Genomic DNA, 113,179 nt, shown 5'->3' with positions numbered 1-113,179 from the left:
CAATACACCGCTCAGATTGTCAAAATTTCATATCCCTTATGGAAAAGGAGCCTGAAAGGGAAATTGATGTTTACTGGGATGAATCTGCAATGTCTGCCAATGCAACATATGAATTTAATTTTACAATAAAAGCTTCGGATAGAAACGGACTTCTTCTTGACATTATTCGAATTCTAAACGAATACAAAATGAACCTTTTAAATGTAAATACAAATACTTTTAAGGAAAATGGGAATAAAAGAATACTTATACATTTAAGAATAACAATAAGAAGCCGTGAAGATTTTGATAGATTGGCAAATAATTTGAAATCAATGTCAGAAGTGATAGATATAATCAAAAAATAGTAAGTGAAAGGATAAAAAGGGGGAGTTATAAATGGAATTAAAAATAATAATCGCAATAATTATACTAATATTTTTATTTAAAATTTTTATAAAAATTACTAAAAAAATATTATTTTTCTTTTTTGTAATTGTTATTTTTGCAGTTATTTTGAATTATTTGAAATAAATATTTAGAGCAAAATTATTTCTTGTTATACAGATAAAATAAAAACCCGTAGAAATTATTAAATCTACGGATTTTTTTGTTTTAAAATGCCCAATTTCCTTTTCTAAATACAGGAACTCTTGTCCCATCTTCCAAAATTCCATCAATATCCATTTCCGCATCACCAATCATAAAGTCAACGTGGGAAATAGACTGATTAATGTGAGCTTTTTCTAATTCTTCTTCAGTCATTTTTGTCCCATCTTTTAGAGTAGTTGGGTATGCTGCACCCAATGCCAGATGGTTTGAGGCGTTTTCATCAAATAATGTCTGATAATAAAGAAGCCCAGAGTTAGAAATAGGGGAGTCATTCGGCACAAGGGCAACTTCTCCAATTCTTCTCGAACCTTCATCAGTATCAAGCAGCTGCTTCAAAATCTCATATCCTTGCTCCGCTTCAAAATCCACAACTTTTCCATCTTTAAAAGTCAATTTAAAGTTATCAATGATATTCCCTTGATAAGAAAGTGGCTTTTTATTTGAAACATAACCATCTACACGGTCTCTATCTCCAGCTGTAAATACTTCTTCTGTCGGCATATTTGGCAAGAAATCCGCCCCTTTGGCATTTTTACTTCCAGCAGCTACCCAAATGTGATTTTTAGGAAGTCCTACTGTCAAGTCAGTACCTTTTGAAGTATAATGAAGTGCCACAAAGTTTTTATTATTTAAAAATTCAGCTTTTTCAGTCAAGTTTTGCCTATGTTCTTCCCAAGCCTTAACAGAATCAGCTTTATCAACTCTTACAGTCTTTAATATTGCGTCAAGCAGTTTTTCCTGTGCAATGTCAGTATTTTCTTCATCTGGGAATACAAGTTTTGCCCAATCTGCCGAAGGATAGCTAGCAATTGTCCATGAATTTACATCTGTCATAATGCAAGTTCTGTAATGTTTATAGGCTTCTCCTGAATTTTTTGTCAATGCTCCCAGTTTTTCAGCATCAATTCCAGCAAATAAATTTGGAGAACTGCTTAAAATGTGGATAAATACGACATTATTGTCAAGATAATCATTTCTTTCGTCAATTGCCCATTGTGGGATGTGTGAATAGACTTCTTTTGATTGATATTCAGCATGAAGTCTTGATAATTTATCATCTGTCAATTTTACGTGAACATCACTTGCTCCCGCTTGATAAGCTAATTCTGTAACCTTATAGACTAATGGCAAAGCATCAGTTGTACAGTTTACCCATACTTTCTGCCCTTTCTGTACATTTGCCCCAATTTTTACAATTACTTCTGCATATTTACTTAATTTTTCTTCAAAGTTGTTCATTTTTATTTTTCTCCTTTCAAACTATTTTTGTTTATTTGAATTTGGATTATATCCGAATTCTAGTGAAATTAAACCATCTGAAATTTTATCTCTATATTTTTTAGTAGGACTAGAGTAACTTCTTTTTAATCTAGGCGCTGTTACAGCACTTATTCCAACCGAAAATTTATCTTTTTGAACTCCAATACCAATACCTCCATACCCATTTATTGGGGCCGCCTTTATTTCTCCGTGACCACCATTTTTATCAGTCCATTTCACATTTCCGTTTGAAAATGCCAGACCGAATAAAACTTTAGTGTATATTCCATTATCTAGCCCAGTTCCTAATGTCATATAAAGTGGAACTGAAATTAAACTTCCTGAACTGCTTTTTATACCATTTCCTTTGACTTTTAAAGCATTGTATACTATCCCTGCTCCAATTCCTGCTCCGGAATCATCAATAAATGGCTGTCTTCTTTCAAATGAAATTTTAACTCCGCTCTTCCTATTACATTTTTTACTTCTTGATTAAAATCATTTTTTTTCTGCCCTCTATAACTCCCATAACTAGGACTTATAAAAATTTCTGCTCTTTCATCTGCTATTGTAAATGGCGTTAATAACATAAACATCAAAAATAATTTTTTCATTCTAAATTCTCCTTGTACAATATTTTTTATTTATTATTGTTATAAAACTGTAAATCATTATATTTTTTACTTTTAAAAATAGTTAACTTGAAATTAGAATTATTATTTTTTAATTTTTTAGCCCTTTATAAAAAATTAGTCTTCAAATCCATTTGGATTTTTTTTCTGCCAGTTCCAAAAATCTCTGCACATATCTTCGATAGTGTATTTTGCTTCCCAGTTTAATAATTTTTTAGCTTTTGAGGCATCGGCATAGGAAACGGCAATATCTCCTGCTCTACGGCCGTCAATTACATATGGAATAGTTTTTCCAACGGCTTTTTCAAAGTTTTTTAGAATTTCAAGGACGCTGTAACCTTTTTCACTTCCTAAATTTATTGCTTCAAATCCAATGTTTCCACTAAACAAATAATTTATAGCGGCTGAATGCCCTGCTGCTAAGTCATTTACGTGAATAAAGTCCCTTATACAAGTCCCATCAGGTGTATCGTAATCATTTCCGAAAACATGCAGTTTTTCTAATTTTCCTACTGCAACTTGAGTTATGTAAGGGGCAAGGTTGTTTGGAATACCGTTTGGATCTTCTCCGATTCTTCCGCTTTCATGAGCTCCTAATGGGTTAAAATATCTAAGGGCAATAATATTCCAAGAATCATCAGAAGTTGCTAAATCAACTAAAATATTTTCAATCATAAGTTTTGTTCGTCCATAAGGATTTGTTGCACCCATTGGATCACCTTCAACTAAAGGCATTTTTTCAGGAATACCGTAAACTGTAGCTGAAGAACTGAATACAATATTTTTTACATTAAATTCTTTCATCATTTCAAGTAAAGTAATCATACCAAATAAATTATTTTCATAGTACATAAGTGGTTTTTCCACAGATTCTCCAACTGCCTTAAACCCTGCAAAGTTAATTACAGCATCAATTTTATTTTCACTAAAGATTTTTCTCAATCCTTCTTTATTTTTTATATCCAGTTCATAAAAAGATATTTTTGTTCCAGCAAGTTCTTCTAAAATTGTAATAACTTTTTTGCTTGAATTGCTAAAATCATCTACTATTATTGGATTAAATCCTTTCTTTATTAAATCTAAAACTGTATGGGAACCAATATATCCAGCTCCTCCTGGCACTAAAATTGTTTTCATAAAAATATCTACCTTCTTTCTAAAAATTTTTAATTTTTTATATTATTTTAGTCAAATTTTAAAATTACCTAATTAATTATGTAAATTGATTTTTTCCATAATCTCATCAAAAGTTTGAAAACCATTTAAAGTTTCTACAATTTTCCCATCCTTAAATAAAATAAGCATAGGCAATCCTCTTATTTTAAATTTGGTTCCAAATTCAGGATAATCGTCAACATCAACTTTGACAATCTTGCACTCAGAATTGTCAGCTACTTCGCTAATAACCTTTTCAAGCATTTGACAAGGTCCGCACCAGATAGCATAAAAATCTATAAGTGTAAGTCCAGTTTGTAAAATTATTTCATTATCAAAGTCTTCGCCAGCATAATTAATGATTTTACTCATATTTTCACCTCATATTTTAATAAAATTATATTTTCAGTTATTATACCAATTTTAATTAATTTGTGCAATTTTATTTTTTGACTAATTTTACGTGCTTGCAATTATTTTTTAAATATGATATAATCAAAATGATAAAGATAAATTATTAAAAAACAAAAAATCAAAATAAATGGAGGAAAAATTAAAATGGCAAAAGCTAAATTCGAGAGAAGCAAACCACACGTAAACGTAGGAACAATAGGTCACGTTGACCACGGGAAAACAACAACAACAGCAGCAATTTCAAAAGTATTGGCTGAAAAAGGGCTAGCTGAAAAAGTTGATTTTGAAAACATTGACCAAGCGCCTGAAGAAAGAGAAAGAGGGATTACAATCAACACAGCTCACATTGAGTATGAAACAGAAAAAAGACACTATGCCCACGTTGACTGTCCAGGGCATGCGGACTACGTAAAAAACATGATTACAGGAGCAGCTCAAATGGATGGTGCTATCTTAGTAGTATCAGCAGCTGACGGTCCTATGCCTCAAACAAGAGAGCATATCCTACTTGCAAGACAGGTTGGAGTACCTTACATCGTAGTTTACTTGAACAAAGTTGACATGGTAGATGACGAAGAATTATTAGAACTAGTAGAAATGGAAGTAAGAGAATTACTTACAGAATACGGATTCCCTGGAGATGATGTACCAGTAATCAAAGGGTCTTCATTAGGAGCATTAAATGGAGAAGCTCAATGGGTAGACAGAATCATGGAATTAATGGATGCAGTTGATGACTACATTCCAACACCAGAAAGACCAGTAGACCAAGCATTCCTAATGCCGATTGAAGACGTGTTCACAATAACAGGAAGAGGAACAGTTGTAACAGGAAGAGTAGAAAGAGGAGTAATCAATGTTGGTGAAGAAGTAGAAATCGTAGGAATCAAGCCAACAACAAAAACTACTGTAACAGGAGTAGAAATGTTCAGAAAATTATTGGATTCAGGACAAGCTGGAGACAACATTGGAGCATTGTTAAGAGGAACTAAGAAAGAAGAAGTGGAAAGAGGACAAGTACTTGCAAAACCAGGAACAATCAATCCACATACAGGATTCAAGTCAGAAGTATACGTATTGACAAAAGATGAAGGAGGAAGACATACACCATTCTTCACAGGATACAAACCACAATTCTACTTCAGAACGACTGACATTACAGGAGAAGTAAACTTGCCAGAAGGTGTAGAAATGGTAATGCCTGGAGACAACATTGAAATGACAGTTGAACTAATTCACCCAATCGCAATGGAAGAAGGATTAAGATTTGCGATAAGAGAAGGTGGAAGAACAGTAGCTTCAGGAGTAGTAGCAACTATTACTAAATAGTTTTCTGTAAGGAACTTTCTTAAAGATAAAAATAAAAATAATTATTTAAAATTTTTGATAATTTATTTGAAAATTAAAATAGTTATAAGTAAAATATAATCAAATAGCACTTGGTAAATAAAAAGTTTTTTATAAATTTATCATAGTGCTATTGTTTTTTTTGAGATTATAGGGTATACTTAACATAGAATTAATTATATGATGAAATTTTGAAATTAATTATAAAATTTCATATTAATAACTTATATATCTTACATTCAAAAATTTTTTATTACAAAAGTATGACTTTAAATTTAAAAAGCATGATTATATCAATTTTTTTATTTACTAAAATTCAGGTTTTTATCTTTAGTTTTATTGTAAATAAATACAGTTTCATATTTTATTTTAAAGTGCTTTTTATAGTATATAAATAACTTTTTAAAAATTGATTTTAGTTTCTTTATTAAATATTGTTTTACTTTACAAATGCACTTTTTAAAAAAAAACTTTACAAATTCATATTATTATGCTAAAATTAACTGTGAATTGTTAAGATATATATTTGTTAAAATTATTTTTAGGAGGAAAAACAATGAAAAAAGTATTAGGAGTATTAGCATTAGTATTAAGCGTATCTAGTCTAGCTTTAGCTGATCAAGACCAAGATACAGTAAAAGAAATCCATTTCTCTACAGAATTGAGACAAGGGTATACAGACAAAAAAGAAAATACAGGAAATGGATTAGGAATCGCAGGATTCAAAGGAGCAAATAAAGATAGAACTAGATGGAGAAATATCTTTGGTGGAGATTTACATTTAGTAGATGAAGGAGACTTAGGATTAAAATTTGAATTCCAAAATGATCAAGATAGATACAAAAATGATTTTGATTATGAAACTAAAACAGGTACAAAAGGAACTTATGACAAATCTCAAACTTGGGAAAATAATATTGAATTATATAGAGATATTACATTAGGTTCTTGGACTAATAAATGGACTTTAGGATGGAAAAATAAAAATACAAGTGGTACTGGTAGATACTCAGGACATAGAGGAACATCAAATGAAATTTATGTAGGACCATCATTTGGAATTAACTTCTTCGGACATAACTTTGATGCAACAACTCAATTAGTTTACTTCGATCAATCAGGAAACAAAAGTGCAGATAACGCATGGAGCGGAAATGATTTCACAAAAGGAAAAGTATCTGGATGGGGAATCAACTTTGCTTTAGAAAATAACGGACAAATTTTTGATAATGGAATCGGAACTTTAAACTATAACGTTGGTTTAACTAATAAATTAAGAGATGCAAAAGGTAAATTATCTGAAACAGGAAAAGATGCAAAATCTACTGTTTATTTAGACTATGTTGCAGGGTTAACATATAAAACTCCTGATTTAGCAGGATTCTATGGATTAATCAATGCTGAAAATGAATGGGAAAGACAAACTGCTAGACATGGATTCCAAAACAACTTCTCAGTATGGACTGGATTAGGATACAAAAAAGGTATTGATTTGCCAGTAGGAACATTGACTGTAAACCCTGAAGTTAAATACAGAGTTGTTAACAAAGAAACTGTTAAAGGTGTTTATAACGATGGACGTTACTTCAACAACGATAAATATACAAGAGAATATAATGAATTAAGAGCTGGATTAAAAGTTGGTTTAGAAGTTAAATAATCACTAATAATTCATATAAAAATAACTTAAAAGGAGCTGGATGTAAATCCAGCTTTTTGAGTTTAATATAAATATGATGCTATACAAAATTCTATTTAAAAGTATAAATTAAACTTTATAGTATTTATCTAATTTTATAAAAAGCAGTTTTAATTGTTTTTTTTTATTTAAATAATGAATAATGTCATATATAATTTTCATTTTTAAAAGAGAGAGTAGTATAAATTGTGTAAAAGATAATTTAGATATACTCGAACCCATTTAAAATTGAACTGATAGAAATTATATAATTTAGGGTTTGAGTAGAATAGTCATAATTTTTGAGTTCTGTTTTAAACTAGTTTTACTATACTATTAAACAGATAGATAAAAGAAATAAATTAAGTATTATAGGATGTGCAAAGTAAAGTTTAAGTATAATTCTTTTTAACAAATCTAAAACTAAGGCATTACAATAAATATCATAAGGATTATAATGTATAATTATATCTGACCAATAGAAAAAGTGAAAACTTTTTTCTTCAAAACTCCTTTTTAAATATGCTATCACAAGGGTAGCATATTTTTTTATAGCTATTCTTCCTACTAAGCCAAATAATACGGTATTTTGAGATAATTTTTTTAAAATTGTTAAAATTGATATAATTTTACTATATCTTTTTAAAAGTTTGGGAAAATAACCATTTACCTTGTCAATTGGACTAGTGTTGGACTACAAAATTAAAGATTCAACGTTGGATATTTACTATGTTGTATATAATATTTATTAATGAAAAATCAGATGAAAAAATACTCATCTGACTCAACATATATTATTTTAAATTTATAAATTTTTTTGAAATATTTCGTTTGAATACATAGATATAATTCATTCAAACACGAAGGAGGAAATATTTGAATATAAAATTTTTCTGTTGTTCATTTATTTTCATTCTTATTATATATGTCATAACAATATCACTTATTTTTGGGTTACTCATAAAGATTATCAAAGTTTTTTGTAATCGTGAGTTTGATGTTTTTTCTAATATTTTACGTATTTAATTAAATCTCTAACGAAAATAATTTGTTCTTAACAGCTTATTCTCGTTATTTTTTTAATACCTAATTTTTTTAACAAAAAAAAATCGCACTTTAAGTACGATAAATTTATAGTAATATTAGATAAATATCACTAATTTATGATTAATCAGAAATTAGTTTAATATCAATGTCTTTATATAAAAATGGCGCACCTGACAGGAGTTGAACCCATAACCTTCTGATCCGTAGTCAGACGCTCTATCCAATTGAGCTACAGATGCATTATTAATAAATTTACTAAAAAAAAATGGCGGAGAAGGAGGGATTTGAACCCTCGATCCAAGTTTTAGCTCGGATACTCCCTTAGCAGGGGAGCGCATTCGGCCTCTCTGCCACTTCTCCAAAAGTATAAATTTTAAATGGCGGGTGAACTGGGATTCGAACCCAGACATCTTGCGATTTCGCCGGTTTTCAAGACCGGTCCCTTAGCCGTTCGGACATCCACCCATACGTTACTCAGTTAGTATATCATATATTTCAATAATTTGTCAACTACTTTTTTCGTATTTTCGCTTTTGTTGAAGTAAGGATTTTAGTGTGAAATTACAATATTTGATCTATTTGTATTTTATGATAATATTTCTTTAATGTTTTGTAAAAATTAAAGAGTAATAAAATTATTTATCAATATTTTTTCTAAATTCTTCTTTTTTATCAAGCAGTATAATATCTTCACCCATTTTTTGCCGTAATTTAATATTTTCTCGACCCCAGAAGCACATTGCATATAAAATATTTGAAAATGATTGTCCATATTCTGTGAGTGTGTATTCTACCTTTGGAGGCATCTCTTCATACACATATTTTTCTATAATTCCATCTTTTTCCAGCTCTTTCAATTTTTCAATAAGAACCTTTTGAGAAATACCAGGGATTAATCTTTGTAATTCGCCTGTCCTTTTTGTTCCAAAGGTAAGAATGTATGTAATCAATGCTTTCCATTTTCCACCAAATATTTCAAGTGTTGCTTCTATTCCTAAAATATATTGTTTCATAGTTAATCTCCTGTTGTAAATATTATTATGAATACATTATTGCATAAATTTTCAGTTAAGTCCAGTAGTTACGTTTAGGTAAGTATATGATTACGTTTTCGTGTGTATTTACAAATTTAAATTAGGATTATATAATATAATAAAATTAATGAAAGGAATGGTTTATAACTATGAAAACTTTAGTAATTTTAGCACATCCAGATATTAACGAATCAAGAGCAAATAAGAGATGGAAGGAAGAGCTGTTAAAATATCCGCAAGAAATAGAAGTTCATGAATTGTATAAAGAATATTCGGATTGGAATATAGATGTAAAAAGGGAACAGGAATTATTGGTTAAATATGAACATATTATTTTTCAATTCCCTCTGTATTGGTTTAACTGTCCGCCTTTGTTAAAAAAATGGCTGGATGAAGTATTTGAGTATAATTGGGCATATGGATTGAATGGGGACAAGCTGAAGAATAAAAAGATTGGGTTAGCTGTTACAACTGGAGGGAAGAGAGAATATTACAAGCATGGTGGAAAAAATAAATTTTCTCTTGATGAAATACTTATTCCATTTGAAGAAACTATAAATTATGCTCAAGGAATTTATTTACCGTATTTCAGTGTTTACGGAGTTTCTCCACACATAAACGAATTAAGTGATGATGAACTTGACAAAAACGCAAAGGAATATGTTGAATATATCCGTAAGACAAGAGAAGAGGGGGATAAATAATGTTTATTGCTAATTTAAAATATAAAAAATCAACAGAAGAAGTAAATAAGGTTTTAGAAGCTCATTTAGAATATCTTGACAAATATTTTGAAAAAGGGAAATTTATATGTACAGGGAAGAAAAGTTTTCCTGAATTAGGAGGAGTAATCTTGTTTGATTCTAACAATTTGGAAGAAGCAAAAAAAATATTGTATGAAGATCCATTTTATATTGAAGAAATAGCAGATTATGAAATAATCGAATTTCAACCAGTTAAGTTTAGTCAAAATTTTTCAATAGAAAATTTACTCAATTAAATAGTATAAAAAGAGCTGTTTCAAATTATATATGAGGACAGCTCTTTATAAAATCGAAAATATCTAATAAATTAATTTATTATTCTTTTTAGAAAAAAATTCAAACGAATTCTTTATTTATGATTTTAGTATTCTGATTTTTATCTGCTCTTGTCACATTTTCTTTGTATATACACATCAATAAAAACTATTTTTTATGTCAAGTTATACTTATTCCAATATTATAAATTATAAAAAATGTACTAAAAATCAATATCCATTAATTTTGTTTTATAAATTTCTTATAAAATACTTGTAATTCAAAAAAAATGTGGTACACTTATAATATAGGATTATTCACTTTTGTTAAAAATAATAAAGATATTGTAATCTTATAAAGTGAAAACTTAAAAATAAATTTTATCTAAAAGGAGGCTCAAGATGGTAGGAATTATCGTTGCAAGTCATGGTGAATTTGCAGCTGGTATAAAACAGTCAGCTTCAATGATTCTAGGTGAAGCAGAATTATTGGAATCAGTTGTGTTTATGCCCAGTGAAGGACCAGATGACTTATATAAAAAAATTCAAGATGCCATTACGAAATTAGGAACTGAAGAAGTTCTATTTTTAGTTGATTTATGGGGAGGAAGCCCATTCAACCAATCAAATCGTTTCTTTGAAGAAGCACCTGAAAAAAGAGCAATTGTAGCAGGGCTTAACTTGCCAATGCTATTAGCAGCTTTATCAGAAAGAGAAGATTTAGATACAGCTCATGAAGTAGCAAAGGCTATTGTTCCAGAAGGAAGAGATCAAGTCAAGGTTCGTCCTGAAGAATTACAGCCTAAAGAAACAGTAGCAAAAGCAGTAGCTCAAGATGACACGCCAAAAGGAGCAATTCCAGAAGGAACAGTTATCGGAGATGGGAAAATAAAATTTGTTCTGGCTCGTATTGATACACGTTTGTTACACGGACAAGTTGCAACAAGCTGGACAAAAGCAACAAATCCAAATAGAATAATCGTAGTTTCAGACACAGTTTCAAAAGATGAACTACGTAAAAAATTAATCGAACAGGCAGCGCCTCCAGGTGTACGTGCACATGTTATTCCACTTGATAAATTAGTAGAAGTTTCAAAAGATCCAAGATTTGGAAATACAAAAGCATTATTGTTATTTGAAAATCCTCAGGATGCACTTTATGTAATTGAAAAAGGTGTAGATATTAAAGAGTTAAATGTAGGATCAATGGCACATAGTGTTGGAAAAGTTATGGTAAATAATGTACTTTCAATGGATCAGAATGATGTTGACACTTATAAGAAACTTAGAGATTTAGGTGTTCAATTTGATGTAAGAAAAGTTGCTGCTGATAAGAGAGCAGACTTATTTAAACTAATTTCAGAAAAACAAAACGAAGGATTAAAACTTTAATTTTAGGAGGTTATTATGGATTTTAATATTTTATCAATTATTTTAATATTAATCGTCGCATTTCTAGCAGGAATGGAAGGAATCCTTGATCAGTTCCAATTCCATCAGCCAATTATTGCGTGTTCATTAGTTGGGGTTGCGACAGGACATATAAAGGAATGTGTTATGTTAGGTGGGGCTTTACAGTTGATGGCTTTAGGTTGGGCAAATGTAGGAGCGGCAGTTGCTCCAGACGCGGCTCTTGCTTCTGTAGCTTCGGCAATTATTTTTGTTAAAGCTGGAAAATTTGATGCTGCAGGTCAAACTGTAGCGATTGGTACAGCGATTGCACTTGCTACAGCTGGGTTAGTTTTAACTATGGTTGTTCGTACTTTATCAGTAGTTATTGTTCACCAGGCTGATAGAGAAGCAGAAAAAGGAAATTTCAAAGGCGTAGAATTATGGCATATGGTTGCGCTTGCATGTCAAGGTTTACGTATTGCTATTCCTGCCCTATTATTGTTATTTATACCTTCTCCTGTTATTCAACATGCTCTTAAATTATTGCCAGAATGGTTTACTGATGGAATGAAAATTGGTGGTGGATTCGTTGTAGCAGTAGGATATGCAATGGTTATTAACTTAATGGCAACTAAAGAAGTATGGCCGTTCTTCTTCCTAGGTTTTGCATTAGCACCATTAAATGAATTGACATTGATTGCAACTGGTATTATAGGTGTATGTGCAGCTATTATTTACTTAAATGTTACAAATAATAAAGGTAACGGTGGCGGAGATGGCGGAACATCTTCTTCTGGAGATCCGCTAGGTGACATTTTAAACGATTATTAATAAGGGAGGAACAAGAAATGGCAGAAAATAATAGAATAAAATTATCAAAATCAGATCGTCGTAGTGTAATGTTACGTTCTCAATTTCTTCAAGGTTCTTGGAACTACGAACGTATGCAAAATGGAGGTTGGGCTTATTCTTTAATCCCAGCATTGAAAAAATTATATCCAAATAAAGATGATGCTTCAGCAGCTTTAAAAAGACATATGGAATTCTTTAATACTCACCCATATATTGCTGCACCAATTTTAGGAGTAACTCTTGCTCTTGAAGAAGAAAGAGCAAATGGAGCAAAAATTGATGATGCAGCTATTCAAGGGGTAAAAGTTGGAATGATGGGACCACTTGCAGGAATCGGAGATCCAGTATTCTGGTTCACAGTACGTCCAATTTTAGGAGCAATTGCAGCTTCATTGGCAGCAGGTGGATCACTTATAGCACCTTTCTTCTTCTTTATTGTATGGAATGTAATACGTATAGGCTTTTTATGGTATACTCAAGAATTTGGTTACCAAAAAGGTGCTGAAATTACAAAAGATTTATCAGGTGGTTTATTACAAACAATTACTAAAGGAGCATCCATTTTAGGAATGTTCGTTATGGGAATACTAGTTCAACGTTGGACAACAATTAATTTCCCAATGGTTGTATCAAAAGTTCCTTTAGCAAAAGGGGCTTATGTAGAATTTCCAAAAGGACCTATAGACAGTACCCAGTTACAAAAAATTCTTGGAGATGTAGCAAAAGGACTATCGCTTTCTCCAGAAAAAGTAACGACTTTACAAGATAACTTAAATCAACTAGTACCGGGATTAGCGGCTTTATTATTAACATTCCTATGTATGTGGCTGTTAAAGAAAAAAATAAGTCCAATTCTAATTATCTTTGGATTATTCTTAGTTGGAATTTTAGGACATTTAGTTAAAATATTCTAAAAATAAAAAATGACTACTAAAAATTCAATTTTAAATAATTGGAAAATCTATTTAAAAGAGAGAAGTTGGAACTAAAAAGCCAACTTTTTTCTAATTTTATGTAATAAATTTGAATTAAAGAAATGAGGAATAAAAGTGGCTATTTCGATGAATACAAAAGTGTTATTTACAACAAAGGCAAATTCTCTATCGGGAATGTTTGGAAATAAAAATGGAAATATACTTGTAGGTGACAAAGCTTTCGAATTTTATAATAACCGTAATCCCGAAGACTATATTCAGATTCCTTGGGGAGAAATTGTGAGAGTGAGAGCACAAATCTTTTTTAAAGATAAGTATATTCGTGGTTTTTTCATAGATACTAAAAGTGATGGATCGTATAATTTTGTTGTAAAAAATGCGGGAAAAACACTAAAGACAATGCGTGATTTTCTTGGAAATGAAAAAATTGTAAGAAATAAACCTGTATTGTCGCTGAAAAAAGTGTTTGAATGGTTTAAGAAGAAATAAAAATACAGATTTGAAAATAAAAATGGACTAACTTTATATGATAGTCCAATTTTTTTATTTTATAAATATAGTAAAACTAGTTTAAAACAGAACTCAAAAATTATGACTATTTTACTCAAACCCTAAATTATATAATTTCTAGCAGTTTAATTTTAAATAGGTTCGAGTATATTATCAAATTTTGTTTCTGACTTTTTAAAAAGTATTAATATTCATATTTTTTATCATAACCTCTAGGTGTAACCATTTTTCCTTTTTTAACAAATGTATTTGAATTTCCGATTAATACAATTGTAAGCATATTTATTTCAGAATCAAGCATTTTTTCAAGTGTTGTGATTTCATGCTCTTCAGTTTCACGTCCTGCATTTCTTACGATTGCAACTGGCGTGTCTTTTGATTTGTGTTTTAGCATAATTTGCTGTGCTTCTACGATTTGAGTCGTTCTTCCTTTACTTTTTGGATTGTATAAGCTTACGATGAAATCACCTTGTGCAGCTAATTCTAGACGTTTTTTTATTAGTTCCCAGTCTGTTAGAAGGTTGCTTAGGCTGATTGTTACATAATCGTGCATAATTGGAGCTCCTACGATTGCGGCTGCAGCATTTGTTGCTGTAACTCCTGCAATTACTTCAATTTCCACATCATCATTTTCTCCAATTACTTCGTACATTATTCCAGCCATACCGTATACTCCAGCATCTCCACTACTAATCAAAGCAACATTTTTACCAGATTTTGCAAGCTCTAGAACTTCAATACATCTGTCAACTTCTTTCATCATACTTGAACTTTTTATTTCAGTATTTGGGAAGTATTCCTCAATTAAGTCAGTATAAGTTTTGTAACCTACAATAATATCACTTTTTTCCATTGCCTCATAAGCCTTGAAAGTCATGTCTGCCTTTTTTCCAGGCCCAATTCCTACTACATAAATTTTTCCTTTTTTGTTCATTTTTTCTCTCCTCCTAAATTTTATTATCTAATTAATTAAAAAATTAATTTACAATTTTATTATATATTTTCAATGCTTCAAGATTTTTTATTTTTCCCTAAAAAAATAAGTTCACAATTTAATCCACTACATCCAAATATCCAATCAAAAATCTTTTTCTCCTTATCTATTCTCGTTTCGATATAGTCAAATTTTTTTTAATTAACAATTTGTTTTATTTGTTCATCATATGAAAGTGATTCAAATTTTTTTCTTTTATCTTCTAAATGAATATCGCTTTTAATAGTTTCATCTTTTTCAGAATTTTCCATAATTCTTTTAAACATTTCAGTATCTTGAAGTTTTTTTGTCAATTTTTCAAGTTTTGTAATTTCTTTTTCTGACATTTCTCCAAAAAATCCTTTTAAAGCCATTGCCATCTGAATTGTCATAACAGTCATCATTTCCTTGTTTTTATTATATTCCGCCACTTCCTTAGAAATCTTTTTATTCGCAATTTTATTTATAAAATCATTGACCATTCCTTCTGTATCCCCTGCTATTACTTTTAAAGTACCACCAGCCAAAAAAAAGATCAATTGCTCAGAATATGCTTCTTCATCAGAAATTCTGTATTTTTCTCTCAAATCTTTATTATTGAGTATTTTATCAATTTCATCCATTTTTTGCGTTATTTCGTTTATTTTTGGCTTAACCATTTTCAAATTATTATCTTCATTTATATTTTTTGATTCTTTTGACAGATACTCAAAAAAATCTATTACTTTCAAATAATACTGATTATTGCTAATACTTTTAACTTTTTCAAAATATTTATTTTTTTTATTTTTTTCTTTTGAACTGATCCAAAAATTCTTTCCCAAAAAGAAATTTTTTCTATCTTCTGAAATATCTGTTTTCAAATATTCTGAAATATACTTCTCTTTTTTAGAATCATTTTCTGTTCTAGTCAAAAAATAGAATTCTATCAATCTTTCTAAAGCAACATAATTTCTTTTATCCTTCAAATAAATTTTTTCCCATTTGTCCCTATCTTCTGTTGATACTTCTCCATCTTCGTTTTTCGTTGTAAATCCCTCTCCAGTTTCTTTATCCAATTTCACAGTTTCATCTATAATTTCCTGCTTCACACCAACTTTTGACAAATCCTGCTGGATTTTTTCCTTCATTGTTAAGGCGACTAAATTTAGATTTATTAAAAAAAGGACTATGATTAGAGATATTTTTTTCATATTATTTTCCTTTCTTAAATTTTTTAATCTATTTTTATTTAAAATATTTTTGTGATTTTTTTATTTCCACAGATACTTATCAATTTTTTTACTAATTTTATGCAAAAATATCAAATTTAAAATCATCAGAAATCCAATTATTATAACACATAAAATAAAAATAACAAAATTAATTTCTTTATTTAAAATAACATTCCAGATCATTAAAATTCCTAAAGGGAAAATTATAAAAGATGTCCGACTTCCTGGGGAAAACTTTCTATATCTAAGCGCATCATATATATGAGGTACTAAATGTGCAATATATACAATAAATAATGACAGAACTATTTCATACATCCTAAACTTGCTTGCTATAAAAAGTAATGTTGATAAAATTATAAATTCTTCGGCAATTATTAATGAAGTTGTTTCTGTAGATGGATAACTTTCCTTTTTCTTCATAAATAATTCATTTTTCATATCTTTTACAACTTTATTTTTTTCTATAAATTTTTTTAAAAAAATTATTTCTTCAAATTCGTGTATCATAAATAGCACTATTGTTATAAATGACAATTTGTATATTTTCATTCTCACATTTGCTCCTCAAAAATTGAAATTGTAACTCCTTCTAACTTCACTTTTTTCACCAAAAAGCTTCCTTTTCTACTTGAAGCCAGATAGGCACAAGGCTCGGAAACACCGTATACTCCAATTTGATTTTTTACAAATTCTGAACGTTCTTCAACTAAATCTTCTACTTTTAATATTTCTTCCTTATCAAAAAATTTAATTGGAATTCCAAGTTCTTCCATTGCATCAATAAGCCCAATTTCATCAGATTTTACCCAGGCAGATGCTGCCATTTTTATAGCGGAAAGCTCTAAATTTTGTTTATCCATCACATATTTTAATTTTTCTATAATATGCTCCTTGCTAACTCCTCTCCTGCAACCAATTCCGATAAAAATATTTTGTGGTATAACCTTTGAAATTTCAATATTTTTTCTATTTGATACAATTATTGCTCCAGCACTGTTTTCATCGTGAGATACAATGTTTTTTGGTAAATGCAGGCTAACCTTCTCTCCATTCACAATTAGCGAAGTAACTCTTTTAGCTCCTTCCAAATCTTCTAATTTTGCTTTTATTTTTTGTGAAAATGTGTCTACAGCTATTTTTCCGCCTACGTCTGAAGCAGTTGTAATTACGGGGATAGCACCGATTCCTTGTGCGATTTTCTCACATTCTTCATTTGCTCCTCCTAGATGTCCTGAAAGGAGTGAAATAACAAAATTGGCATGGTCATCAACAGTAATTACCGCAGGATCGGTATCCTTACTTTTAAATTTTCCGTCAATTATTCTCACAACAGCTCCAGTTGCTGCAACAAATATATGTAAATCATATTTATTAAATGTTTTTTCAAGCAAAATCGGCACTCTTTCATTTATAATAAATAGATTTTCGATATTTTCATTTTCAAGATTTAATAAATTAGCAACTCTTCCTGAAACATAAATATGCAAATCCTTATACACATTCTCTTTTATTCTTAAACAAGTTTTATAACCAGTTTTACTTACACAGTAAATCGCTGTTCTCATTTTTTCTCCTTTTTTCTATTTTTTTATAAATTTAATTTCTATTTTATCTTCATCAATTACGCTGCCGTTCACAATATATTCCCCATTTTTGTCTTCCAGTTCTCTTGCTGATTTCCATTTAAGAGTTGCAAAATCTATATTTTCAATTTTTTTAGTCTTTACAAAATTAAATCCTGAAAAATAATCATAAAAAATTACGAACAAATTATTCTCATCTCGAACATATATAATTTTTTCCGTTATTGGCTCTTTCATAACTTGAAATTTTTCAGGTTTTACACCTTTTAATTCAAGACCAAACAAATAAACTTTATTTTTATCTTTTCCAAAATCATCTTTATTCTCTATATTTTCAAAATATAATACTTCAAATGATTTTACATCTACATTTTGAACTTCTTGTATATCCGCATATTCTTTACTAAAATAAACTTTTTTATCGTCTTTTGTATAATAACGATTTAGCACTTTAAAATTTTTAGGATTTAATCCTTTCAGTTCTTTTACCATTTCATCTTTTCCATCCATGAAATTTATGTAATATGCTTTATTTTTATCTTTTGCATACATAAAATAATCTTTTTCATAATCTTTTACTATTTGAAAACTTTTTCCATCCACATTTAAAACCGTTCCGTCATTAGAATAAAATTGATTTTTATCTCTTACCAAATGTTCATTAATTCTTTGAAAAGTATATGGATCGGAATTTTTTATTCTTTCATTAGAATCATACAAATAATTTTTATCCCTCGCAAATCCTGCATAAATATCAATTACTTCAAAAGTTTTTGCATCTGCACCTTCAATTTTTCATTTCCTAAGTAAACATTATTTTTATCTTTTGAAAAATTCAATTCCATTGTTTTAAAACTTTTAAAATCAGCATTTTCGAGTTTATCACCTTGAAAATAAATATTATTTTTATCAAAAAAATAACTGGAATCATTATCAAAAAATTTTAATGTCTGTAAATCTATTTCTTCTTTTTTTTCTCCATAAAGATAGACATTTTTTCCATCTGTAAAAATATAATCTTTTAAAACTTTAAAGTTTTGGGGAGCTACTCCATCTATTTTTTTACCAATATAATAAACACTATTTTTATCTTTTGAATACCCTCCACCAATTAGCTGAAAAGTTTGTTTGTCAACATTTTTTAAAATTTTTGGAGACATTATCACATTATCTAAATCGACAGGAAGTCCTCCATTATATGAAAATAAAATATACACTCCGTTTTTATCTTTTAAATAAATTGAAAATTCATCTGTCATTATTTCAAGAGTTTTTACATCTATATTATCTACCTTATTCTCCCAAAAATAAAGATTATTTTTATCTTTACCCAATCCGTAACTAATTTTTGTCAATAATTTAAAACTTTTAGGATCTGCTTCATTAAGAACATTTTCTTGATAATAAACATTATTCTTATCTTTTGCATACTCACCATCTTCAAAAACTTCAAAAGTCTTTACATCAGCTTCCTCAATTTTTCTATTTATATAATAAACTTTTCCATCTTCTATTCCAAAATTTTCATTTAACTTTTTATTTTCTGAAAAAATCAGATTACTAATTAAAAATATCAATAAAAATATTTTAATAAAATTCTTTTTCATATTTTTGCGCCCCTTCCTAAAATTTTCTAAACTTCCATCCTGAATACATTAATAACGGCAGTTTCATAAGGATGAGCCTCTTTTACCAGATAATATGCCAGTTCTTCAAAATCTCTTTTTACTCTAAATCTCATTATTTTTTCATTGGCTACACTTGATTTTCCAATTTCTCCATCAAAAGGACTCCCGCCTTCCAACGTTTTCCAATGCCCAACCGCATCAGCTGTAGAATATACATCTGCATAGAATCCTTCCGTCAAAAGTGAATATTTTTGCAAGTTTTCCACAATTTTTTCCACATAATTTTCTGGCACAAAAACTTCAAAACAACTATATTTTTCCTTAAATTCCAGCTTTGAACTAACAACATTATCATTTTCATAATTTAGAGTTAAATAAAAGAATGGGGAATTTTCAAACAATAATTTCAAAAATATTTTATCGCCTTCCCACAATTTCAAATCTAAAATTTCATCTTTTGGAATCCATTTCAAATCGCCTTCATTACACTCCTTTTCTATACCGGGAAAATTAGAGCTTGTGTAAACATACATAAACAAGGGGTCGTCTTCATTATAATTAAAAATTACAATTCCACGATATTCATAACTATTTAGCGTGTATCCTGTTTCTTCCCAGACTTCACGTATTAAGCATTGTTCAGGTGTTTCGCCCTTTTCTAGTTTTCCGCCAACGCCAATCCATTTTCCTTTATTTATATCAATTTCTTTTTTATTTCTGTATAACATCAAATATTTATTATCCTTTTCAAGATAACATAATGTCGCAATCATATTTTTCTCCTATTTTTATAATTTATTTTCCAAATACTTTTTCAAAATTGGAATATGACTAATTTCAGGAGTCTTGCTTGCAAAAAGCATTGTAACATTTTTTGAAAGCAGTTCAGATTTTATTATTTTTAAAAATTTATCAAAATCAGGATTTTTTTCTAATTCATTCAGATATCCTGCTGCAAATGTCTCAAAATTAATTCTTCCTTTATGATAATCTTCCCTAAGCTCTTTTGTAGGTGTAATTTCCTTTGCCCAGTAATCAATTTTAGCATCTTCCTTTTTCATTCCCCTTGCCCACAGCCTGTCTACAAACACTCTAAATCCATCAATTTCTTCTGCTTTTTCATAAATTCTTTTCCAGTTTAGTTTATTCATTTTTAATCTTTCCTTTTTCTGAATTTATATCTTTTAGAATTATATCACATTTTTATAAAAAATGCTTTTATTTTTGTAATGAATTCAAAATTATTTTTTAAGTATGCTGTATAACCAAATGTAATAAAAATAGAAAAAAGAACAGCTAACTGTAAGTTTTGCTGTCCTTAATTCTTTTTTTAGATTTTGACTGGAATATTTATCTAAAATTAAATATTTATGTGTCATACTGTTGATTCCTGTAAATACATCTTCACCAATTGTCTATTGTAATGAACCATTATAGTATAGTCTCTTTAAAAACATTATTTTAAAAATTATCCAACTTTCTTTTTTTATTTTAATTTCCATGTTGTTGGAGAAAATAATATTAACATTGGAAAAATTTCCAGTCTTCCTGCAAGCATTCCAAAACTAAGAATTACTTTTGAGAAATTGTTTAATTCAGCAAAACTGAATGCAGGACCTACTTTTCCTAATCCAGGACCGATATTATTAAATGTGGCGGCAACAGCACTAAAAGCAGTCATAAAGTCATCTGTTGAGTAGGAAATCATTAGAAGAATTCCTCCAAAAACTAGTGAATAGACTAAAAAATATACTGCAATACTTTTTTGCATAGCTGAATTTACTGGCTTATCATCATATTTTACTGTAACTACACGATTTGGACTTATCATTTGGACAATTTCAGCAAAATAGATTTTTACCATTAATACAACTCTTGATATTTTCAGTCCTCCAGCTGTAGAGCCTGCACATGCTCCAAAAAACATTAGGATAAGCAAGATAACTTGTGAAAATAACGGCCATTTTCCAAAATCAGCTGTAGAATATCCAGTTGTTGTTATGACTGAGGAAACTGAGAAAAATACATCTCTTATACAGTTCCATATGGAGCCGTATGTCTGATATATATTGAAAACTATTAGCGTAATTGCTCCAAAAACTATTAGTAAATAATATTTTAATTCTTCATTTTTAAAGATGTCTTTTATTTTTCCGATTAAAATAAAATAATAAATATTAAAGTTTACTCCAAATACTATCATTCCAATTCCAAGTATTATTTCGACATAAGGGTTATTGTATGGTAAAATGCTACCATTTCTTACTCCAAATCCTCCTGTTCCTGCGGTACCAAATGCAAGAAGAGTAGACTCAAATAGATTAAGTCCGCCAAACATTAATAAAATTATAAGAACGATTGTCATAACAATATAAATTTTATAAAGCATTCTGGCTGTTGTTGATAGTTTTGAAACTAATTTTCCAAATGTTGGACCAGGCACTTCAGCTTTCATTACATGAACTGATGTTGCAGAACTTGGAAAAATTGCAAGTGCTAGAACTAGAACTCCCATTCCACCAACAAAATGGGTAAAACTTCGCCAAAATAAATTAGAATGGCTAATTTTGCTAAGATCTGGTATTATGCTAGATCCAGTTGTTGTAAAACCGCTTACAATCTCAAAAAACGCATCTATAAAAGAAGGGATTTCCTTTGTAAATACAAATGGAAATGCACCAAAAATAGACATCAAAATCCAAGATAAAGAAACTATTATATAGCCTTCCCTACCTTGAATCCGTTCATCTTCAGGAAGCTTCATAGAGAGAAGAAAACCTATTGCTAGAAGAAGAAGTATTACAGAACCATAAGCAATTTTATATTTTGCATTTTCGTTGTATAAAAAACTTATAATTAAAGGTAATACCATTAATCCAGCTTCAAGTATAAGTATTTTTCCAGTTATAAAACCTATCATTCTTTTATTCATTTTTACTCCTTAAATTAATATAATCGATTTTTTTTATTTAAGTGAATTTGGACTTAAATTTTAGATGCGAATATATTTAAATTTTACAGTTTTATTCTAAAATATCGTCAAAATCTTCGATAGAAGATGCTATTGCTACAATCATTACGCTGTCATTGTTTTTGATAGCATCATTTCCTCCCGGAAAAATCATTTTATTATCCCGCAATATACTTACAATCAATATTCCTTTTTTTAATTTTAAATCTTTTAGCGGAACATTAACAGCGGCACTATTTTCATTGATTTCGAAAGTAATAAATTCCACCTGGTTTTCTAGCCTGTATAAAAAACTCATTGTGGATCCTCGCATATCTGTTTTTGATCTTACAACTCTTATTATCATGTCAGAAATAACTTTTTTGGGCACAACCGTCGATGTTCTAGTATTGTTTTCAAGTATAGGAAGTAGCAATGTTCTGTTCATTTTTGTAATTAACTTAGAATTTGTTATGGAGTTTACAAACATTGAAATAACAACATTTTCTTCATCACTATCTGTAAGAATTACAGTTGCATCATAGTTATTTATTCCTTCCTGTACTAAGAATTCCTGATCGGCTTCATCTCCTTTTATTACAATTGCTTTTGGATAAGCTTCACTCAGTTTTTCTGCACGTGTTCTATCATTTTCTATGACTTTTACCTTGTTTTTGTTTTCAATAAGTTTTCCAATTAAATAATGAGAAATTGTTCCTCCACCTATAAGCAGTGTAGATCCGATTTTTAAGTTGCTTTGTTCAATTCTGTCATAAAATTTATGAACTGCTTCTATAGAACCTGCAACATAGACAACATCTCCTTCCAGGATAGTAAAATCTCCAGTTGGAATAAAGACATTTTCATCTCTTCTGACAGCGCAGATAATAACTTTGTCTTTTGTGCTAAATTCAAGGTTTTTTAACTGTGTCCCATTCAGAAAACTATTTTTTTCAACTTTTATTGAAATAAAGCTGGCTTTTTGTCCAAAAAAGTTTTCTACACTTAAGGCAACTGGGAACATTAGTTTATTTGCAATGCTTTTGGCAGTTTCCATTTCGGGATTTATCATAAGGGAAATTCCAAGTCCTTCCCTTACAAATTGCATATTTGAACTGTATTCAGGATTTCTTACTCTTGCTATAGTAAATTTTGAACCAATTTTTTTTGCTATTATTGAAGAGATTATGTTTAGCTCATCTGATTCTGTTGCAGCAATAAAAATATCGGCACTGTCTGCACCAGCTTCAAGTAAAGTCTCATAAGACTCTCCATTTCCTACAAGCCCAGTTATATCGTAAGTTTCTACAAGCTTATTTAATACTTTTTCTTCTTTCTCAATTAAAATGACATCGTTACCTTCAGCTGAAAGTTCGCTACAAAGCGATTCACCAACGACACCAGCTCCTGCTATAACTATTTTCATATTTTTTCTCTTTCTTGTTTTTTTATTTATTTTCTAAATATTTTGAAATTTCTTTTGCATAATAAGTAATGATAGCGTTTGCTCCAGCTCTTTTCATCGCGTACATCTGTTCCATGACAATTTTCATTTCATCAATCCATCCATTTTCAGCTGCAGCTTTTACCATTGAATATTCTCCAGAGACGCTGTAAGCTACGATTGGGATTTCAAATTTATCACTTACCTTTTTTATAACATCAAGATATGCCATTGCAGGCTTCACAATTATAATATCTGCTCCTTGACGTAAATCTTCAGCAACTTCGTCTATCGCATCTTTTGAATATTGAAAATTCATCTGGTAAGACTTTCTATCTCCAAATTGAGGAGCTGAATCTGCTGCATCTCTAAAAGGTCCATAAAATGCTGATGAATATTTTACTGAATAAGCCATTACCGGAATATTTTCAAAATTATTTTGAGCTAAAACATTGGAAATTTTTTCCACACGTCCATCCATCATGTCTGAAGGTGCTACAATATCTGCTCCAGCCTTTGCGTAGGAGAGTGCTGTTTTTCCAAGAACTTCTAAAGTTTCATCATTTTTTACATAACCATTTTCATCAAGAATACCACAATGACCATGACTTGTATATTCACAGCAGCAAATATCACAGATTACAAGAAAATTGTCATATTTTTCTTTTATAAATCGAACTGCATTCTGAATAATACCGTTTTCATTGTAGGCTTCTGTTGCACAGGCATCCTTTTTTTTAGGAATTCCAAAAAGCAAAATCGAATTTATTCCCAATTTTACCAGTTCATCCAGTTCTTCAGAAAGCCTGTCAATAGAGTATCTAAAAATTCCTGGCATTGAAGGGATTTCGTTCTTGATATTTTCTCCCTCTTCAATAAAAATTGGATAAATCAAATCTTCCTTTGAGACATAAACATCTTTTACAAGATTTCTTATCACTTCATTTTTTCGTAATTTTCTATGTCTTTTAAACATTTTTGTTCACCTTTTTTCATTTTGTTATTTTAAAGTTTAAACATTTATTTTTCTATTTTGTCAAGAACTTTTTGAATTTCACTTTTCATAGCACGTGAACGTTTGCAGTTTTTACCGCTCGTAGAAATTGCAATTTGAAATTCGCTGTTTTTTACAATTCCTCCAAACATTGCGTTCATTTTAGTTTTTGAAGATGCGTTGTTAATTAGTATCTCTTTAGAATCACAAACTTGTGCTATATTTTCATTCAGCTGTTCATCATCTGTAGCTGAAATAACTAGAAAGAAATCTTTTACAAGTTTTTCAATTTCATCTTTATTGTTTTCGATTTTCTTGTTATCTTCTATTTTTAAATTTTTTAGTTCTAATATACTTTGCTCTTTAATGTTATCAGTAACAACAGTAACATCAGCTCCGTACTCTAAAACTTTTTTGATTTTTTTTAGTGCAACTTTTCCACCTCCAATAACAAGAACTTTTTTATTTTCCAAGTTTATAAATAATGGAAACCACATATTTTAATGCTCCTTTCACTTTTTTCTGATGACAATAGGATAACATATTATAAGTAGAAAAACAAGCGATTTATAACATAATATTTTTTTCACTAAAAATATAGAAATAACGTGATTTTTTTTTACAAAAATGATAAAATATAGAAAAATTTCTAAAAATAAAATACGGGGAGCTTTATTATGAAATACATAAAAAATTTTTTTGAACAATTCATTATCTTAATCCAATTTATGACACGTATTCCAATACCAATAAAAGTAGAGTATAGTGAGAAAAAATTAGGAAAGTCAATTAAATTTTTTCCATTGGTTGGCTTAATCATTGGCTTAATTTTATATTTTTCAAATTTTTTAATTACAGTCTATCTAAAAATATTTTTTATAATAAAGTGATAATTGCTGTACTTATTATAATTATAGAAATTTTAGCTGTTGGAATAATCCACATTGATGGACTTGCTGATACTTTTGATGGGCTTTTTAGCTATGCTAAGAAAGAAAAAATGCTGGAAATTATGAAAGATTCAAGAATTGGTACAAATGGAACAGTTGTATTAATTTTATATTTCATTACAAAAATTACTATAATTTCTGAAATTATCACAATAAACCCGAAATATCTAATAATTTTTCCAATCATTGCAAGACTTTCAACATCAGTAAATGCTGGTCTTTCTGACTATGCTAGAAAATCTGGAATGAGTAATGCCATAATTTCTGAAAATGGTATTTTTGAAGTGATTTTTTCACTTATTTTGACAAATGCTCTAGTATTTCTTATAATTGGAACAAAAGGTGGCATTGCTTTATTTATCGCACTTCTGTTTATAATTCTGTTTATGCTTAATGTACGAAAAAAGATTGGCGGGATAACTGGCGATACAATGGGAGCTTCTCTTGAATTAACATCAATATTAGTACTATTTTTAGGGATTGTTTTACGATAACTAAATAAAATACAGTAAAAATAAAGATAACCAAAGAGGAGAATAAAATGACAGAAATATTATTTATAAGACACGGTGAAACTGACTATAATAAGAAACATTTGTATTACGGACATCTAAATCCAAGCTTGAATACAACAGGAATAAATCAGTTAAAAAATACGAAAAAAAAACTTAAAGAACTGAGTGAAAAAATAGATATAATATTTTCAAGTGACTTAAATCGATGTAGAGAAAGTTTAGAACTTTTGGAAATTGACAAAAATATAAAAAAGAATTTTTCTGAAAATTTGAGAGAACTGAATTTTGGGATACTTGAAGGGAAAACTTACAAAGAGATAGAAAAAGAGTTCCCACATTATATCAATGAAATGAAAAATAACTGGAGAAATTTTAAGGCAGAAGGTGGAGAAAGCCTTTCTGATTTGCAAAAACGAATTGTGAAAAAAATTGAGAAAATAAAGAAAGATTATCAAAACAAAAGAATACTTATTATAGCTCATGCGGGAGTTATCCAATCCTTAATTAGCTATTATCTATTCTGCAATTTGGATGGATACTGGAAATTTAAGATAGATAACGGAAGTATTACAAAAATGACTGTTATGGATGACGGATTTATTTATTTTAATTATATTAATAAATAAAATATCAATTTTTTATAGTTTTATTTTTAATATTTATCTGAATAATTTTAATCAACTAAAATTTATGTTATAATATATTAACTCCGAATGTTAGGAGATGAATAAAGATGAGAGTAAAAGAAACTATCAAAATTCTTTTACTAATTTTACTGGAACTATTGAGATACTTAATTGAAAAATTCCTGTAAAAGAAAAAGAGAGTGGTGCAACACTCTCTTTTTTTATCTCCAAATGTTAGTTAGTTTTACGAAATAATTATATCACATAAGTTGTTTTAAATCAACTAAATTATTTTTAAAATTTTATAAATCTGTAAATTTAATTAAATGTAACAAAAAGTAAAAATAATATAAAAATAAACTCTTCAAATTTTATTAAATTTGTTATATAATATTCAAGTAAATATTTTTTAATAAAAGGATTATGCGTTATCCTAAAATTAACGTAAATCTATGAAAGGAAGGGAAAAAAGTTTTTAAGATAATGGAATTGTTGACAATAAAGTTAAAAAAATTATTTTCAGAAAATATAAATAATATTTTTGGTGCTGATTATACAGAAAAAGTCGATATTCAAAATTCCACAAAAAGAGAATTTGGAGATTTTCAGACAAATTTTGCGATGGTTAGTTCAAAATTAATTGGTAAAAATCCACGAGAGATTGCAAGTACACTTGTAGATAATTTTAAAGAAAATGATATTATTGAAAAGTTGGAAATTGCAGGGCCAGGATTTATTAATATTTATTTGAAAAATAACTTTTTGAATGAAGAATTAAAAAAAGTGGAAAATGAAAAATATGATTTTTCTTTTTTAAATACAGATAAAACTATAATAATTGATTATTCTTCACCTAATATTGCTAAGAGAATGCACATTGGACATTTGAGAAGTACAATTATTGGGGATTCCATCAAGAGAACTTTACAATTTTTAGGTTTTCATACACTTGCTGACAATCATATTGGTGATTGGGGAACACAATTTGGAAAACTCATTGTAGCTTATAAGAATTGGCTGAATAAGAAGTCCTATGAAGAAGATCCGATTGGTGAACTGGAAAGAATTTATGTGCAGTTTTCTGATGAAGCTAAAAAAAATCCTGCTTTGGAGGATGAGGCTCGTGAAGAACTGAAAAAATTACAGCTTGGAGATGAAGAAAATCAAAAATTGTGGAAGGAATTTATAGATATTTCACTAAAAGAATACAATAAAATTTATGATAGGCTTGGTGTGAACTTCGACTATTATTATGGTGAATCGTTTTACAATGATATGATGCCAGCTGTACTGGAAGAATTGAAGGAAAAAGGTATTGCACGTGAAGATCAGGGAGCGTTGGTTGTGTTTTTTGAAAATGACAAGCTGCCACCTGCAATTGTGCAGAAAAAAGACGGAAGTTTCTTATATACAACTTCTGACCTGGCTACAATGAAATTTAGAAAAGATGAATTAAATGTAGACGAAGCTGTTTACCTAACTGACGATAGGCAGCAAAATCATTTTAAGCAGGTTTTTGAAATTGGAGAAATGCTTGGAGAACCTTATAATTACAAAAAGACTCATGTTGTATTTGGAATTATGAGATTTGGTGATGGAATGATTTTTTCTTCTAGAAGTGGAAATATAATAAGACTTGTTGATTTGCTGGATGAGGCAAAAACTCAAGTTAAAAAGGTAATTGATGAAAAAAATCCGAATATTCCAGAAGAAGAAAAAGAAAAAATTGCTGAAATTGTGGGAAGTGGAGCTATAAAATACTTTGATTTGAGCCAGAATAGGACTTCTGATATAACATTTACTTGGGACAAGGTACTTAGTTTTGAAGGTAATACAGGACCTTATTTACAATATACTTATGTACGGATTATGTCTATTTTCAGAAAATTGAAGGAAGAAAATATCAATGTTGAAAATAAAGATATTATTTTGGAAAATATGAATTGTGTTGAGCGTGAATTAGTAGTTGAGCTTCTAAGATTTCCACAAACAGTTGTAAAATCTTATGAAAGTCATCGTCCAAACATAATAGCGGATTATTTATTTGACATAGCAAAATTATTTAATAATTTCTATAATTCAAATTCTATTCTAAAGGAAGAAAATAAAAAAGTTATGGATGCACGAATTTTGCTGGCTGAAAAAACCGCATTTATTTTAAAGGAAGGACTCGGTCTTCTTGGAATAAATACAGTAGATAGAATGTAAAACCTATTGATATAATTCTTATAAAAATTAATAATAAAGTTATATTTACTAAAAAAGAGAAACAAATTAATCAAAAAACAATTTTGATTTAATGGTGGTTTAATGATTATGGTGTATACTATACTCAGATTGATTAAAAGATCTGAAACCTCAATTAACCCCCCCTTTTATGAGACCTCTTTTTTAAGAGGTCTTTTTTACTATTATACAATTAATTTTAATATTTAGTTTAAAAATATTAAAATAATAGTTTTTAAAAATAAAAAATAAAAAAATTAATAAACAAAAAATAGAAAAGAGGAGAAAAAATGGCAAAACAACAACAATTTCTTTATGATTATAGAGATGATCATGATGGTAAGAATAATGGAAAATTAACAACAACAGCAATTGTTCTACTTGTTATTTCAATACTGTTAGTTGCATTTTCACATTTTGTGTTAATCAAACAAAAAGAGAAATTTAAAAAGGAAATTCCATTATTAAAGGAGAATAAACAAAAATTGGAAAAAGAAGTAGAAGCTCTTGATGGTAATATAAAACATAATGATGAGGTTGAAAAGGAAATTGAAGAATTAAGCGAATTAGCACAAATAAGAAATGAGAGGGATACAAACATGAAAAAAACATTTTCGTTTATTGGAATATTAGTAGCTATTGCTGGATTTTTATATGCAGGAGTACATATTTTTGGAACAACTTCAAAATATATGGAATATCATAGTTTAAAATCAAATGTAAAAAAATTATCGGAAGAAAAGGATAAAAAAAATGCTGAATTAGCTGCAGTCACTAAAAAAAGTGCAGATGTGAAAGCGCAATATGAAAAACTGAAAGCTGACAAAAAAATAAAAACAGTTTATTTAACATTTGACGATGGACCTTCAGGACATACAGATCAAATACTTGAGATTTTGAAGAAAAATAACATAAAAGCAACATTCTTTGTAATTGGAATTGGGAAAAATTATAATGACTATAAAAAAATAATTGATCAAGGGCATGTACTTGGATTACATACTTATTCACACGAATATAAAGAAGTTTACGCAAATGAAGAAAGTTTCTTTAAAGATCTTTATAAAATAAGAGATGCTGTAAAATCAACAACAGGTTTAGATGTTAAAATAACAAGATTTCCAGGTGGATCAAGTAATGCAAAAGCTTCAAAAGCTTTAAAGACAGCTATAATTAATAGAATGACAAAAGAAGGGTATGTATACTTTGACTGGAACTGTGATTCAACAGATGCTTCTGGAAATAATGTTCCTGTAGAAAAACTTGTTAAGTATGGTATATGTACAACACATCCTGATATTAATGTTTTAATGCATGATACAAATGCTAAAAAAACAACAGTTCAGGCTCTGCAAAGAATAATAGATGGATATAGAAAAGCTGGTTATACATTTGAAACATTAAATGTAAATAGTCCTAAAATTCAACACGTTAAACAACCTGAAATGAAATAACTAAGTAAAAAAAAAGTAATTAAACATTAAAAATATGATATAATGTAGAAGTTGTTTAAACTTTAAAATTAATCCTTTTAAATGTTAAACACTATAACAACTTGATGTTATAAAAATTTTATTTAAGGAGAAAATTAATGAAAAAAATAGTTACTTTGTTTGCAGGTTTAGTAGTATCACTATCAATAATCGCAGAAACAAATACTAATAACAATATAATTTACATAAAGAACGAAATGATAAGAACTGTAGATAATGGTACTGACTTGTACGCTGCAAAATCAAACACTTCTACAAAAGAAAAAGCTTCAAATTCTGGAAGTTCTAAAAATTCACAAAGTGGAGTAGCTTCATATTATGGTAAAGGATTGCATGGAAGCAGAACAGCAAATGGAGAAAGACATAATAGAAATGAAATGGTAGCAGCACATAAATCTCTTCCATTTGGTACAAAGGTAAAAGTTACAAACTTGAGCAACGGAAAAGAAGTTGTGGTAAGAATAAACGATAGAGGACCTTTTATTAAGGGACGTGTAATTGATTTAAGTTATGGAGCTTTTTCAAAAATAGAAAATCCTGGAAAAGGAATTACAAAAGTAAAACTTGAAATTTTAAAATAATTACTTACTATTTAAAAATTTTTATATAATTCTAAATTAAAAGAAAATGAGGAAAGGTGGAAAATACATTGTTAAGCGGTAAAATTGCATTAATTACAGGTGGTTCAAGAGGAATTGGTAAGGAAATCGCACTAAAATTTGCAGAAAATGGAGCGACAGTAATTTCTGGAGATTTAATAGATCCTGATTACAGCCATGAAAATGTTTCACACGTTAAATTAAATGTTACTGATAGAGAAAATATAAAAGAGATTGCAAATGAAATCAAAGAAAAATATGGAAGATTGGATATTCTTGTAAATAATGCAGGAATTACAAGAGATTCATTACTTCAAAGAATGAAGGAAGCAGACTGGGATTTAGTAATTGATATTAACTTAAAAGGTGTCTACAATGTGATGCAAGGTTTTGTTTCTTTATTATTAAAGAGTAAAGCCTCAAGTGTAATAAATATGGCTTCTGTTGTAGGAGTTGATGGAAATGCCGGACAAACTAACTACGCAGCTACAAAAGGTGGAGTAATCGCTATGGCAAAAACTTGGGCAAAAGAATTCGGTAGAAAAAATCTTAGATCAAATGCAATTGCACCAGGATTTATCGAAACAAATATGACTCACGTATTACCTGAAAAAGTTGTAGAAACTGTACTTGCAAATACTCCGCTTAGAAAAATGGGAGATGCTGAAGATGTTGCAAATGCTGCATTGTATTTAGCAAGTGACATGTCTAAATTTGTTACAGGGCAAGTTTTAAGAGTTGATGGAGGATTAAATTTATAATTCAAATAAATTTATTAAAAAATGTCAAAAAATAAAAAATTCTATGCTTATTTCATTATAGATACAAATGAAAATGGAATACTTGAAAACTGGGCAGATTGTCAAAAAAAAGTAAGCGGTAAAAAAGTTCGTTATAAATCATTTAAAAATTTTTCTGAAGCACAAGAATGGCTAAATTCCGGAGCAAATTATGAAAAAAAAGAGAAAAGTGATTTGACGAAACTGTATTCTGAGCTAGAGCGTGAGGCAATTTATTTTGATGCAGGAACAGGACGTGGAAACGGTGTGGAAGTCAGATTGACTGATTTTGACGGTAATTCACTACTTTACAAAATTATGAACGAAAAAAATATCAATGAATTTGGAAATTATTATGTCGCTGACACCAGAACAAATAACTTTGGTGAATTAGTCGGTATTTACACAGCTTTTGTTTATGCCAAAAAATATGATACAAAGATAATTTGTGGAGATAGTTCTCTCGTTATTGAATATTGGTCAAAAGGGCGATATAATAATTCCAGTTTGGAAAATGATACAATTGAACTCATAAAAAAAGTTGCTTTAATGAGAAATGAATTTGAAAAAAAAGGTGGAATCGTAAAAAAAATCTCAGGAGATGTTAATCCCGCTGATTTAGGATTCCACAAATAATACTAAATAAAGGAGGCTTTTCATGAAAAAAATATTATTAATGGTAATGATGTTAACAATATCTGTAATTGGAACAGCAGCAAAGAAACCTATAAGTAAAACTTTTGAAGGTCAATATACAAAATCAACAAATACATTTACCTATGTAAAAGATAATTTGGTATTTCCAAATAAAGTAATTACTTACACAGTAAAAGATGATTCTGGGCTATTAGACCAAATTTATAACTTTATTAGTGAAAAATATGGAGTTACAGATACAGATATTATTGTTCTTAATGTTAATGGAACTATTTCTAATAAAACTGGGTTAGTAACTATAAAAAAGATAAATAATTATCAAGTTCCTGAAGATAGATTACATGCATCAGAATATGAAACACCAGCATCAACAAATTCTAGTAATAATGAGAATACTTCAAATGATGATGCTCCAAATTTAAACAATACAGGTAATCAAGAAACTGGAAATTAGTAATAAAAATAATAGAAACTTTTTTCAGAAGTAAAAATGAATTAAGTTTCTTTTTTTGTAATGAAAGAAAATCCATATTTTTAAGTATATCAATTCTATAGTAAAACTACTTTAAAACTAAACTCAAAAGGCTATGACTATTTTACTCAAACCCAAAATCAATATAATTTTTAGTAGTTTAATTTTAAATAGGTTTGAGTATAAATCTATTTAAATAACAAATTTATTACAAACTTTTCTAATAAAAAATACAAATCTAATATTTTCAATAATTAAAATATAATTTTTACTTTTTAAGCAAAATCTATTATAAACTAAAAAAGTACCTCTAAACTTTTTCGTTTTACAAGTTTAGAAGTACAAATTCTATTTTTTATTTCACAAGTTTTTTCTTAAAATATTTATTTTATTAGATAAATCAATTTTCACTTTATGTAATTAAGCATTAATAACAAGATTTATTAATTCCTCCATAGTTTTTGCACCAACTGATTTTTGTTCTCCATTTATAAATACAACTGGTACTGCTTGAATATCTTTTTCTTTTGCTTCTTCAAAGAATACAGCGCTATCAACCATAGTTGTTGTAATGTTTTTATTATTTGTTGAAATTAAATTTAAAGCTTGAACAACATCTGGACAATGTGTACAAGACAATGAAATAAATGTTTCGATATTTACAGGTTTATTGATCGATTCAACTTTTGAAAGCTGCTCTCCTTCCAGCTTTTTACCTAATCCTGCAAGTCCTAGAATCGCTAGAATAAAACTGTTAAATTCATGTCCCCCAGGAATTCCTGAAAAATTAATTCCAGTATTTTCTCCATCTTTTAAAATTGTAAAAGATATTGGACGTGTAATATTTGCTTTTTCTAAATCAGCCTTATCATTTTCAAATGATTTTTTTATATAATTTACTTTTTCAGAAATTACATCAACTTCCTTTAAGAAGCTGTCTAGTTCGTTTGATTTTTCACTATCGTCAAGAAATGATACTAATTCAATATTTCCGTTAATGTTGTCAAAATAACCTTTTAACTGTTCTACAATATTGCTATCCAGTAAAGCCATATTTTCTCCTTTCTAAATAGTTCATTCTATAAATTTACAAAACCTAAAAACTATTAAATTTTACCTACTAAGTCTAATCCTGGTTTTAATGTAGCTTCTCCTTCTTTCCATTTTGCAGGACAAACTAATCCTGGATTATCAGCAACAAATTTTGCAGCTTTCGCTCTTCTTACTAATTCTGAGGCATCTCTTCCGATTCCTTCATCATTTACTTCGTAAGCAACGATTTTTCCTTCAGGATTTATAACAAATGTTCCTCTGTAAGCTAATCCAGTTTCTTCATTTAATACTTCAAATTCTCTTGAGATAGCTTTTGTAGGATCTCCAATCATTGTATATTTTACTTTTCCAATTGCTTCAGAATGGTCATGCCATGCTTTGTGAGTAAAGTGAGTATCTGTACTTACTGAATAAACATTAAATCCTAATTTTTCCAATTCTTCCCTGTGATCTTCTAAATCTTCCAATTCTGTAGGACATACGAATGTAAAATCAGCTGGATAGAAGACTACAACATTCCATTTTCCTAAAAAATCCTTTTCAAAGTTAACTTCTCTAAATTCTTCATTTTGATAAGCTTGAGCTGTAAAATTTTCGATTTTTTTTCCAATTAAAGACATAATTCCTCCTAATTTAATAATATTATTATTTTTAATTTGAAATGATTACAAATATTTCTTGATTACATTATATCATAAAAAAACATTTTGTCAAATAAATTTTTTAATAAAGTTAATGCAGTTGATCAAATCCTTCCCCAAAGACTTTTGTAGTGTCTGTAACTGTAACAAAAGCAGAAGGATCATGTTCTTTTAAAAATTTTCTTAATTGTATAAACTGTCTTCTTTCAATAATCGTTATTAAAATGTCTTTTTCTGTTCCAGAGAAACCTCCAACACCTTTAAGAACAGTGCAACCTCTGTCAAAGTCCTTTAGAATATAGTTTAGGACAACATCTTTATTAGATGTAATAATCATAATCTGTTTACGTGAATTAAATCCTTCAATGAATTTATCGGTAATAAAACCAGTTATGTAGACACTTAAAAGCCCAACAAGTCCAAGTTCTATCCCAAATGCGAAAATTGCTAACAGAGTAACAATGGCATCAACGATAAAACTAGACATTCCATAGCCAATATGACAATATTTGTTAACAATTCTAGCAATTATTGAAGTACCTCCAGTAGAAGACTCGTATAAGTAGATGATAGTTACTCCCAAAGCACAAATAGTGCTTCCAAATACAGTAGCTAAAAATATATCCTTTGTAAGAGTATAATTTGGATAAAATTTTTCAAAAAGAGAAAGAAAAACAGATAAAAGTACAGTTGCATAAATGCTTTTAAATCCAAATTGCCCACTAATTACGATAAAGGCTAAAGTAAATAGGATTAGATTGCTAATGGCTACAAAAAGTCCTGTAGAAAATCCAAATATGCTGTTTACGACTAGTGCCAATCCAGTTACGCCTCCACTGGCTATTTTGTTTGGGAAAAAGAAAAATTGGAGTCCAATTGCAAGAATAAGAGTACCTAGTCCAATTAAAAAATATTCTTTAATCAATTTGAAAATTGTCTTTTTATTCATATAATATCCTCACTAAAAATATTTACGTTAATTTAGGATAACGTATAATCCTGTATTTTTTAGATATAAAAAGCGAAGTTTCAAAAAGCATTTATTTATAAATGTTCTCATTTTTCACTTCGCTTAAATTTATTTATTAATATAAATCCAGTTTATATGTTAAATAATAAAGTGGTTTATTTTGATTTTGTACTGCAAAGTCGTATTCGCTAAATGCTTTTTTTGCTTGAGGCATACTTTTTTGTAACTGTGCCGATAAACTGAATTTTTCTGTAATCATATTTGTAAGAGATCTTAGTTTCTTTGAAAAATCTTCTTCCAGATAAATATTTTCTACAGCATAATTTTGTCGTAATCCTAAATCTTTTGCCATTATTCTTATAACTTCATCAAGACTCGCAATTCCATCAACTAAATTTATATTTTTTGCTTCATCTCCAAGCCATATCTTACCTTGTGCATAGTTTTCAAGAGTATTTTCATCAATTTTACGATTTTTAGAAACACGTGATTTGAATTCTTTGTATGTTTCTTCCATTGATTGAGTAATTTTAGCACGAGATTCTTCAGATAGCGGAGCAAAAGTGTCATTGATATCAGAATATTTTCCTTTTGAGACTGAATTTGAATGAACTCCGTATTTATTCTGTGCATTGTAAAGTTTTGGAATCATTGAAACTACTCCAATTGATCCTGTAATTGTGGCATTATTTGCAAAAACTTTATTTCCAGCCATTGAGATATAGTAGCCACCAGAAGCTGCAGTATCAGACATTGAAACATAAATAGGAATATTTAGTTTTGTCAGTTCTTGATAAATTACTTCTGAAGCAAGAGCTGAACCCCCGCCTGAATTTACACGAAGCACAATTCCTCTTAAATTTTTAGTTTTCATAGCTTTTTCAACTTTTTCGAGAATATTATCAGGTGTTATAACTCCTTCTGTAACTCCATTTGGATCGTATAGAATTGAACCTTCAGCATAAATTACAGCAATAGTTCCATTTCTAGGATTTCCAATATTTTGATCTTTTACCCTTTTTTCGTAATAGTCAGTAATATCTGCTACATTATCTTCACGGATATTTAAACGCTTTGTAAAATCAGAAAAATGTTCCAGTTTATCAACTAGGTTTTTATCACGGGCTGCAAATGGTGTCAAGCTCGTATCAGTTCCATTTACAATATCATTGTTTAGTGCATTTTTATCAATCTTACGATTCTTGGAAATATCAGTGATGAACTTATCATATCTGTTTTCTAGTATTCTTGTAAGTTCTGAACGTAATTCAGGAGTCATTTCATTTCCAGTATAATTTTCACCATAAGACTTGTAGTTTCCGATACGCACAACTTCCATATTTACTCCTAATTTATCAAACAATCCTTTATAGTAAATATCTGAATAATGATAACCAGTTAAATCCAAGCTGGCAGAAGTGGAAGGAACCATTATAACTTCATTTGCAATGGCGGCTAGCTTGTAGTTAGCGTTTGTAATATAAGCTCCAAAAGCATATATTTTTTTGTTGTTTGCCTTTAATTCCTCAAATTTTTTCGAAAGTTCTTCAATTTTTGAAGATGATAAGTTTATTGTATCTAAGGAAATAATGATACCTTTTACCTGCCTGTTATTTTTTATGTCGTCTAAGCTCTGAAGGATATCCATATAAGATAGATTCTCTCTTTCTGAAAAAATGTCTGAACCTATGATTTTGTCTTCATTGGCATCAGAAACATTAAAAAGTATATACTCATAACTTTTTTTGCGTTTTCCTTTTTAGCTTTTGAATTAAAAATAGCAATAGCTGAAATTCCAATAATGATAGTTATAAATATTAATAATGAAAGCTTCAGAAAAATGAATATATTTCTTTTAATGTGTATATCAAAGCTCTTTTGAAAAAATTCCAAAATTTCATTTTTTATTTTCCTCCTTAAGTAGTTTTATATATTTTAAATTTTTTCTATAAATATGACAAATTATATCACTTTAAGTAATAAATAGCAATTAAATTTTCTACTTGCTAAATACCTAAATTTATGCGATAATTTAGCATATTTAAAAATAATTTAAATTTTGTGAAGATGGAGGTATGAAGATGAGCGATAGAATAGTTATTACAGTTATTGGAGCAGATAAATCGGGAATTGTTGCGAATGTGTCGGCAAAGTTAAGTGAACTTAATTTGAATATTATAGACATAACTCAAAAAGTGTTTGAAAATGATATTTTTGCGATGATTATGCTTGTGGAAGCTCCTAAAAATACAGATATAAAAGGATTGCAGGAAGAGTTTAAGGCGGTTGAGGAAAAGATTGGAGTAAGAGTTTACTTGCAGCATGAAAATATTTTCAAGGCGATGCACAGAATATAAATTTTCAGAATTTTTCGAGAGCAATTATTATAAGAAATTTAGGAGGGAAAAATGAATTTATTACCTGATGAGATACTGGAAACGATAGATATGGTAGAAATGCAGCACCTTGATGTGAGAACCGTCACAATGGGAATAAGCCTGCTTGACTGCATTGATGCAGATGCCGAAAAAACAGCAGGAAATATTTATAACAAAATTACGGAAAATGGAAAAGATTTGGTAAAAATCGCTGATGAAGTAGCAAGCAAATATAATATGCCAATTATTAACAAAAGAGTTTCAGTTACTCCAATTTCAATAATTGGAAATGCAACTAATGCCGAAGATTACACAATTTTTGCAAAAGCACTCGATAGAGCGGCAAAAACAATAGGAATTGACTTTATTGGAGGATTTTCGGCACTTGTGGACAAAGGTTTTACAAAAGGTGATGTTAAGCTTATAAACAGTATTCCGAAAGCACTTTCTGAAACAGACAGAGTTTGCTCTTCTGTAAATGTAGGTTCTACAAAGTCAGGAATCAACTTGGATGCTGTAAAAATGATGGGAAAAACTGTAAAGGAACTGGCTGAACTTTCCAAAGATAAAGATGGACTGGCAGCTGCAAAATTTGTCGTATTTACAAATGCTGTTCCTGATAATCCATTTATGGCAGGTGCATTTCATGGGGTAGAAAATCCAGATGTTGTGCTAAACGTTGGAATTAGTGGTCCAGGGGTTGTAAGACACACACTTGCTAACATTTCAAAAACGGCAAAAATTGATGAAATAACAGAAGCAATAAAAAAAGTAAGTTTTAAAATCACAAGAATGGGAGAATTAATTGGAAAAGAAGTTGCTGAAAGACTTGGGGTTGAATTTGGAATAATTGACTTGTCACTTGCACCAACTCCAGCAGTAGGCGATAGTGTTGGAAATGTATTGGAGGAATTTGGACTGGAAGCAGTCGGAGCTTATGGAACAACACTTGCACTTGCAATATTGAATGACGCTGTAAAAAAAGGTGGAGCAATGGCTGCAACTCGTGTCGGAGGCTTAACAGGGGCATTTATCCCAGTAAGTGAAGATCAGGGAATGATAGAAGCTACAAGCAAAGGTTATTTAACACTTGAAAAACTAGAGGCAATGACTTGTGTATGTTCTGTCGGACTTGATATGATAGCTATTCCAGGTGATACCTCTGAAGCTGTAATTTCTGGAATAATAGCAGATGAAATGGCAATTGGAATGGTAAACAGCAAAACTACTGCAGTCCGAATAATCCCAGTTCCTGGAAAAAAAGCTGGCGATAGAGTAGTGTTTGGAGGACTTCTAGGAGAAGCAGATATTATAAATATAAATAATTTAGATTGCTCTGTGCTAATTAATCGTGGTGGAAAAGTAGCTCCCCCAATTCAGGCGTTGAAAAATTAATTTACTAAAATTTAATTATAAATACTGTTAATCATTATAAAATATACGAGGAATAAATTTTATAAAAATGAAAGGATAATCTTTATTATGAAAAAAACAAAATTTTTACTAGTATTAATTTTTTTAGGCTTAATTATAAGTTGTGGGAAAAAAGACAGCAATAAAGAAAATCTTCAAAAATCAGTTATAAGTTCCAAAGGAAAAAAATCTAAAAAAGAAATTCAAGAAAAAAACAGTTATATAAAAAAATACAAGCAATATGTAACTTTATCCAATAAAATCCATGATGTCAATAAACAGATAACTTCTTATTTTCAAGATGCAGGAGAAAATGAAAAATTAAGTAGAAATGAGATTCCTGGGAGTGGTTTTAGCCTCTTTACTCCTGATATTTTACCAAATTTAAAAAATACAATTGCTAAAACTCCTAAAATTGAAGGACTTGATGAAAAAGCACAAAGATTATTAACTGCTTTAGAAAAAATGAAGCCTTTAACAGATCAAATACAGTATTATTATTTTAATGATAAAAAATATCTTGATGATAACTATAAACAGGGAAAAGAAATTCATAAGCAAATATCTGCTGTTTATCCTGAATATAAAAAATCTTTGGAAGATTTTGATACAGAAATGGGAAATATACAAAAAGCTTCTGTACAGGAATATTTACAAGAATTTGAGAAAAAAGGATACTTCATTCAATATAATGCTGTTTTAATAATGTCTTTGGGTGAAGAAATACTTACTGAATACAGCAGGCAAAAATTATATGCTGGAAATGTTATAGAAGCAGATATTAGTAAAATTAAGCCTTTATATGAAAAACTTGAAAAAGCCCTTTCAGATTTTAAAAAGTTTTCTACAGATAAAAATCAGATAGAAAAAGAAGGATTTGCTTTTAAAGCAAGTGGCGGAGATATTTTCAGATTTACAAATATGTCAGATAATTTTACTGGAACTGTGAGAATTTTAATAAAGAGAGTTAATGAAAAAATAGAATTAGAGATTATGATGGCAGGCTGAACTATGATCAAACTGTAGGAACTCCTGAAAATGCTAATTATATTTTTAAGATTTTAATAAATAGTTATAATCAGTTGATGAAGCGATGATTTATCATAATCATTTTTAAATAAACTATTGTATTTTAGCAGTAGTTACAATATATTTACTTAATTTTAAGGAGTGATAAAATGTATCATATAAAAGATGAAGAATTTTTAAGAGGAAAAGTTCCTATGACAAAAGAGGAGATTCGTTTTGTAAGTCTTGGGAAAATGGAGATGAAAGATGATGATATTTGTCTTGACATTGGTGGCGGAACTGGTTCTGTGAGTATGGAAATGGCAAGATTTGCACGAAACGGAAAAGTTTTTGTAATTGAGAGAAATGATGAGGCAGTTGAGCTGATTCATAAAAATAAAGAAAAATTTGGATTAGAAAATCTTAATATAATAAAAGGAATGGCTCCAGATGGACTGAAAGACTTAAATACAAAGTTTAATAAAATTTTTATTGGAGGTTCTGCTGGAAATCTGGTGGAAATTATAAAATATTCTTATGATAATCTTGTTGAAGATGGAATTTTAGTACTAAACTTTATCGTACTGGAAAATATATCTACGGCAGTTGAGGAACTGAAAAAATATAATTTTAAAGATGTGGATATTTGTCAGATTATCGTAAGTAAAAATAGAAAAGTTAAGGATTTTAATATGATGATGGCAGAAAATCCAATTTATGTGATTACTGCGAAGAAATAATAAAAAAAATGATAATTTAAATTTGTGTAAAACTCTAAAATTTAGAGAATTACACAATTTTTTTTTAGATAGACAAAATATGTCCTTTATAAAAAGTATAATGTAAAAAATATTATAAGGAGACAATTATTATGAGCAATTTAAAATTAATTGAAAATGATGCTTTTTACAATACAAAATTTGATGATGATATTTTTTTATATTGGATGTTAAAATGGTTAAATGTTGATACAATGGGCAGTACTAACAAAATGGCTTTAAAAAACATGGCAAAAAAATTTATTGAGGAAATTTTGAAAGAGAAACTAGACACAGAAGATATTGAAATATGCTATTCCAGTTATGATATTCAGAATGAATATGAGCATTTTATTAATAGAATTCTAAATAAATATACACTTTTATTAATTGTAGATAGAAAGAAAAAGGACAAAAGAAAATATATATTTTTCAAATATTTTTGCTATGAAGAATTTATACCATATTTTTGAATGTACTCAAGAAGCAGTTCAATTATTTAAAATAAATGAAAATTTAGGAAATAATGAGACAGATAAAATAAAAATTGTATACTTTACTCCTGATAAAATTTCTAATTATGAAAAGAAGAAGCAGGAGAAAAATTATTATGTATGGTGGAGAAAGATTTTTAGAATTTTTAGAAACTTTTAAAAAAGAGATTGATGACAGTATTTTTGATAGTTATTATAATCAGCTCATGCGAGAAGTGAATGAAAAGAGTTATGGCTCTTTTAATATTTTATCATTATATCGTATTTTAGGGTGGCATTTTGATAAAAAAAGAGAAAATTATGGTATATATAGAAATTATGAATGTATAAAGTGGATAAAAGATGAATTTTTTGTAGAATGTGTATATAAAAAAAATAGAAATAGAGAATTTGATATACTGTTTGTGTTAAATTGGTTCCATCTTGATGAATTGCAAGAAGATATGTTTGAATCAATTCAATATGAATTAAAAAATATATTTCCAGATTTTCAAAAAATTTATTTGGAAGAAGTTGACTTAAAAGAGAAAGAAGTTCCGTTATTTTATTTAAAAGTAGATAAAGATGATTCGTTGAGTAAAATAAAGAAAACATTGGATGAAATAACAGAAAAAATAGAAAAATTTAATGAAGCGAGAGGTAGTTTAGATATAAAAGATGAATACAATAAATATATTAAAGATGAAAGGAAAAAAGGTGGTATTTGGTTTTGGTAAAAGATTAGAAAAGAAAATTTTGATTATTTGACAAAATAAGAAATAAAGTTATAATTAAAGCATAGAATAAAAAATGTACGAAAGGCTTGATTATGGCGGGAAAAAATCAAAATTCTGAAGAAAAATCAATTAGAATACTAAAAATAATAAAAAGGTTGTATCAGAAGGAAATATTAAATGGAACTGATTTAGCTAACGAATTTAATGTTGATATAAAAACAGTTCAAAGAGACATAGAAACTTTGAGAGCTTATTTTTTGGAAGAAAATGGAGCAGAAATAAAGTATTCCAAATCTAAAAAAGGATATTATCTTGAAGAAAATGGCGAAAATTCTTTTACTAATGAAGAGCTTTTAGCAATAAGTAAAATTATACTTGAAAGCAGGGCATTTAACGAAAAAGAAACTCAAACATTAATAAATAAGTTAATTAATCACTCATCAGGAAATGACAGAGAAACAATAAAAGGTCTTATCAATAGCGAAAAATCCAATTATATCCCTTTGCAGCACGGACAAAATCTGCTCACAGTTATCTGGAATTTAGCACAGCATATAAAAAATCAGGAATTAATACATATAAATTACACTACAAAAGATAAACAAAGTAAAAATTACAATATAAAGCCTTTGTCCATAATGTTTTCAGAGTATTATTTTTATTTAATTGCATACATCGAGAAAAAAGAAGAGTACCCTGCAATATTAAGGATTGATAGAATTACTGAAATCGAAAATACTGGCAAGAAATTTAAGATTTTGAATTATTCTAAAAAATTTAAAGATGGTGAATTTAGAAAATATATACATTTTATGCACTCAGGGCCTTTTACAAAAATAGAATTTAAATATAAAGGCTATATCGAGTATGTACTTGATAAATTTCCAACTGCAGAAATATTGGATAAAAAAATAGTTAAAGAAAACAATCGGGAAACTACAGTTTATACTGTAAAAATCGAAGTTTATGGAAGTTTTGGAGCAGAAATGTGGCTACGAAGTCAGGGAGATTATGTTATCGAATACAAAATTTTAAAATAAATTTATATAAAAAGGAAAAAATTTATGGAAAAAATACCAAAAATAAAAATTATAAGTTTAGGAGAAACAGGTCTAAGCACTATTGAAAAAGAAATAATTACACATGAAAATATAAGCATTATTACAATTAAAAATGACTACAAAGATTTAAAAATAAATTTTCAAGATACAGATGTAATTTTGATAATTTTAAACACATATTTTAAAAATGATAAAAATTTTAGCTTAGAAATAATCAGAAACACTGAAAAAAACGACATTTTTACTGGCATTTATGATATTGGAAATGGCTATACTGACCTATTTGATTCAAAAACAAACTTTATCATAAAATGCAAATCTGCCGAGGATTTAAAAAATGGAATCAACGGAATAACAAAAACTTTAACAGCAAGTGGGCATTTCTTTGGGGACTGCAAATACATCCAGAAAATGAAAATTTCATAAATATTATTGCTTACATTGTGGAAGATTCAGTTAAATAAATTGATTAATATTATAGAAAGAAGGGATTTAGAATGGGAAAGACACAAGAAAGAGAAAAACATTACTGGGGATACAGAATTGATGTAAAAAATCAGGATTTCTTTTTTAAGGAATTAGAACAAGGACGTTTACGACAAGGTTGGGGATATGCTGAAAACCAAAAATTGCCTGATACAACGGATAGTGGTGCTAGAAAAAATTTAAGTATGTATGATAATGTAAAAAAAGGAGACATACTACTAATACCTAGATTACCAGATTGGGGTAGTGTTGCTATAGCTGAAGCAATTGAAGATTGGAATAAAGGATATAAATTTGAAATTGATGATAAAAAGAAGGATTTTGGACATATTTTTCCTGCAGAGTACAGAGGATGTTTTAACAGACATGGAAAGGATGTTTCTGGAAATATACAAAGTACGTTAAAAGCAAGAAATAGATTTTGGAATATTAGCCGTTTTTCAGAGGATATTGAAAAAATTATAAAAAATTTAGAAGGAAATAGGGAATCAACAAGTGTTATTGAAAATATAAAAAATATTGTATCAGAGCAAGTAAAATCTTATTTTAATTTAAAAGAATGTTGTGACAAAATTGTTGATGAATATAATCAAAAATTTGTAGCTTCTCAGTGGGAAGAGGTATTAAAAGATATTTTAGAAAAAATCTATCCTGGATATAAAATTAAAAAAACGGGTGGTAGTAAAGAAGAAGAACATGGAACCGATGTTTTGGTAAATATACCTGGAATCTCAATTTCAGAAAGTTATAACATAGCTATACAAGTAAAACATTACAAAGGTAAGATTTCTGATGAAAACATTAATACAATTATAGATCAAGTAAAAAAAGCCGAAAAATATGGACGGGAAGAGGAAGAGGGTAAACTAATTGATAAAATTTTGGTTATAACTCCAGCTAAAAAAGAGGAAAATCCAAAATTAATTGAAGAATGCAAAAAAGAAGATATAAAAGTCATTTTTTCAGAAGAACTAAAAAAATTAATTTTTAAATCAATTATTGAAAGTATTGACTTAAAAGAAATTTTTGAAGAAATGTTGGGAGATTGATTATAAATGTTAAGTTTGTTAAAAAAGTATTTTACAATGTTAAATTCAAATTGATAATACATCTAGATATTTTTTGGATAAATTTGACATAAAATAATTTACATAATATAAGGGATATGATATAATGTATGTGAAATAAAGAATTTGAAATTTCATTTATAAAAATATTTAGGAGGAAAAATGGAAAAAAAACTAACAAAATCAGCATCTGACAAAAAAATAATGGGTGTATGTGGTGGACTTGCAAAATACATGGATAAAGATTCTAACTTAATAAGAATAATAGCAGTTGTATTAGCAGTTCTTACAGGAGGATCGTTAGCAATCGCATATTTAATAGCAGGATTTGTTTTACCTGAAGGAGAATAATTCTGAAATAAAGATAAACTGTATATCAAAAGTCTATTTTAAAAAACATTAAGTTGTTATAGAAAATAGACTTTTTTTTGTAAATTAATTTTAAATATAGTAAAACCTATTTAAAACTGAACTAATTTATTAAATAAAACAGAAGTAACTGCTTCTTCTAGTGTATTAAAATTATGGGCTATCTCCTTTAATTTTTTCTTCATATTAGCTCATAATTTTTCTATTGGATTTAAATCCGTTAAATACACCGGAAGAAATAATAGAGAATGCCCCGTTTCCTTAATTATCTTTTCTAATATATTCTTTATATGAAATCTGGCATTATCCATCACTATTAGAACTCTCTTCTCTAATTTTTCAATATCTCTTAAAAGTATTTCCCTGAACCATTCTTCAAAAAATTCACTTTCCATTGTTTCCCTGTATATCATATCCTATCAGTGTATTACCTACTTTTCCAGCAACCAGATTTATTCTTGAATATCTAAATCCTCTTTTCTTCCCTTCAATAGACATTCCCCCTTTTACTCCAGCTGTATTCACGGTAGTAATATTCGTCAAAGCCTGTTTCATCAATATAGATTATTTCGCTGTCTGAACCTACTTCTGATAATTTTTTTAAATATACATTTACTTTTTTCTCGTCCTGTTCCCTGTATTTTGTCTGTTTTTTTCTTGTGTATCCTAATTTTTTCGGTGCTACTCTCACTGTCTCCTTTCCACAGCCTGTTAGAAAACAAAAAAATAGCAGTAATAAAAATACTCCTTTTATATTTTTCACAAAAATCCCCCACCTTTTATTTTATTTATTAACATAAATTTTATCTGAACATTAAAATTTCAAAAAATATGTCTGAATTTATTATAACAAAAAAGACTGGAGTATACCAGTCCGATTTTATTAAATTATATTTTTACACTTGACAAAGAGCCTTTTTTAAACTTCTATTTAGCTTTATTAACATTTCTTAAATATAAAATTCCGCCATAAGGAACTAATTTCAGTCCTATTATTCCCTGTCTTTTGAGAATAACACGAGTAATTTCACCATAGCCCATTTTTGATGCCGGATTTTCTTTCTCATATATATTTTCGGCTTTGACTAAAACATCTGTTTTGACGTTAATATCTTTTGTTTCAGAGGCAATTTTTATAAGTTTGTCATATTCAGAATTAGAATAAGAACCGTAATTATAAGGACTGTCTGATACAAATCTTTCAAGATAAAGTATCGGATCACTAAATCCTAACAAAATTTCGTTTTCAATAATATCAAAATCTTTTTTTCTTGATTTTAAAATTAAATCCTTATAAGACACTCTTGTAACTTTGACATCTATTCCAAGATATTTTTTTAAATTTTCTGAGAACCTGTCAATGGAATTTTCTTTAATGACAATATTTAAAACAGGCATTTTATTTATTCCTAATTCTTTTAATCCCTCATCTAATAATTCTTTTATATTTTTGTAATGATAACTCTCACTTTCAATTTTTCCATTTTTTGCAGCTAAAGCAGAGAAATTTTTTCCATTAATACTGATGTATTCCGGAACAAATCCGTATTCTTTCCTTGTTTCTCCTGCCATTACAGCATCTATAGCCTTTCTGACCTTAGGATTACTCAATACATTTACTTTAGTATTGAAAACATAATAATGAGAAGAACTTGTAGATAATCTCTGTGTTTCTTTCATGTCATTTTTCAGTTTGGCTCTTGAAAAGAACTGAGAATATACAACAGTTGCATCTATTCCTTTACTTTCAGCAATTCTTTTATGGTCGTCTCCGTCCCATAAACCGCCATAAACATTGATTTTATTCATTTTTATATTATTGCTGTTCCAGTAATTTTTATTTTTTTCCAACAATAATTTTCTTTTTCCTATACTTTTTATTATATAAGGTCCTGAGTATAACGTATTTTCAGGTGCTTTCCCGTATTTTTGTCCCAACTTCCCAAAAAATTCCTGCTTTAAAGGCGAAAATTCGACTTTTGCCATTAACATATCAAAATATCCTGTCGGCTTGATTAGTTCCAGTTCAATAGTCTCATTGTTATCCAATATTTTTATTCCTACATCTTCAGATTTTACTTTTCCCTCATAAAATTTTCTGCCGTTTTTTACAAGAAAAAGAACATCTGTACTTGGAGATATTATTTCAGGATTCAGCATTCTCAACAATGCAGTTTTGAAATCTTCAGCTTTTATAGGGGTTCCGTCAGAATATTTCAATCCTTTTCTCAGATGAAAAGTCCACTTGGTTTTATCCTTGCCTGTTTCCCATTTTTCTGCTAGTCCGGGTACTATTTTACCATTTTCATCAATTCTGACAAGTCCTTCAAATAAAAGGTCAAAAATATCAGCAGCTTCATAATTTCTGATATTTTCAGGGTGTTTATCATTAAGCAGCTGAGCATCGTAAGATTCAGGAAGAAACAGATGTACTAAATTAAAAGTATCAGGAGTACTTTCAGCAACATTATATTCAAATTTAGATCCACTAATTGTGTCCGCCATTGTATCAAATATATTTTCTCCTGTCTTATTCTCAGAATGTGTTCCTGTCTTACTTTCGGAACATGATAAATTGAATACTCCTAATAATAATATAAAAATTGTATATATTTTTTTCATTTTATTCACCCTCTCTATTTTTTTTAGCAAAAATCAGCAAAATTCCTAAAAATATTATTACAAATAAATTTACACAGAAATACATATTAAATATCTCAATGTATAAATTTTTATACCTCAACACAAATTTTAAGAAATGAATAAAAAGTTTAAACTCATGCCCCACTTTAAAAGAGTAATTTTTATACAAGTTAGAAAGTTCCATTATAAAATTGATTCCTAATAATCCTATTATTGAAACAATAGCAGTATAAATTATTCCTATTATTCTGTGTTCATACAATTTCTTTTCGTATGTTTTTACTGAAAATAAAAAGACTACTGAAAAAAATGCAGTTGCTGATGTTGCTATTACTCCTGAAGGAATTCCGGAAAATAAAAACAGCATTGTTTTCTGAATGAAAGTAAAGTTGAGTTTCATCTGTTTAAGAACTTCAGATGTTCCAATAATCGAATTTATAATAATTAAAATTCCTATGAAAATTATTACATAATATTTTATTTTATGAGATAATTCCATACTATTTTCATTAAAATAGTCTTTTGTCATTTTTATAAAAATAATAGCTGATACAATTATTACAATAAGAGAAAATAATGTAAATATTGCAGCTAGCATTGTTATTTTTCTTTTACATCTGTACCCTAAATTTCATTATAAAAGAAAGATAATATTGCATATATATCATTCTCTTAAATAATACAAGAAAAACTGCTAAAACGACTATACCTGTTATTTTCATCAATCCTTGAAATACATTGCTGATATTCTCTTTTTCAAAATCTTCAAATTTTTCATTTAAATCATTTATTTTCATATATTCTCTTACCTCCGGAAATGCATATTTTTTTATTTATTTTCTATTCTTATGTAATATTAGCAGTAAAAGATTAAAATAAAATGAGATTTTTGATTTTTAAACTTAGCAAGAATCCTTTTCTCTTAAAATAGAAAACTTGTCTTTTCTATTTTGTATAGTAAAACCTATTTAAAACTGAATTAATTTATTAAATAAAACATAAGTAACTGCTATTTCACGGATGTATTTATCTGTATTCTTTGGATTTTTCATATATTCATCAAGTTTTTCAGAATCAAGTACCTTAAATTTTCTTTTCCATGTTCTTGATGAAAGATCTCCTGTTTCCTTCTTAAGTTAATGTGCTAGAACTTATGTTGAATTGAAATAATGTTTTTGTTTTTCCATTTTCGTAATAAAAATTTAAAATTCTTTTCCTATAATCTTTTTCATATGCCATAAAGTTGTTATACCGTATTTTTAGGTCGGTTTTGTATAAGTTTCATTATAAAAAAGAGCGGTTCATAGTTATGAGACTGCTCTTGTTTTTTTATTTATCTTCTTTTTTATCTTCTGTAACTTTATCATCTTTTTCCAAATCAATTCCAGAAACTGATTTTTTAAATTCTCGAATCATTTTTCCGATGGCTTCTCCTAATTCAGGCAGCCTCTTTGGTCCAAAAATAAGTAATGCACCAAGTATAAGGACTATGAGTCCTGGTGCTCCGATATCTCTAAAAATTCCCATTTTTAGTAATTCCTCCTTTTTTTATAAATATATTTGCAGACAAGGATACTTACTTCATACAGCAGAATCAAGGGAGCTGCCATTGTTAAATCACTTATAAAATCGGCAGGTGTTAATACTACTGCGAGTACTAGTAAAATAAAGTATCCATATCTTCTGTTTTTTATTAGATATTGCGGTGTTAAAATGTGTAGCGATGTTAAAAAGGCTACAATAACTGGCAGTTCAAATATTATTCCAAGTGGAAGGGAAGTATGAATTATGAATGTCAGATAACTGTTTGCTGTAAGCTGTATATTAAACAAATCATCTCCAAATGAAAGAAGCACGTTTAATAATGCAGGCGTTATGAAAAAGAAACCAAAACATAGACCGGCAATAAACAATATAAAGGTTGCAGGAACATAGGATAAAACTACTTTGGCTTCTCTTTCTTCCAATGCAGGACGGACAAATGCCCATATCTGATAACTTGCAAATGGAAGGGTTAAACTGAAGGCACATATTCCAGCCAGCATCAAATAAATGCTCAAAATATCGTTAGGGCCTAAAACAACTAATTTCTGATTAAAAGAAGCTGTTAATAATTTGTAAATACTAGAGCAGAATACTAGGCTTATCAGAAAGGCTATTATAAAAAATACGATTATTACAATAAGTCTTTTCCTAAATTCACTTAAATGTTCTATAAGTGTCTGTTCATCAATTTTAGACATTTTTTATTCCTTTCCGATTGTTAAAAATATTTAAAACCTATTTATCTTTTCTTTTAAAAGTTGCAAATGCAATTATAGTTATTAAAATTAATTGACAAATAAATACTTCCATATTTGCATAAATTCCAAAAATTTCTACTGTTGGAATAAAGTTTACTACGTGTAGCGGTAAAATTCCTACAACTTGTAGCATATGAATACTTGTTCCAAGCATCTTAAATGCAAGGAAATATATCGTCCATGTCAATACAAGGAATATTTGATGTATTTTTATTTTTGAAGAAGCGTATATTAGTACAAATGCAATTATAACTAATATTAGTATAGCACTCACGATACCAATAATCAAGCTCTGCAAAGAAATTAATGGTAAAATTCCCACATAAAATAGAATCGTTTCAGCACCTTCCCTAAATACCGCAAGAAAACTAAGTACAAACATTGAAATAAAACTTCCTGTGCTTAAAACTACGTCCATTTTTCTGTCAATATAGTCTTTCCAAGATTTTAGAGATGACTTGCTATGTAGCCAGAAACCAATACCAATCATCATTATAACCGCAAAAATTCCTACAATTCCTTCCAGAATTTCACGATTTGTCCCTGAAGATACCGCAGGGAATAGTGCTTGAAGCATAAATGCTATAATGACACTTGCTAAAATTCCGAAAGCAGCTCCTGCATATACCCAACGTAATCCTTTTTTCTGATTTGCAGCTTTTAGACTGCTTACTAATGCCAGAACGATAAGAAGTGCTTCTACACCTTCACGAAGAAGTATAAACATTGCGTCAACAAATGTATATTGTACTTTTGTATCAATTTGTGATAATTCTGTTATTAATCCCTGTAGTTGTTCCTGATATTCTTTTTCAGCACCTTTTACCATAATTATTGGAGTTTGAGTTTCCACTTTTGTGTATAATGATGAATTTCTTGTACTTACATCGCCTTCAACAGTTGGCCATACTTGAATAAACTGTTTAACTTTTGATTGTCCTTTAGCTTTATCTCCTGTTTTAAAAGCATCCAAGGCATCTTTTAGCATATCCACAGCTTCTTTCAACGTGATTGTGCTCGAAACATTGTTTTCTATTTTTTTTCCATCCAGATAATCCTTTATAGCAGACTTCAATTCATTGAAAGAATTCATTGTGCTGTCATAGTCAAAGGGCTCCACTTCCATAGAACTTCTAAGAAAGGACATGGCAGTTTCCACTTTTCCATAGTAAGGAATACTTCTGCTTCTTATAAAACTTTCATTTCTAGTCCATACGCCATTAAATTTCAGATATTCCTTTTTCATCAGTTCTACATTTTTAGACTGAATTGCCTTTTCTAGGACCTCCAAAGCAGGATACATTCTTGACTGAAATTTTTTCTTTTCCTCGTTATCATTAACAGGATTTTGCTCCTTTTCAAAAGCAAGCAGTGCTGTTGTAACTTCTTTTAGGTCATTTTCTGATAATGCTGATTTTTCCTTATTTAAAAGCTCCTGTACTTTTTTTCCTTGTGTTGAATCAGAATTTTTTACTTTTTTAAATTCTTCCCTGATTTCAGAATAAAGTTTTTTTGCTTCATTCTGATTGCTATTTTTTATAGCAGTTGTTGTATCTGTTATTTTTATATAGAGGCTACTGTAACTTTCCTTTGCAATAATATTTGTAAAAGATAGCATAAAGCACAAAAATAACATTATACTTATTTTATTCAAATAATTTCTGCCCAATATACTCTCCTTCCTTTATTCCGCCAAAGCAGGCAAAAATACCCGTTCCAACGTGAGTAATGTACTCGTTCAGCTTATCATCATTTCCTAAACTGTTCTGAATTTTTATGAATTGATCAGGATGTTTTTGGAAACATATAAATAGCAGTCCCGCATCAAACTGTCCGCTCACTTCGTCTATTCCATTAGAATACGAAAAGGCACGGCGTGCTATTTTTACCTCAGCTTTTTTTGCAAGATAAACATGTGAATCAATGGGAAGAATTGGTTTTCCGTCTGGACCTTTTTTATTTATGTCAATTGTTGCAAATTCATCTGTTTCTCCAAATGGAGCACCACTTTCCTTATATCTTCCAAATGTATTCTCCTGTTCTTGTAAATTAGTTCTATCCCAAGTTTCAAGATGCATCTGAATACGTCTTACTATCATATAAGTTCCATCTTTGAGCCAGTTGTTCTTATCATACCATACAACATTCTTAAAGTCGTTATTATTTTTAGGATTTTCTGTTCCATCTTTAAATCCAAAAAGATTTCTAGGTGTTCCTTTTCCATTTCCAATGGGAAGAAATCCAGCTTGAGTCCATTTTAAAGTAATTAAGGCACGTCCTTTACGAACAAGATTTCTCACAGCGTGAAATGCTACCTGTGCATCATCTGCACAAGCCTGAATACAGATATCTCCACCTTTATACTTATCTTTTATCTGATCTCTTGGAAAATGTGGCAAATCTTTAAATTCATCTAATTTTTTGTTATCCAATTTTAATTTATCGAGAAATGAGGGGCTTATTCCAAAAGTTAATGTCAAACGATAGGGGTTTAATCCAACAGTTTCTCCTGTATCTATAGGAGGGACAAGGTGATTTTTCAGTTCAGGAGCGACTAGTTCGCCTTTCATAAGTTTTTGAGAATAATCAGTCCAGTCCTTGAACATCTTCTTTATTTCTTCCTTGTTCAAAGAGTGCAAATCTAGTACTGCAAAATAAACATTTTTCTGAACAGGAGTAGCGATTCCTGACTGATGTTGCCCATAAAATGAGATTTTTTCATCTCCAACAACTTGATTTGCTTTATCATTAAACATATTTGCAAAAATTGCGCCAGCTCCACTTGCTCCAATTGCGGCTCCAGCTCCTACCATTCCAGCTTTTTTAAGAAAATCACGTCGTGATATTTTTTTATCAAACCATTTTTTATTATTTTCATCACTCATTATTTTTACCTCTTTTTATACTGTAAGTTATTTAGATGTCCTTGATAATCTAAATGTTAATTTTAGCAAGGGGGAGATTAACCCCTTGCATGATAATACTTAAATATATTAGTTATCGAATGAATCTATTATTTTTTAGGAGTTGCATCCATTACAATTCCCATTTGTGATAAAGGTTCTCCCAGTTTTGTAACTGCTTCTGCTAGTGCTTTTGTATCCTCAGGCTTCAATTCTGTATATAATTTGTAATGCTTATCATCAGTCATATATTTATCAAGAAGAGCATTTACAGCTTTAAATTCAGTGTCTAAAGTTGTTACAAGTTTCGCGTCTTTTTTCTCTAATTTAGGTCTAAATAGTTCAAATATTTTCTGAGCTCCTTCAATGTTTGCTCTAAAGTCATACAAATCAGTATGTGAAAATACTTCTTCTTCTCCCGTAATTTTTTGAGTCGAAACTTCATTTAATAAGTCGATAGCTCCTGTAACCATTAAATCAGGTGTTACTTCGATTGTAGCAATTTTTGCTTTTAGTTCCTTAATGTCGTTTACAAGGTCATCTGCATATTTTTCAGTCCCTTTTGTAGTATTTTGTTCCCATAATATTTTTTCAATTCTATGAAAACCTTTCCATCCTTCTTCATTTTTAAATTCTTCCTTAAAGTCAACAAGACGGTAATCTATCTTAACATCAGATTCTCCGAAGCTTTCAGCGATAGGCTCAGATCTTTCATAAGCCATACGGATTAATGGATAAACTTTTTTAGCTTCATCCAATTTTCCTTCCTTCAACAATTTTGCAAAGTTTTCTGTATCTTTTAAAAGCATATCAATCTGACCTTCAACATATTTCTTATATTCAGCAGTTTCCTTGCTCAAATCAACTTTTCCTTGATTAGCAGTCTGTTCAGCCGTTGTTCCAGCCTTTCCTTCTTCTTTGCTAGCATTGTCTTTTCCGCAACTAACCGCCATTAATGCTCCTATAAGCAGTAACATTCCCATTTTTTTCATAAAAAATCCTCCTAAGTTTTAATTTTATTATATATTTGTATCTAATATCGAATTAGTTAAAACTAACAAAATTTAAAATAATTATAACTGTATAAGTTCGATATAAAGTAGATTTGTTATAATTATACTTTGAATTTATTTATTTGTAAAGTAAAAATGTTTGATTTTCAAAATTTTATGTAAAATATATGATAATTAAAGTAAATACATATTGAAAAAATGGATATGAAATGATAAAATTTATTAAACAATACTATAAAAATTTAGAAGGAGAGAAATAGTTATGAAGAATGGTATAAAATTTTTGTTTATATTTTTTATTTTCCTTGTTTCATTTAATATTTTTGCAAATGGGTCGGTTTTAAAAGGAGAGAGCATTTCATTTGTTAAAAAAATTCCATTTGAAAAGTTGCCAGAAAATATTGAAGAGGATATGAAAAATGGTACAATGGAATATTTAAAGAATCAGCAATGCTTGATATCAACTTATAGAACTTTTTATAAGGATTCAAGTCTTAGTCACATAAATATTTATGCAAATTGCATGGAAGTAAGTCCTGAAAAACAAGTAAACTGGGATTATCCACAAGTTTCAGGTAATGCTGAAATTAAGACAATTCACGTTTTAGGAAGTGCAGTTGCAAAAAAATTATTAAATGATTTAAAAAATTGTAAAAGTACATTTTTTGGAGATAAGTTAGCCTACTATAAACCTTCACATCAGAATTACAAAAAAAATGAGTATTTTTATTTGAAATAAGAAAAATTTAGTATAAATTCAAAATATTTAGAGTTTGTTAATTTATTTTAAAAAAGTAAAAACAGGAGACTTATTGTTGTCTTCTGTTAATTTTTTTATTTTTTGAATAATAAGAAACCAAATTAAAAAACAATTCCTTTTGAATGTTTAATACACATAATATTATAAACATTAAGTAACTCACAGCAATTTGTTTGGATAAGTTTAATTAAATCGTAGTTATTAATTTCTCTATGATTTTTTTAAAAATTATTTTCTAAAATTAATGGAAAAAAAATTTTAAAAATGATACAATATCTCACAAAGGTAAAAAATATTTTAAAATTTAATTTTGATGTTTGAAGAGGTATTTATTATGGAAAATTCTGAAAAATTAGAAAATAATGATAATCTAAATAGCAAAAAGCAGTTAAAAAAAGTTAGAATTGTGAAAAGTGGATATGGAGATGAAGATTTATTAAAGGATTTTTATGACTATCTAAAGGCAAAAGATATTCAAGAAGTTTTTGGAGTGGAAGAGGCTGACTTAATAATTTCACTTGGCGGAGATGGAACAATGCTTGTTGCCGCAAAAGAAGCTATTTTAAGGAATATTCCTATACTTGCAATAAATATGGGCTCTCTTGGTTATCTTGCCGAAGTAAAACCTCAAAATGCAGTAAAAATGTTACAAGATTATGAAAATGGGAATTATAAAACTGAAGAAAGAGCATTTTTAGAAGTAAAATATGAAGATAATGTTTTTTATGCATTAAATGAGCTTGTAATAACAAAAGGCGGACACGAAGCACATTTAATACAGGTTGAAGTTTACTCAAATGATATTTTTGTAAATAAATACAGAGCTGATGGAATAATCGTAGCAACTCCTACGGGATCGACTGCTTACTCGCTTTCAGCAGGTGGTTCAATTGTTCACCCTGGACTAAATGCACTCTCCATAACACCTCTTGCTCCACAAAGTTTAACAGCGCGTCCAATAATTGTAAACGGTTGTGAAGTTCTAAGTTTTAAGGCAACATCAAGAGATGATGCAGTCCATTTGAATATCGACGGAAACCAATGGTTTCAGATACAGGAGAATGATTTAGTAACTGCAAGATTATCAAAGAAAAAAATTCGAATAATAAAACCTATAAACAGTGATTATTACAGTATACTCCGACAAAAATTGAAATGGGGAGATTCTGTTTTATAAAAAATAAAATAGTGAAAGGGAAGAAATGTTAAGGGAATTAAGATTAAATAATTTAGCAATAATCAAAAAATTAGATTTAGAATTTAATGACAAATTTATTGCATTAACTGGAGAAACAGGGGCTGGTAAATCAATTATTCTAGATGGAATTTCACTATTAATTGGTGAAAGAAGTCATACAGATATGATTAGAAATGGGGAAGAAAGCCTTTTTGCAGAAGGAATTTTTGAATTAGATGAAAATCAGAAAAAAAGGTTAAATGAGCTTGGGTTTGAGATAGATGATGACGAACTTATTATAACACGATATTTTGACAGGAACGCCAAATCGAAGATTACCGTAAATGGTGCAAGACTTACTTTATCAAGATTAAAGGAACTTATGGTGAATATTATTGATTTGGTCGGGCAGCATGAACATCAGTTCTTATTAAATGAAGAATATCATTTGCATTTACTTGACAGATTTCTTGATGATGAGGGAAAGGAACTTTCTAAAAAGATTCGTGAAAATGTGAATGAAATAAAAAAATTAAATTCAAGAATAAGGAATATTGAAGAAGAAAAAGAAAAAATTGCAGAAAAAAAAGATATTCTAGAATTTCAGTTTAACGAAATTAATAGCCTTAATTTAAAGGAAAACGAAGATGAAGAACTGGAAGAAGAGTATAAAATATTGTTTAATGCTGGAAAAATTAATGAAAAGCTGGGAGAAACTTCAGAACTTTTAAAAGAAGGAGAATTTTCAATCTTATCAGCACTTGGAAGGGCTAAGAGAAATTTAGAGCAGCTTTCGGATTTGTCAGAATCTTATAGTGAATTATACGATAAGATTGAGTCTGTACTTTATGAAGTGGAGGAAATTTCGTATTCTGTAGATAATTTTGCTGGAGATGTCGAGATGGATGATGATAAACTGGAAAAAATTGTCGAAAGAATTGATGCGATTAATAAGCTGAAATTAAAATATGGCTCAACAATTACTGAAATTCTTGAATACAAAGATAAAATTGAAAAAGATCTGTCATTGGTTAATTTTGAAAATGAAGAGCTGGAAAATTTAAAGGTTGAAAAAAATGAATTGGTAAGCAAGTATTTTCAAGATGGTGAAAGACTTAGCCAAATTCGTATGGAAATTGCAGAAAGTCTTCAGAACACAATTGATATTCAGCTAAGCGACTTAAATATGGAAAATGCAAAATTCAAGGTAGAAATTACAAAAACTGAAGAAATAACAGCACATGGCATAAACAATGCAGAATTTTTAATCGCAACAAATGTAGGGGAAACATTCAAGCCACTTGCCAAAATTGCTTCAGGTGGAGAAATTTCACGTATAATGCTTGCTCTTAAAACGGTATTTTCAGCTGTTGACAATATTTCAGTGCTGATTTTTGATGAGATTGATACAGGAATCTCTGGAGAAACTGTAAGAAGAGTGGCAGAAAAATTAAGAGAGCTTTCAAGAAATACCCAGATTATCTGTGTAACTCATTCTCCGCAAATTGCTGGAAAAGCGCAGCAGCAGTTCTTTATAAAAAAAGAAATTGAAAATGGTCTTACAGAGACAAAAGTTCGTGAACTGAATACTGAAGAAAGAATAAGAGAAATTGCAAGAATCATTTCAGGTGATAATATTACTGAAGCATCTGTTAATCACGCTAAGGAGATAATGGGGCTATGGGACAAAAAAGTACTGATATAGATAATTTAAAAAAGAAAAAACTTAATTCAGATAAAGAAAATTTGGAAAAAGAAAGAGACGGTAATGTTAAAAGCAGTGAATGTTCAAAAAACAATGATAAAAAAATAACACGTGAAAATAAAATGGAGATTAGAGAATTTCTTGATTTTTTAGAGTATGAAAAGGGAAGCTCTCAAAATACAATCACTGGATACAATCGAGATTTAATACAATTTTTTTTATTTGTAAAAAAAGATTTTTCGAAAGTAAAAGAACAGGATATTTTCGATTATGTTGAATATATAAGCGAAAAATTAAGACGAAATTCAATATTAAGAAAAGTATCGGCAATAAAGACATTTTACAGATTCTGCTATCTAAATAAAGCAATAAAAAAAGATCCAACAGGAATGGTAAAGTCCTTAAAACGTGAACATAGATTACCTGAAATACTTACACTAAAAGAAATGAAACAAATTGTGGATAACTGCCCTCACACGCCTGAAGGTATGCAAAATAAACTTATTATCAAAATTTTGATTGCAACTGGATCAAGAATTTCAGAAACCTTAAATTTGGAAATAAAGGATGTGGAAAATCAAGACTACGAATTTATAAAGGTACTTGGAAAAGGATCAAAATATAGAATAATACCAATTTATGATAGTTTAGAAAATGAAATAAAAAATTATTTGGCTATTTATAGACCAAAATTAAAGAATGCAAGTGAAAGTTTTAGGATTTTTCCAAATACTCGAAGGGAAAAATTTTGGAAGGATTTAAAGACCATTGCAAAAAACGCTGGAATTGAAAAAAATGTATATCCACACATTTTTAGGCATTCGCTTGCTACAATTCTGCTTGGAAACGGTGCTGATGTCCGTATTGTGCAAGAGATACTTGGACATTCAAACATAACAACAACAGAAATTTACACACATGTTGAAAAATCCAAACTAAAAATGATTTATAACAATATAAAATTAGGAGATGACTAAAAAAATGAAGGAAAATCGTGAGTTAAAAAAACATAAAGATGAAAAGTTAAGAGTATTATTATTAACAATTATTGCATATTTTGTGTTTTTCATTATAAAAAAAATGGATATAATAACAGAGTATTTGGGAATTGTTATGCTAATTTTGTTATATATGTATGCCAATTATAATTTGATAAATATATTTTTTACAAGTAAGAGAACCACTTTTAAAATATATGCCTTTTTATTGCTAGAAGTAATTTATTTGTTTACAGGAAATATTTCTATGATAGGTACAATTACGTATGTTATATTATTTTTACTTTTAATTTTTTCAGTAAGAAAGGACGAAGGAAGGTCAGAAATACCTAAAATAACAAAATTTGTACAAATATTTCTTATATTTAAGGTTGTCTTTGTATTATCAATGTTAGTTTTTTAATTTTAAATATGTTTGAACTCAAAATAGTATCTGATTTTATTAAAAATAGATAAAAGTTCAAAAAATAGTTGAGAAATATATAAAAAAGTAGTATAATGACAAAATATGATAAATTTTGATTATATTTATAAATATTAAAATTTAAAAAATATAATGTTTTAAATGAAGTGGAGTAATAAAAAATGGAAATGGTTAACGTTAATAAAAATAGTAGTGCAGACGTTATGAAAAGTGTAGAAGATGTAACAGATAGAGCTGTAAATGCTCAAGCTGAAAAAAATTTATTTCTTGGAGAATACAAAGAAAGAGTTATCAAAGCCCTTACATTTGAGGAAATAAAAGAAAAAGGGATTTATTATGAAATAGAAAAAGCTTTGGAAGATAAAGATGTGGACAAAATGGTTATTTCACGACATGCAGATTTTAATGATATAAAAAAATACATTGAAATAGCTAAGAAAAAGAGAGTGCCTTATAAAATGATAGATAATCTAGCATATGTAGGTCAGATAGCACTTGTGGTCGTTGCAAAGGATGCGATTGTCCATGAAGATGGAGATGAAATTGTTGTAACTTCAAAACTTGAGAAATGTCATTTAAAGCACTTGCCAGATGTATATTTTGAAGCTATGGAAAGTGCAGTTTGTGATTTTCATTTAGATATAATAAAAAAAGAAATGCCTGAATATGCTAAAAATTATAAAGAATTAAAATTTATGGACAAATTGTTTGGCTCAAAATGTCCGATATGTCAAAAATTAGGAGGAAAAAAACGTGGTTGATGGATTTAGAATAAAAGGGAAAACACCATTAAATGGAGTAATTAAAGTAAGCGGAGCTAAGAATGCAGCACTTCCAATAATTATAGCGACACTTGTTACAAAAGGTGAGTACATTCTAAAAAATGTTCCAAATTTACGTGATATAAGAGTAACAATGAGACTGCTGGAAGATTTGGGAATGGAAACAGAAAAATTAGATGACAATACTTATAAAATTGTAAATAATGGATTTAAAAGAACAGAAGCAAGCTATGAAATTGTAAAACAGATGAGAGCATCATTTCTAGTAATGGGACCAATGATTGCAAATTTAGATGAAGCAGTTGTTTCATTGCCTGGAGGATGTGCAATCGGTTCAAGACCAGTTGATTTGCATTTAAAAGGATTTGAACTATTGGGAGCGGAAATTACAAGAGTTCACGGATATATTCATGCAAAAGCAGACAAATTAAAAGGTGCTGAAATTCCCTTAGGTTTTCCAAGTGTAGGGGCTACTCAGAACATTATGATGGCAGCAGTAAAAACTCCTGGGAAAACTGTTATTTCAAATGCTGCAAGAGAGCCTGAAATTGTTGATTTAGGAAACTTCTTGAATAAAATGGGAGCAAAAATTACAGGATTAGGAACTCCTACTATTGAAATTGAAGGAGTTGAAGAACTTCACGCTGTGGAATATTCAATTATGCCAGATAGAATTGAGGCAGGAACTTATGTGATAGCTTCATTAGTTACAGAAGGAGATTTAAAAATTCAAAATGCAAGACTTGATGATTTAGGAGTATTTAAATCTGAATTAGAAGCAATGGGAGCAAAATTTGAACAGGATGGAGATATTCTGACTGTAATAGGAAAAGTAAAAGATTTAAAGCCATCAAAAATAAAAACTTTGCCACACCCTGGATTCCCAACAGATATGCAGCCTCAAATGATGTTGCTTCAAACTCTGGTAAATGGTGGAAGCTCAATGGAAGAAACTGTATTTGAAAACAGATTTATGCACGTACCTGAATTTAACAGAATGGGAGCAGATATTACAATAAAACATGGAGTAGCTTTTATAAATGGAGGATTACCGTTAACAGGTGCAGAAGTAATGTCTTCAGACTTGAGAGCCGGAGCAGCGCTAGTTTTGGCGGCACTTGCAGCAGATGGTGAAACAGTTGTAAATAGAGTTTATCACATAGATAGAGGATATGATAAATTAGAATTAAAATTAAATGCTGTTGGTGCTCAAATTGAAAGAATTAAACTAGATGTTTAACAGAATATAATTTAAATTATTAAAAGTCCTTAAAATTAGAGGACTTTTTTTGTTATTTTGCTACAATATTTTTGAAAAAATTTTATAAAAAACAAATTTAAAAATTATGGTTATTTTATAAAAATTTTAGTTTAATTTAAAATAAATATAATATTAGACTTGAAAAATTAAAAAAGTGTAGTATAATTAGAATGAAAATATTTATTAAAAACAAAAATTTGAAAAGAGGTAGAAAAATGGCACAAAGAATTATTTTGAACGAAATTTCGTATCATGGTTTTGGAGCAATAAACCATATCCCAGAGGAAGTTAAAAAAAATAAATTCAAAAAAGCGCTTATATGTACAGACAAAGGGCTTTTAGAATTTGGTGGAGTATCAAAAATTACAGATTTGCTGGATAAGGAAAATTTAGCTTATGAAGTTTTTTCTGATATTCAACCAAATCCAACTATTGAAAATGTAAAAGATGGTGTTGAAAAGTACAAATCTTCAGGTGCTGACTACATTATCGCAATTGGTGGAGGTTCACCAATGGATACTGCAAAAGCAGTTGCCATTATTATCAACAATCCAGAATTTTCTGATGTAAGAAGCCTTGAAGGTGTTGCAGACACTAAAAATAAATGTGTACCAATTATCGCTGTCGCGACAACAGCTGGAACTGCTGCAGAAGTTACAATTAACTATGTAATCACAGATGTTGAAAAAGACAGAAAATTTGTATGCGTTGATCCACATGATTTACCAATTGTGGCAATTGTTGACCCTGGAATGATGACAAGCATGCCAAAAGAACTTACTGCTGCAACTGGACTAGATGCTTTAACTCATGCAATTGAAGGATTTACAACAAAAGCTGCTTGGGAAATGACTGACATGTTCCACTTAAAAGCCATTGAATTGATTGCAAAATATTTGAGAAGCGCTGTAAATAATGAACCTGAAGGACGTGAAAAAATGGCACTTGCTTCATATTTGGCTGGAATGGGATTCTCAAATGTAGGACTTGGAATTGTACACTCAATGGCACATCCGCTAGGGGCATTTTATGGTACTCCACATGGAATTGCAAACGCAATAATTCTTCCAACTGTAATGGAATACAATGCTGAATTTACTGGAGAAAAATTTAAAGCTATCGCAAAAGCATTCGGTGTAAAACATACAAGAACAATGTCACCAGAAGAATATAGAAAAGCTGCAGTTGATAAAGTAAGAGAACTAGCAAGCGATGTTGGAATTCCAAACAATCTAAAAGGAATTATGGATATAAAAGATTTAGACTTTATTGCTGAATCTGCATTAAATGACGTTTGTACAGGTGGAAATCCACGGGATACAAATTTAGAAGATATAAAAGAATTATATAAGAAATTATTATAATTTTTGAATTATACTAAATTCCATTTAAAATAGTGATAAAATTTTATAATAAATGTATTTGATAATTTCAAAAAATTAAATCTACTCCTTAGTATCCATCTAAATAATTTTTATTTAGATTTTGAAAAAGTGTTTATTATTAATAAATATTTTTTCTATAACTTTTATGTTTTTTCTTTTTATAAAGCAAGGGAAATCAGTCGCCATTTCCCTTGCATCCCTGGCTTGTCTAAGCATTTTTTTGAAATAAAAATGAAACTCGCTAACGCTCAAACAATCATTTTCATTCCAAAAAAATCACGACATTTTTACATTAAATATAAAGATTGTTATGTTTAAATTTCAATTTTTTAATCTGTTAAAAATATAAATAGGAAAATATTTAAATTTAATTTTTTAAATACTAAAAGATGTATTCTAAAATTTTTTTATTTATACAAATTCTCAATATATTCACTTCTTCTTCTATTTTCATCATAAACAAAAATTGGCATTTCAATAGAAAATCCTTTCTTTGCATCTTTTATTGCTTCTAAAAGGCAAATTTTTGAGTTTTCATTCCATTTTGTATAGCAGTTTTTCATTCGTTTTGGCTCTAAATTATATTTTTGTAAAAGTGATAGAACTTCTACTAGACGTTTGCTTCGAAATACAATTGAGAAACTGCCCATATTTTTTAATAAGTAAGAAGAAATTTTTATAATTTCCTCAAGTGTCAAATTGATATTGTGTCTTGCGTATGCCAGTTGTTCCAAATTGTTTGTTTGGGAAATGTCGCCAGTAAATTCAAAATACGGAGGATTTGTAACAATTGTGTCAAATTCGTCACGAGTAAAAATATTTTTGTAATTCTTAATGTCTTCATTTACTATCTGAACTTGATTTTCGAAAATATTGTTTTCAGTATTTCTTTTTGCAATTTTTGCCATTGTTTCCTGTAATTCTATACCTATAATTTGTGCTTTTGAACGTTGTGCTAGAAGTAATGAGATAATTCCACAGCCAGTTCCAATATCAAGGATTTTTTTAGTTTTTCGATTAATTTTTACAAAGTCTGCAAGCAAGACAGAATCAAGTGTAAAGTTTTGAAAATCATTTCGTTGAATAATTTTCATATTTTTTATCGGAGTAACTGTTTCTTCTCCGTTTTTTTTCATAAAATATAACTCCTTTTTATTTTTTATATTAATAAAATTTTCTATTCTAATAGGAAATATACAATAAATATTGTAAATTGCTGCATTTAATTAATGTTGTAACTTATAATAAAAATAAATGCGGAAAATAATTCCGCAATTAAAATTTTTAAATTTATAAATGTTTATTATAATTCTCCAGCATAGTTGTGATGAACTTTTTGTACATCATCATCATTTTCTAGAGTATCGATTAACTTTCTTAATTTTTGTAAATCTTCTTCGCTAAGAGAGTCAACCTCTATAGACGGCAAGTATTGAATATCTGCTTCAAGCAAAGTGTATCCTGCGTTTCTTAAGGCATCTGCTACTGCATCAAAGTTCGCTGTTTCAGTTGTGATATAATAACTATCTTCTAGAGTTTCCATATCTTCCATTCCAGCTTCAAGTGCTACTTCCATTAGCGCTTCTTCATCAATATCATCAGTTTTTTCAATGATAATTTCACCTTTTCTTCCGAACATATATGAAACTGATCCAGAAACCCCTAGATTTCCGCCATTTCTATCAAAAGCCACCTTTACAGATGAAGCAGTTCTATTTTTATTATCAGTAAGAGCTTCTACAATAATAGCAACTCCTGCAGGACCGTAACCTTCGTAATTTAATGTTTCAAAGGCTGTTGAGCCGTCAGTTCCTGCTCCTTTCTTGATTGCCCTGTTAATATTGTCATTAGGCATATTAATTGCTTTTGCTTTTTCGATTGCATGTTTTAGGGCTACATTAAATTCAGGATTTTCTCCGCCTCTTGCTGCTACTGTTATAAGTCTAACAAGTTTTGTAAATGATGCGGCTCTTTTTTTATCCTGTGCTTCCTTACGCCCAGCTATTGTACCATGTCTTCCCATTTTTTCCTCCTAAATTAATTATATAAAAATTATATCATAAAAAAAAAGTCTAATCAATGGGGAAATTAAAGGAAATTTTGAGAAATAAAAATAAATTTGTAAAAAATAAAGGAATATTATAAAATATTATTACATAAATAATTTAAGGAGGAAATTAAAATGTCTAATTTAAAAAGAATAATCTTAAGTTTAATGTTGCTAATGGGAATTATAGCATTTGGTAAAAAAAATAGTTTTACATTTGTAACAGCTGGGAAAACTTTAAATAATGTAATTGCTGGAAAAAGTTTGAATCTGGATAAGGGAAATGGTGAAAAAATGCAGTTTACCTCTTTAAACCCTAATGGAAATAAAAATTATAAAACAAATACAGCAGGTGTGATGTTTGATTATGATAATAAGGATGTTAAAAATTCGTCAGTAAAATTTGCATTTGGTTTTGATATTTTAAATGACAATATTGAAATTGAAAATGTCAAAATTTATGTTGCGGTACCAAATGAAGGTGAAAAATTGCTTGTGGAAGCTGTAATGCCTAAAGGGGCAAAAAAAATGAAAGACTTTAAAAAAGGTCAATATGTTCAGGAAATGGAATTAAAACGTGGCTCAACTTCCAGAGTAGGAGATATAATTATAAACGAATACAACTGGATGGGGCAATCTGATACCATTGGAAAAGCAGATCCAAATCTTTTGCTTTCAAGAACTTCAAAAAATTACGCATACCTATTTAAATTTGTAATAAAAGCCAAAGGAATGCTGGAGGAAGTTATTTATCAGCCAGCAGTATTAAAAGTAAAATTGGTAGGAGCTCAAAATTTTTAAGATAAATTTAAAAAGTGAGATTCTTAAATTTTAATTGACATTTTTGAAAAAAGTGCTATGATAAAAATATAGAAAGCAATTTTTAAAAATTCTGAATTTTAAATGAGGAGGACAGTTATGATGAACGAAAAATTGGAAAAAATGAGAAATGGAAAAGGATTTATTGCAGCACTGGATCAAAGTGGAGGAAGTACTCCAAAAGCATTGAAATTATATGGAATTGATGAAAATGAATATTCAAATGATGCAGAGATGTTTGATTTGATTCATAAAATGAGAACTAGAATTATAAAGAGTCCAGCTTTTAATGATACAAAAATTTTAGGTGCTATTTTATTTGAGCAAACTATGGATAGAAAAATTGATGGAAAATATACAGCGGATTTCTTGTGGGAAGAAAAAGGAGTTTTGCCTTTCTTAAAAGTTGACAAAGGACTTGAAGAATTGGAAGATGGAGTTCAAACAATGAAACCAATGCCAGAATTGGATGAGCTTTTGAAAAGAGCAAATGAAAGACATATTTTTGGGACAAAAATGCGTTCTGTTATAAAAAAGGCATCACAAACAGGAATTAAAAAAGTTGTAGATCAGCAATTTGAAGTTGCAAATAAGATTATTGCAGCAGGACTTGTTCCAATAATTGAACCAGAAGTAGATATTCATAATACTGATAAAGCAGAATGTGAAACAATATTAAAGAATGAAATCAAAAAGCATCTTGATAAATTACCTGAAACTTCAAATGTTATGTTAAAAGTGACTTTGCCAACAGTTGAAAACTTTTATGAAGATTTGACAAAACATCCAAGAGTTGTAAGAGTTGTCGCATTATCAGGAGGTTATCCAAGAGAAAAAGCAAATGAAATTCTTTCAAAAAATAAAGGAATAATCGCAAGTTTCTCAAGAGCATTAACTGAAGGATTGTCAGCACAGCAAAGTGACGAAGAATTTAACAAAACTTTGGAATCAACAATTGAAGGAATCTACGAAGCTTCAGTAAAATAATTTTTTATAAAAAATAAATTGAATATAAGAACTGGCTTGTTTTAAGGAAGATGAGTCAGTTTTTATTTTTGGAAATTGTATTGCTAAAATATTGTAAAAATTATATAATAAAGTTGATTTATTTATATTAAGTTTATTCTTTATAATCGTTAATTAAGTTAATTTCTAAATTTTTTAGATTATTTTGTTTAATAACAGTTCTTACTATTTTTAATTATATTTTTTTTGTTTATTTTAGCAGGATTGCTCATTGCCGCAAATCCTGCAACCTATGGCTAGACTACGACTTTTATTTGCCCAACTCCGAAACTCCTCCTTACAGTCGTCAAACAGTCGTAGTTGAACAAATAAAAGCTCCGTCGGTTTATTAAAATTAAAAAAGTTTATTTTATTATAATCTGAACCTTTTTAATAAAATTACCTGTTATGATTAAACTAAAAAGTGTCGTGATTTTTTGGAAATAAAATCGATTGTTTGAGCGAAGTTTTACGTAGCGAGTTTCGATTTTATTTTCAAAAAATGCTTAGACAAGCCGGGATTGTAAAGGGGATGGCGGTTGATCCCCTTTACGTAAAAAAAAGAAAAAATATAAATTAACAGAAAAATCTAAAAAAATTAAGAAAATAACTTAATTCAAGAATTTAAAGAAAAGATTTAATAACTAGAATGAGGATAAAGATAAAAAATGTTAGGGGGCATAGATAGAAAAATGAGTACAAAGTATTTGAAGGTTAAACCATCAGAAGATTTTTTTAGGAAATATGGAATTAAGAATTTTGAGATTGAGTATGTTAATTTATTTTCTAAAAAGAGAGAGATTGAAATATTTGTGAGGGTTCATAATTTTGAGGCACATAATGAGATACAGGATTTGAGACAGCTGCTTTATAAGAGTTTTGAAAATGGGTTAAAATTGAAGATTAAGATGGATGTCAATCCTGAATTGATACAAAAAGATGTTATTGGATTTGTAAAATTTGCAATTGAGAATTATAAGTATGAGAGCAAGAGGTATCAGTATATTTTTGCAAGTTATGAAGTGGAAAGTCTTGAAAATACGGTGTTTATAAAATTACCATCGCACCATTTGATAGAAGAGGCCAAAAGAACGGAGGCAAAGGAAGAACTTACAAGAAAAATTTATGAATGTATGGACAATTCGGTAAAAATTGAGTTTGTAAATGGGGATTTTGATGAAGTGAAGGCTAAAATTAAGGCTCAAAATAAGTTAAATTCGGTAAAGGCAAGTGAACTTCCAAAGTATGAAAATGCCAGTGTAAGTAATGGTAATGGCGGTAATTATGGAGGAAACGGAAATTTTAATAATGGAAATAACGCAAACGGTTATTCAAATGGCGGAAACGCTAATGGAGATAGTAACAAAGGTAATTACAAATGGAAAAAAATTCCTGATTTAGATGCTATGCCGTTTTCAACACTTGATATTTTGAACAATGGTGATGATGTGGCACTAGAAGGAAAAATTTTTAACGTAGATATGAGAGAAACTAAGAATGGGAAGTTAATGTGTGATTTTATGATTACAGATTATACAGACTCTGTTAGCTGTAGAATATTTTTTAACACGAATGAGGATATTAAGGTAAAACTTGGGGAGTGGGTAAAGGTTACTGGAAGTTTTGAGGCGGATATGTATAGTGGTGAAAAGTATGTGAGAACGCAAAGAGTGGAAGCTATAGAATCTAAAGATGTGAAAAAAGAGGACAACGCTCCGAAAAAAAGAATAGAACTTCATGCACATACGAATATGAGTGAAATGAGCGGAGTTATGTCAATCAAGGATTATGCGAAAAGAGCTAAAGAATTTGGGCATAGCGGGATTGCTGTAACAGATTACGGAGTAGTGCATTCATTTCCGTTTGCGTTTAAGGAGGCAAATGAGGATTTTAAAGTTATTTTTGGGATGGAAGCGTATGTAGTTGATGACGAGCAGGACTTGATTACGAATCCTAAGGACAAGATGATTGAAGATGAAATTTATGTTGTATTCGATATTGAAACGACAGGATTTGATCCTTTTAATGACAAGATAATTGAAATTGGGGCTGTGAAAATGCGTGGAAGAGAGATTATTGGAGAATTTTCTGAATTTGTAAATCCTGAAATTCCAATTCCGCCAAAGATAACAGAACTTACAACAATTACTGATGAAATGGTTGCAAATGCTGAAAAAATAGAAACAGTACTTCCAAGATTTCTAGAATTTTGTACCGATACAACGGTAGTTGCCCACAATGCGAAATTTGACGTGGGATTTATCAAGCAAAAAACTATTGAGCAAGGACTTGAGTATTCTCCAAGCGTAATTGATACGTTACCTTTGGCTAGGACATTGCTTCCTGATTCGAGAGGATATGGTCTTGCTAATTTGGTGAAATATTTTGGGATTACGCTTGAAACACACCATAGGGCTGTTGATGATGCAAAGGCTACTGCGGAAGTTTTTCAGAAATTTTTAAATATGATTTTAAGTAAAGGGATTTTGAAATTGATTGAGATTAATACAGATTTACAGCCGAATATTCAAAATTCTGAAACATTGAACACGATGATTCTGGTAAAAAATCAGGCTGGGCTTCGTGACCTGTACGAGCTTGTATCACGTTCCAACATAGAATTTTTTGGAATGAGAAGGCCTAGAATACCAAAAACTTTGTTAAACAGCATGAGGGAAAATCTGTTAATTGCAAGTTCTGCTTCGGCTTCTGAAAGAAATAAGGGAGAACTTGTAAATCTTTATTTACGTGGGGCAGAAAAAGATGACATTGAGGAAAAAGCGAGATTTTATGATTATATTGAGATTCATCCACATACAAACTATGCTGACATGGTGGAAAGAACAAGCAAGGAAATTGAAAGTTACGATATAATAAAGGAAATGAACAAGTATTTTTACGAACTTGGAAAAAGTCAGAATAAAATTGTAGTTGCGACAGGAGATACCCATTATCTTGAAGAGCGTGAAGCAATTAACAGGAATGTTCTTCTTTTGGGAAGTGGAACGATGTGGAAAACTGAAACTTCGGAAGGAGTGAGAGGATATGAGTTTTTTGATAGAAAATTGTATTTTAAAACTACCGAAGAAATGTTGGAAGCATTTGATTATCTGGGAGAAGAAGCGGCTCAGGAAGTCGTTGTGGAAAATACTCATAAAATCAATGATATGATAGAGCAGGTGCGTCCAATTCCAACTGGATTCTATCCGCCAAAAATTGATGGGGCAGAAGATGAAGTAAGGGAAATGACTTATAAGAAACTTGAGGAGCTTTATGGGGAAAATATTGATGAAAGCTTGAAGGAAAGAGTGGAAAAGGAGCTTAATTCGATTATTCAAAATGGATTTGCAGTGCTTTATCTGATTGCACAGAAACTTGTGCATAAATCGGTAGATGCAGGTTATCTTGTAGGTTCACGTGGTTCGGTTGGATCTTCAATAGTTGCCTATCTTATGGGAATTACGGAAGTGAACGGACTTTATCCGCACTACAGATGTCCGAAATGTAAGCATACGGAATTTATGAACGAGGAAGGAAGTGGAGTTGACTATCCTGACAAAAATTGTCCAGAATGTGGTACAAAATATATAAAGGATGGACACGCTATCCCATTTGAAGTGTTTATGGGATTTAATGGAGATAAGGTGCCAGATATTGACTTGAACTTTTCTGGGGAATATCAAGGAGAGATTCATAAATATACGGAAGAGCTGTTTGGAAGCGATAATGTCTTTCGTGCTGGAACGATTTCTACGCTTGCCGAAAAGAATGCTTTCGGGTATGTGAAAAAGTATCTTGAAGAAGTGGAAGGAACGCCTGAAATAAGGGAAAGAAAAGCAGAAGTTATGAGAATTGCAAAAGGCTGTGAAGGGGCTAGAAAAACAACTGGACAGCATCCCGGTGGAATGATAGTCGTTCCAAAGGACAAGTCAATTTACGATTTCTGCCCAATTCAGCGTCCAGCAAATGATATGAAATCAACTTCCAAGACAACCCATTTTGATTATCACGTAATGGACGAACAGCTTGTAAAACTAGATATACTGGGACACGACGATCCGACAACACTTAGAATTTTACAGGATTTGACAGATGTTGATATTTATACGATTCCGCTTGATGATAAGGAAGTAATGAGTTTATTCAGCGGGACAGAAGCACTTGGTGTAACTCCAGATGAAATCGGCTCTCCGACAGGTACATCAGGAATACCTGAATTTGGTACATCTTTCGTAAAACAGATGCTAGTTGACACACGTCCAAAAACTTTTGCTGAATTAGTCAGAATTTCTGGCCTTTCACACGGAACAGACGTTTGGCTGAATAATGCACAGGACTACGTAAGAAGTGGAATTGCAACCTTGAGTCAAATTATCACGGTGCGAGATGACATTATGAATAAGCTGATTGATGATGGACTGGATAAATCATTAGCCTTTTCCATAATGGAATTTGTCAGAAAAGGACAGCCTACGAAAAATCGTGAAAAGTGGCAGGAATATTCTAAAACGATGAAAGAACATGGTGTGGAGCAATGGTATATTGATTCATGCGAAAAAATAAAATATATGTTCCCAAAAGGGCATGCGGTGGCTTACGTAATGATGGCAGTAAGAATTGCTTATTTTAAAGTGCATTATCCAATAGAATTTTACACAGCTTTCCTAAATAGAAAAGTTGGAGATTTTAAAATGACAACAATGTTCAGACCAGTAGAAGAATTGAAACGTGCGAAAATGGAAATGGACAGAAAAGGAAACTTAAACGCTAAAGAAAAGCAGGAATTATTTCTATACGAAATTTTGATTGAAATGCACTACCGTAAAATCGAACTGGAACAAATTGACATCTATAAATCAGAAGCAAAACTTTTCACAATACAGGACGGCAAAATCAGAATGCCATTAATCGCAATGGATGGACTGGGAGAAGCTGTTGCTGAAAATATCGTTTCAGAACGAAAAGTTGACTTTTTATCAATCGAGGATTTAGTAAAACGTACAAAATTGAATAAAACGATTGTGGAACTGATGAAAGAATATGGATGCTTAAAGGATCTGTCAGCAACAAATCAGCAGACATTATTTTAGAAAATAATACAAAATTATCTCTGTTTTCAATATTGACAATTATAAAAAGATATAATATGATGTATTTACGAGAAGATGATGTTATTTAGAATTGTAAATTGGTTTAGAAAAATAGTTTCACTTGTAGAAGTTAAGAACTAATATGAATTTCTAAAGAAAAAGTTATAAAAAATGAACAAATTGTAAATGAATATCGGAAAAGTCTTTTAATTAACATGACTTTTTCGATTTTTATATAAATAATAAAAAATACAGGAGGATGTTAGGATGACGGATATTGAAATTGCTCAAAATGCGAAATTGAAAAAAATTAGTGAGATTGCAGAAAGTATTGGACTTACAGAGGATGATTTTGAGCCGTATGGGAAGTATAAGGCTAAGGTTAGTTTGGAAGTATTGAAGAAAAATGCAGGGAAAAAAGATGGGAAATTGATTTTGATGACGGCTGTTACTCCTACGCCTCCAGGGGAAGGGAAGTCTACTGTTACTGTTGGATTGACTCAGGCGTTGAACAAGTTTGGATATAAGTCGATTGCGGCACTTAGAGAGCCGTCCTTGGGACCTGTGTTTGGGATGAAAGGTGGAGCTGCTGGCGGTGGAATGTCGCAAGTGGTACCTATGGAAGAGATAAATTTACATTTTACAGGGGATATTCACGCAATTTCGGCTGCACATAACTTGATTTCTGCGTGCATTGACAATCATATACATTTTGGAAATGAACTTGATATTGATGTGAATAATATTACTTTTAAACGTGTGCTTGATATGAATGACAGAAATTTGAGAAGCATTGTCGTTGGGCTTGGACCAAAAGTGAATGGGGTACCTCGTGAAAATTCATTTCAAATAACGGTTGCTTCAGAAATTATGGCGATTTTCTGTCTTGCTGACTCTATTACTGACTTGAAGGAAAGAATTGGGGAAATAGTTTTTGCATACAACAGAAAAGGGGAAATGCTTAAAGTTAAGCAGCTTAATATTCAAGGGGCAGTAGCAGCATTACTAAAAGATGCGATAAAGCCTAACTTGGTACAGACTTTGGAAAATACACCTGTATTTATTCATGGTGGACCTTTTGCGAATATTGCACATGGATGTAATTCGTTGCTGGCTACAAAAATGGCATTGAAATTGTCTGATTATGTGGTTACGGAAGCTGGATTTGCGGCTGATTTGGGGGCTGAGAAATTTTTGGATATAAAAGCTAGGCTTGGGAAATTGGAGCCAAATGTTATTGTAATCGTTGCGACAGTTCGTGCGTTGAAGCATCACGGCGGAGATAAGGACTTGAAGTCGGAAAATATCGAAACATTGACAAAGGGGCTTGTAAATCTTGAAAAACATATTGAAAGCATGCAAAAGTACAATTTGCCAGTTGTTGTGGCAATTAACAAATTTATAACTGATACTGATGCTGAAATTCAAGTGATAAAAGACTTCTGCGCAAAAATGGACGTGGAAGTTGCCAACTGCGAAATCTGGGAAAAAGGTGGAGAAGGTGGAAAAGAGCTTGTGGAAAAAGTTATGAACGCCATTGAAAAGAATGAAAAATCAGATAAAAAATACACTCCACTCTATGATTTGAACTTGTCAATTCAGGAAAAAATAGAAAAAATTGCAAAAGAAATTTATGGAGCGGATGGAGTGAACTTCGCACCAAAAGCACTTAACAATATCAAAAAATACGTAGAAAACGGCTACGATAAATTGCCAATATGTATCTCAAAAACACAAAAATCATTATCAGATAATCCAGATCTGCTAGGGAGACCAACAGGCTTCACAATTACAATCAACGAAGTAAGATTATCAGCTGGAGCAGGATTCTTGGTAGCAATGGCTGGAGAAATAATAGATATGCCGGGGTTACCTAGAAAGCCAGCAGCAGAGTTAATTGATATTGATGAAAATGGGATAATTTCAGGATTATTTTAAATTTAATATACAGAAATAATAGAAGGGAAAAACATAAAAGTGGAAAATACAAAAGTAAAAATGCGAAGACGGGACAGAGAAATTACAGACAACGAAAAAATAAAAGAAATTATAAAAGCCTGTGACTGTTGCCGTCTTGGCTTAAACGATAACGGAAAAGTCTACATCGTCCCACTAAATTTTGGCTTTACCGAAGAAAATGAAAATTATACATTTTATTTTCACGGTGCAAGAACAGGGAGAAAACTTGATATAATAAAACAAAATAACTACGTAGGATTTGAACTTGACACAAATCACAAAATTTACACAAAAGGCGATAAAGCTTGCAATTATACCGCCAGATTTCAAAGTGTAATTGGAAATGGGAAAGTTGAGATTATTGAAGATTCACAAGAAAAAATGAAGGCGTTGCTGAAACTGATGAAAAATAATACTGGAAAAACAGAATGGGAGTTTGACGAGCAAATGCTTAAGGCAGTTTGTGTGTTTAAACTTGTGGTTGAGGAAATGAGCTGTAAGGAGCATGAGTAGAGAGAATTTGAATGGAGGTAAAAAAATGTCAAAAAAATATGATTTTGAAACAATCTTAAGCAGAAAAGGGCAAGGCTCGTACAAATGGGAGCAGATGTATGAAGTGCTTCCAGAGCTGGAAGACGGTATTGTTCCATTTTCTGTGGCGGATATGGAATTAAAGATTGCTCCTGAGATAACGGAAGGAATGAAAAAATATATTGATGAAGCGGTTTTGGGGTATTCGGGAACTTATCCGAAATATTATGAGGCTGTTATAGGCTGGATGGAGAGAAGGTACGGTTTTAAGGTAGAAAAAGACTGGATTTTGTGTACTCCTGGCGTGGTTTCAGCTATATATGTTGCGATTAAGGCTTTTGCGAAGGAAAATGAAGGCGTGATTACGTTTACTCCTGTTTATTTTCCGTTTTATAGTTCGATTACTTCAAATAATAGAAAATTGGTGGATTGTGGATTAGTTGAGAGTAAAAACGAGAATGGTGAAGTCAAGTATTCTATTGATTTTGAAAAATTTGAAGAGTTTGCAAAAGATAAAAATAATAAAATATTGCTTTTGTGCAGTCCTCATAATCCGCTTGGGATTGTGTGGAGCAGGGAAGATTTGGAAAAAATTGGAAAAATTGCAGTTGAGAATGATTTGATTGTGATTTCTGATGAGATTCATTCTGATATTGTCATGGCTGGTCATAAGCATACAGTCTTTCAGACTTTATCAGAGGAACTTGCTGAAATTACAATAACGTGTACCGCCCCTACAAAGAGTTTTAATCTAGCTGGAGCAGGAATCTCAAATATAATTATCAAAAATGAGAAATTACGTAAAAAATTCAAGGCTGAAATAGAAAAAATGTCAATGCATGTTTTTTCAACATTAGCATATAAAGCATGTGAACTGGCTTATACAGAGTCAGAAGAATGGTTAGATGAATTTTTACTGTTAATTGATAAAAATCAGAAATTGGTAAATAAATTTTTTAAAGAAAGATTTGTAGATTTGAAGGCACCGCTAATTCAAGGAACTTATTTACAATGGCTAGATTTTCGGGCATTAGGGCTTAAAAATACAGAACTCAAGGAATTTATGAATAAAAAATCAAAAATATTTTTTAGTGAGGGATATACATTTGGAAAGGCTGGAGATGGATTTGAGAGAGTAAATCTAGCTGTGCCAACTAAATATTTGGAGAAAATGCTGGAAAGACTTTATGAAGTGCTAAAAGTGGAATTTCCAAAATTTTGTAAATAGAATTTGATTTTATGTTTTACTTTTTTGAGGTTATTGTGGTATAATATACAGGAAAAACAAAATTTTCTACTTGAATAAAAAAATTGAAAAAAGGATGGAGAGATATAAAAATGAAAAAAGTGAATAGCTTTTTGACTGATAAGTGGAAATGTTGTAGAAAGAATAGCTGTAGGAGGGGAGCTTGTGACAAAAAAAATAGATAGTATTATTGAAGCAGGAAAAGAAAAAATAAAAAAATTAAAAAAAGTGGAAATAGGAGTATTGGCATTAATTAACACAGTTATAGGATTCAATATGAGTGCAGAACCATTAAATATGCCAAAGGAATATTCTGAAAATATCACAGTAAAAGGTCAGGAAAAAGACGTATTTGATTATGACTTTAATAGTGATGGAATCAATGAGAAAGTTGTTGTAACTTATAATATAGTAGATAATTTGGTAGGAGCTGTTGTTTCAATTTACACAAATCAAGGTGGAAAAGAAATTTTAACTTATCAAATATCTTTTGATAAAAAGTTTGATATTTTAGAATTTCAAACAATGCAAAAAATGTTTGACAAGGTTAAGGAATATTACCCTGAATACTCTAAAAATATTCAGCCTAATGAAACTAGATATATTACAATTTATGGGGATAACAAGAACAAAGATATAGTTTTTGATAAAATAAAATTTAATAATCATGCGCCAGAAAATACAAATAATTTTTTATTTATAAAAAAGGGATCAAGCTTGCTGGAGGCACCAAATGGAAATGCGGTAACACATTTAGGATTTAGTGAAAAACCTGAAATACTATTTGAGATGGTATCAGATACTGCAAACAGTCCAAAATGGTACTTTACGGAATTTACAAAAAAAGTTAGCACTAATGTAAGTAAAAAAATTAATAAGGACAAAGATGGTAAGGTTATTGCAGAAAATCCAACAACTGTCAGAGGATTTATAGCGGGTAATGAAGATACTGTTTCACCAAGAGGTTTTTACTGGGACAAAATGATTAAAAAAATCGAGATTGTAAATAAATTCATTGATACAGCAACTAAAGATAATGAAAAATTGTATATTATTACTGAATACAAGCCTTTATCACGTGATAAACCTAGTGAAAAGGACAAATTTGGAAATAAAAATAATCAAAGTATCATAGGTTATACAAATTCTAAAAAAGAAGGAGAAATTATTAATATTCCTGATCAGACAATTTTTAGAATAATTGGTGAAGAAAATAATATGTTAAAAATAGAAACACCATTTTATGGTGGACCTTACTTCATTGAGAAAAAAGAAGAAACATATAAACAAGTAGAAAATATAAAAGGTAAGGTAAATAAATTTGTTGCAATTGACCCACATAGCCAAACTGAAGCACTTTTCCAAAGAAATCCTGAAACAGAAAAATATGAAGTGGTAACATATTCTTACGTAACAACAGGAAAAGATGGATGGGGATCATATGAAACACCACATGGAGCATTTTTAATAGCTTTCACAAGACCGTATATGACATTTACAAGACACGCAAGAGAAGGGGATAAAACTCTTCCTGGAAGATCAGACTTGACTATCGGAGGAAGTGCTAGATATGCAGTAAGATTCAGTGGTGGAGGTTATATGCATGGAATTCCTGTAGGACTTAATTTCAGAGGGTCGACATTGAATACAGGACCTGCTCATAAAATAGGAACATACAAAGATTCCCATAAATGTGTAAGACACTTTGATGATCAGATTGAATTTATTGTTGGATGGATAAATGCAGACAGTAAAATCAAGGATAGAGATAATACAATACCTGAAGAACCTGTAATAGCAGTAGTTTTATAAGATAACCTTAAAATAAATAATAAGGAGAAATAAATTTATGATAAATAAAATAAATTTACAAAAAATGAAATTTTCAATGGTGGCATTGATAATACTTTCTGTAATATCAACTAATACTTTTTCAGCACCAAAAGAAACAAAAAAATTAGAATGGAAGCAGATTTCGCTGGAACCTGACTTAGATGGAGATGGCATTAAGGATAAAATAGATGTAGATTATGCAGTAGAAGGAAATAATGTACGTTTAAAATTTACTCCTTATGTATTTAATGAAAAAGCTAAATTTGCAAAAGGAAAAAGTGTAGAAAAAACAATAACTAAATCTGAATTTGAAGCAAAATTTGACACTTTTATAAAAGGATTTATAGCAGAATATCCAAAAAAAAGCGGAGTTACATCTGCACAAAAGCAAAAAACACAGACTCAAAAACCAGAAAAGAAGCAAGAAACAGTGCAGCCAGCTAAAGACATAAAAACTAATGAAATGGACAAAAAGCCAGTTTCGCCAAAAAAAAATGAAGATAATTCTAAAGGAAATCAGAAAAATAACAAAACTATAGAAAATACCAAGCCTGTAGAAACTTCAAAGCAGTCTAATATGGAAAAGGTTCAAAATTCTGTAATTGAAAAAAAAGAAAATGAACCTAAAGAAAAAGAAATAAAAGAACCAGTAGAAACACCTAAAAATACAAATTCATTGAGAGGGCAATACTCTTATGTTAAAGAATTTAATAGTCAAAGACCAAAAAATTTGACATTCAATTTTCAATATGATAAACACTCTCCAAGAGAAATGGATGAGTTTGTATTTGTAAAAACAGCGACAAGCATAAGAAAAGAACCAAATTCTAATGCTAAAGCCATAAAGTCAGCAGCATATTCTCATAAATACAGAACAACAGGAATTGTTAAAACTAATGCTGGAAATAAATCAGATGAATGGTATGAAGTATTTTTTGACAATCAGCTTGGGTATATTCCAAAATCAGCTGTTGAAAAAAGAGAATTTGACTGGAATGACATGATGGCAAAAGTTGAGAAGACAAATAAGTTTATAAAAGAAGCAGTTAGTGCCAATAAAAAAATATATGTCTTAGATGATTATGTTCCGCTTGGAGGAGGGGAATCAGGTAAAAGAGATAAATTTGGAAATCGTGCTAATCAAAGTGAATTTGGTTATACAGATAAAAGTTTTAAGGATTATATAAATATTCCAGATAGAACAATTATGATTGTGGAAGAAGAAAATGATAAATACGTAAAAGTAAAAATAGATGCCTATGATAATGGTACTTATTATTTAAAACCTTCTACAAAAAGATATTTGAAAGATGCAGGAATTACTGGCGAAATAACAAGATTTATCTATGTTGACAGAGCAAGTCAAAATGAAATGGTTATAGAAAAAGCAGGAGATAACTGGAATGTAGTAACTTCTTCATTTGTAACTACCGGAAAAGATGCTGGAAATTCATTTGCCACACCTTATGGAACTTTCCTAATTGCTTACTCTAAACCTGTAATGCAGTACACAGGTTCAGATAACAAGGCAGTTGTAGGAGATGCAAAAAATGCCGTAAGATTTAGTGGTGGAGGTTATATGCACAGTATTCCATCATTATTTGAACCTAAAAATACAAGAGAACAAAGAAAAGCTGCAACAGCTAAAAAAATTGGAACTTATCCAGAATCTCATAAATGTATAAGACATTATGATGATCAGATTAAGTTTATATATGACTGGTTAGGAAATTCGACACCTGGACATCCAGAAGGATTTAGAGTGCCTAGTGTTCCTACAGTTATGCTAGTTAAATAATAAATTAAAAATTAATTCAGATGTTTGGGATATTCCATTAAAAGTGAATATCCCTTTTATTTTAAAGAATTATATAACTTTTTTATTTTGCTAAAAGGGGTAAAAAAGGGGCAGAATAAAATTTTTAAATTTTGTTCAAAATATCTATCATTCTTTTATTTTCTTCTTCATACAAGTGAGCATAGGTATTTAATGTCATTTTGATGTCCTCGTGTCCAAGCCTTTTGGAAATGGCTAAAATATTTACACCTTTTTGAATTAAAAAACTTGCGTGAGAATGCCTTAAATCGTGCATTCTTATTTTTTTAACTTTAGATAGCTCTACATATTCAAGAAACCTTTTTCTAGCATATCCTCTTCCAAAATCAAACAATCTTTGGCTGTTTGCTGGCTTATAAATTCTATTTATTTGTTTTTTTAATAATTCAAGTGTTTTATCTGTAAGTGCAATTTTACGAATGCTACTCTCTGTTTTTGTCTTTGTTATAATATCTCCATTAAAACTTCTTGAAACTGTTTTATTAACATTTAATTTCTTATTTTCAAAATCCACATCTTTAATATTCAAAGCTATTGCTTCGCCAACTCTCATACCTGTCCAGAATAGCAGCGAAAAAAATACAACATCCTGTACATCCTCTATAACTGATATAAACTTTTGAAACTCTTCCAAACTCCAAATGGAAAATTCCCTAGTATTTTTTCTTGAACCAATTGTCTTTACTTTAGACATAGGATTAGATTCAAGATTGTAATATTTTACTGCAAAATTAAATACACATTTCGCTTGGCTTTCAATAATTCTAAGAGTATTTTTTGAAAGTTTTTTTTCTAGAAGTTCATTTTGAAAGTTCCTGATGTGGTTTGTATTTATCTCGTTCATCAAAATATTTCCGAAAATAGGAAGTATATAATTATTCATTAACTGTATTTTTCTAATAATTGTACTGTCTTTTACTTTTAATCTACAATCTTCCAAGTAAATTTCCCACATAGTTTTAAACGTTATATTTGAATTTGAAGCAAGTTTATTTAAAAATTCTTGTTCCCACAATATTGCTTCTTTTTTTGTATTAAAACCACTTTTTCTTTTTCTAATTGCTTTTCCTGTTGAATCAACTGTTCTTATTTCAACTTTCCATTTTTTATCATTCTTTTCTTTGTAAACGGACATACGAATACCTCCTAAGCAATTTTGTAGCGTTCGTTAAAATATTCAATCGCCACTTTTCCACGTTGCACACGTATCCCTTTTTGCTTTAATTCCTCATTTAACTCCCTAATTACTTTGTATGCTTGGCTTAAACTTATTTCTAGTATTTTCATAATATCATTAGCATTATAAAAATATTTCTTTATTTTCATCATTCCTCCATTTTTGTCATATTAATATAGCTAGATATAACACAATCTTTTAAAACATGCTTAGCAGTCTCTTCAAAAGTTGGACTGCTAAAACTTTCTTCTTGCATTTCTTCTCTATCAATATACACTTTTGCTATGAATCTTATTTCATTTTCAATTTTTATTTTGTATATTTCGGCGTGTTTTATCATTCCGATTTTCTTTTTCCTGTTATAGATATTTCTTGTTCGAATATGCTTTCTTCGTCTCCTAGTTCCATTAAGTCTTCTTCTACATCCACCCCTAAAACTTTGCAGATGTGTTTATATACATCTAAATTATCAGTTTCAATTTTTAGCACATATTTCATTTATTTTCCTCCAGTAAATTTTTGTTTTCATAAATGTTTCCAATAACCTCGATTTCTACAATACTCTCATCAGATAATTTCAGATTAAGTGGTTGCAATCCAAATTCTGATATGCAGTGTTCAATTTTGGCTGTGTATTCGACTTGATTATAATATTCCCCATACCCCTCTTGCTTTATAATTTTTACAATATCCCCCTCGTAAATCTCTTTGTTGTTTTTATCTTTTGTTCCTGTATACTGCATTAATTTCACTTTTTCGTCCTCAAATCTATATACATTTTCGTAATTGTGAAATCCAGTAATTGTTATTGTCTTTTTACAAATGTCAATTGAAGTTAAATTATCGCCGTATTCGTCATACTTATCTTGATAAAATATTTTGTAATCAATAAATACTCTAAATTTTATTTCTCTACTCATTATTATCCCTCTTTTCGTGCCATTCAAGAACACATTTTTTTATGTATTCTGCACACTTCTCTGCTTCTTCTTTTGTTTCAAAGTAATTACCTAGATTATAATTAATATCGTCTTCTTTAGAAAAAGCTTCAACCGTCCAATCTGTTTTAAATTGAAAATTGATGTAATGATAGTATCCGCCATGTTTTGCTCTCCAACGTTTCTTTTTCATTTTAATCCTCCTGTTTTTTTGTAACAAAAAGTACCCTTTTCAATTAACCCTCTCTTTTTTAAAACGGGTCTCCACTATCTTCATTTTCTCCAACAATTTCGGCATCATCAATATCGTTTTCATTATGCTCATTGTCGTAAATTTTAGTTTCGTCCATTTGAACTGGCGTATCATCTAATTCGCTCGTATTTACTCCGCTTTCTTCTGCTTCGTACATTCCGCTTAATTCTTCAATAAATGCTTCTCTTAATGCTTGTGCTTTTGCTACTTTTGTTATCATTGTGACTGGTCGATTTTTCCAGTTTGTGTTTGGTGTTCCGTCTTTTTTAGTTCCTATATATTCATCAAAATTCACTTCAGCAGTAACAGGATTATCCCAATCTTTTCGATAAACAGTACACCAAGCCCCAACCAATTCTTCTTTATCTTTTCTAAATATAGAGCCTTCACGTTTTATTAATTCTCCAGTTTCTTTATTTTCCACATATATCCCAACTTTTTTACCATTATATTGTGGATGTTGTATTGCCCTTTTTTCGATAGCGTCCTTTGCAACAACCACTGTTGCAGGGTCTTTATCAGTATATTTGATTAAATAGGCGTCCTTGACAAAAGGATTTAAATTTCTTGCCTTACACAGTTTCATAAAATACATAATTTCCTGATCTGTTACATTTCCCTGTCCACTTACCAAATATCTTTTTACAAGATTATTGCTTAACTTTACTTCGTCATTTCCTACTCTAAATACCATTAATCTATCATCATTTTTGTGTTTTTCGTTTCCTAGTCTTCCCATTTCTATATCCTCCTAAATTTGTTTGCTTTCTATTTTTATATATTCCAATCCGTAACTATCCACCAATTCTTTAAAGTCTTTCAGAAATTGGCTTGGAGCTTTTGGAAATCTTAATGTAATATCGTAATACTTACTGTTCACGGCTGTTTTTTGGGTTTCTTTGTTTTCATTGTTTTGTTGCTGTGTAGCCTTGATTTGTGCGTTTTTGACTGCTTCTTCTTTTTCACGCTCTTTTTTTGCTTCAAGTTCAGCCAATTCTCTTTGTTTTTTTTCTTCGGCTTTCTGTCTCAAATTTTCTTCTGTCTGCTTGATTTCATTCTTCTTGCTTTCGATTTTTTCTGTAATAACGTTATAGTCTTCGGTCATTAAAAATTTCATTGATTCGAAAGTTATCATAAATTCAATTTCTGAATTTGCCTTTTCAATTTGTGAATTTATGAAGTCTTGCTTTTTCTCTAGTTCTTCATATTGCTTTTGTACTTCATTTTCAATTTTTTTGAAAGTAAATGATTTATCCAGCCATTTGTCGTTCCATTCAAGGAAAATTTTTAATCCTGGATTTTTTGTGAAGATGTTATTTATTCTCTTCTGTACTTCAACTTTCTTTTCTTCCTTTATTTTTTCATCATATCCTTTAAGCTGTTCGCTGATAAAGTTTGAAATTCCCTTTACTTCTTTTTCATAAGTTTTAAGATTTTCGATAAGTATTTCAATATCAGCATTTGCTTTTTTCTGTATTTTCTTTCTCTCATCACTTATTTTTTCTCAAGTTTGTTTAATTTAGTTCTTTCTGATTTTGCTATGTCAATATCATCTTCAGTAACAATCCAGCCCTTATATTTTTGCCTAACGATTTCCATAAAATTTTCCAAATCGTCAATGTTGCTTATAACTTTGGCTGGCACAAGTTCTGTTACTTCAAATTCAATTACCTGTAATTCCTGTGTTCCCATTTTTCCTCCTATATTGCTAATTTTATTTTTGATGGTGGCTCAATGTCATTAATTACAAATGAATTAAACCATATTTCTTTTTTTATAATTTCTTTTATGTCATCCTCATCACGTTCGATGTAAAATTTCTTTAAAATGCTTTCATCAGTCCATTCTAACTTTATATTTGCAAACAAAACTGCAAATTTCCAGCCAGTCACAGCCAAGTAATGCTGCACTTGCAAATGATAATGTAATGGCACTTCATCTTTCCAATCTCTCTCAAACTGCTTCCAGTTCATGCATCGTGCTGTCTTTATTTCCAGTATCCCCTTTTCCCTGCTTGTTTTATTTTCCAATACACCATCTAAATTTGCGGACATAAAAGGATATTTTAGAGATACAAGCGTTTTTTCAAGTGTATCTACTTTAAATTCAGGATACTGTGCTTCAAAAATTCCTCTTAAATGTGGCTCTTGCAATATTCCGTTTTTTACTGCTGGAACATTACTTATATCTTTTTGCTTTTCTCTTCCTGTTTTGATTCGCCACAATTCCTGGATATCTTCGTTATAGGGATTATGCCCCATTATTATTGAACAATCCGAGCCACCAATATGTTTTCGCCTTATGCTATGCCATTCATCTTCATTCTTATAACTTATTTCTTTGTATTCCATAATCCTCCTTTAAAATCCTTAATTATTCTAGGACACCACCGCATCAGCATAGCCACCAAAAACGGAAATACCACATTGCCTCCTGCTATCCAATGCCCTTTAACTCTAATCGTTTCAATCTGCATTAGAGCAGTTGTTACAATCAGAATTATCCATTTCATCATATCCTTTGTTGTCATCAATGCTATTTTCCTCCAGTTCCTTAATTTCTTGTGCAATCATTTCTTTTTCCAGCTGTTCTCTTATTGTCATTGTTCCTCCTAAATATATTTTCTAATTTCTTCAATGATATTATCGTAATATCTAAAACTTTCCACTTGTTTATTGCTGTGTCTCGATTTATCGTATGCCCAGTATCCGAATTCTTGAGTTTTTAAATTATGTTCGTTTGTCAAGCGTCCTATCCTGTTGCCTGATATTTTTATGGCGTGTTTGTTCATTATTAATTGTGATAATTCGCTTGCACTATATGATTTCTTTTCAGCGGTTGGAAGTTCAAGAATTGGCTTATCATATAGAGCATTCGCACTATAAATCGCTAAAGTTTCTTTATATCTTTCGTTTGAAATTATCTGTGAAAGCTCTTTTAAAATTTTGCTTTTCTCAAGCTTTATCCTGTCTTTTTCTAAATCAATTAAATTATTATCAACATAGTTTTGCGAAATTTCTTTTTTGGTAACTTTCTCAATTAACCTGTATCTCACATCTGCACTATACCTTGCTCCTAGCTGTAATATTCCTTGTATATTTGCAATATACATTGGCTGCTGTTTGTTTTGTTCGTTAATGTAATAGGACTCTTCAAAAATGAGTTGTCCTCTTTCAGTTCCCAATTTATCTATTTCATCTCTAATATCTCTTAAGATATTGTAATGCTCTTTTCCTGTTATCTCTGCAATCTCTAGAGATGTCATTGTTCCTTTTGCCTGCAAAACTTTTAAATCATTCATTAGCTTTAAATCCCTCCTAAAATAAATTTTTGTATTAACTTAATTGTGCTATCTATTTAAAAGTTAAAAAAATAATAAATAAAGAAAGGAGCTGGCAATGAAAATACCAGTTTTCTGCATACTTCAAGCAGTGTACTATGTGTACAGTATGCAGGGTAATAGATAGCACGATTAAATTAACAATTTTTACTGTTTTTTATTGAAAAATGCACTCTTTAATGTTACACTTGTTTTAATTCTCTGTTAGAGAAAATTTATTGATGAAAGGGGGTGTAATTATGCGATTAAACCCTGATTTAATACGTGATATTCTTTTAAAAGCTGAATTAGAATCTTATAGTATTTTAGGCAGTGGCGATAGCTGGTTTGATGATGATGAAAAGAATTACCAAAAACCTAAAGAATTGTCAAATTATTCAGATAAAGAAATCGAATATCACGTAAAACATTTAAAAGAAATTGATTTATTGATTACTAAAGCAGACTATGGTAAACTTATTGATATTCTTGATTTAACTGTTAAAGGGCACAATTTCGTTTCCAATATAAAAAATGATGAAAATTGGAATAAAATTAAAGAAATATCTGATAACATAGGTTCTTCTTCAGTAGAAACTTTAATAAAAATATCTGATAAATTAATTTCAGAACTTATTGATAATCAGTTTATTCAACATCAATAATTTCTATCTCAGAGTTTAGAAAAGTTATTTCAATTAATTCAGTTCCTTCTTTTGATTCAGCACCATAGGAGTAATTAACTTTCACGTTTTTTACTCCTTTTAAAATTTCTCCATTTAGTTTTGGAACTAAAACTCCGTCTTTTTTTCTTTCTATTGTTATTTTATTTTTCATAAAAATCTCTCCTTACTTTTTGAATAATTTCTTAATTCTATTTTTCAACTTCTTAGCTTCTCTTTCCTTTAAAACTTTTTTGTTGTTTTCATTTACAATTGCTAATGCTTCAAAATTCATTTTTATTCCTCCTTAATTTTCTATTTTATTTAATAATTCTTCTACATCAAATGTCATTCCAGCCAAATCATCGACTTCCTTTGTGATTGCTGCTAAATCCTGTGTGAGCTTGCATAATTTTTTATATGTTCTTTTTCTTACTTTGCTTGCGTTATCGGCAATGCTCTTGATTTCTGCCCAGTAGTGAGCCTTGTTTAAAGGTATCATTGCAATGCTTGTCTGAACTTCTGGCAATGTTCTTTTTCCTAGAAATTCATCAGCCAGCACATCTTTTGCTTTTAGCTGATATTCAATTAATTGCTTTTTCAATTCTTCTGAAAATCTGCTTGGATTTATTTTTGCCAGCCATATTGGTAAATAGTCTAATTCCAGTAGCATAGTTTCTTTAATTCCAAAGCCTGTATCAACTGGGGAGAATTTTCTCCCTACCTTTAAAAACTCATCATTGTTTATTTTATCTCTTTGAGTTTTAAATTGATTTTCATTCATTCCCAAATTGTTACATACATTTTTAACACTTACATAGATTTTTCCACTCTCCCTTATCGCTGTAATTCTTTCTCCATTAAATCTTACTTCTTTTACTTGTAATTCCATTTCAATTCCTCCTATATTTTTATATTTTGTTTGGCTTTTAAATAATACATATTGTATCACTTCTAATATAATATATATCATATAAAATCTAAAATGTCAACATAAAAATATATGAAATCTAATATATTTTATTTGAAATATAACTCAAAATAGAGTATAATACTAATAAAATAAAGTATTAGGAGGTTTTTAAAAATGATAAAAATACATCTTTCAAAAATTATGGGTGCTAAAAGAATAAATATTCAAGCATTGTCTGAATCAACAAAACTTAGCAGAAGTACTATATCTAATATTTACAACGAAAAAGTAAATAGAATAGATTTAGATACTATCTCAACTTTGTGTAAGGCTTTAGAATGTAAAATTGATGATTTACTTGAATATATACCTGATTAACCCCTTAACAATACCGCCTAAAATGAAATATATTAGTCGCCAAACAAAATATATAGAGGCATAAGCGGTATAGTTAAAAAGTTAATCTGCAAATGGAGGTTACAAAATGATTGTTAATAATATTCCAGTTCAAATGGCTAAAAAAAGAATGAATATTCAGAAACTAGCAGAAGCAACTGGTTTAAGTAGAACAACTTTATCAAACATAACAAACGACAAATTTACTCGAATAGATTTAAAAACTATTGATGTACTTTGTAAAGCCCTAGATTGCAATACTCAAGATTTACTTGAATATGTCCCTGATTAGCAGCTTAACTGTACCACCTAAGATATAATATTAACTTGACGGGTATAATATTTTAGGAGCAGGTGGCACAATTAAACCACTAATCAGAAAGGGGTGATTTTCTTGAGTAAATCTAACAAAGAGTTAGCAGTTGAAGTTGCTATTGAACTTATAAAAGCTAATCCTAAATTAGTTTATGGAGTTAATGTCCATAAAATTTCTGGATCTATTGATTTAAATAGCGTAGTTAATATAATTGATGTCGTTAGTCGTAAGCTTGACGAAATCGACAAGAATAGCTCTAATCATCAGCGTTAAGCTCTAAAAGGATTTGGCTTATTTGTAGAACTGCATCTTTTTCTGCTCCTGTCAAATCCTTAAAAATTTCTAATATCTCATTTACTTTTTTCATAATTTTTTCATTTTTCATCTTTACACCTCTTCTTTATTTTTCTCGGCAATCAAATATTTTAAATAAAAAACATATCAGCATAGCCTTTAGTTTTCAAATACTCTTCCATTCTCTTAATATGATTTTTTAGGACTCGATTATTGCTTTCGAGTCTTTTATTATCTCCTTTCAATTTTACATTTTCAAAAATTATAACCCAAGATTGAAGCATTGTTGAAACGGCATACGCTACCACAAAAATAAACCAAAACTTTTCCATTTTTTCGCCGCCTTTCTATGCTATTTTTTTAGTTATTATAATTACATCCACAATTTCATCTTCCCACTCTGCTTCCTGCTGTCCGTTATCGTATGTTATTACTCCAACTTGATAACTTTTTTCAACTTGTTCTTCATATTCAAAATTCTCAAAATATTCACGAATTTTCATTACTTCCTTGGTTGTGTAGCCGTCCAATATCCAGCTCATGAGCCATTCATTAAGCCATTTTTGAGTGTATTCAATTTCATCATTGTCGTTCACTTTTAACTCTCCACTATCAATTGAATCGAATATTATGCCTCTTACTTCTTTTTCTAAAGCTGTCATTTTTTATCAACTCCTATTTACAACTTTTCTTGCGTTAATGCAAGGTAAATTTTGAAAAAAATATAGATGTTTATTAGTTTCCTTTCATCTACAAAATCATTATACCACATAACTTGCAATAATGCAAGATATTTTTTTAAAAAAAGTTGCAACTATGCAATTTTTTAAGGTATAATATACTATAAAATGCAGATTAGGAGTAACAAATATGGAAGATAAAGAAAAATTAAGAAAGATAATAAGAGATACAAGACTACAAAAAAATATAGCTAGAGATAAAATATCTGAATTATTGAAACAAAAGGGAATAAAATATGCAGAATCTTCATTATCACGTTACGAGAACGGAATAACAGAGAGTATAAAAGCAGAAGTCTTGAAAGGTATTTCTGAAATATTAGGACTTAATTTAGTTGAAATGTATAAATTAGCTGGATTATTAGGCGAAAAAGAAGATGATGTTAGAATTTTAGGGCTAAACAAAAGAGAGAAAGCTCAAAGACAGAAATTTTTAGAAGATAATGCTGTCTTTTTCTTTAATGACGAAAATGTTTCAGAAGAAGACAAAGACAAGTTAATGCTTGCTTTGAATAACGCATATTTTAGATCAAAAGAAATAAAAAGGGATAAAAAAAACAAAAAATAGCCACTATTGGAGGAATATGAAAAAGAATTTTGTATTAAGAGTAAAAAATTTAATAGAAAAATACAGAACAAAGAATCCTTTTAAAATTTGCGAAAGAGCAGGTATTGAAATAATATTTCAGGACTTAGGAGGAATTAAAGGTTTTCACGTAAGAAATGTTGGGGTTAGTTTAATAATAATCAACAGCAGACTTTCTGAATTAATGACAATTATAGTGTTGTTACACGAGTTAGGACATGCTGTATTGAAGCACCCAAACAAAGATATTTCTTTTATGAAAGATAATTTTTTTGGATTTTCTAACCAGTTGGAAAACGAAGCAAATTTATTTTTGGCAGAATTTTTATTTAATTACGTTCCGCTAGAGGATTATTTTGTTGGAAAAGAAGAAGAAAAAGCATTGATGAGATTGGCGGAGTTAAAGAGTAGGTTTGGGAAATAAAAAATCAAAAAAGACAATGAATGTTTATTAAAACTAGTAAAAAATACAGTTGACAAAAAGAGATGCAAGTGTTATAAATAATACGTGGAACGTACTATATCAATGATTTCTTAAATAGAAGTCGATATAGGCTAAAATTATAATATTTTAAATTAAATGTAGAGTTGTTTTGACCACAAAATAACTCTTTTTTTTATACTTTTATTTTTCTTTGAGATATGATATAATTTAGTAAAATTTATAAGAGGTGGAGGACGAATGGATAAAATATTATGATAAAAATGGCGATTGGACTAAAGAGGGTTTAAAATTTTTTGAAGAAAATGATTATTTTCCAACGGACGATTTGATTTATTGAATTTAGTTATTTCAAAATTTTAAAAAAAATATTTGACAAAAAAATTAGCGGAATAAACAGGATTTGAGAGATAAAAAATGTGTTTTAAAAATTTCGAATTAAAAAATAGCTGTTAATTAAGGTAAAAAAAGGGGTTAGTTGTGTGAAATATAAAAAAACTATGCAAAAAAATGTGTAGGTATATACAGGAAGGAATTTATAAAGATGTTTACACAATTAAACGAAAGAGATGTAGAAACTTATATTGATAACGAATTAAAAAATTTAAAATGGAATGATAATCCTCAGGATATGAACGAATGCAATGTATATAAACAAAGAGTAAAAACAACTAAACAAAAAAATAAACTAAAAGGGAAAAAGCCAGATTATGTTTTGTATAAAGAAAAGACAGATGAACCTTTAGCAGTAATAGAAGCAAAAAGACCATTTGAAAATTTGGAGAAAGCACAAAGTCAAGCTATGAATTATGCCGAAAAAATAAATGCTCCTATAGTTTTTGTAACGGATGGAATTTATACTAAAACACACCATATGAAAAAGCAAAAACCTCTATATTTAAATGGGGAAGAGGTAGATGAACTTTTATCGCATTCAACTTTATTGAACTTCTTAAACGACAATATTTACAATACTCAAGATAAAAGAGTTATAACATCTCGCCAATAATTAATCAATATTTTTAAATCAATAAATAATGATTTGAGAGATTCAGGAGTTACAAATGGTCTTCCAAGAATACATTTGTTTACAAATATGTTGTTTCTAAAAGTGATTAGTGAATTAGCGGAGCTAAAAGATGAAATCGTTACCGTACCTCCGAAGCAGTACTTGTGGAATAATTTTAAAGAGAAAAAGGGGCTAGATTTGTTAGATTTTCTTAATAAACAGGCTTTTGATTATTTTAAAAAATCTTACGGAGGAGAAGTTTTGTCCAAAATAGATGTTCTGGAAGGCAAAGAAAATATATTAAATTCTATCATAGATTCTTTGGATGACTTATGGCTTTCTGATACGAATGCAGATATAAAAGGTGAAGCCTTTGAATTTTTTTTAAGAAGTTATGGAGGTGCTGAAACTGATTTTGGGGAATATTTTACACCAAGACACATTGTGAAAACAATGGTTAAATTGTTAAATCCTAAATTTGGAGAAAAAGTATATGATGGATTTTGTGGAACAGGTGGAATGCTTATAGAATCTTTTAAATATATGAAAAAAAGAACACCGTTGAACCAAAACACCATCAAACAGCTAAAGAATGAAACAATATATGGTGGTGAATTTTCTACAATGTATAGAATAGCTAAAATGAATATGATTTTAGCGGGTGATGGACACTCAAACATTTTGAGGCAAGATAGTTATGAGAAAAAACAAACCAATAAGTATGATGTAGTAATAACAAATATACCTTTTGGAAGTAAAATGAAAACAAATTATTTATCACAATACGGATATAATGGTGTTTCTGCTGAGATTTGTGGGGTATTGCATTCTATAGATGCGCTTAATTCTGAAAATGAAAATTCCAGAGCCGCTATAATTGTGCCAGAAGGAATTCTTTTTAATAAACAACAAAAAGCATACAGAACATTAAGGCAAGAATTAACAGAAAAATACGATTTAAAAAGTATAATTTCTCTACCAAGACAAGCGTTCAGCGATGCGAATGTTAAAAGTAACATTTTGATAGTTGGGAAAAAGAAACAAACTAACAAACACATATGGTTTTTTGATATAAAAAACGATGGTTATACCTTGGATAAGGCTAGAAAAAAAATAGAAGGTAATAATGATATTGATGTATTATTATCTTCAAATAATTTAAATGTTGATGAAATAGAAAAATTAAAAAGACTGAATTTCAAAATTTTATATAAAGAAAAATTAAAAGAGAACAATTATATTTTTTTACCTAACCAGTATATAGAACAAGAAATTGACAACTATAAACACAAAATGGTTTCTCTTTCAGAATTAGAAGAACAAAAAATAATAGAATTTTCAAAAGGAGAAAAATTAAATAAAAACAAAATAAGTGAAACAGGAGAATACGAATGCATTTTATATGGAGAGCTTTACACAAAATACGAAAGCCCTTTCATAACAGAAATAACAAGTAAAACAGATTATAACGAAGGCAAACGTTCTCTAAAAGATGATATTTTAATACCATCTACAACTACTGCTGATTCCGAAGGCATAGCAATAGCTAGATGTATTTTGAAAGATGAAATCAGGATAGGTGGAGATATAAATATAATAAGAGTAAACAATAAAAAAGTAATAAATCCCAAATTTTTAACTTTATCTCTAAATTTTCCTTTAAAAAATGAATTAGCAAAATTTGCAAAAGGAGCAAATATTTTACATTTGGATAACGATGATATAAAAAAAATAAAAATACCATTACCTGATTTGAAAGAGCAGAATAATATTGTAAATGAATTTATAAAAAAGAGGAAGAACTTAGTAAAAAGAAGAAGAAATCAAACAATTAAAAAAGAGGCAGAAAAAAATATATTGAACAAATTTTTCGTAAAATAAGAAGTTGTAAAAGGCTTCTTTTTTTAAAAAAATATTCTTGCAATAACGCAAGAAATATGTTATCATAAAATAGAGGTGGTGAAGAAATGGAAATTGATAAATATACACAAATCAGAATGAAAATGATTGAGAAAAAGATTTTTTGGAAAGATATACGAAAGAAAATAGGATATTCTGATTGGGGATTGAGGTTGGCTATAAAAAATAATAATACAGAAATAATCGAAAAAGTTGAAAAAATAATAAGAGACTTTTAATTTTTTTGTGCGAATTATATTGCATTAATGCAAGAAAATATAAAAATCCAAAAAAAGAAAGGAGGTGTCTTGATGAGAGTGCGTTTACCTGCACAAGGAGAAATAGAAACTGATAAAGTGATAACTGGAATAGAAGCATTAAAAGGGCTTACGGAATTAGAATTTAAGGAAGTAGTAAAATCTATTGAAAAATATTTTAAAGAAAAAAAAGAGAAACTCACCTTTGACGTTGAAGTTACAGAAGATGAGTTTCTGAAAAAAATAAAAGACTATTATAGAAATTCTAAAGGAACTATTCTTCTATAGCAATTTGAATATGTACCGGACTTAAAAAATATGTTTTATCTTTATGGATAATTTGGACAATTGGCATATCATAAAAACTGTTTTCAATAAAATCATGAGTATTTTTGATATATCAATCTTTAGCCCAATTATATGGAGAAAAAAACTGATTATTATATCCAATTTGATAATCTTCAGTAAGTTCAGTCCATTGTCCAAGTAGACAAGCATAAACTTTATACATAACTATAAACCTCCCTTCTTCTTGATAATTTGTTTTGGCGAATAAATTATAGCACAAAGTGGAGGGATTATAAAATGAGAAAAGGAAGGAGGTGTGAGATGAAATATAAAATAGACAAATCTAATTTTATTTTCATATTATGTGCTTACCAAGCATTTAAAGTAATAAAAAACGGATTAAATATTCAAAATATATTAATAGGCATCGGATATATAACGGCTAGTGTAATATATTTTAAATATGAAGACAAAATAAAAAAGACAATATATGAAATACTGCCTTTTCTAATATTTTATGTTTTATTTGGAGTTCTTTTTGAAAGTTTTATCATAACCTTTTTTGAACAAATAAAATAAAAATAATTTTGTTACATCAAATAAATTTTTAGGAATAAGCATAATAACACCTCCTTTCTTGTGTATTTAATTTTATTTGGCGATATTATTATAACTCAAAAGGGGGTAAAAACGAAATAAAGGAGTATTAAATGGACAATAAAAAATTTGAAGAAGGGATAGATTTTTTAGCACAGCTATTTGGCTCTTTTCTCGAATTAAGAAAAATGGGATATACGCAGGAAGAGATAAATTGGGCATATAACACAATGAGTGGAAATTTTGTGCCGAATTTCAATATAAAGAATTTATCTAATTTAATTGAAAGTAGAAAAGAAAATTGAAAAGTAATAAAAAAACACTTCAAATGAAGTGCAAAAACCCCTAAGGGTAGAGGAGTAGAGGTGAAATTCATGTCCTATCTATTCAAGCTGTAATAAATAATTACAAAAAGAATAAATATCGCAATGAAATCTACCATCTCACTACCTCCTTATTCAAAATATTGCGAGCCGATGAAACTCGCGTAGAACAATTATAACAAAAAAGACTGGAAAAATCCAGCCCAATTTGTCATCGTTTTGTTTTATATTTTGAATAAGTTCCCTTAGGGGTTACCCCAGAGTGATTATATTATATCACAAATTATGGAAAAGTCAAAATAAAAAATAAAGGAAGAATAAATATGAGAGATATAAGAAAAAGAGGTTGGTTTTGGATTGAAAACGAACTTATAGACAGAACAGATTTATCATTTGAAGTAAAATCAATGTATATGATACTAGCTAGATTTGCAGATAACGAAGGAAAATGTTTTCCGAGCATAGAAAAATTGGCTGAAATAATTGGAAAAGATAAAAGAACAGTTATAAGATATATCAAAAAACTGGAAGAAAAAGGATTAATTGAAAAGAGAAGAAGATTTAATCAGACAAATATTTATTATTTAAAAAATGCTAATTCTAATAGTGACAAAATTGATAATGACAAAAATGATAGTGACAAGGATGTCACTTCCCTAGGTGACACTGGTGTCACTTCCGATAGTGACAAAAATGTAAATCTAAAAAGACCCATAGAAAAAGACCCAATTAAAAATACCCAATATAAAGAAAAATATAAAAAAGAAAAATTAAACAATATTGAGTGTTATGTGATGTCATTAGAAAAAGATGAGAACTATAAGCAACTGCTTTTTAAATTTATAAAATATCGTAAGGAAATAAGGAAATCATTAAAAACAATAAGCCCGCTAAAAGCTCTGATAAAAGAATTTCCATTATATAGCGACTTAAAAGAAGCTTTAGAAATAATGGAAACAAGGGAATGGAGGACAGCAACAGCTGAATGGGTAGAAAATTACAAAAACAGTTTAGGAGGAAATAATAATGCAAACACAGGGAATAAGAGAAACTATACAGGAAATACTGAAAAAAAGGGGTTTGACAAGCACAATGATTATAAGCCAGACTACTCAAAGGGATTCGATGACTGGAATTAATACCGAATACATACCAGCCGGTATATTTAAACAGCAAGAAATCTACAAATATATGAGTTTATCAAAACTAACGGAACAGGATTGGCATAAAAGATTTGAAAATGCAGAAGTTAAAACGCCTGAAGAAATTGAATATAAAAAGTCATTTGAGAAATATTGCAAAAACTTTGAAACAATCAAACAAAAAGGGCTTGGAATATTAATGAGCGGTAATCCTGGAACTGGCAAAACTTATTATACAACCTGCATAATGAATGCCTTGAATCAAAAACACCTTGTTTATAAAATAACGTTATCTGATTTGCTGGAAGAAATCAGAAAAAGCTATAAAAGTTTTGAAAATGAAAATGATGATTTTTTGTTTGAAAGATTATCAAAAGCGGAATTAATAATTTTTGATGACCTAGGAAACGAATTTTTAAGTGACTGGGGAAAAGAAAAAATGTTTATGATTCTTAATTTTATTTATGAAAATAACAAGCCTTTGATAGTAAATACAAATTTAGATGCCAAACAATTATCAAGTTTTTTCAACATAAACGGTAGTGATAAATTATTAGACAGAATCCGTAGTAAATGCAAAACTTATATTTTTAACTGGGAAAGCCGAAGAAAAGATTTGTACAAAAAAGATTTTGAGGAATTATATTAGGAGGATAAATGCAAAAAATTAAAGTCATAGAACTTTTCGCAGGAGTTGGAAGTCAAGCGATGGCATTGAGGAATATCGGAATCGATTATGAAGTTATAGGAATTTCTGAGATAGATAAGTTCGCAATTAAAAGCTATGAAGCCATACACGGAGAAGTCCACAACTTCGGAGACGTTTCCAAGATTGAGAAGTTGCCTTATTGCGACCTGCTTACATATTCATTTCCCTGTCAAGATTTAAGCATTGCCGGACATCAAAAAGGAATAAATAAAGATACAAGAAGCGGATTGCTTTTGGAAGTTGAAAGATTGCTTTTGAAAGCAAAGGAGAATGGAACATTGCCAAAGTATCTTTTGCTAGAAAATGTCAAAAATCTCGTTGGAAAGAAGTTTATAAAAGATTTTGAGTGTTGGCTAAGCTTTCTAAACAGTTTGGGATATTATTCAAACTGGGAAGTGTTAAACGCTAAAGATTATGGAATACCTCAGAACAGAGAACGTGTATTTGTTGTTAGCAGTCTTGAGAATATGCACTATAAATTTCCAAAGCAAGTCGAACTGAAATCTAAAATGAAAGACTTGCTAGAGGAAAAGGTAGATGACAAGTATTATTTATCTGAAAAATACCTAAAGTGCTTTTCTGATACAAAAAACAGAAACGGATTTATAAGAGGCGAAAGATTTAAGCCTAGAAAACTCGAAAATTGCAATACTGCGTTCGCCATAACAACAAGAGCAGGAGCAAGAGCGACAGACAATTACATAATACAAGTATGGAATCTAAAGAATACCGAAAGTTTCGGCGGAAATCCACACACAGGAAGGGTATACAGCCCTGATGGTATAAGCCCTTGTCTCAATACGATGCAAGGTGGTGGGCTTGAGCCTAAAATCTTGCAAAAAGGACACGGATTTAACAAAGGCGGAATAAAAGAAAATATAGTTCCAGCCTTAACTAAGAGTTCGTGGCATGAAAATAATTTTGTTGTAAATATAAATCCAAGTGGAAAAGGCATGAACGGAAATGTATACAGAACTAATTTGAGTCCAACTCTTACAACGAACAAGGGAGAAGGAATTAAAATTTTACAGAACAATGATTACAGAATAAGAAAACTAACCCCGCTTGAATGTTGGCGATTAATGGGATTCAGAGATATGGACTATTATGCCGCAAAGTCTGTGGGAATTTCAGATGCACAACTTTATAAACAGGCAGGAAATAGCATAGTAGTAACAGTTTTGGAAGCAATATTTAGAAACTTGTTTTTCAAGAAACACAGAAGAAAACAAGGGATTGTAGCGGAACAGATTAGAATATTTTAGGAGGATAGATGAACAGTTATCAAGACGAATTAAAGAAGGTATTATTGACTTACGATATGAACAAAATAAAAGAATTTATGTATAAACATAACAAAAATATGCCGAGAAATAACTTGGCTTTTTGGGCAGGGGTACACAAAGGGATATGTAATTTACCAAACTGCACAAACGAAGAAAAAGAATTTTCGAGAAAATGGTTAAAGAAACATGGATTCAAGGAAGAAATATTTTAGGAGGATAGATGAAAACAGTAAGAATAAACGACCTAGTAAAAAGAAATAAACAAATTTTAAGAAGAAGAAAGGTTATTGAAAAGAAATTAAAAGAGTTGCAACAAGAAGATAACGAACTTCTGAAGGAGTTGGAACGAAATAACAACTTCTTCACAAAACGAGGAATGGAACAGATAAAATGAAAATAACGCTTATCTGCCTAAAGATAGATAATAATGAATTAAAGACGACTGATAAAAACGAATGGCTCAAATTTATAAAAAGTCATCGTGGAAAAGTAAAAAGCATAGAGCAATTTAATTGGGAGATTCCACAAAATAAATTGCAGAAGGCTTTGGAATATTCATTTGATGAACTTTATAAATTTAAGCTGGAAGAAGGGAGAGGAAAGCAAGAATGAAAATTTTTATATCTGGAAATGTGCCAAGTTCCAAAAACAGCAAACGTTGGACAGGTAAAAGGCTTATAAATTCAGAAACTGTAATGAGATATAAGAAAAATACAGCCGATGAATGGTGGCAAGGAGGAATAAAATTCAGGGAAATGTTAGAAGGCAAAGAAAAGCCTTACACAATTGGATTTTATTTCATAAGAAACAGCAAGAGGGCATTTGACTATGTGAATGTTGCACAGCTTCCGTTAGATTTAATGCAGGAAAACGAATGGATAGAGAATGACAATATGGAAAATATCATTCCTGTATTCTTAGGTTATGAAGTTGATAAGGAAAATGCAGGGGTAAGAATAGAAATTTTATAGGAGGCAGTAGTTGAGCTTTAAGGAACACAACAACAGAAAAATTGCAAAAAAACTTGCTGAATACATCACAGGGACAGAATTAAGGCAGTATTTGGCTAGAAAAGTTAAAAAATATATCAAAATTGATAATCCTGTAATATTTGATGGTGCTATCGGAAGTGGGCAACTAGAACAATTTATAAACCCTTCCAAAGTGTACGGCGTAGATATTCAGGAACAATCTGTATCGACTGCAAGACAGAATTACAAAAATACAGATTTAGAGATAAAAAGTTTTTTTAACTATGATAGAAATGATTTTATAGCAGATTCCGTTGTAATGAATCCACCTTTTTCAATAGAGTTTAAAAGTTTGACAGATGAAGAAAAAGAGAATATACAAAAGGAATTTGATTGGAAAAAGAGTGGAAAAGTTGATGACATATTTGTTTTAAAATCACTTAAATATACAAAAAGATTCGCATTTTACATCCTTTTTCCTGGAGTATGTTACAGAAAAACAGAACAAAAATTCAGGGAATTAATAGGAAATAATTTAGCTGAATTGAACTTAATAAGAAATGCTTTTGATGATACAACAATAGAAGTAATTTTTATTGTTGTAGATAAAGAAAAAACATCAAGAGAACTGGAACAGGAAATATATGACTGCAAATCAAAAAAACAAATACATCATGAGATTTCTGAAATTCCCGAAAACTTCAGATGGGAAACTCCGCACGAAGTTGTCGAAAAAGAAGAAATTAATATAGACGAACTCAATAAAACTATTTCCGAAGGTTGGATAAGGAGTTTTGAAAAAAACCTTGAAATTGAAATATTTCTAAAATCCGAACTAGGGGCTGATATAGATGTACTTGGAAACATAAAAAAGGTTAGGGTCATATGCGATAAATTCGAAAAACAATTGAAAGGAAATAAAAAATGCAGTTCGATGACATCACAAGAGAAGCAATTGAAATTATTCAGTCTATTTGCGGAATTGCAACCGTAAGACTTATTGATATATTTAATATAAATTTTAACAGTAAAAAAGACGTTTTCGGAAGAAAGGATATAATTGAAAATGGATATCCAGCAATATTCTTTAGCGATGTATCAAGAAAATATGATATTGTTGTTGAAAACATTGAAAGCAAAATTTCAGAAGAGTTATTCAAAGTATCAGATAAAATGAGCAGGAATGATATTTTAGTAAGTCTTGAGGAATTTAACAAGATTCACGTTGGAAGAGCTGTGCTATATACTGGATTAAAAGAAGTAGCATTAAATGGCTATGTTGCATTTTTAACTTTGAAAGAAAGTTTCAAAGACGTGGTTAATCTTGAATATGTCTCATTTTATATAAATTATTCGGAGTTTTTTAGAAAACAGGTTTTCAAAAATTCGACAGGAGTAAGAGTTCAGAGAATTTCAAAACAAAACTTTGAATTTATGGAAATAAAACTTCCATTTCTTAAAACTCAAGACAAAGTAATGGAGAAATTCGAAACATTGAACAAAGGATTTAAAATAGTTTCAAATAGCATCGAAAACGAAATTAAAAAAACAACACTCGCAAAGGAATTTATCATGCAAGAGATATTTAACAAAATGGAGGAAATTAAATAATGACAAATGCAGAAATGTTGGATTTAAGAAAAATGGATATAAGATATTTAGAAAAAATGAAAAAACTTGTCAAAGAGTTCTACGCGGCTTTTGGGCAGGAGAGGTACCTGAACAAGGAAGTATATGGAGCAACAAGCATTGGACGGATGAAACTAAGAAATAAATTATTTGATGAAGAACTAAAGGAATTTTTGGAAGCTGAAACAGATGTGGAGAAATTAGATGCTATTTGTGATATGTATTACATAGCGATAGGCACAACACTTGAATTAGGGGTATACGGTAATCAGTTTTTTGTAATTGATTATTACAAACAAAGAACTTGGTTTAACGATGAACTAATTATGGAAGCATTCGAGGAAGTCCACAGAAGTAATATGTCAAAACTTGAAAATGGAAAAGCGATTTTCAGGGAAGATGGTAAAATTCTGAAAGGGAAAAATTATTTTAGACCGAATTTGAAGCAGTTTATTTAATAAAAAAACTAAAACAGGACAATGACAACTAAATATAATAACTGTGAAACCTAGAAATATTGTGGAGTTTATAGAGTATTGGCAAGCGAAAATAAAAAAGAGTAGAACAAAGGAGGAAATATGACTGAAATTTATAGTACAGTCCTCGTATATAAATTCACAAATAAAAAACAACCAATGAATGAAAAGGAGAAAATGATATGGATTTAATTAAAGTAAGTGTAGAAAATGTAAATGGAGTATTAGTAACAACAAGCAACAGAGTGGCAGAAGAGTTGGGAGTAAATCACAGAGATTTGTTAGGAAAAATAGATGGATATATTAAAAAATTTGGGGGTGCGGAACTTTCCGCAGACTTCTATATTGCCAGCGAATATGTGCATCCGCAAAATAAACAAACCTATAGAAATTATTTAATTACAGAAAAAGGAATTGCACAATTAATTGGAGGATATTCAGCGGCAGTACCGAAAGCATTTGAATTAAATGTGGCATATATTAATAAATTTGAAGAAATGAAAGAGGCTTTGAGGGAGCAAAAAACTCTATCAATCCCAGAGCAACTGCTGATAAATGCTCAATATCTAGTTGAAGTTGAGAAAAGGATAAATTCAGTTGAAGAAAACGTTGAAGAGTTTAAGAAAGATATTTCAAGACTTGAAAACAATCAAAGAAGAGAAGTTACCAGCAACCATTTGACAGTAATAGCCTATGCTAATATAAAAGGGATAAAGCCAAAATCATATCATGCACCTTCTATAGGAAAGAAAGCGACTAAGATATGCAGGGAAAGAAATTTGAGAACAGGTACAGTAGTAGACAGCAAGTACGGACTAATAAATACTTATCCTATGGAAGTGCTAGATGAAATATTTTTTTAAAAAAGTAGTTGACAAACGGTACGATATATTATATAATCATATCGTACTGTTATAGAGGAGGAAAAAATGGAAAAAAGAATTTTAAATATTTCCTATTCCAAAAGTGGTGCTGGTAGTATAACAACTAGATTATCTGTTCCTAAAAGTATGCTTGATAAAATGGGTGTAACTCAAGAGAATAGACAGATTGAACTAGAATTTGATGAAACTACTAAAGAAATCACAATTAGAAAAGCGAAATAAAAAAAACTCCTTAAACCTATAACAGTTCAAGGAGTATACACGTATAATAAGTGTCTAGCAACCTTATTATACTGTATAAACTCCAAAAAATCAATATTTTTAGGAGGAAAATTTATGACTTTTGAACAAAAATTAGGATTTGAAGTAGCGAAGGAAATGCTTGACACACACAATGGAGAATTGCAGAAGGCAAAAGATGAATTTTTTGAAGTGTTTGGAGAAATTTGGGAAAAGGCAAAAGAAAAAGGAATCAAAATGTTTGACTTGGAAGAAGCCTTATATAATTACTTAGATACAATCAAGGAAGAGTACTATAAAGCTGGAAGAGCAATTGACGGTGTAGTTGAAAGAGAAACTTTAAAAAACGAAGTGGCAAAAGCCAAGAAAAAGAAAATAGTATAATGGAGGATAAAAGAATGAAAAATGAATTAACAGTATTTGAAAATGAAAAATTTGGAAAAGTAAGAGTGGTTACAGAAAATGAAAAACCTTATTTCAATTTAAATGATGTATGCGAGATTTTAGGATTAAAAAATCCAAGACAAGTAAAAACAAGGCTTAAAGAAGATGGTGTCCGTTTGATGGACATCATAGATAATTTAGGAAGAGTACAGAAAAATAACTTTATAGATGAAAGTAATTTATATAAATGTATATTTCAAAGTGATAAACCTGAAGCAGAAGCAATCACAGAGTGGGTAACAGGAGAGGTATTGCCAGCGATAAGAAAGACAGGAATGTATATGACTGACGATGTATGGAACAGTATAATGAATGAACCTGAAAAAATAGGAGAACTTCTGATTAATTATGGAAAAGTGAGACAAGAAAACGAAAACCTTAAATTTGCCAATAAAGTTCAGGAACAGCAGATAATAGAATTGCAACCAAAGGCATTGTATTACGATTTAATTCTGCAATGCAAGGATTTATTAAGTACAACAATGATTGCTAAAGATTATGGAATGGCTGCAAAAGGATTTAATAAAATGCTGCACGAATTTGGAATTCAGTATAATCAAAGCGGAGTATGGTTTTTATATCAAAAGTATGCAATTTACGGATATACACAGACAAAAACAAATGCTTTTGTAAGAAGTGACGGAACACCTGACGGAAAACCGCATATGTATTGGACACAAAAAGGTAGAATATTCTTGTATAATTTTTTAAAAGATAAAGGTGTATTACCAACAATCGAGCAAGAAGAAGTGGGGGCTTAAAATATGGATAATAAAGATTTTGAAAAATATAAAAAGTTATTAAATGATTTCAAAGTTCAGGACAAAATAGGGGATTTATTTGTAAATGTTGCAAAATGCCTAGAATATGAAATGTATAATGAAGATATGAAAGATGTTACAGAAGAAATTATAAAAAACGAAATAGGAATGGAACAAATAGATACCGAAACAATAACGTTTGTTGTATACAAAGAATTTAAAAAATGGATAGAGAGTTAAACGAAAAGTTTCACAGTTATTAATTTAGCTGTGATTTTTTTATGGAGGAAAAATGGATGAAAATGTATTGGAAAAAATAAAAATTAGATTACTAAGCGGAATTGAAGTAAATGAAAGTGATTTTAATTTCATGAAGTTGAATGCCAATTTGTTTGAAGGTATTAAATTTATAAAAAAAAGGAAGGCTAGAAAGAAATGGCTTACACAGAAATCTCGAATCAAGAAATAATAATAACCTTGCCTGTGGAAAAAGTTTATCCAGGAATAAAAGAAAAATTGGAAGAATACTTAAATCATTTTCCAATAAAAGTTATTCCTGTAAAGAAGTTATCGCAGGCACAGAATGGCTTGATACACGTTTTGTTAAAGCAGTTCGGAGATGAGATTGGATACACTTTAATAGAGATTAAAGAACTAATGAAAGAACAGTTTGCAATATCCACAGATAGATTAGACTTTTCTACAGCAAAATGCGATATGGAAACAGCAAACGAATTTATATCATTTATCATAGAGCAGGCATTGGAACTTGGAATAAATTTATATATACTTGGAAAACACGATAAAAGGTATAAACATATATTGGAAATCGACAATATAACACAAAGATATGTAATCGCCTGCTTGAGAAAAAGAGTTTGCTGTATTTGTGGAAAAGAGCATAACGAGTACAATACAATCGAGCTACACCATTGGAACTCGGTAGCAAGCATAGGCGGATATGAAAACTGCGACGGATTAAAAACGCCATTTATGAGTTTATGTGCCAAGCATCATCAAGAATTCCATGCAACAGGCAAGGAAACGTTTAAGAATAAATATTATATTGAGGGGGTTTGGTTAAATGTGGAACTCGTAAAAGAGTTGAAGAAAATATATAAAGGGCATTTTAAAGCATTTAAGGAGGAGATATGAAAAAATTATTATTAGCAGGACTTTTAGTAATAACTATAAGTTGCAGTACATATTATGAGAAATTTCAACAAGAGTGTAGTCAATATAAAGTTATCAAGAAGTTAAAATCTAAAACAAGTAAAAAGATATATCTGAAATTTGAAAACGGAAGCATACACGAGGTATCGCCAATATTAAAATATGAGGATATAGAAGAAAATCATAAGTTAAAAAAATGTGATTTTTAAAAAAGTTTTGGAAATTAGGACAATGACAGTTGAATATTTTTGGTCTTAGGGTATAATATATATTATATTTTAGGAGGAAATGCTAATATGACAGAAATAGAAATATTAAAGAAAGAATTGAAAGAATTAAGAATAGAACTTTGTACTATAAGGGAAATTTTAAAGCATAATAATATTCTAAATGACGAAGAATTTGTTGAAATTTTTGGCGCAATTGATAGAAAAGAAGGAAAAGAAAAATTGGAAGAAATAAAGAAAAAATATGAAAAAAAGACCAAATAAAACTGGTCTTTTTGATTGCATAAAATAAATAAAAATATTATTTAAGATTTTAAGTTTCAAAAAACAAAACTCAAACACTTGAAAAACTCATAAAATAAGGTATAATTAGGAGGTAAAATTGAACACAAAAAAAGAACTTACACAAGATGACATAACAGAATTATTAAAAGATGAAGAGATTTTATATTTACTTGAGGATTTAAAAAAATCAAAAGAATATCAAGATAATATAAAAATAACATTAGTATTAAAAAAAGGAAAAATTACTGGAAAAGAATATACAGTAAGAAAATTTAATAATAAAAACAGGGCAAGATAAACCTCAGATGAGTGAGCCACTGAATAGATAGATTAGAAATAGTCTATTTGTTTGGTGGCTCTTTTTTTGTCTAAAAATCAAAGAAAGGGGGAACAAATGTCGGTTATATTATTGATTGCAAGTTTTTTTATTAATATAGCAGTAATATTGATACTATTTCAAATTATTTGTTATGGGACAAAAAAATACATAAAAGAAAGAATCAAAAGAAATTTGGAACTCTTAGACAAATTAGAAGAGATTGAAAAAGATATAGACAACAAGATAGATGGATTAAAGATAATGATATATGATAAATATCTTGATAGATGTAGAGTAGGAATGAAGAAACAAAGAGAAGAAGACAAAGGATTGAGAGATAAGCTAGTAGAATTAGAGAATAAATACTCGAAATAGCAAATACACCAAACAATCGTTAAAGCGAAAACAAAGAAAAAAAACAAAATTTTGATTAAAAAGGTACTTCCAGAGAGACAAAAAAGAGCGAACGGGTTCGAAGCCCCAGAAAAAATATGGGTACAATGTTTTTGAAACTTTAGTTCCGTACCAGAAAGGCGGTGTTTATGGTAGTTAAGGAAGGTCAAATTGTAAGAGCAATGGATTTAGCAAAAATGCTTGGTGTTTCAGATAGGCATATTAGGGATTTAGCTAATGAAAATGTTGTAAAAAAAACGGCACAAGGAAAATATCTGCTTTTAGAAAGTGTACGTGGGTATATTGAGTATTTAAAATCTAGGAATGATGCTGATATTAGCTTAAAAGATGAAAAAATTAAGGAAGAAACTAAAAGGATTATTAAAGATACCGAAATTAAGGAACTCAAAATTAAAGAATTGAAAAATCAATTGCATTCGGCTGATGTTATTGAAAAAGTAATGACAGATAGTCTTATAAATATGAAAGGTAAATTGCTTTCCTTATCTAACAAATTAGCACCGCAAATAATAGCATTAGATAATTTGGGAGAGATTCAAGATGTTATCCAAGATGGAATATTCGAAGCGTTGGAAGAACTTAGTGAATATAATCCAGAGATGTTCAGAAGTAAAAACTTTGTTGAAGACGATGAAGAAGAGGAAATGGAGGTTAAAAATGAAAAAAGAAAGCATGGCAGACCTAAAAAGAGCCAATGATTTATTTAAAAAGATTTTTTCAGTACTTAAACCTCCGCCAAAACTTACAATTGACACTTGGTCTGACAAATATAGGATTTTATCAACTAAGACTTCTAGCGAACCAGGACGGTGGAATACTGATAGAGTTCCATTTCAAAGAGAGGTAATGAGAGCGATATCAGATAAAAGGACTGAGAAGGTTGTAATGATGTATGGAGCTCAACTATCTAAAACTGAAATACTTATGAATACATTTGGGTTTTATGCTGATTATGATCCAGCTCCAATCATGTTTTTAATGCCTACCAAAGATATGGCTCAAGATTTTTCAAGCACTAGGCTTAACGATATGATTTTGAGTACTCCACAACTTAGAAACAAAATAATTGAGAGCGATAATTCAAGGGATACTAAAAGGCAAAAGGAATTTGCTGGGGGTTATATAGTTTTGACTGGAAGTAATTCTGCGGCGGAATTGTCAAGTAGACCGATTAGGATTTTATTAGCTGATGAAATTGATAGATTTCCGTCTAATGTAAAAGGCGAAGGTGATCCACTTAATCTAGCAATTGAAAGGACCAAAACATTTTGGAATAAAAAAATTGTGCTTACAAGTACGCCAACCATTAAAGGTGGAAGTAGAGTAGAACTGGAATACGAGAACAGCACAAAAGAAGAGTATTATGTGCCTTGTCCAAAATGTGGAGAAATGCAAACGTTAAAGTGGAGAAATATCATGTTTGAAGATGTGACACACAAATGTGAAAAATGTTTGGAAACTTCTAGTGAGTACGATTGGAAAAGAAATCTTATCAAAGGAGAATGGAGAGCACATAATAGTGAAGTTGACAGGTTTCAAGTAAGAGGATTTCATATTTCGGAACTTTATAGTCCGTTTTCTAAATGGAGTAGCATTATTAATAAATTTAAAGCGGCAAAAGGTGATGAACAGCTTATGAAAGTATTTGTTAATACAGCTCTTGGGGAATGCTGGGAAGAAAAAGTTGAAAGATTTAACTTTGAGGAAATACAAGCGAGAGCTGAAGATTACGGCGAATACTTGAATCATGAAGATGGAACTTATGAGGAAGTAGAAATTCCTGACAAAGTCAATGTGCTTACAGCTGGTGTCGATGTTCAAGACAATAGACTTGAGGTTGAAATCGTTGGATGGGCAAAAGGTGAAGAAAGCTGGGGTATTTATTATAAAGTTATTATGGGAAATCCTGCTTTGCCTTATGTTTGGAATGAATTAGACCAAATTTTATTGAAAGATTATTCTTATCAGAACGGAGAAAAAATAAGGGTTGCTTGTGCTTGTGTTGATACAGGTGGGCATCATACTGATGATGTTTACAGGTATGTAAAAGCAAGAGAACAGTTGAATATTTTTGGAATAAAAGGAAGTGGAGAAACTGGGAGACCTCTTATTTCGCGTCCTAGTAAGAACAATAAAGGAGGAATTTCCTTATTTGTCTTGGGAGTTAATACTGGGAAAGATACAATAATGAGTAATCTTAAAGTAAAAGAACCAGGAGCTAAATATATGCATTATCCAAGCAATCCTAAGCGTGGATATGATGAAATTTATTTTAAAGGACTTACGTCCGAAATAAAAGTTGTTACATTTAGCAAAGGACAAGCTAAAATCGAGTGGAAAACAGTAGGAGATAAAAGAAATGAACCGCTCGATATTCGTAATTATGCACAAGCTGCATTAAGAATTGCTAATCCAGATTTAGACATTAGGTACTCAACCGATTTGTTAAATGGATTAAGAACACAGAGAGTTAGTAGAAAAAGAAAAATACTGTCGAAAGGAATTAAGTAAATGGGAAAATCGAATTATTCAAGAGAATATATTTTAGAAATGATAGTTGAATATGGTAAAGCTGAACGAGCAGTTTTAACAGGAAAAAGCTATAAAATTGGGACAAGAGAACTTACTCGAATGGGAATAGATGAAATAAGAAAAGGGAGAGCTTATTGGGAAAATGAATTACAAAAATTAAATAGTATTGGAAAAAGAAGAGTGAGAAGAGGAGTTCCTAGAAATCTTTAAGTTAGAAAGAGAGGTGTGATATGAATTTAATTGACAATTTAGTGGCAGTATTTAATCCGCAAAAAGGAGTAGAAAGATTTAAAGCAAGAAGAAAACTGGAAATTTTAAATACAGGATATTCCAATCACGGAGCTTCAACTACTAAAAAAGCAATGATAGGTTGGCAAAGTACTGCGGGCGGTGTAAAAAAAGATATTTATAAAAATCGTAAGAAATTGATTGAGCGTTCAAGAGATTTATATATGGGAACTTCTGTTGCAACTGGAGCATTGAAAACCATTAACACAAATGTTGTGGGAAGTGGTTTGAAATTAAAAGCGGCTATTGATAGTGAAACAATAGGGATAAGTGATGATGAAGCGGCTAAGGTAGAAGAAATGATTGAAAAAGAATTTGAACTTTGGTCGAAAGATAAGATTGATAATTTAGGAACTATGAATTTTTATCAAGTTCAAGAACTTGTATTTTTGACAGTGCTACTAAATGGAGAATGCTTTATAAAATTAAATTATTTTGAAACACCTAAAAATCCGTATAGTTTGAAGTTAGAAATTTTAGAGCCTGATAGAATTTATACTCCTAATAATATGATTTCGGATAAAAGTGTAGTTGAAGGAGTAAAGATAGATAAAAATGGAAGAGTTGAAGGTTATTATGTTTCATCTGAACATCCATTGGACGCAACTGGTGCAGTAACAGAAAAATTTATTAAAGTTTATGGAAGTGAGAATCAAAAAAACATAATCCATCTTCTTTTTACCGAAAGACCTGAACAAGTAAGAGGAATCCCAATATTGTCACCAGTTATCGAAAATTTAAAACAGCTTGGAAATTATACTGAAGCAGAATTAATGGCTGCTGTTATAAGTGGATTGTATGCAATTTTTATTGAAAGTGAAGCTGATAGTCCGAGCGGGGCTGATGTCGGAGAACTTGAAGCGGTTGAAAATGATTTGCTGGTAGATTCAGAAGATGAAACCACTATAGAACTTGCACCAGGAATGATTGCTTCACTTAATCCAGGAGAAAAAGCAAAAGCCACTAATCCAGGAAGACCAAATGCGCAATTTGACCCATTTGTAACGAGTATTTTAAGACAAATAGGGAGTGCTTTAGAAGTTCCGTATGAACTTTTGATTAAGCATTTCACGGCGAGTTATTCAGCAAGTCGTGCGGCACTTTTGGAAGCATGGAAAATGTTCAGAAAAAGACGAGAGTGGTTTTCTGAAAACTTTACTCAACCAATTTATGAAGAATGGTTAAATGAAGCTTATTTATTAGGGAGAGTAGAACTTAAAAACTATGGAACTGATTTCCTTATAGATAAAGCTTGGTGTGGGTCACAATGGAATGGACCTTCGCAAGGGCAAATTGACCCATTAAAAGAGGCTAATGCTGCTGTTATAAGAATTAATAATGGATTATCAACTAGAACTAGAGAAACGGCAGAGCTAAATGGTGGAGATTTTGAACAAAATGTAAGAATTTTAGCAAAAGAAAATAAATTATTAAAAGAGAAAGGAGTGGTAATAAATGCCGAAACAACTAAAATTTTGGAATCTAGTGAAGAATGAGGAAGAAAAAACGGCGGAACTTATACTTTATGGGAGTATAGGAAGTGATGAGTATTGGGATGATGTATCCGATAAGGTATTTAAACAAGATATAGAAAACCTTGGAGATGTGGAAAATATTACTTTACATATAAATAGTCCAGGTGGAAGTGTATTTAGTGCTGTAGCAATAGCGAATACTCTTAAAAATCACAAAGCTAAAGTGACGGCAAATATTGATGGTTTGGCAGCAAGTGCCGCAACTATTATAACAAGTGCTTGTGATACTGTAAGAATGCCTAAAAATGCTTTATTTATGATTCACAATCCAATTACTTTTGCTTATGGGAACAATCAAGAAATGCAAAAAACTGTTGAAATGCTTGATAAGGTTAAAAACAGTATTATTGAAACATATTTAAATAAAACAAAAACTGATAAGGAAACTTTATCTGAATTAATGGATAATGAAACTTGGATGGATGCGGAAATGGCTAAAGATTACGGATTTGTTGATGAAATTGTGGATGAAGAAGTAGGGAAAGAATTTGTAGAAAATAAATTAATTATAAATAACATGGCTTTTGATATTTCAAAATTTAAAAATTTTAGAAAAGTAAAAGGTGTAGTTATTAATAATAAAAAAAATACTAAGGAGGTAAAAATGACTTTAGATGAGTTAAAAAACCAATTTCCTGATTTGTATGATTATGTATTAAATGAGGGAAAAAAGATTGGAAAAGAGGAAGAAAGGGAAAGAATAAAAGCTATTGATGATATAGGGGTCAATAATTATTCTGACTTAATAGAAAATGCGAAATATGTAAATCCTATGTCAGCTAGTGAATTGGCTATTAATATTTTGAAAAAGCAAAAAGAAGAAAAAGCTCAAAAGTTGCAAAATATTAAAAACGAAAGCCAAGGTAATTTTATACCACCAGCTGCGAATGATGGAACAACGCATGGCAAAAAAGAAGAAAAACAGTTTATGGGACTTGATATTATGACTATTTTTTCTAAAATGAATAAAAAAACAGAGGAGGGGAAATAAATGGATTTTGTAACAAAAGGCAATGAATATGCCAGTGAACAATTTTTGAGCGGTACAGGACACAGATATATGGAATTTGAAGTGCCGCAAGGTAAAAGTGTAAAAAGAGGTGATGCTGTAAATGTAACTGCCGAACTTTCAGATGGAACTGATTTATTTGGAATAGTTATGGAAAATGCTGACGGAACAACTGTGAAAACTAAAACAACTGTAGCTATTTCAGGGGAATTCATTTTTGAGGGATTAAATGTGAAAGCAGGTACACAAAAAGCAGATTTTACAAAAGCAGCTAGAGATAAAGGTATTGTAATAAAAGGATTAGGAGGTAAGGAATAATGCCAGCAGTAATAGAATTTATTGGGTTGTATGACCAGAATGTGATTAGACCGAAATCATTTATAAGAGACAGTTATTTTAAAAATAGAAAAACATCAGAAAATCAAAAAATGGAAATAGAATTTAGAAAAGGAAGACAACTTGTAGCACCTTTTGTATCTGAATTTATTCCAGGAACAGAAATGGTAAAGAACACTTATGAAAGTAAATTTTTTCAAGCTCCAAAAGTAGCACCAAAAAGAACTTTTTCGGCTTTTGAGTTGTTTTTTAATAAAACGGCAGGGGAAACAATTTATGGCGGGAAAAGTCCCGAGGAAAGAAAAGCAGACTTACTTGCAGAATCTTTTGCTGAATTTGAAGAACAAATTACAAGAAGAGAAGAAAAAATGTGTGCTGAAGCGTTGTTTGATGGGAAAGTAGTTGTAAAAGGTGAAGGAATAGAAGGGGAAATTAAATTTGGAACAGTTGAAGAAATTACACCAGCTGTTTTATGGACTCAACCTAATGCTGATATAATTGGAGATTTACAAGCGGCAATAACAAAAATAGGAGAAAACACAGGTTTAAGACCTGAAATGATTTTAATGGACCCAGTAACTGCAAAATTATTTGTAGAAAATGAAAAAGTTCAAAAATTATTAGATGTAAGAAATTATCACATGGGAGAAATTAATCCTAGAGAAATTGCAAGTGGAGCAATCTATATTGGAACTCTTGCACCATTTGGACTTCCTATTTATTCTTATCAGTCACAACATTCTGTGTTAAATGCTGATGGAAAAACTTATTCAACAAAAAATATTGTTCCTGAAGGTAAAGTGTTGTTAGCACCAAGCAATAATACAATTATCTACGGACCAGCAGCGGATGTAAAACAAGGAATTATTGTAGCAGAGCGTTCAGTTTTTACAGATGAAGATTCAAAATCTAACACTGTAGAAATCAGGACAGAATCAAGACCACTTCCTGTGGTTTATGATATCGAAGCTATAAAAATATTGAAAGTTAAATAGGAGGTAATGATGAAATTTAGAACATTAAAGCCTATGATTTATGGTGGAGTTAGTTATGAAGTAGACGGTGAAGTAGATATACAAGAAAAGTCAGTAATAAAAAGCTGTCTTGAAAGAGGGCTTATTGCTGAAATAAACGGTAAAACTGAAAAGTCTGAAGAATCAATTGAAATAGAAAATACTGAAGAAACAGATAAAAAAGATACAAAAAATAAGAAAAATAGGTAAAAAACATGAATTTTAAAGATATTTTAGAAAATGATATACAAAATACATTTTTAAATTCAGAAGAGTTTGGTGAAACACATAATTTGAATGGTACTGATGTTATTTGTGTGACAGATGAGGACAGTTTTCAAGAAAAGGAAATTAGTGGAAAATTAACAATAGAAAGTGGATTTTACAAGGAAGGGATTACGGTATTTATTGACAAAAAGTATTTGAAGTATAAGCCTGAAGGCAATATGAGGATAGATTTTGACAATAAGGAATGGATAGTTGCAAACTGTAAAGAGAACTTTGGTATGTATGAACTTGATTTATATAGATACACGGATTATTAGGAGTTGATTTAGATGTTTACGATTCAATTTGATGAAAGTGTCCTTAATGATATTGAGAATAAGTTCGTTGAATTTCCGCAACAAGCTCCAAAGGCTTTAGCAAGTGCTTTAAATAGGGTTTCAACTATGAGTAAAACTCGTATGGTTAGAAATGCAACTAAGACCTATACGGTTAAATATGGGGATTTATTAAGCGGATTGACTATGAAAAGAGCTAATCCTGGTAAGCTGATGGCTGAAATCAATTCTAATGGAGGTTATTTGGGATTAGACCATTTCCAATTGAATCCGAGCACAAGAACAGGCAGAACATCGGTAACGGCTACAGTAAAGAATGGTAATGGGATAATGCTTAATGATAAAACATTTATAGCATATAAAGACGGTCATTTAGGGGCATTCGAAAGAGAAGGAAATGGACGATTGCCAATCAAAAGAAAATACGGACCGTCTGCTCCACAAATGTTAGGACCTACGACTTTTTTACCTGATCTCGATGAATTTATGTCTCAAAAGTTAAATGAAAGGTTTGAACATGAGTTGAATAGGCTCTTGTCAATGTAATTTATGAGTATTAAAGTGATTGAAAAAAGTTTGTATGACTTTTTGTGTGAAGAATTTAAAGATACTGATTATCAGATATTCCGAGGAGCGTTGCCAGTTAGGAGATACGGTGAAATTGACAAAAATACAGGACAGAAAAAGCCGTTTTTTCCTTGTGTGACATTAAGGGCTTTGAGTTCTAGGCAAGTTGCAGAAGGAATGGATAGCTATGATTGCGACGCTACTTTTGAAATAATAGTTGGTACTAAGAATGAAGATTATATTGATAATCTTTATAAAGGTGAAGAAATTAGAAGTAAACTTTTAACTAAAGTTTATGATGAAAGAGGATGGGCAATACGGGAAGATAAAGAATTTAAGTGTGATTTATATAGTGACGAGTTTGGAGATTTTATATTTTCAAGAATTACATTTACAGTTTGGGATTATCCTGTTGAGCCTGAAATTTTTAAGGAGGAATAATGGAAGATAAAAAGCAATATATTTATTTAGGAGATACGCTTGAATTTAAAGATATTAGATTTACAAAAGGTGTTATTTACTACAGTAATGAAGTGATCGAAGAAAAATTTGAGAAATATCCGCTTTTGAAAAGAACTTTGGTGGATGTTAATCAAGCTAGTGAAGCATTACAAAACGAAAAATTGCTTGAAACGGTAACACAGCAAATTAAAGACCAAATAAGGGAGGAGGCTGAATAATGGGTTATAAACACGGAACTTATCAAACTGAGACATCGAGTGATATATCACTACCAATAGTGCTTGATTATGGGCATTTTATTGTAGGGACTGCACCGATGAACAAAGTAAAAAGAGAAAACAGAAGAGCGAATGAGATTGTAAGATTAGGAACTTATAAAGAAGCTATTCAGTATTTTGG

139 protein-coding genes, 3 tRNA genes and 2 pseudogenes (2 of these 144 only partly in view) are annotated in these 113,179 nt (G+C 29.8%); 89 read left to right on the top strand and 55 right to left on the bottom strand.

Features of this window, described 5'->3' with window-relative positions; translation table 11 throughout:
• Positions 1-347 carry the final stretch of a RelA/SpoT family protein gene (locus tag FVE75_RS08860; RefSeq protein ID WP_232052523.1) on the top strand. The gene continues 1,918 nt to the left of window position 1, outside the view, so 347 of the gene's 2,265 nt are visible here — the last part of the coding sequence; its start codon lies beyond the left edge, outside the window; it ends in the stop codon at positions 345-347.
• Between the two features lie 247 nt (positions 348-594).
• Here FVE75_RS08860 and FVE75_RS08855 read toward each other — a convergent pair whose 3' ends face one another.
• From FVE75_RS08855 to FVE75_RS08840, 5 genes are all read right to left on the bottom strand, one after another.
• Positions 595-1,830, bottom strand: a complete 1,236-nt coding sequence (locus FVE75_RS08855; RefSeq protein ID WP_147006126.1) for an aminopeptidase — start codon at positions 1,828-1,830, stop codon at positions 595-597.
• A gap of 21 nt (positions 1,831-1,851) precedes the next feature.
• Positions 1,852-2,166 carry a hypothetical protein gene (locus FVE75_RS11575; protein ID WP_232052522.1) on the bottom strand — a complete coding sequence of 105 codons (315 nt, stop codon included), beginning with the start codon at positions 2,164-2,166 and terminating at the stop codon, positions 1,852-1,854.
• Between the two features lie 74 nt (positions 2,167-2,240).
• Positions 2,241-2,465 (bottom strand): hypothetical protein, encoded by a 225-nt coding sequence (locus FVE75_RS11570; protein ID WP_232052521.1) that lies wholly within the window; start codon positions 2,463-2,465, stop codon positions 2,241-2,243.
• A gap of 135 nt (positions 2,466-2,600) precedes the next feature.
• Entirely contained in the window at positions 2,601-3,620 is a 1,020-nt protein-coding gene (gene galE, locus FVE75_RS08845) for a UDP-glucose 4-epimerase GalE (protein WP_147006125.1), read from the bottom strand.
• A gap of 72 nt (positions 3,621-3,692) precedes the next feature.
• Positions 3,693-4,010, bottom strand: coding sequence for a thioredoxin family protein (locus tag FVE75_RS08840; RefSeq protein ID WP_147006124.1), 318 nt, complete (start codon positions 4,008-4,010; stop codon positions 3,693-3,695).
• Between the two features lie 186 nt (positions 4,011-4,196).
• Between FVE75_RS08840 and tuf the strand changes: the two genes are divergently transcribed.
• Together tuf and FVE75_RS08830 are read left to right on the top strand one after the other, a co-directional pair.
• Positions 4,197-5,381 carry an elongation factor Tu gene (gene tuf, locus FVE75_RS08835; protein ID WP_026745237.1) on the top strand — a complete coding sequence of 395 codons (1,185 nt, stop codon included), beginning with the start codon at positions 4,197-4,199 and terminating at the stop codon, positions 5,379-5,381.
• A 574-nt stretch (positions 5,382-5,955) separates the two neighbouring features.
• Positions 5,956-7,059 carry a hypothetical protein gene (locus tag FVE75_RS08830; RefSeq protein WP_147006123.1) on the top strand — a complete coding sequence of 368 codons (1,104 nt, stop codon included), beginning with the start codon at positions 5,956-5,958 and terminating at the stop codon, positions 7,057-7,059.
• 1,227 nt (positions 7,060-8,286) lie between these two features.
• Here the strand turns inward: FVE75_RS08830 and FVE75_RS08825 are convergent.
• The 4 genes from FVE75_RS08825 to FVE75_RS08810 form a co-directional block, all read right to left on the bottom strand.
• Positions 8,287-8,363 (bottom strand) — tRNA-Arg (locus FVE75_RS08825).
• Between the two features lie 27 nt (positions 8,364-8,390).
• A tRNA-Ser gene (locus tag FVE75_RS08820) sits at positions 8,391-8,484 on the bottom strand.
• A gap of 18 nt (positions 8,485-8,502) precedes the next feature.
• Positions 8,503-8,589, bottom strand: a tRNA-Ser gene (locus tag FVE75_RS08815).
• Positions 8,590-8,759: 170 nt separating this feature from the next.
• On the bottom strand, positions 8,760-9,137 hold the full coding sequence (locus FVE75_RS08810) for a winged helix-turn-helix transcriptional regulator (RefSeq protein ID WP_147006122.1): 378 nt from the start codon (positions 9,135-9,137) through the stop codon (positions 8,760-8,762).
• 170 nt (positions 9,138-9,307) lie between these two features.
• Here FVE75_RS08810 and FVE75_RS08805 point away from each other — a divergent pair, with 170 nt between their 5' ends.
• The 6 genes from FVE75_RS08805 to FVE75_RS08780 all read left to right on the top strand — a co-directional run bounded on the left by FVE75_RS08805 (position 9,308) and on the right by FVE75_RS08780 (position 13,844).
• Complete coding sequence (locus tag FVE75_RS08805) at positions 9,308-9,862, top strand: NAD(P)H-dependent oxidoreductase (protein WP_172618814.1); 555 nt, start codon at positions 9,308-9,310, stop codon at positions 9,860-9,862.
• On the top strand, positions 9,862-10,158 hold the full coding sequence (locus FVE75_RS08800; protein ID WP_147006120.1) for a YciI family protein: 297 nt from the start codon (positions 9,862-9,864) through the stop codon (positions 10,156-10,158). The genes FVE75_RS08805 and FVE75_RS08800 overlap by 1 nt, the downstream gene beginning before the upstream one ends.
• 420 nt (positions 10,159-10,578) lie before the next feature.
• Positions 10,579-11,568, top strand: a complete 990-nt coding sequence (locus FVE75_RS08795; RefSeq protein ID WP_147006119.1) for a PTS sugar transporter subunit IIB — start codon at positions 10,579-10,581, stop codon at positions 11,566-11,568.
• 15 nt (positions 11,569-11,583) lie between these two features.
• Positions 11,584-12,399, top strand: a complete 816-nt coding sequence (locus FVE75_RS08790) for a PTS mannose/fructose/sorbose transporter subunit IIC (protein WP_147006118.1) — start codon at positions 11,584-11,586, stop codon at positions 12,397-12,399.
• A gap of 17 nt (positions 12,400-12,416) precedes the next feature.
• A complete protein-coding gene (locus tag FVE75_RS08785) occupies positions 12,417-13,334 on the top strand; it encodes a PTS system mannose/fructose/sorbose family transporter subunit IID (protein ID WP_147006117.1) in 918 nt (305 codons plus the stop codon).
• 135 nt (positions 13,335-13,469) lie between these two features.
• Positions 13,470-13,844, top strand: a complete 375-nt coding sequence (locus tag FVE75_RS08780) for a DUF956 family protein (RefSeq protein WP_147006116.1) — start codon at positions 13,470-13,472, stop codon at positions 13,842-13,844.
• Between the two features lie 205 nt (positions 13,845-14,049).
• Here the strand turns inward: FVE75_RS08780 and cobJ are convergent, their stop codons facing one another.
• The 12 genes from cobJ to FVE75_RS08720 form a co-directional block, all read right to left on the bottom strand.
• The gene (cobJ, locus tag FVE75_RS08775) at positions 14,050-14,799 is read right to left on the bottom strand and encodes a precorrin-3B C(17)-methyltransferase (RefSeq protein ID WP_147006115.1); all 750 of its coding nucleotides are present in this window, start codon (positions 14,797-14,799) and stop codon (positions 14,050-14,052) included.
• 197 nt (positions 14,800-14,996) lie between these two features.
• Positions 14,997-16,031 (bottom strand): hypothetical protein, encoded by a 1,035-nt coding sequence (locus tag FVE75_RS08770; RefSeq protein WP_147006114.1) that lies wholly within the window; start codon positions 16,029-16,031, stop codon positions 14,997-14,999.
• A 60-nt stretch (positions 16,032-16,091) separates the two neighbouring features.
• Positions 16,092-16,604, bottom strand: coding sequence for an HXXEE domain-containing protein (locus FVE75_RS08765; RefSeq protein WP_147006113.1), 513 nt, complete (start codon positions 16,602-16,604; stop codon positions 16,092-16,094).
• Between the two features lie 2 nt (positions 16,605-16,606).
• Positions 16,607-17,620 (bottom strand): cobalt-precorrin 5A hydrolase, encoded by a 1,014-nt coding sequence (gene cbiG / locus FVE75_RS08760; protein ID WP_147006112.1) that lies wholly within the window; start codon positions 17,618-17,620, stop codon positions 16,607-16,609.
• Positions 17,621-17,635: 15 nt separating this feature from the next.
• Complete coding sequence (locus FVE75_RS08755; protein ID WP_269472180.1) at positions 17,636-18,391, bottom strand: DKNYY domain-containing protein; 756 nt, start codon at positions 18,389-18,391, stop codon at positions 17,636-17,638.
• A 5-nt stretch (positions 18,392-18,396) separates the two neighbouring features.
• Positions 18,397-19,245, bottom strand: a complete 849-nt coding sequence (locus FVE75_RS08750) for a DKNYY domain-containing protein (RefSeq protein WP_147006110.1) — start codon at positions 19,243-19,245, stop codon at positions 18,397-18,399.
• 26 nt (positions 19,246-19,271) lie between these two features.
• Positions 19,272-20,039: an NUDIX hydrolase gene (locus tag FVE75_RS08745; protein ID WP_147006109.1), complete on the bottom strand. Its 768-nt coding sequence runs from the start codon at positions 20,037-20,039 to the stop codon at positions 19,272-19,274.
• Positions 20,040-20,054: 15 nt separating this feature from the next.
• On the bottom strand, positions 20,055-20,417 hold the full coding sequence (locus FVE75_RS08740) for a DUF488 domain-containing protein (RefSeq protein ID WP_147006108.1): 363 nt from the start codon (positions 20,415-20,417) through the stop codon (positions 20,055-20,057).
• A 335-nt stretch (positions 20,418-20,752) separates the two neighbouring features.
• On the bottom strand, positions 20,753-22,198 hold the full coding sequence (locus tag FVE75_RS08735; RefSeq protein ID WP_147006107.1) for a TrkH family potassium uptake protein: 1,446 nt from the start codon (positions 22,196-22,198) through the stop codon (positions 20,753-20,755).
• A gap of 91 nt (positions 22,199-22,289) precedes the next feature.
• Entirely contained in the window at positions 22,290-23,642 is a 1,353-nt protein-coding gene (gene trkA / locus FVE75_RS08730) for a Trk system potassium transporter TrkA (RefSeq protein WP_147006106.1), read from the bottom strand.
• Positions 23,643-23,664: 22 nt separating this feature from the next.
• The gene (hemB, locus tag FVE75_RS08725) at positions 23,665-24,636 is read right to left on the bottom strand and encodes a porphobilinogen synthase (protein WP_147006105.1); all 972 of its coding nucleotides are present in this window, start codon (positions 24,634-24,636) and stop codon (positions 23,665-23,667) included.
• A 44-nt stretch (positions 24,637-24,680) separates the two neighbouring features.
• Positions 24,681-25,151, bottom strand: a complete 471-nt coding sequence (locus tag FVE75_RS08720) for a precorrin-2 dehydrogenase/sirohydrochlorin ferrochelatase family protein (RefSeq protein ID WP_021744757.1) — start codon at positions 25,149-25,151, stop codon at positions 24,681-24,683.
• A 180-nt stretch (positions 25,152-25,331) separates the two neighbouring features.
• Here FVE75_RS08720 and cobS point away from each other — a divergent pair.
• From cobS to FVE75_RS08680, 8 genes and pseudogenes are all read left to right on the top strand, one after another.
• Positions 25,332-26,098 (top strand): annotated as a pseudogene (cobS, locus tag FVE75_RS08715) (adenosylcobinamide-GDP ribazoletransferase).
• Positions 26,099-26,145: 47 nt separating this feature from the next.
• The gene (locus tag FVE75_RS08710; RefSeq protein WP_147006104.1) at positions 26,146-26,745 is read left to right on the top strand and encodes a histidine phosphatase family protein; all 600 of its coding nucleotides are present in this window, start codon (positions 26,146-26,148) and stop codon (positions 26,743-26,745) included.
• A 483-nt stretch (positions 26,746-27,228) separates the two neighbouring features.
• Positions 27,229-28,953, top strand: a complete 1,725-nt coding sequence (gene argS / locus FVE75_RS08705; RefSeq protein WP_147006103.1) for an arginine--tRNA ligase — start codon at positions 27,229-27,231, stop codon at positions 28,951-28,953.
• A 308-nt stretch (positions 28,954-29,261) separates the two neighbouring features.
• A complete protein-coding gene (locus FVE75_RS08700; RefSeq protein ID WP_232052520.1) occupies positions 29,262-30,425 on the top strand; it encodes a polysaccharide deacetylase family protein in 1,164 nt (387 codons plus the stop codon).
• 137 nt (positions 30,426-30,562) lie between these two features.
• Positions 30,563-31,045 (top strand): septal ring lytic transglycosylase RlpA family protein, encoded by a 483-nt coding sequence (locus FVE75_RS08695; RefSeq protein WP_172618813.1) that lies wholly within the window; start codon positions 30,563-30,565, stop codon positions 31,043-31,045.
• Positions 31,046-31,113: 68 nt separating this feature from the next.
• Entirely contained in the window at positions 31,114-31,824 is a 711-nt protein-coding gene (fabG, locus tag FVE75_RS08690) for a 3-oxoacyl-ACP reductase FabG (RefSeq protein WP_036070614.1), read from the top strand.
• 21 nt (positions 31,825-31,845) lie between these two features.
• Positions 31,846-32,478, top strand: coding sequence for an RNase H1/viroplasmin domain-containing protein (locus tag FVE75_RS08685; protein WP_147006102.1), 633 nt, complete (start codon positions 31,846-31,848; stop codon positions 32,476-32,478).
• A gap of 22 nt (positions 32,479-32,500) precedes the next feature.
• Positions 32,501-32,953, top strand: a complete 453-nt coding sequence (locus tag FVE75_RS08680) for a hypothetical protein (protein WP_147006101.1) — start codon at positions 32,501-32,503, stop codon at positions 32,951-32,953.
• Positions 32,954-33,391: 438 nt separating this feature from the next.
• On the opposite strand, the gene FVE75_RS08675 is transcribed toward FVE75_RS08680, so the two are convergent.
• The 4 genes from FVE75_RS08675 to sppA all read right to left on the bottom strand — a co-directional run bounded on the left by FVE75_RS08675 (position 33,392) and on the right by sppA (position 37,283).
• Complete coding sequence (locus FVE75_RS08675) at positions 33,392-34,024, bottom strand: thioredoxin family protein (RefSeq protein WP_147006100.1); 633 nt, start codon at positions 34,022-34,024, stop codon at positions 33,392-33,394.
• 53 nt (positions 34,025-34,077) lie between these two features.
• Positions 34,078-34,644, bottom strand: a complete 567-nt coding sequence (gene ahpC / locus FVE75_RS08670) for an alkyl hydroperoxide reductase subunit C (RefSeq protein ID WP_147006099.1) — start codon at positions 34,642-34,644, stop codon at positions 34,078-34,080.
• A gap of 112 nt (positions 34,645-34,756) precedes the next feature.
• On the bottom strand, positions 34,757-35,614 hold the full coding sequence (locus FVE75_RS08665; protein ID WP_147006098.1) for a YitT family protein: 858 nt from the start codon (positions 35,612-35,614) through the stop codon (positions 34,757-34,759).
• Between the two features lie 136 nt (positions 35,615-35,750).
• Positions 35,751-37,283, bottom strand: coding sequence for a signal peptide peptidase SppA (sppA, locus tag FVE75_RS08660; RefSeq protein WP_232052519.1), 1,533 nt, complete (start codon positions 37,281-37,283; stop codon positions 35,751-35,753).
• 433 nt (positions 37,284-37,716) lie between these two features.
• Between sppA and FVE75_RS08655 the strand changes: the two genes are divergently transcribed.
• The 10 genes from FVE75_RS08655 to FVE75_RS08605 all read left to right on the top strand — a co-directional run bounded on the left by FVE75_RS08655 (position 37,717) and on the right by FVE75_RS08605 (position 45,367).
• Positions 37,717-37,992, top strand: coding sequence for an ACT domain-containing protein (locus FVE75_RS08655; protein ID WP_147006097.1), 276 nt, complete (start codon positions 37,717-37,719; stop codon positions 37,990-37,992).
• A gap of 51 nt (positions 37,993-38,043) precedes the next feature.
• The gene (locus FVE75_RS08650) at positions 38,044-39,408 is read left to right on the top strand and encodes a PFL family protein (protein ID WP_147006096.1); all 1,365 of its coding nucleotides are present in this window, start codon (positions 38,044-38,046) and stop codon (positions 39,406-39,408) included.
• Positions 39,409-39,495: 87 nt separating this feature from the next.
• Positions 39,496-40,434, top strand: coding sequence for a DUF3829 domain-containing protein (locus tag FVE75_RS08645; protein WP_147006095.1), 939 nt, complete (start codon positions 39,496-39,498; stop codon positions 40,432-40,434).
• 170 nt (positions 40,435-40,604) lie between these two features.
• The gene (gene cbiT, locus FVE75_RS08640; RefSeq protein ID WP_147006094.1) at positions 40,605-41,174 is read left to right on the top strand and encodes a precorrin-6Y C5,15-methyltransferase (decarboxylating) subunit CbiT; all 570 of its coding nucleotides are present in this window, start codon (positions 40,605-40,607) and stop codon (positions 41,172-41,174) included.
• A gap of 131 nt (positions 41,175-41,305) precedes the next feature.
• The gene (locus FVE75_RS08635) at positions 41,306-41,665 is read left to right on the top strand and encodes a hypothetical protein (protein WP_147006093.1); all 360 of its coding nucleotides are present in this window, start codon (positions 41,306-41,308) and stop codon (positions 41,663-41,665) included.
• 137 nt (positions 41,666-41,802) lie between these two features.
• On the top strand, positions 41,803-42,402 hold the full coding sequence (locus FVE75_RS08625) for a hypothetical protein (protein WP_147006091.1): 600 nt from the start codon (positions 41,803-41,805) through the stop codon (positions 42,400-42,402).
• Between the two features lie 92 nt (positions 42,403-42,494).
• Positions 42,495-43,442, top strand: a complete 948-nt coding sequence (locus FVE75_RS08620; RefSeq protein ID WP_147006090.1) for a helix-turn-helix transcriptional regulator — start codon at positions 42,495-42,497, stop codon at positions 43,440-43,442.
• Between the two features lie 24 nt (positions 43,443-43,466).
• The gene (locus FVE75_RS08615) at positions 43,467-43,889 is read left to right on the top strand and encodes a hypothetical protein (RefSeq protein WP_232052518.1); all 423 of its coding nucleotides are present in this window, start codon (positions 43,467-43,469) and stop codon (positions 43,887-43,889) included.
• A 71-nt stretch (positions 43,890-43,960) separates the two neighbouring features.
• Positions 43,961-44,998, top strand: a complete 1,038-nt coding sequence (locus FVE75_RS08610; RefSeq protein WP_147006089.1) for a restriction endonuclease — start codon at positions 43,961-43,963, stop codon at positions 44,996-44,998.
• Positions 44,999-45,178: 180 nt separating this feature from the next.
• Positions 45,179-45,367 carry a PspC domain-containing protein gene (locus FVE75_RS08605; protein WP_147006088.1) on the top strand — a complete coding sequence of 63 codons (189 nt, stop codon included), beginning with the start codon at positions 45,179-45,181 and terminating at the stop codon, positions 45,365-45,367.
• Positions 45,368-45,576: 209 nt separating this feature from the next.
• Here the strand turns inward: FVE75_RS08605 and FVE75_RS11565 are convergent, their stop codons facing one another.
• From FVE75_RS11565 to efeO, 10 genes are all read right to left on the bottom strand, one after another.
• Complete coding sequence (locus tag FVE75_RS11565) at positions 45,577-45,780, bottom strand: transposase (protein ID WP_232052517.1); 204 nt, start codon at positions 45,778-45,780, stop codon at positions 45,577-45,579.
• A 92-nt stretch (positions 45,781-45,872) separates the two neighbouring features.
• Complete coding sequence (locus tag FVE75_RS11560; protein WP_147006086.1) at positions 45,873-46,148, bottom strand: hypothetical protein; 276 nt, start codon at positions 46,146-46,148, stop codon at positions 45,873-45,875.
• 164 nt (positions 46,149-46,312) lie between these two features.
• A complete protein-coding gene (locus FVE75_RS08590) occupies positions 46,313-48,007 on the bottom strand; it encodes a peptide ABC transporter substrate-binding protein (RefSeq protein WP_147006085.1) in 1,695 nt (564 codons plus the stop codon).
• A gap of 1 nt (position 48,008) precedes the next feature.
• Entirely contained in the window at positions 48,009-48,626 is a 618-nt protein-coding gene (locus FVE75_RS08585) for a hypothetical protein (RefSeq protein ID WP_147006084.1), read from the bottom strand.
• Between the two features lie 13 nt (positions 48,627-48,639).
• The gene (locus FVE75_RS08580; RefSeq protein ID WP_147006083.1) at positions 48,640-48,825 is read right to left on the bottom strand and encodes a hypothetical protein; all 186 of its coding nucleotides are present in this window, start codon (positions 48,823-48,825) and stop codon (positions 48,640-48,642) included.
• 532 nt (positions 48,826-49,357) lie between these two features.
• Complete coding sequence (locus FVE75_RS08575) at positions 49,358-49,555, bottom strand: twin-arginine translocase TatA/TatE family subunit (RefSeq protein ID WP_147006082.1); 198 nt, start codon at positions 49,553-49,555, stop codon at positions 49,358-49,360.
• A gap of 2 nt (positions 49,556-49,557) precedes the next feature.
• Positions 49,558-50,271, bottom strand: coding sequence for a twin-arginine translocase subunit TatC (gene tatC / locus FVE75_RS08570; protein ID WP_147006081.1), 714 nt, complete (start codon positions 50,269-50,271; stop codon positions 49,558-49,560).
• 37 nt (positions 50,272-50,308) lie between these two features.
• Positions 50,309-52,000, bottom strand: coding sequence for an FTR1 family iron permease (locus FVE75_RS08565; protein ID WP_147006080.1), 1,692 nt, complete (start codon positions 51,998-52,000; stop codon positions 50,309-50,311).
• Positions 51,978-53,216: an iron uptake transporter deferrochelatase/peroxidase subunit gene (gene efeB / locus FVE75_RS08560; protein WP_147006079.1), complete on the bottom strand. Its 1,239-nt coding sequence runs from the start codon at positions 53,214-53,216 to the stop codon at positions 51,978-51,980. The genes FVE75_RS08565 and efeB overlap by 23 nt, the downstream gene beginning before the upstream one ends.
• A gap of 128 nt (positions 53,217-53,344) precedes the next feature.
• The gene (gene efeO / locus FVE75_RS08555) at positions 53,345-54,226 is read right to left on the bottom strand and encodes an iron uptake system protein EfeO (RefSeq protein WP_147006078.1); all 882 of its coding nucleotides are present in this window, start codon (positions 54,224-54,226) and stop codon (positions 53,345-53,347) included.
• Between the two features lie 283 nt (positions 54,227-54,509).
• On the opposite strand from efeO, the gene FVE75_RS08550 reads away from it, so the two are divergent.
• From FVE75_RS08550 to fucO, 8 genes are all read left to right on the top strand, one after another.
• The gene (locus tag FVE75_RS08550; protein WP_147006077.1) at positions 54,510-54,986 is read left to right on the top strand and encodes a hypothetical protein; all 477 of its coding nucleotides are present in this window, start codon (positions 54,510-54,512) and stop codon (positions 54,984-54,986) included.
• 355 nt (positions 54,987-55,341) lie between these two features.
• Positions 55,342-56,184 (top strand): NAD(+)/NADH kinase, encoded by an 843-nt coding sequence (locus FVE75_RS08545; protein WP_147006076.1) that lies wholly within the window; start codon positions 55,342-55,344, stop codon positions 56,182-56,184.
• A 25-nt stretch (positions 56,185-56,209) separates the two neighbouring features.
• Positions 56,210-57,889, top strand: a complete 1,680-nt coding sequence (gene recN / locus FVE75_RS08540) for a DNA repair protein RecN (protein WP_147006075.1) — start codon at positions 56,210-56,212, stop codon at positions 57,887-57,889.
• Positions 57,865-58,866: a tyrosine-type recombinase/integrase gene (locus FVE75_RS08535; protein ID WP_147006074.1), complete on the top strand. Its 1,002-nt coding sequence runs from the start codon at positions 57,865-57,867 to the stop codon at positions 58,864-58,866. Before recN ends, FVE75_RS08535 begins: the two co-directional genes overlap by 25 nt.
• A gap of 4 nt (positions 58,867-58,870) precedes the next feature.
• Entirely contained in the window at positions 58,871-59,290 is a 420-nt protein-coding gene (locus FVE75_RS08530; RefSeq protein ID WP_147006073.1) for a phospholipid phosphatase, read from the top strand.
• 182 nt (positions 59,291-59,472) lie between these two features.
• Positions 59,473-60,072, top strand: a complete 600-nt coding sequence (locus FVE75_RS08525; RefSeq protein ID WP_147006072.1) for a DUF1694 domain-containing protein — start codon at positions 59,473-59,475, stop codon at positions 60,070-60,072.
• Positions 60,065-61,333 (top strand): UDP-N-acetylglucosamine 1-carboxyvinyltransferase, encoded by a 1,269-nt coding sequence (murA, locus tag FVE75_RS08520; protein WP_147006071.1) that lies wholly within the window; start codon positions 60,065-60,067, stop codon positions 61,331-61,333. The genes FVE75_RS08525 and murA overlap by 8 nt, the downstream gene beginning before the upstream one ends.
• 236 nt (positions 61,334-61,569) lie before the next feature.
• The gene (gene fucO, locus FVE75_RS08515) at positions 61,570-62,718 is read left to right on the top strand and encodes a lactaldehyde reductase (protein WP_039901125.1); all 1,149 of its coding nucleotides are present in this window, start codon (positions 61,570-61,572) and stop codon (positions 62,716-62,718) included.
• Positions 62,719-63,146: 428 nt separating this feature from the next.
• Here fucO and FVE75_RS08510 read toward each other — a convergent pair whose 3' ends face one another.
• Positions 63,147-63,875 carry a tRNA1(Val) (adenine(37)-N6)-methyltransferase gene (locus FVE75_RS08510; RefSeq protein WP_147006070.1) on the bottom strand — a complete coding sequence of 243 codons (729 nt, stop codon included), beginning with the start codon at positions 63,873-63,875 and terminating at the stop codon, positions 63,147-63,149.
• 167 nt (positions 63,876-64,042) lie between these two features.
• Positions 64,043-64,762: a YebC/PmpR family DNA-binding transcriptional regulator gene (locus FVE75_RS08505; RefSeq protein WP_147006069.1), complete on the bottom strand. Its 720-nt coding sequence runs from the start codon at positions 64,760-64,762 to the stop codon at positions 64,043-64,045.
• Between the two features lie 159 nt (positions 64,763-64,921).
• On the opposite strand from FVE75_RS08505, the gene FVE75_RS08500 reads away from it, so the two are divergent.
• The 8 genes from FVE75_RS08500 to FVE75_RS08465 all read left to right on the top strand — a co-directional run bounded on the left by FVE75_RS08500 (position 64,922) and on the right by FVE75_RS08465 (position 79,067).
• On the top strand, positions 64,922-65,587 hold the full coding sequence (locus FVE75_RS08500; protein ID WP_147006068.1) for a hypothetical protein: 666 nt from the start codon (positions 64,922-64,924) through the stop codon (positions 65,585-65,587).
• Positions 65,588-65,707: 120 nt separating this feature from the next.
• Complete coding sequence (locus FVE75_RS08495) at positions 65,708-66,592, top strand: fructose bisphosphate aldolase (protein ID WP_147006067.1); 885 nt, start codon at positions 65,708-65,710, stop codon at positions 66,590-66,592.
• A gap of 710 nt (positions 66,593-67,302) precedes the next feature.
• Entirely contained in the window at positions 67,303-71,700 is a 4,398-nt protein-coding gene (locus FVE75_RS08490) for a PolC-type DNA polymerase III (RefSeq protein ID WP_147006066.1), read from the top strand.
• 267 nt (positions 71,701-71,967) lie between these two features.
• On the top strand, positions 71,968-73,638 hold the full coding sequence (locus FVE75_RS08485) for a formate--tetrahydrofolate ligase (RefSeq protein WP_147006065.1): 1,671 nt from the start codon (positions 71,968-71,970) through the stop codon (positions 73,636-73,638).
• Between the two features lie 39 nt (positions 73,639-73,677).
• Positions 73,678-74,172, top strand: a complete 495-nt coding sequence (locus tag FVE75_RS08480) for a pyridoxamine 5'-phosphate oxidase family protein (protein WP_147006064.1) — start codon at positions 73,678-73,680, stop codon at positions 74,170-74,172.
• A gap of 25 nt (positions 74,173-74,197) precedes the next feature.
• Entirely contained in the window at positions 74,198-75,418 is a 1,221-nt protein-coding gene (locus FVE75_RS08475; RefSeq protein WP_147006063.1) for a MalY/PatB family protein, read from the top strand.
• 183 nt (positions 75,419-75,601) lie between these two features.
• Positions 75,602-77,248 carry a L,D-transpeptidase gene (locus FVE75_RS08470; protein ID WP_147006062.1) on the top strand — a complete coding sequence of 549 codons (1,647 nt, stop codon included), beginning with the start codon at positions 75,602-75,604 and terminating at the stop codon, positions 77,246-77,248.
• 37 nt (positions 77,249-77,285) lie between these two features.
• Positions 77,286-79,067, top strand: a complete 1,782-nt coding sequence (locus FVE75_RS08465) for a L,D-transpeptidase family protein (protein ID WP_147006061.1) — start codon at positions 77,286-77,288, stop codon at positions 79,065-79,067.
• 124 nt (positions 79,068-79,191) lie between these two features.
• Here FVE75_RS08465 and FVE75_RS08460 read toward each other — a convergent pair whose 3' ends face one another.
• The 13 genes and pseudogenes from FVE75_RS08460 to FVE75_RS08410 form a co-directional block, all read right to left on the bottom strand.
• The gene (locus tag FVE75_RS08460; RefSeq protein WP_147006060.1) at positions 79,192-80,241 is read right to left on the bottom strand and encodes a site-specific integrase; all 1,050 of its coding nucleotides are present in this window, start codon (positions 80,239-80,241) and stop codon (positions 79,192-79,194) included.
• An 11-nt stretch (positions 80,242-80,252) separates the two neighbouring features.
• On the bottom strand, positions 80,253-80,432 hold the full coding sequence (locus tag FVE75_RS08455; RefSeq protein ID WP_026748898.1) for a helix-turn-helix domain-containing protein: 180 nt from the start codon (positions 80,430-80,432) through the stop codon (positions 80,253-80,255).
• Positions 80,432-80,623, bottom strand: a complete 192-nt coding sequence (locus FVE75_RS08450) for a hypothetical protein (protein ID WP_147006059.1) — start codon at positions 80,621-80,623, stop codon at positions 80,432-80,434. The genes FVE75_RS08455 and FVE75_RS08450 overlap by 1 nt, the downstream gene beginning before the upstream one ends.
• A complete protein-coding gene (locus tag FVE75_RS10990) occupies positions 80,620-80,781 on the bottom strand; it encodes a hypothetical protein (protein ID WP_172618811.1) in 162 nt (53 codons plus the stop codon). The genes FVE75_RS08450 and FVE75_RS10990 overlap by 4 nt, the downstream gene beginning before the upstream one ends.
• Positions 80,778-81,203 (bottom strand): YopX family protein, encoded by a 426-nt coding sequence (locus tag FVE75_RS08445; protein ID WP_006803848.1) that lies wholly within the window; start codon positions 81,201-81,203, stop codon positions 80,778-80,780. Before FVE75_RS08445 ends, FVE75_RS10990 begins: the two co-directional genes overlap by 4 nt.
• On the bottom strand, positions 81,196-81,414 hold the full coding sequence (locus tag FVE75_RS08440; protein WP_147006058.1) for a hypothetical protein: 219 nt from the start codon (positions 81,412-81,414) through the stop codon (positions 81,196-81,198). Before FVE75_RS08440 ends, FVE75_RS08445 begins: the two co-directional genes overlap by 8 nt.
• Positions 81,415-81,472: 58 nt before the next feature.
• Positions 81,473-82,213 carry a phage recombination protein Bet gene (gene bet, locus FVE75_RS08435; protein ID WP_147006057.1) on the bottom strand — a complete coding sequence of 247 codons (741 nt, stop codon included), beginning with the start codon at positions 82,211-82,213 and terminating at the stop codon, positions 81,473-81,475.
• A 12-nt stretch (positions 82,214-82,225) separates the two neighbouring features.
• Positions 82,226-82,609 carry a hypothetical protein gene (locus tag FVE75_RS11555; protein WP_232052515.1) on the bottom strand — a complete coding sequence of 128 codons (384 nt, stop codon included), beginning with the start codon at positions 82,607-82,609 and terminating at the stop codon, positions 82,226-82,228.
• Between the two features lie 36 nt (positions 82,610-82,645).
• A pseudogene (locus tag FVE75_RS11870) lies at positions 82,646-83,073 on the bottom strand (DUF1351 domain-containing protein); the annotation flags it as partial.
• 101 nt (positions 83,074-83,174) lie between these two features.
• The gene (locus FVE75_RS08420; RefSeq protein WP_147006054.1) at positions 83,175-83,825 is read right to left on the bottom strand and encodes a YqaJ viral recombinase family protein; all 651 of its coding nucleotides are present in this window, start codon (positions 83,823-83,825) and stop codon (positions 83,175-83,177) included.
• Entirely contained in the window at positions 83,807-84,004 is a 198-nt protein-coding gene (locus FVE75_RS08415) for a hypothetical protein (protein ID WP_172618810.1), read from the bottom strand. The genes FVE75_RS08420 and FVE75_RS08415 overlap by 19 nt, the downstream gene beginning before the upstream one ends.
• On the bottom strand, positions 83,940-84,077 hold the full coding sequence (locus tag FVE75_RS10985; RefSeq protein ID WP_172618809.1) for a hypothetical protein: 138 nt from the start codon (positions 84,075-84,077) through the stop codon (positions 83,940-83,942). Before FVE75_RS10985 ends, FVE75_RS08415 begins: the two co-directional genes overlap by 65 nt.
• 8 nt (positions 84,078-84,085) lie before the next feature.
• Positions 84,086-84,775, bottom strand: a complete 690-nt coding sequence (locus tag FVE75_RS08410) for a Rha family transcriptional regulator (protein ID WP_147006052.1) — start codon at positions 84,773-84,775, stop codon at positions 84,086-84,088.
• A 278-nt stretch (positions 84,776-85,053) separates the two neighbouring features.
• On the opposite strand from FVE75_RS08410, the gene FVE75_RS08405 reads away from it, so the two are divergent.
• Positions 85,054-85,458: a DUF2513 domain-containing protein gene (locus FVE75_RS08405; protein WP_172618808.1), complete on the top strand. Its 405-nt coding sequence runs from the start codon at positions 85,054-85,056 to the stop codon at positions 85,456-85,458.
• On the opposite strand, the gene FVE75_RS08400 is transcribed toward FVE75_RS08405, so the two are convergent.
• Both FVE75_RS08400 and FVE75_RS08395 read right to left on the bottom strand, forming a co-directional pair.
• Complete coding sequence (locus FVE75_RS08400) at positions 85,442-85,630, bottom strand: hypothetical protein (RefSeq protein WP_147006050.1); 189 nt, start codon at positions 85,628-85,630, stop codon at positions 85,442-85,444. The two genes, FVE75_RS08405 and FVE75_RS08400, sit on opposite strands and share 17 nt — an antisense overlap.
• Positions 85,631-85,762: 132 nt before the next feature.
• Positions 85,763-86,347 (bottom strand): phage antirepressor N-terminal domain-containing protein, encoded by a 585-nt coding sequence (locus FVE75_RS08395; protein WP_147006049.1) that lies wholly within the window; start codon positions 86,345-86,347, stop codon positions 85,763-85,765.
• A gap of 195 nt (positions 86,348-86,542) precedes the next feature.
• On the opposite strand from FVE75_RS08395, the gene FVE75_RS08390 reads away from it, so the two are divergent.
• From FVE75_RS08390 to FVE75_RS08380, 3 genes are all read left to right on the top strand, one after another.
• Positions 86,543-86,746: a helix-turn-helix domain-containing protein gene (locus FVE75_RS08390; protein WP_147006048.1), complete on the top strand. Its 204-nt coding sequence runs from the start codon at positions 86,543-86,545 to the stop codon at positions 86,744-86,746.
• Positions 86,747-86,852: 106 nt separating this feature from the next.
• Positions 86,853-87,056: a helix-turn-helix domain-containing protein gene (locus FVE75_RS08385; RefSeq protein ID WP_147006047.1), complete on the top strand. Its 204-nt coding sequence runs from the start codon at positions 86,853-86,855 to the stop codon at positions 87,054-87,056.
• Between the two features lie 102 nt (positions 87,057-87,158).
• Entirely contained in the window at positions 87,159-87,353 is a 195-nt protein-coding gene (locus tag FVE75_RS08380; protein ID WP_147006046.1) for a hypothetical protein, read from the top strand.
• Here FVE75_RS08380 and FVE75_RS11765 read toward each other — a convergent pair.
• From FVE75_RS11765 to FVE75_RS08370, 3 genes are read right to left on the bottom strand one after another with little or no spacing between them, the layout of a single operon-like run.
• Positions 87,337-87,465: a hypothetical protein gene (locus FVE75_RS11765; RefSeq protein ID WP_269472155.1), complete on the bottom strand. Its 129-nt coding sequence runs from the start codon at positions 87,463-87,465 to the stop codon at positions 87,337-87,339. The two genes, FVE75_RS08380 and FVE75_RS11765, sit on opposite strands and share 17 nt — an antisense overlap.
• Positions 87,466-87,505: 40 nt before the next feature.
• The gene (locus tag FVE75_RS08375; RefSeq protein ID WP_147006045.1) at positions 87,506-87,706 is read right to left on the bottom strand and encodes a hypothetical protein; all 201 of its coding nucleotides are present in this window, start codon (positions 87,704-87,706) and stop codon (positions 87,506-87,508) included.
• Positions 87,707-87,721: 15 nt separating this feature from the next.
• A complete protein-coding gene (locus FVE75_RS08370) occupies positions 87,722-88,036 on the bottom strand; it encodes a hypothetical protein (RefSeq protein WP_147006044.1) in 315 nt (104 codons plus the stop codon).
• A gap of 208 nt (positions 88,037-88,244) precedes the next feature.
• Between FVE75_RS08370 and FVE75_RS08365 the strand changes: the two genes are divergently transcribed.
• From FVE75_RS08365 to FVE75_RS08175, 42 genes are all read left to right on the top strand, one after another.
• A complete protein-coding gene (locus tag FVE75_RS08365) occupies positions 88,245-88,682 on the top strand; it encodes a hypothetical protein (RefSeq protein WP_147006043.1) in 438 nt (145 codons plus the stop codon).
• Between the two features lie 16 nt (positions 88,683-88,698).
• The gene (locus FVE75_RS08360) at positions 88,699-89,124 is read left to right on the top strand and encodes an ImmA/IrrE family metallo-endopeptidase (RefSeq protein ID WP_147006042.1); all 426 of its coding nucleotides are present in this window, start codon (positions 88,699-88,701) and stop codon (positions 89,122-89,124) included.
• A gap of 562 nt (positions 89,125-89,686) precedes the next feature.
• Positions 89,687-90,151 (top strand): type I restriction endonuclease, encoded by a 465-nt coding sequence (locus FVE75_RS08355; RefSeq protein ID WP_147006041.1) that lies wholly within the window; start codon positions 89,687-89,689, stop codon positions 90,149-90,151.
• A 33-nt stretch (positions 90,152-90,184) separates the two neighbouring features.
• Positions 90,185-92,032, top strand: a complete 1,848-nt coding sequence (locus FVE75_RS08350; RefSeq protein WP_147006040.1) for an N-6 DNA methylase — start codon at positions 90,185-90,187, stop codon at positions 92,030-92,032.
• Between the two features lie 86 nt (positions 92,033-92,118).
• Positions 92,119-92,289: a hypothetical protein gene (locus FVE75_RS10980; protein ID WP_172618807.1), complete on the top strand. Its 171-nt coding sequence runs from the start codon at positions 92,119-92,121 to the stop codon at positions 92,287-92,289.
• Positions 92,290-92,361: 72 nt separating this feature from the next.
• Positions 92,362-92,595 (top strand): hypothetical protein, encoded by a 234-nt coding sequence (locus tag FVE75_RS08345; RefSeq protein WP_147006039.1) that lies wholly within the window; start codon positions 92,362-92,364, stop codon positions 92,593-92,595.
• A 297-nt stretch (positions 92,596-92,892) separates the two neighbouring features.
• Positions 92,893-93,174 (top strand): hypothetical protein, encoded by a 282-nt coding sequence (locus tag FVE75_RS08340; protein ID WP_172618806.1) that lies wholly within the window; start codon positions 92,893-92,895, stop codon positions 93,172-93,174.
• A gap of 131 nt (positions 93,175-93,305) precedes the next feature.
• On the top strand, positions 93,306-93,497 hold the full coding sequence (locus tag FVE75_RS08335) for a hypothetical protein (RefSeq protein ID WP_147006037.1): 192 nt from the start codon (positions 93,306-93,308) through the stop codon (positions 93,495-93,497).
• Positions 93,498-93,838: 341 nt separating this feature from the next.
• The gene (locus tag FVE75_RS08330; protein WP_147006036.1) at positions 93,839-94,654 is read left to right on the top strand and encodes a helix-turn-helix domain-containing protein; all 816 of its coding nucleotides are present in this window, start codon (positions 93,839-93,841) and stop codon (positions 94,652-94,654) included.
• Positions 94,608-95,306: an ATP-binding protein gene (locus tag FVE75_RS08325; RefSeq protein WP_232052514.1), complete on the top strand. Its 699-nt coding sequence runs from the start codon at positions 94,608-94,610 to the stop codon at positions 95,304-95,306. The genes FVE75_RS08330 and FVE75_RS08325 overlap by 47 nt, the downstream gene beginning before the upstream one ends.
• A gap of 8 nt (positions 95,307-95,314) precedes the next feature.
• The gene (dcm, locus tag FVE75_RS08320; protein ID WP_147006035.1) at positions 95,315-96,631 is read left to right on the top strand and encodes a DNA (cytosine-5-)-methyltransferase; all 1,317 of its coding nucleotides are present in this window, start codon (positions 95,315-95,317) and stop codon (positions 96,629-96,631) included.
• An 8-nt stretch (positions 96,632-96,639) separates the two neighbouring features.
• Positions 96,640-96,864: a hypothetical protein gene (locus tag FVE75_RS08315; RefSeq protein ID WP_147006034.1), complete on the top strand. Its 225-nt coding sequence runs from the start codon at positions 96,640-96,642 to the stop codon at positions 96,862-96,864.
• Positions 96,865-96,872: 8 nt separating this feature from the next.
• The gene (locus FVE75_RS10975) at positions 96,873-97,046 is read left to right on the top strand and encodes a hypothetical protein (RefSeq protein ID WP_172618805.1); all 174 of its coding nucleotides are present in this window, start codon (positions 96,873-96,875) and stop codon (positions 97,044-97,046) included.
• Complete coding sequence (locus FVE75_RS08310) at positions 97,043-97,264, top strand: hypothetical protein (protein ID WP_147006033.1); 222 nt, start codon at positions 97,043-97,045, stop codon at positions 97,262-97,264. Before FVE75_RS10975 ends, FVE75_RS08310 begins: the two co-directional genes overlap by 4 nt.
• On the top strand, positions 97,261-97,623 hold the full coding sequence (locus FVE75_RS08305; protein ID WP_147006032.1) for a hypothetical protein: 363 nt from the start codon (positions 97,261-97,263) through the stop codon (positions 97,621-97,623). The genes FVE75_RS08310 and FVE75_RS08305 overlap by 4 nt, the downstream gene beginning before the upstream one ends.
• 10 nt (positions 97,624-97,633) lie before the next feature.
• Complete coding sequence (locus FVE75_RS08300) at positions 97,634-98,617, top strand: N-6 DNA methylase (RefSeq protein ID WP_147006031.1); 984 nt, start codon at positions 97,634-97,636, stop codon at positions 98,615-98,617.
• The gene (locus FVE75_RS08295; RefSeq protein ID WP_147006030.1) at positions 98,548-99,234 is read left to right on the top strand and encodes a restriction endonuclease subunit S; all 687 of its coding nucleotides are present in this window, start codon (positions 98,548-98,550) and stop codon (positions 99,232-99,234) included. The genes FVE75_RS08300 and FVE75_RS08295 overlap by 70 nt, the downstream gene beginning before the upstream one ends.
• Complete coding sequence (locus FVE75_RS08290) at positions 99,234-99,710, top strand: nucleoside triphosphate pyrophosphohydrolase family protein (RefSeq protein WP_197735182.1); 477 nt, start codon at positions 99,234-99,236, stop codon at positions 99,708-99,710. Before FVE75_RS08295 ends, FVE75_RS08290 begins: the two co-directional genes overlap by 1 nt.
• Before the next feature lie 200 nt (positions 99,711-99,910).
• Positions 99,911-100,591, top strand: a complete 681-nt coding sequence (locus FVE75_RS08285) for a Rha family transcriptional regulator (RefSeq protein ID WP_147006029.1) — start codon at positions 99,911-99,913, stop codon at positions 100,589-100,591.
• A 66-nt stretch (positions 100,592-100,657) separates the two neighbouring features.
• Complete coding sequence (locus tag FVE75_RS08280; protein WP_021767564.1) at positions 100,658-100,834, top strand: hypothetical protein; 177 nt, start codon at positions 100,658-100,660, stop codon at positions 100,832-100,834.
• Between the two features lie 114 nt (positions 100,835-100,948).
• Positions 100,949-101,236, top strand: coding sequence for a hypothetical protein (locus FVE75_RS08275; protein ID WP_006803877.1), 288 nt, complete (start codon positions 100,949-100,951; stop codon positions 101,234-101,236).
• A 14-nt stretch (positions 101,237-101,250) separates the two neighbouring features.
• Positions 101,251-102,057 carry a phage antirepressor gene (locus FVE75_RS08270; protein ID WP_172618804.1) on the top strand — a complete coding sequence of 269 codons (807 nt, stop codon included), beginning with the start codon at positions 101,251-101,253 and terminating at the stop codon, positions 102,055-102,057.
• A gap of 3 nt (positions 102,058-102,060) precedes the next feature.
• Positions 102,061-102,297: a hypothetical protein gene (locus tag FVE75_RS08265; protein WP_147006027.1), complete on the top strand. Its 237-nt coding sequence runs from the start codon at positions 102,061-102,063 to the stop codon at positions 102,295-102,297.
• A 52-nt stretch (positions 102,298-102,349) separates the two neighbouring features.
• Positions 102,350-102,526 carry a hypothetical protein gene (locus tag FVE75_RS10970; protein WP_172618803.1) on the top strand — a complete coding sequence of 59 codons (177 nt, stop codon included), beginning with the start codon at positions 102,350-102,352 and terminating at the stop codon, positions 102,524-102,526.
• Entirely contained in the window at positions 102,493-103,212 is a 720-nt protein-coding gene (locus tag FVE75_RS08260) for a putative HNHc nuclease (protein ID WP_147006026.1), read from the top strand. Before FVE75_RS10970 ends, FVE75_RS08260 begins: the two co-directional genes overlap by 34 nt.
• Positions 103,209-103,439, top strand: a complete 231-nt coding sequence (locus FVE75_RS08255) for a hypothetical protein (protein ID WP_147006025.1) — start codon at positions 103,209-103,211, stop codon at positions 103,437-103,439. The genes FVE75_RS08260 and FVE75_RS08255 overlap by 4 nt, the downstream gene beginning before the upstream one ends.
• An 87-nt stretch (positions 103,440-103,526) precedes the next feature.
• Positions 103,527-103,721 (top strand): hypothetical protein, encoded by a 195-nt coding sequence (locus FVE75_RS08250; RefSeq protein ID WP_147006024.1) that lies wholly within the window; start codon positions 103,527-103,529, stop codon positions 103,719-103,721.
• Between the two features lie 118 nt (positions 103,722-103,839).
• Positions 103,840-104,040: a hypothetical protein gene (locus tag FVE75_RS08245; RefSeq protein ID WP_147006023.1), complete on the top strand. Its 201-nt coding sequence runs from the start codon at positions 103,840-103,842 to the stop codon at positions 104,038-104,040.
• A gap of 96 nt (positions 104,041-104,136) precedes the next feature.
• Positions 104,137-104,436 (top strand): hypothetical protein, encoded by a 300-nt coding sequence (locus FVE75_RS08240; protein ID WP_026745283.1) that lies wholly within the window; start codon positions 104,137-104,139, stop codon positions 104,434-104,436.
• Between the two features lie 167 nt (positions 104,437-104,603).
• Positions 104,604-105,173, top strand: coding sequence for a hypothetical protein (locus FVE75_RS08235; RefSeq protein ID WP_026745284.1), 570 nt, complete (start codon positions 104,604-104,606; stop codon positions 105,171-105,173).
• The gene (locus FVE75_RS08230) at positions 105,133-106,986 is read left to right on the top strand and encodes a phage terminase large subunit family protein (RefSeq protein WP_232052513.1); all 1,854 of its coding nucleotides are present in this window, start codon (positions 105,133-105,135) and stop codon (positions 106,984-106,986) included. Before FVE75_RS08235 ends, FVE75_RS08230 begins: the two co-directional genes overlap by 41 nt.
• Entirely contained in the window at positions 106,987-107,217 is a 231-nt protein-coding gene (locus FVE75_RS08225; protein WP_018450293.1) for a DUF6148 family protein, read from the top strand.
• Positions 107,218-107,237: 20 nt separating this feature from the next.
• Positions 107,238-108,791 carry a phage portal protein gene (locus FVE75_RS08220; protein ID WP_026745286.1) on the top strand — a complete coding sequence of 518 codons (1,554 nt, stop codon included), beginning with the start codon at positions 107,238-107,240 and terminating at the stop codon, positions 108,789-108,791.
• Positions 108,751-109,821 (top strand): head maturation protease, ClpP-related, encoded by a 1,071-nt coding sequence (locus FVE75_RS08215; protein ID WP_147006022.1) that lies wholly within the window; start codon positions 108,751-108,753, stop codon positions 109,819-109,821. The genes FVE75_RS08220 and FVE75_RS08215 overlap by 41 nt, the downstream gene beginning before the upstream one ends.
• Positions 109,822-110,157, top strand: coding sequence for a hypothetical protein (locus FVE75_RS08210; protein ID WP_006803895.1), 336 nt, complete (start codon positions 109,822-109,824; stop codon positions 110,155-110,157). It begins immediately after the preceding gene.
• Complete coding sequence (locus tag FVE75_RS08205; protein WP_147006021.1) at positions 110,157-111,170, top strand: major capsid protein; 1,014 nt, start codon at positions 110,157-110,159, stop codon at positions 111,168-111,170. Before FVE75_RS08210 ends, FVE75_RS08205 begins: the two co-directional genes overlap by 1 nt.
• A gap of 9 nt (positions 111,171-111,179) precedes the next feature.
• Complete coding sequence (locus tag FVE75_RS08200) at positions 111,180-111,398, top strand: GTP-binding protein LepA (protein WP_147006020.1); 219 nt, start codon at positions 111,180-111,182, stop codon at positions 111,396-111,398.
• Between the two features lie 5 nt (positions 111,399-111,403).
• Positions 111,404-111,733, top strand: coding sequence for a hypothetical protein (locus tag FVE75_RS08195; protein ID WP_026745290.1), 330 nt, complete (start codon positions 111,404-111,406; stop codon positions 111,731-111,733).
• Positions 111,734-111,745: 12 nt separating this feature from the next.
• Positions 111,746-112,297, top strand: coding sequence for a phage tail protein (locus FVE75_RS08190; RefSeq protein WP_147006019.1), 552 nt, complete (start codon positions 111,746-111,748; stop codon positions 112,295-112,297).
• A gap of 15 nt (positions 112,298-112,312) precedes the next feature.
• Positions 112,313-112,759 (top strand): hypothetical protein, encoded by a 447-nt coding sequence (locus FVE75_RS08185; RefSeq protein ID WP_026745292.1) that lies wholly within the window; start codon positions 112,313-112,315, stop codon positions 112,757-112,759.
• Entirely contained in the window at positions 112,759-112,998 is a 240-nt protein-coding gene (locus FVE75_RS08180) for a hypothetical protein (RefSeq protein ID WP_147006018.1), read from the top strand. Before FVE75_RS08185 ends, FVE75_RS08180 begins: the two co-directional genes overlap by 1 nt.
• Positions 112,998-113,179, top strand: the beginning of a protein-coding gene (locus tag FVE75_RS08175) for a phage tail sheath protein (protein WP_147006017.1). The gene runs 1,264 nt beyond the window's last position; the window shows 182 of its 1,446 coding nt (coding positions 1-182); its start codon is at positions 112,998-113,000; its stop codon lies beyond the right edge, outside the window. Before FVE75_RS08180 ends, FVE75_RS08175 begins: the two co-directional genes overlap by 1 nt.

Origin of the sequence: Leptotrichia hongkongensis (assembly GCF_007990635.1) — a bacterium.
GTDB lineage: Bacteria > Fusobacteriota > Fusobacteriia > Fusobacteriales > Leptotrichiaceae > Leptotrichia > Leptotrichia hongkongensis.
This window is presented reverse-complemented; position numbering and strand designations above follow the sequence as displayed.

Bases quoted from the DNA above. Each gene is read 5' to 3' on its own strand.
- FVE75_RS08855 (WP_147006126.1), bottom strand. From the start codon at position 1,830: ATGAACAACTTTGAAGAAAAATTAAGTAAATATGCAGAAGTAATTGTA.
- FVE75_RS11575 (WP_232052522.1), bottom strand. From the start codon at position 2,166: ATGACATTAGGAACTGGGCTAGATAATGGAATATACACTAAAGTTTTA.
- FVE75_RS11570 (WP_232052521.1), bottom strand. From the start codon at position 2,465: ATGAAAAAATTATTTTTGATGTTTATGTTATTAACGCCATTTACAATA.
- galE (WP_147006125.1), bottom strand. From the start codon at position 3,620: ATGAAAACAATTTTAGTGCCAGGAGGAGCTGGATATATTGGTTCCCAT.
- FVE75_RS08840 (WP_147006124.1), bottom strand. From the start codon at position 4,010: ATGAGTAAAATCATTAATTATGCTGGCGAAGACTTTGATAATGAAATA.
- tuf (WP_026745237.1), top strand. From the start codon at position 4,197: ATGGCAAAAGCTAAATTCGAGAGAAGCAAACCACACGTAAACGTAGGA.
- FVE75_RS08830 (WP_147006123.1), top strand. From the start codon at position 5,956: ATGAAAAAAGTATTAGGAGTATTAGCATTAGTATTAAGCGTATCTAGT.
- FVE75_RS08810 (WP_147006122.1), bottom strand. From the start codon at position 9,137: ATGAAACAATATATTTTAGGAATAGAAGCAACACTTGAAATATTTGGT.
- FVE75_RS08805 (WP_172618814.1), top strand. From the start codon at position 9,308: ATGAAAACTTTAGTAATTTTAGCACATCCAGATATTAACGAATCAAGA.
- FVE75_RS08800 (WP_147006120.1), top strand. From the start codon at position 9,862: ATGTTTATTGCTAATTTAAAATATAAAAAATCAACAGAAGAAGTAAAT.
- FVE75_RS08795 (WP_147006119.1), top strand. From the start codon at position 10,579: ATGGTAGGAATTATCGTTGCAAGTCATGGTGAATTTGCAGCTGGTATA.
- FVE75_RS08790 (WP_147006118.1), top strand. From the start codon at position 11,584: ATGGATTTTAATATTTTATCAATTATTTTAATATTAATCGTCGCATTT.
- FVE75_RS08785 (WP_147006117.1), top strand. From the start codon at position 12,417: ATGGCAGAAAATAATAGAATAAAATTATCAAAATCAGATCGTCGTAGT.
- cobJ (WP_147006115.1), bottom strand. From the start codon at position 14,799: ATGAACAAAAAAGGAAAAATTTATGTAGTAGGAATTGGGCCTGGAAAA.
- FVE75_RS08770 (WP_147006114.1), bottom strand. From the start codon at position 16,031: ATGAAAAAAATATCTCTAATCATAGTCCTTTTTTTAATAAATCTAAAT.
- FVE75_RS08765 (WP_147006113.1), bottom strand. From the start codon at position 16,604: ATGAAAATATACAAATTGTCATTTATAACAATAGTGCTATTTATGATA.
- cbiG (WP_147006112.1), bottom strand. From the start codon at position 17,620: ATGAGAACAGCGATTTACTGTGTAAGTAAAACTGGTTATAAAACTTGT.
- FVE75_RS08750 (WP_147006110.1), bottom strand. From the start codon at position 19,245: ATGAAAAAGAATTTTATTAAAATATTTTTATTGATATTTTTAATTAGT.
- FVE75_RS08745 (WP_147006109.1), bottom strand. From the start codon at position 20,039: ATGATTGCGACATTATGTTATCTTGAAAAGGATAATAAATATTTGATG.
- FVE75_RS08740 (WP_147006108.1), bottom strand. From the start codon at position 20,417: ATGAATAAACTAAACTGGAAAAGAATTTATGAAAAAGCAGAAGAAATT.
- FVE75_RS08735 (WP_147006107.1), bottom strand. From the start codon at position 22,198: ATGAATAAAAGAATGATAGGTTTTATAACTGGAAAAATACTTATACTT.
- trkA (WP_147006106.1), bottom strand. From the start codon at position 23,642: ATGAAAATAGTTATAGCAGGAGCTGGTGTCGTTGGTGAATCGCTTTGT.
- hemB (WP_147006105.1), bottom strand. From the start codon at position 24,636: ATGTTTAAAAGACATAGAAAATTACGAAAAAATGAAGTGATAAGAAAT.
- FVE75_RS08720 (WP_021744757.1), bottom strand. From the start codon at position 25,151: ATGTGGTTTCCATTATTTATAAACTTGGAAAATAAAAAAGTTCTTGTT.
- FVE75_RS08710 (WP_147006104.1), top strand. From the start codon at position 26,146: ATGACAGAAATATTATTTATAAGACACGGTGAAACTGACTATAATAAG.
- argS (WP_147006103.1), top strand. From the start codon at position 27,229: ATGGAATTGTTGACAATAAAGTTAAAAAAATTATTTTCAGAAAATATA.
- FVE75_RS08700 (WP_232052520.1), top strand. From the start codon at position 29,262: ATGGCAAAACAACAACAATTTCTTTATGATTATAGAGATGATCATGAT.
- FVE75_RS08695 (WP_172618813.1), top strand. From the start codon at position 30,563: ATGAAAAAAATAGTTACTTTGTTTGCAGGTTTAGTAGTATCACTATCA.
- FVE75_RS08685 (WP_147006102.1), top strand. From the start codon at position 31,846: ATGTCAAAAAATAAAAAATTCTATGCTTATTTCATTATAGATACAAAT.
- FVE75_RS08680 (WP_147006101.1), top strand. From the start codon at position 32,501: ATGAAAAAAATATTATTAATGGTAATGATGTTAACAATATCTGTAATT.
- FVE75_RS08675 (WP_147006100.1), bottom strand. From the start codon at position 34,024: ATGGCTTTACTGGATAGCAATATTGTAGAACAGTTAAAAGGTTATTTT.
- ahpC (WP_147006099.1), bottom strand. From the start codon at position 34,644: ATGTCTTTAATTGGAAAAAAAATCGAAAATTTTACAGCTCAAGCTTAT.
- FVE75_RS08665 (WP_147006098.1), bottom strand. From the start codon at position 35,614: ATGAATAAAAAGACAATTTTCAAATTGATTAAAGAATATTTTTTAATT.
- sppA (WP_232052519.1), bottom strand. From the start codon at position 37,283: ATGGATATCCTTCAGAGCTTAGACGACATAAAAAATAACAGGCAGGTA.
- FVE75_RS08655 (WP_147006097.1), top strand. From the start codon at position 37,717: ATGAGCGATAGAATAGTTATTACAGTTATTGGAGCAGATAAATCGGGA.
- FVE75_RS08650 (WP_147006096.1), top strand. From the start codon at position 38,044: ATGAATTTATTACCTGATGAGATACTGGAAACGATAGATATGGTAGAA.
- FVE75_RS08645 (WP_147006095.1), top strand. From the start codon at position 39,496: ATGAAAAAAACAAAATTTTTACTAGTATTAATTTTTTTAGGCTTAATT.
- cbiT (WP_147006094.1), top strand. From the start codon at position 40,605: ATGTATCATATAAAAGATGAAGAATTTTTAAGAGGAAAAGTTCCTATG.
- FVE75_RS08635 (WP_147006093.1), top strand. From the start codon at position 41,306: ATGAGCAATTTAAAATTAATTGAAAATGATGCTTTTTACAATACAAAA.
- FVE75_RS08625 (WP_147006091.1), top strand. From the start codon at position 41,803: ATGTATGGTGGAGAAAGATTTTTAGAATTTTTAGAAACTTTTAAAAAA.
- FVE75_RS08620 (WP_147006090.1), top strand. From the start codon at position 42,495: ATGGCGGGAAAAAATCAAAATTCTGAAGAAAAATCAATTAGAATACTA.
- FVE75_RS08615 (WP_232052518.1), top strand. From the start codon at position 43,467: ATGGAAAAAATACCAAAAATAAAAATTATAAGTTTAGGAGAAACAGGT.
- FVE75_RS08610 (WP_147006089.1), top strand. From the start codon at position 43,961: ATGGGAAAGACACAAGAAAGAGAAAAACATTACTGGGGATACAGAATT.
- FVE75_RS08605 (WP_147006088.1), top strand. From the start codon at position 45,179: ATGGAAAAAAAACTAACAAAATCAGCATCTGACAAAAAAATAATGGGT.
- FVE75_RS11565 (WP_232052517.1), bottom strand. From the start codon at position 45,780: ATGGAAAGTGAATTTTTTGAAGAATGGTTCAGGGAAATACTTTTAAGA.
- FVE75_RS08590 (WP_147006085.1), bottom strand. From the start codon at position 48,007: ATGAAAAAAATATATACAATTTTTATATTATTATTAGGAGTATTCAAT.
- FVE75_RS08585 (WP_147006084.1), bottom strand. From the start codon at position 48,626: ATGCTAGCTGCAATATTTACATTATTTTCTCTTATTGTAATAATTGTA.
- FVE75_RS08580 (WP_147006083.1), bottom strand. From the start codon at position 48,825: ATGAAAATAAATGATTTAAATGAAAAATTTGAAGATTTTGAAAAAGAG.
- FVE75_RS08575 (WP_147006082.1), bottom strand. From the start codon at position 49,555: ATGGGAATTTTTAGAGATATCGGAGCACCAGGACTCATAGTCCTTATA.
- tatC (WP_147006081.1), bottom strand. From the start codon at position 50,271: ATGTCTAAAATTGATGAACAGACACTTATAGAACATTTAAGTGAATTT.
- efeB (WP_147006079.1), bottom strand. From the start codon at position 53,216: ATGAGTGATGAAAATAATAAAAAATGGTTTGATAAAAAAATATCACGA.
- efeO (WP_147006078.1), bottom strand. From the start codon at position 54,226: ATGAAAAAAATGGGAATGTTACTGCTTATAGGAGCATTAATGGCGGTT.
- FVE75_RS08550 (WP_147006077.1), top strand. From the start codon at position 54,510: ATGAAGAATGGTATAAAATTTTTGTTTATATTTTTTATTTTCCTTGTT.
- FVE75_RS08545 (WP_147006076.1), top strand. From the start codon at position 55,342: ATGGAAAATTCTGAAAAATTAGAAAATAATGATAATCTAAATAGCAAA.
- recN (WP_147006075.1), top strand. From the start codon at position 56,210: ATGTTAAGGGAATTAAGATTAAATAATTTAGCAATAATCAAAAAATTA.
- FVE75_RS08535 (WP_147006074.1), top strand. From the start codon at position 57,865: ATGGGACAAAAAAGTACTGATATAGATAATTTAAAAAAGAAAAAACTT.
- FVE75_RS08530 (WP_147006073.1), top strand. From the start codon at position 58,871: ATGAAGGAAAATCGTGAGTTAAAAAAACATAAAGATGAAAAGTTAAGA.
- FVE75_RS08525 (WP_147006072.1), top strand. From the start codon at position 59,473: ATGGAAATGGTTAACGTTAATAAAAATAGTAGTGCAGACGTTATGAAA.
- fucO (WP_039901125.1), top strand. From the start codon at position 61,570: ATGGCACAAAGAATTATTTTGAACGAAATTTCGTATCATGGTTTTGGA.
- FVE75_RS08510 (WP_147006070.1), bottom strand. From the start codon at position 63,875: ATGAAAAAAAACGGAGAAGAAACAGTTACTCCGATAAAAAATATGAAA.
- FVE75_RS08505 (WP_147006069.1), bottom strand. From the start codon at position 64,762: ATGGGAAGACATGGTACAATAGCTGGGCGTAAGGAAGCACAGGATAAA.
- FVE75_RS08500 (WP_147006068.1), top strand. From the start codon at position 64,922: ATGTCTAATTTAAAAAGAATAATCTTAAGTTTAATGTTGCTAATGGGA.
- FVE75_RS08495 (WP_147006067.1), top strand. From the start codon at position 65,708: ATGAACGAAAAATTGGAAAAAATGAGAAATGGAAAAGGATTTATTGCA.
- FVE75_RS08490 (WP_147006066.1), top strand. From the start codon at position 67,303: ATGAGTACAAAGTATTTGAAGGTTAAACCATCAGAAGATTTTTTTAGG.
- FVE75_RS08485 (WP_147006065.1), top strand. From the start codon at position 71,968: ATGACGGATATTGAAATTGCTCAAAATGCGAAATTGAAAAAAATTAGT.
- FVE75_RS08475 (WP_147006063.1), top strand. From the start codon at position 74,198: ATGTCAAAAAAATATGATTTTGAAACAATCTTAAGCAGAAAAGGGCAA.
- FVE75_RS08465 (WP_147006061.1), top strand. From the start codon at position 77,286: ATGATAAATAAAATAAATTTACAAAAAATGAAATTTTCAATGGTGGCA.
- FVE75_RS08460 (WP_147006060.1), bottom strand. From the start codon at position 80,241: ATGTCCGTTTACAAAGAAAAGAATGATAAAAAATGGAAAGTTGAAATA.
- FVE75_RS08455 (WP_026748898.1), bottom strand. From the start codon at position 80,432: ATGAAAATAAAGAAATATTTTTATAATGCTAATGATATTATGAAAATA.
- FVE75_RS08450 (WP_147006059.1), bottom strand. From the start codon at position 80,623: ATGATAAAACACGCCGAAATATACAAAATAAAAATTGAAAATGAAATA.
- FVE75_RS10990 (WP_172618811.1), bottom strand. From the start codon at position 80,781: ATGAAATATGTGCTAAAAATTGAAACTGATAATTTAGATGTATATAAA.
- FVE75_RS08445 (WP_006803848.1), bottom strand. From the start codon at position 81,203: ATGAGTAGAGAAATAAAATTTAGAGTATTTATTGATTACAAAATATTT.
- FVE75_RS08440 (WP_147006058.1), bottom strand. From the start codon at position 81,414: ATGAAAAAGAAACGTTGGAGAGCAAAACATGGCGGATACTATCATTAC.
- bet (WP_147006057.1), bottom strand. From the start codon at position 82,213: ATGGGAAGACTAGGAAACGAAAAACACAAAAATGATGATAGATTAATG.
- FVE75_RS11555 (WP_232052515.1), bottom strand. From the start codon at position 82,609: ATGATAACTTTCGAATCAATGAAATTTTTAATGACCGAAGACTATAAC.
- FVE75_RS08420 (WP_147006054.1), bottom strand. From the start codon at position 83,825: ATGGAATACAAAGAAATAAGTTATAAGAATGAAGATGAATGGCATAGC.
- FVE75_RS08415 (WP_172618810.1), bottom strand. From the start codon at position 84,004: ATGACAACAAAGGATATGATGAAATGGATAATTCTGATTGTAACAACT.
- FVE75_RS10985 (WP_172618809.1), bottom strand. From the start codon at position 84,077: ATGACAATAAGAGAACAGCTGGAAAAAGAAATGATTGCACAAGAAATT.
- FVE75_RS08410 (WP_147006052.1), bottom strand. From the start codon at position 84,775: ATGAATGATTTAAAAGTTTTGCAGGCAAAAGGAACAATGACATCTCTA.
- FVE75_RS08405 (WP_172618808.1), top strand. From the start codon at position 85,054: ATGCGATTAAACCCTGATTTAATACGTGATATTCTTTTAAAAGCTGAA.
- FVE75_RS08400 (WP_147006050.1), bottom strand. From the start codon at position 85,630: ATGAAAAATAAAATAACAATAGAAAGAAAAAAAGACGGAGTTTTAGTT.
- FVE75_RS08395 (WP_147006049.1), bottom strand. From the start codon at position 86,347: ATGGAATTACAAGTAAAAGAAGTAAGATTTAATGGAGAAAGAATTACA.
- FVE75_RS08390 (WP_147006048.1), top strand. From the start codon at position 86,543: ATGATAAAAATACATCTTTCAAAAATTATGGGTGCTAAAAGAATAAAT.
- FVE75_RS08385 (WP_147006047.1), top strand. From the start codon at position 86,853: ATGATTGTTAATAATATTCCAGTTCAAATGGCTAAAAAAAGAATGAAT.
- FVE75_RS11765 (WP_269472155.1), bottom strand. From the start codon at position 87,465: ATGAAAAATGAAAAAATTATGAAAAAAGTAAATGAGATATTAGAAATT.
- FVE75_RS08375 (WP_147006045.1), bottom strand. From the start codon at position 87,706: ATGGAAAAGTTTTGGTTTATTTTTGTGGTAGCGTATGCCGTTTCAACA.
- FVE75_RS08370 (WP_147006044.1), bottom strand. From the start codon at position 88,036: ATGACAGCTTTAGAAAAAGAAGTAAGAGGCATAATATTCGATTCAATT.
- FVE75_RS08365 (WP_147006043.1), top strand. From the start codon at position 88,245: ATGGAAGATAAAGAAAAATTAAGAAAGATAATAAGAGATACAAGACTA.
- FVE75_RS08360 (WP_147006042.1), top strand. From the start codon at position 88,699: ATGAAAAAGAATTTTGTATTAAGAGTAAAAAATTTAATAGAAAAATAC.
- FVE75_RS08355 (WP_147006041.1), top strand. From the start codon at position 89,687: ATGTTTACACAATTAAACGAAAGAGATGTAGAAACTTATATTGATAAC.
- FVE75_RS10980 (WP_172618807.1), top strand. From the start codon at position 92,119: ATGGAAATTGATAAATATACACAAATCAGAATGAAAATGATTGAGAAA.
- FVE75_RS08345 (WP_147006039.1), top strand. From the start codon at position 92,362: ATGAGAGTGCGTTTACCTGCACAAGGAGAAATAGAAACTGATAAAGTG.
- FVE75_RS08340 (WP_172618806.1), top strand. From the start codon at position 92,893: ATGAGAAAAGGAAGGAGGTGTGAGATGAAATATAAAATAGACAAATCT.
- FVE75_RS08335 (WP_147006037.1), top strand. From the start codon at position 93,306: ATGGACAATAAAAAATTTGAAGAAGGGATAGATTTTTTAGCACAGCTA.
- FVE75_RS08330 (WP_147006036.1), top strand. From the start codon at position 93,839: ATGAGAGATATAAGAAAAAGAGGTTGGTTTTGGATTGAAAACGAACTT.
- FVE75_RS08325 (WP_232052514.1), top strand. From the start codon at position 94,608: ATGATTATAAGCCAGACTACTCAAAGGGATTCGATGACTGGAATTAAT.
- dcm (WP_147006035.1), top strand. From the start codon at position 95,315: ATGCAAAAAATTAAAGTCATAGAACTTTTCGCAGGAGTTGGAAGTCAA.
- FVE75_RS08315 (WP_147006034.1), top strand. From the start codon at position 96,640: ATGAACAGTTATCAAGACGAATTAAAGAAGGTATTATTGACTTACGAT.
- FVE75_RS10975 (WP_172618805.1), top strand. From the start codon at position 96,873: ATGAAAACAGTAAGAATAAACGACCTAGTAAAAAGAAATAAACAAATT.
- FVE75_RS08310 (WP_147006033.1), top strand. From the start codon at position 97,043: ATGAAAATAACGCTTATCTGCCTAAAGATAGATAATAATGAATTAAAG.
- FVE75_RS08305 (WP_147006032.1), top strand. From the start codon at position 97,261: ATGAAAATTTTTATATCTGGAAATGTGCCAAGTTCCAAAAACAGCAAA.
- FVE75_RS08295 (WP_147006030.1), top strand. From the start codon at position 98,548: ATGCAGTTCGATGACATCACAAGAGAAGCAATTGAAATTATTCAGTCT.
- FVE75_RS08290 (WP_197735182.1), top strand. From the start codon at position 99,234: ATGACAAATGCAGAAATGTTGGATTTAAGAAAAATGGATATAAGATAT.
- FVE75_RS08285 (WP_147006029.1), top strand. From the start codon at position 99,911: ATGGATTTAATTAAAGTAAGTGTAGAAAATGTAAATGGAGTATTAGTA.
- FVE75_RS08280 (WP_021767564.1), top strand. From the start codon at position 100,658: ATGGAAAAAAGAATTTTAAATATTTCCTATTCCAAAAGTGGTGCTGGT.
- FVE75_RS08275 (WP_006803877.1), top strand. From the start codon at position 100,949: ATGACTTTTGAACAAAAATTAGGATTTGAAGTAGCGAAGGAAATGCTT.
- FVE75_RS08270 (WP_172618804.1), top strand. From the start codon at position 101,251: ATGAAAAATGAATTAACAGTATTTGAAAATGAAAAATTTGGAAAAGTA.
- FVE75_RS08265 (WP_147006027.1), top strand. From the start codon at position 102,061: ATGGATAATAAAGATTTTGAAAAATATAAAAAGTTATTAAATGATTTC.
- FVE75_RS10970 (WP_172618803.1), top strand. From the start codon at position 102,350: ATGGATGAAAATGTATTGGAAAAAATAAAAATTAGATTACTAAGCGGA.
- FVE75_RS08260 (WP_147006026.1), top strand. From the start codon at position 102,493: ATGGCTTACACAGAAATCTCGAATCAAGAAATAATAATAACCTTGCCT.
- FVE75_RS08255 (WP_147006025.1), top strand. From the start codon at position 103,209: ATGAAAAAATTATTATTAGCAGGACTTTTAGTAATAACTATAAGTTGC.
- FVE75_RS08250 (WP_147006024.1), top strand. From the start codon at position 103,527: ATGACAGAAATAGAAATATTAAAGAAAGAATTGAAAGAATTAAGAATA.
- FVE75_RS08240 (WP_026745283.1), top strand. From the start codon at position 104,137: ATGTCGGTTATATTATTGATTGCAAGTTTTTTTATTAATATAGCAGTA.
- FVE75_RS08235 (WP_026745284.1), top strand. From the start codon at position 104,604: ATGGTAGTTAAGGAAGGTCAAATTGTAAGAGCAATGGATTTAGCAAAA.
- FVE75_RS08230 (WP_232052513.1), top strand. From the start codon at position 105,133: ATGAAAAAAGAAAGCATGGCAGACCTAAAAAGAGCCAATGATTTATTT.
- FVE75_RS08225 (WP_018450293.1), top strand. From the start codon at position 106,987: ATGGGAAAATCGAATTATTCAAGAGAATATATTTTAGAAATGATAGTT.
- FVE75_RS08220 (WP_026745286.1), top strand. From the start codon at position 107,238: ATGAATTTAATTGACAATTTAGTGGCAGTATTTAATCCGCAAAAAGGA.
- FVE75_RS08215 (WP_147006022.1), top strand. From the start codon at position 108,751: ATGCCGAAACAACTAAAATTTTGGAATCTAGTGAAGAATGAGGAAGAA.
- FVE75_RS08210 (WP_006803895.1), top strand. From the start codon at position 109,822: ATGGATTTTGTAACAAAAGGCAATGAATATGCCAGTGAACAATTTTTG.
- FVE75_RS08205 (WP_147006021.1), top strand. From the start codon at position 110,157: ATGCCAGCAGTAATAGAATTTATTGGGTTGTATGACCAGAATGTGATT.
- FVE75_RS08200 (WP_147006020.1), top strand. From the start codon at position 111,180: ATGAAATTTAGAACATTAAAGCCTATGATTTATGGTGGAGTTAGTTAT.
- FVE75_RS08195 (WP_026745290.1), top strand. From the start codon at position 111,404: ATGAATTTTAAAGATATTTTAGAAAATGATATACAAAATACATTTTTA.
- FVE75_RS08190 (WP_147006019.1), top strand. From the start codon at position 111,746: ATGTTTACGATTCAATTTGATGAAAGTGTCCTTAATGATATTGAGAAT.
- FVE75_RS08180 (WP_147006018.1), top strand. From the start codon at position 112,759: ATGGAAGATAAAAAGCAATATATTTATTTAGGAGATACGCTTGAATTT.